We start from the raw sequence: 115,343 nt of genomic DNA on the forward strand, positions 1-115,343 counted from the left end.
TATCCTGAGTACGGCGGAACACGTGAAATTCCGTCGGAATCTGGGAGGACCATCTCCCAAGGCTAAATACTCCCTAGTGATCGATAGTGAACCAGTACCGTGAGGGAAAGGTGAAAAGCACCCCGGAAGGGGAGTGAAAGAGATCCTGAAACCGTGTGCCTACAAATAGTCAGAGCCCGTTAATGGGTGATGGCGTGCCTTTTGTAGAATGAACCGGCGAGTTACGATCCCGTGCAAGGTTAAGCTGAAGAGGCGGAGCCGCAGCGAAAGCGAGTCTGAATAGGGCGTTTAGTACGTGGTCGTAGACCCGAAACCAGGTGATCTACCCATGTCCAGGGTGAAGTTCAGGTAACACTGAATGGAGGCCCGAACCCACGCACGTTGAAAAGTGCGGGGATGAGGTGTGGGTAGCGGAGAAATTCCAATCGAACCTGGAGATAGCTGGTTCTCCCCGAAATAGCTTTAGGGCTAGCCTTAAGTGTAAGAGTCTTGGAGGTAGAGCACTGATTGAACTAGGGGTCCTCATCGGATTACCGAATTCAGTCAAACTCCGAATGCCAATGACTTATCCTTAGGAGTCAGACTGCGAGTGATAAGATCCGTAGTCAAGAGGGAAACAGCCCAGATCGCCAGCTAAGGTCCCAAAGTGTGTATTAAGTGGAAAAGGATGTGGAGTTGCTTAGACAACTAGGATGTTGGCTCAGAAGCAGCCACCATTTAAAGAGTGCGTAATAGCTCACTAGTCGAGTGACTCTGCGCCGAAAATGTACCGGGGCTAAATACACCACCGAAGCTGCGAATTGATACCAATGGTATCAGTGGTAGGGGAGCGTTCTAAGTGCAGTGAAGTCAGACCGGAAGGACTGGTGGAGCGCTTAGAAGTGAGAATGCCGGTATGAGTAGCGAAAGACGGGTGAGAATCCCGTCCACCGAATGCCTAAGGTTTCCTGAGGAAGGCTCGTCCGCTCAGGGTTAGTCAGGACCTAAGCCGAGGCCGACAGGCGTAGGCGATGGACAACAGGTTGATATTCCTGTACCACCTCTTTATCGTTTGAGCAATGGAGGGACGCAGAAGGATAGAAGAAGCGTGCGATTGGTTGTGCACGTCCAAGCAGTTAGGCTGATAAGTAGGCAAATCCGCTTATCGTGAAGGCTGAGCTGTGATGGGGAAGCTCCTTATGGAGCGAAGTCTTTGATTCCCCGCTGCCAAGAAAAGCTTCTAGCGAGATAAAAGGTGCCTGTACCGCAAACCGACACAGGTAGGCGAGGAGAGAATCCTAAGGTGTGCGAGAGAACTCTGGTTAAGGAACTCGGCAAAATGACCCCGTAACTTCGGGAGAAGGGGTGCTTTCTTAACGGAAAGCCGCAGTGAATAGGCCCAAGCGACTGTTTAGCAAAAACACAGGTCTCTGCGAAGCCGTAAGGCGAAGTATAGGGGCTGACACCTGCCCGGTGCTGGAAGGTTAAGGAGAGGGGTTAGCGTAAGCGAAGCTCTGAACTGAAGCCCCAGTAAACGGCGGCCGTAACTATAACGGTCCTAAGGTAGCGAAATTCCTTGTCGGGTAAGTTCCGACCCGCACGAAAGGTGTAACGATTTGGGCACTGTCTCAACCAGAGACTCGGTGAAATTATAGTACCTGTGAAGATGCAGGTTACCCGCGACAGGACGGAAAGACCCCGTGGAGCTTTACTGTAGCCTGATATTGAATTTTGGTACAGTTTGTACAGGATAGGCGGGAGCCATTGAAACCGGAGCGCTAGCTTCGGTGGAGGCGCTGGTGGGATACCGCCCTGACTGTATTGAAATTCTAACCTACGGGTCTTATCGACCCGGGAGACAGTGTCAGGTGGGCAGTTTGACTGGGGCGGTCGCCTCCTAAAGTGTAACGGAGGCGCCCAAAGGTTCCCTCAGAATGGTTGGAAATCATTCGTAGAGTGCAAAGGCATAAGGGAGCTTGACTGCGAGACCTACAAGTCGAGCAGGGACGAAAGTCGGGCTTAGTGATCCGGTGGTTCCGCATGGAAGGGCCATCGCTCAACGGATAAAAGCTACCCCGGGGATAACAGGCTTATCTCCCCCAAGAGTCCACATCGACGGGGAGGTTTGGCACCTCGATGTCGGCTCATCGCATCCTGGGGCTGTAGTCGGTCCCAAGGGTTGGGCTGTTCGCCCATTAAAGCGGTACGCGAGCTGGGTTCAGAACGTCGTGAGACAGTTCGGTCCCTATCCGTCGTGGGCGCAGGAAATTTGAGAGGAGCTGTCCTTAGTACGAGAGGACCGGGATGGACGCACCGCTGGTGTACCAGTTGTTCTGCCAAGGGCATAGCTGGGTAGCTATGTGCGGAAGGGATAAGTGCTGAAAGCATCTAAGCATGAAGCCCCCCTCAAGATGAGATTTCCCATAGCGTAAGCTAGTAAGATCCCTGAAAGATGATCAGGTTGATAGGTTCGAGGTGGAAGCATGGTGACATGTGGAGCTGACGAATACTAATAGATCGAGGACTTAACCATATAATATGAAGCAAATGTTATCTAGTTTTGAAGGAATATACCTTCAATAGTTTGGTGATGATGGCAGAGAGGTCACACCCGTTCCCATACCGAACACGGAAGTTAAGCTCTCTAGCGCCGATGGTAGTTGGGACCTTGTCCCTGTGAGAGTAGGACGTCGCCAAGCTATTTACATCATCGCGGGGTGGAGCAGTACGGTAGCTCGTCGGGCTCATAACCCGAAGGTCGCAGGTTCAAATCCTGTCCCCGCAACCAAATGGTCCCGTGGTGTAGTGGTTAACATGCCTGCCTGTCACGCAGGAGATCGCCGGTTCGACCCCGGTCGGGACCGCCATTTTATATAAAGAAAAGAACGAAACAAGTTGTTTCGTATTTTTTTATTTGTTTTAACAAAAAAACTAATAAAGACAGTCAAACTATCCTTAGGAAAACTCCTAAGGACTTTTTTATATATTTAAAACCTGTATAATAAAGAGCAGAGAACATTGTGAGTAAAGTAGGTGAAGTCTGTGAGTAAATATGAAGTAACAACAAAATCTTCCGAAGAAACCCAACGATTATCAGAAAAATTAGGGGGACTTGTAAAGGCACAAGATGTAATTATTTTAGAAGGTGATCTTGGAGCTGGCAAGACGACTTTTACAAAAGGACTAGCAAAAGGTCTTGGAGTGAAAAGAGTCGTAAATAGTCCTACCTTCAATATTATTAAAGAATATAAAGGAAGATTCCCGCTATATCATATGGATGTGTATCGTTTAGCGGAAAGTGAAGAAGATTTAGGATTTGATGAGTATTTCTATGGTGAAGGGATTACAGTAGTAGAATGGGCTCATTTAATAGAAGCATTTTTACCGAATGAGAAGTTGCAAATTAGTTTATTCCATGCTGGAGATGATACAAGAAAAATTGTACTCGAGCCAATTGGAGATCGCTATATTAGATTATGTGAGGAGCTATTACAAGATGAAAGTACTAGCAATTGATACTTCAAATTACGTAATGGGTGTATCCCTTATTGAGGAAGGGAACGTGATTGGGGAAATCATTACAAATTTAACAAAAAACCATTCTGTACGTCTTATGCCAGCTGTAGAGAAACTGTTAAAAGAATGCGGTGTAAAACCGAAAGAATTGACTAAAATTGTTGTAGCAGCTGGACCTGGATCATATACAGGTGTTCGTATAGGTGTGACAGCTGCAAAAACATTAGCTTGGTCACTTCAAATACCAATTGTAGGTGTATCAAGTTTAGAAGTGGTGGCTGCAAATGGTACTAATTTTAATGGACTAATTTGTCCTTTATTTGATGGCCGACGTGGTCAAATTTACACGGGGTTATATACATATGAAGGAGAGCGTATAACTTCAATAGAAGAAGACCGAATTATTCTTATTGTTGACTGGTTGCAAATGTTAAAAGATAAAGAACAGCCTGTTTTATTTATTGGTAACGATGTTAAATTGCATAAAGAAACAATTGTAGAATATTTAGGTGATCAAGCTGTATTTGCTCCGTTCACTAAGAATAACCCAAGACCAAGTGAATTAGCATTTTTAGGATTACAAAAAGAAGAACAAGACGTGCATACGTTTGTTCCTAGCTATCTTCGTTTAGCTGAAGCTGAAACAAAATGGTTAGAAAGTCAAAAACAATAGGGGCCTACAGAAGATGGATATGATATTTAGAAAGATGGCACTCGATGATATTGCTCAAATTGTAGCTATTGAAGAAGCATCTTTTTCAACCCCTTGGACTGCAGATGCCTTTCACCGTGAATTAGAGATGAATGAACATGCACATTATGTCGTGCTAGAAAAAGATGGTCTCGTAATTGGATATTGTGGATTGTGGATAATTATTGATGAATCACATGTAACAAATATAGCTATCCTACCAGAATACAGAGGTCAAAAGCTAGGGGATGCCTTATTGAAAGAAGTCATTTCCGAAGCGAAAGGGTTAGGAGTAAAAACAATGACACTTGAAGTACGCGTGTCAAATGAAGTAGCAAAGCAGTTATACAGAAAATACGGATTTCAAAATGGTGGGATTCGTAAACGATACTATGCAGACAATCAGGAAGATGGTCTTGTAATGTGGGTGAATATATAATGGAAAAAAATACAATTATACTTGGTATTGAAACAAGCTGTGATGAAACAGCTGTAGCAGTTGTTAAAAATGGAACGGAAATCATTGCGAATGTCGTTGCATCGCAAATTGAAAGTCATAAGCGTTTTGGCGGAGTTGTACCAGAGATTGCATCCCGTCATCATGTAGAAGAAATCACAGTTGTGTTAGAAGAAGCTTTAAAAGAAGCGAATATCACTTTTGAGGATATTGATGCAATTGCTGTAACAGAAGGCCCAGGTTTAGTCGGAGCACTTTTAATAGGTGTAAATGCAGCGAAAGCTGTGGCTTTTGCTCATGATATCCCTCTAGTTGGTGTTCATCATATTGCTGGTCATATTTATGCGAACCGTTTAGTAAAAGAAGTACAATTCCCGTTACTATCGCTTGTTGTATCCGGTGGACATACGGAGCTTGTTTATATGAAAGAACATGGTTCATTTGAAGTGATTGGTGAAACGCGAGATGATGCGGCAGGAGAAGCTTACGATAAAGTAGCTCGTACATTATCAATGCCTTATCCAGGTGGTCCTCATATTGATCGCCTTGCGCATGAAGGAAAACCAACAATTGATTTGCCTCGTGCGTGGCTAGAACCTGATTCGTATGATTTCAGCTTTAGTGGATTGAAATCAGCAGTTATCAACACTGTGCATAACGCAAAACAGCGCGGTATAGAAATTGCACCAGAAGATTTAGCAGCAAGTTTCCAAGAAAGTGTAATAGATGTACTTGTAACGAAAGCGTCTCGTGCAGCAGATGCTTATAATGTAAAACAAGTGCTTCTTGCTGGTGGAGTAGCTGCTAATAAAGGGCTTCGTGCACGTTTAGCAGCAGAATTTGCACAAAAAGAAAATATAGAGCTAATTATTCCTCCTCTATCTTTATGCACAGATAATGCAGCGATGATTGCGGCTGCAGGTACAATTGCATACGAACAAGGAAAACGCGCTACATTAGCTTTAAATGCAAATCCAGGATTAGATATTGAAGCATAGTTATACACAAAATTAACCACAGATTGTGGATAAAAACCGTATTATCTGTTGATAATACGGTTTTTTTTGTGTACATAAAATGTGTATAACTTTTTGTGTGACTGTGGATAATGTGGAAAAGTTATTTGGGAGTTTATATTATAAAGGTGGATATGTGCATAACCTTGTGGATAACATAGGGGAAGTCTGACCTTTGTAGAAATTCTTTTTTGGGAAATAAAAACAAGGAGATGTCCAAAAAACATTTTGAAACATCCTCCACTTGTTATATAAGGTGCTACTATTGTCAATCCTTGTCGGTAAATCGATATTTCTTGTCGAATCGTTTATATAATTTTATTTACTATGGTATTGATTCCAAAAGAGAAAATAAAAAGGAGGTCATCTCGTCAAAAAGACCGACTTATGAGACATCCCCCTCTTTTAAATTCTCTTATATATGCAGTTCTTCCCATTCTGCCATACAAGCTTCAAGCTGTTCTTGCAGTGTTTGTTTTTTAGTTGTAATTTCACTAGCCTTTTCATAATCTGCATATATTTCTGGTAAGCAAAGCTGATCTTCTAACGTAGCAATTTCTTCTTCTAAGCCTACGATATTTTGTTCCAGTTCTTCAATTTTTCGAGTACGTTGACGCTCTAACTGTTTACGTTCTTTTTCTTCGAGATAATTTAATTTTTCTTGTGCCACCACTTTTTGAACAGGTACTTCATCTTCTTGCTCTAGTTCCGCACGTTCAATCATTTCATTTTTCTTTTCAACGTAATAATCGTAATCACCTAAATATTCTTGTGCACCTTCTGTTGATAACTCAACAACGGTTGTCGTTACGCGATTAATAAAGTAGCGGTCATGAGAGACGAATAGAAGAGTACCTGGGTAATCAATTAAAGCATTCTCCAAAATCTCTTTACTATTTAAATCAAGATGGTTTGTTGGTTCATCGAGAATTAATAAATTGGATTTTTGCATCATAAGTTTTGCAAGAGCTAGTCGAGCCTTTTGTCCACCACTAAGAGAAGATACTGGTTTGAGTACATCATCCCCTGTGAATAAAAAGTTGCCTAGTATAGTGCGAATTTCTTTTTCAGGTTGCAGGGGATATTCATCCCATAGTTCATTTAAAACTCGCTTCGAAGATGTTAAGTTGGCTTGTTCTTGATCATAATAACCAACAGATACATTTGACCCGAAAGCAACGTTTCCATGTAATAGCTGTAACTTATTCACAATGGATTTTAATAATGTAGATTTTCCAATTCCGTTTGGCCCAACTAAGGCAACACTGTCACCGCGAGTTAAGCGCATATTTACATGTTCAATAATCGGTTCCTGATAATAGCCAATAGTTGCATCTTTAACTTGTAAAACATCATTTCCACTTTGTTTTTCAATATCGAAGTGGAAGGAAGCTGATTTAGAATCGCCTAATGGTCTAGCTAATACTTCCATTCTGTCTAATTGTTTACGGCGACTTTGAGCACGTTTTGTCGTAGATGCACGAGCTATATTTTTTTGCACAAAGTCTTCCAGTTTAGAAATCTCATCTTGTTGTTTTTCATAACGCTTCATCTCTTGCTCGTATAGAGCTGATTTTGAGTCTAAATATTTACTGTAGTTACCAACAAATCGTCGGCTTTCCTTATTAGAAATTTCGTATACTTGTGTAACGAGTTTATCTAAGAAATAACGGTCATGGGAAACGATTAAAATCGCGCCGGGATAGCCTTGTAAATATTGTTCAAGCCATGTTAGTGTCTCAATGTCCAAATGGTTTGTAGGTTCGTCTAAAATAAGTAAGTCTGGTCTAGTTAATAATAATTTCCCAAGAGCTAATCGAGTCTTTTGTCCACCACTTAATGTGGAAATTGTCGTCTGATGCGTTTCAACTGGGAAGCCAAGACCGCTTAGAATCGAGCGTATATCCGCTTCGTACTGATAGCCGCCTTGATCTTTATAATCTAATTGTAATTGGTCATAATCAGCTAATAATTTCTCATATATAGCCGCATTTGAAAAGTTTTCTTCTTTTCCCATCTCTTGCTCTAGCTTTCGAAGTTTTGTCTCCATCTGCTGTAGATGTGTAAAGACGGTTAACATTTCATCCCAAATTGTTAAAGACGTTTCTAATCCGGTATTTTGAGCTAAATACCCCATTGAGACATCTTTCGGTTTTATAATTTCACCACCATCATGAGATAACTCGCCAGCTATTATTTTTAATAATGTAGATTTTCCGGCTCCATTTCGTCCGACTAATGCGATACGATCTTTTGTTTGTACTTCCAATTTTATGTTTGCAAGAATCGTTTCTGCACCGTATAATTTCGAAAGCCCATTCACTTGTAATAATATCAATGTTTTCACCTCAAATAATTTCTTAACTTTGCCATGTTTATATTTCTCAATCATACTAAAAATAGTGTATAGTTTAAAATAAAGAGAGAATACTTCTTCTCTTTATTATACAAGGAAATTCATGAGTACTAAACTTCTGTATTTGATTCAAGTATAAGAATAAAGATAGGAAGAGAGGAGAGGTTATATGGATCAGCAAAAAATTCCACAGGCCACTGCCAAACGATTGCCTCTATACTATCGATTTATCCAAAACTTATCTCTTTCTGGTAAGCAACGTGTTTCATCAGCCGAATTGAGTGAAGCGGTAAAGGTTGATTCCGCAACTATTCGAAGAGATTTTTCATATTTTGGAGCGTTAGGGAAAAAAGGATATGGATATAACGTAAATTATTTATTATCATTTTTCCGTGAAACACTCGACCAAGATGATATAACACGCGTGGCACTTATTGGAGTAGGTAATTTAGGGACCGCTTTCTTACATTATAATTTCACGAAAAACAATAATACAAAAATTGAAATGGCGTTTGATGTTAGTGAAGAGAAAGTTGGAACAGAAATCGGAGGAATTCCTGTATATCATTTGGATGAATTAGAAGAACGTTTATCAACTGATATACAAGTGGCAATATTAACGGTACCCGCTACAGTAGCGCAATCTGTGGCAGATAGATTGGCAGAAACGAACGTGCATGGTATTTTAAATTTCACACCAGCACGCTTAAATGTGTCAGAGAACATAAGAATTCATCACATTGATTTAGCTGTAGAGTTACAAACGCTTGTTTACTTTTTGAAGAATTATCCACAATAAAACGCAGAGGAGATGACCTCTGCGTTTTATTATTGTTTTTTCTTTGTGAATTTAACTAAGATAAGGCGAAGTGCCAAATTAAAATCAATTGTTGCCATAACTGCAAATAGTATTGTCCACATATTCCAGATTGTATCTGTTACGTTCGTAATGGCGAAGCGTGTAAAGATACATCCAAGAAGAAAGTACAATGCAGCCATGAACAATGGTGAGTTTCTCATACTAAAAATCCTCCGATAAAGCCTTGCATTTTTTCAGCTTCTTTAATCATTTCTTGAATTTGCTCATTACTTACTACAACTTGAGCAACTGCAACTAATGTATTCATTGCAACATGAGCTGCAATAGGAACTATAATTCGTTTCGTTTTTACGTATAAAAAGGCGAATACGAGCCCCATAGAAGTGTATACCAATAAGTGAGTAAAATCAAAATGAATCGCCGCGAATACAAGTGAACTAATGATAGCGGCAATAAAGAAGTTAAACTTCTTATAAAGTGTACCGAATAAAATTTTTCTAAATACGATTTCTTCCAAAATAGGTCCTATTATAGATATGACAATAAGGAACCAAGGTGTCGTTCTTGCGATGTCCATAAGTCTTGCTGTATTTTCAGATCCCGGTGTAATCCCTAATAAACGCATTTCGATCATACCGGCAATGCTTTGTGAGAACAGCGCTAAGAAGAAACCAATAAAAATCCACCCAATTGTAGCTGGAACAGTAGAGCGCATTTTATCTAAATGCCTGTCACGAATGTCTGTTCTGAGTAACCAAAGTACAACGCATAATGCAATGAAAAAGCTAATGATAGCCCAATGACCAGTTATGAGCTGAAGTTTTTCCTCTCTAGTAAATCCCCTATTATCGTATAGTCCAGTTTTCAGGAGAAGCGGTAACCCGGCAATGCCTGATAACTGCATTAAAATGTATGTAACGATAATCCACCAATATTGTTTTTTCAAATGGTTTAACCATCCTTTCTAACGCTAGTGTATGAGATAAGGTAGGATAACATGTAAATATGCTACCTACGATATAAACTTTCATTTGAATTATATTTTTTTTGTAAATAAGTATTTGAAAATAAAATAGGAGACAGGAAAAAGTTGTACGTTTAGCGAAAACAACTTAGGGTGTCTTTCATATTGTAACATACAAGAAGTGGGAACAACGATTCATATAGTAAAGGCAGTAGAAGAAGTAATGATATCTAGGAAAGTGCATAAGGTAATTTGCGAAAAAATTATGATTTTTTTACTTGCAAAAGAAATTGAGATTATTTATTATTAGAAGTGTGTTAGCACTCGTGTGACTTGAGTGCTAATAAATAAAATTTACATAACAAAATGAGGAGGTTATTGTTCATGCTAAAGCCATTAGGTGATCGCGTTGTAATTGAACTTGTTCAAGCAGAAGAAAAAACAGCAAGTGGTATTGTATTACCAGAAACTGCAAAAGAAAAACCACAAGAGGGTAAAGTTATTGCAGTAGGTACAGGCCGAGTGCTTGAAAATGGTGAGCGTGTTGCTTTAGAGGTAGCAGCAGGTGATCTTATCATCTTCTCAAAATATGCAGGTACTGAAGTGAAATACGAAGGTACAGACTACTTGATTTTACGTGAAAGTGACATTTTAGCAATTATCGGTTAATTATATACATTTTAAAAATCCAAGGGGGTCAATTATTATGGCAAAAGATATTAAATTTAGTGAAGAAGCACGTCGTTCGATGCTTCGCGGTGTCGACACTCTTGCAAACGCAGTAAAAGTAACGCTTGGACCAAAAGGTCGTAACGTTGTACTTGAGAAAAAATTCGGTTCACCACTTATTACAAATGACGGTGTAACAATCGCAAAAGAAATCGAATTAGAAGATGCATTCGAAAACATGGGTGCGAAATTAGTGGCAGAAGTTGCTAGCAAAACAAACGATGTAGCTGGTGACGGAACGACAACTGCAACTGTATTAGCGCAAGCTATGATTCGTGAAGGTCTTAAAAACGTAACAGCTGGTGCAAACCCAATGGGTCTTCGTAAAGGTATCGAAAAAGCTGTTACTGCTGCAATTGAAGAATTAAAAGCGATTTCTAAACCAATCGAAGGTAAATCTTCTATCGCACAAGTAGCTGCTATTTCTTCGGCTGACGAAGAAGTAGGTCAATTAATCGCTGAAGCAATGGAGCGCGTTGGTAACGACGGCGTTATTACTTTAGAAGAATCTAAAGGATTCACAACAGAATTAGACGTAGTAGAAGGTATGCAATTTGATCGTGGATATGCATCTCCTTACATGATTACTGATTCTGATAAAATGGAAGCAGTTCTTGATAACCCATACATTTTAATTACTGATAAAAAGATTTCTAACATCCAAGAAATCTTACCAGTATTAGAGCAAGTGGTACAACAAGGTAAACCACTTCTTATCATTGCTGAAGATGTAGAAGGCGAAGCGTTAGCTACATTAGTAGTGAACAAACTTCGTGGTACATTCAATGTAGTAGCTGTTAAAGCTCCTGGATTTGGTGACCGTCGTAAAGCAATGCTAGAAGATATCGCAATCTTAACTGGTGGCGAAGTAATCACTGAAGAATTAGGACGTGACTTAAAATCTGCTACAGTTGCATCTTTAGGACGCGCTGGTAAAATTGTTGTAACGAAAGAAAACACAACTGTAGTTGAAGGTATTGGAAACACAGAACAAATCGAAGCTCGCATCGGTCAAATCCGTGCGCAATTAGAAGAAACAACTTCTGAATTCGATCGTGAAAAATTACAAGAGCGTCTTGCGAAACTTGCGGGCGGCGTAGCAGTAATTAAAGTAGGTGCAGCAACTGAAACTGAGTTAAAAGAGCGCAAACTTCGCATTGAAGATGCACTTAACTCAACTCGTGCAGCAGTAGAAGAAGGTATCGTTGCAGGTGGTGGTACTTCACTTATGAACGTATACACAAAAGTAGCTTCTATCGTAGCTGAAGGCGACGAAGCAACAGGTATCAACATCGTACTTCGTGCACTAGAAGAGCCAGTTCGTCAAATCGCAATCAACGCTGGTCTAGAAGGATCTGTAGTTGTAGAGCGTCTAAAAGGCGAAAAAGTAGGCGTTGGTTTCAACGCAGCTACTGGCGAATGGGTTAACATGCTTGAGTCTGGTATCGTAGATCCAGCTAAAGTAACTCGTTCTGCACTTCAAAACGCAGCATCTGTTGCAGCTATGTTCTTAACAACTGAAGCTGTAGTTGCTGACAAGCCAGAACCAAATGCACCAGCAATGCCTGACATGGGCGGCATGGGCATGGGCGGTATGGGCGGAATGATGTAATTCCGTTCTCCCGAAAAACATCCACTTCTATATAGAAGTGGATGTTTTTTTGTGTTTTTGAGAGCAGGAAATTAATTTCTGTAGAATTTTGTCGCTTTCTCTCTTGACCATACTGATACTTCATTGTTAGAATCTAGGGAGATAATATAAAACGATCCTTCATATATCCTCAATGATATGGTTTGAGAGTCTCTACCGGGTTACCGTAAACAACCTGACTATGAAGGCAGTGTGTCTTATATTTATAAAGAGCGGAGACTATCTTTCTTTATAAAGCCAGACCCCTGCCTTTTCTTTGTTATGAGACTAGAGGCGGAGGACTGGCTTTTTTTTATTATATTGGTAATGCTTTTCGCCTAAATTGGTGAAAATATTTATATACGAGAACTAACGTTGGGGTGATTATTTTGAAGAAGCAGCATGATACAATTATCGTTTTAGATTTTGGGAGTCAGTACAATCAGTTAATAGCACGTCGAATTCGTGAGTTCGGTGTATACAGTGAACTTCATCCGCATACAATTACTGCAGAAGAAATTAAAGCAATGAATCCAAAAGGGATTATTTTCTCTGGTGGACCAAATAGTGTATACGGTGAAGGTGCATTACATTGTGATGAAAAAATCTTTGAACTAGGATTACCGATTTTCGGTATCTGTTACGGTATGCAGCTTATGACGCAACACTTCGGTGGTAAAGTAGAACGTGCCAACCACCGTGAGTATGGAAAAGCTGTTCTTAAAGTAGAGAACGAATCAAAATTATATGCGAACCTTCCAGAAGAGCAAGTTGTATGGATGAGCCATGGTGACTTAGTAACTGGTTTACCTGAAGGATTCGTAGTAGATGCAACAAGTGAGTCTTGTCCAATCGCTGGTATGAGCAATGAAGCGGAAAACTTATACGGTGTACAATTCCACCCAGAAGTACGTCACTCTGAGCACGGTAACGATTTAATTAAAAACTTCGTATTCGGCGTATGTGGTTGTTCTGAAGGATGGAACATGGAGAACTTTATCGAAGTAGAATTAGAAAAGATCCGTGAAACTGTTGGAGACAAAAAAGTACTATGCGCACTTAGCGGCGGTGTAGACTCTTCTGTTGTAGCAGTATTAATTCATAAGGCGATTGGTGACCAATTAACATGTATTTTCGTGGACCACGGTTTACTTCGTAAAGATGAAGCAGAAGGTGTTATGAAAACATTTAGCGAAGGCTTCCATATGAACGTTATTAAAGTGGATGCGAAAGAACGCTTCATGAACAAGTTAAAAGGTGTAGAAGATCCAGAACAAAAGCGTAAAATCATCGGTAATGAATTCATTTACGTATTTGATGATGAAGCTTCTAGATTAAAAGGAATGGACTTCCTAGCGCAAGGTACACTTTACACGGACATCGTTGAAAGTGGTACAGCAACTGCACAAACAATTAAATCTCACCATAACGTTGGTGGACTTCCAGAAGACATGCAGTTCAAATTAATTGAGCCTTTAAACACTTTATTTAAAGATGAAGTACGTGTATTAGGATCAGAATTAGGAATTCCTGATGAAATCGTATGGCGTCAACCGTTCCCAGGTCCAGGACTTGGTATTCGTGTATTAGGTGAAATTACAGAAGAGAAATTAGAAATCGTTCGTGAATCTGATGCGATTTTACGTGAAGAAATCCAAAAAGCAGGATTAGAACGTGAAGTTTGGCAATACTTCACTGCGCTTCCTGGTATGCGTAGTGTAGGTGTTATGGGTGACGAGCGTACTTACGATTACACAGTAGGTATCCGTGCAGTAACATCTATCGATGGTATGACAGCTGACTGGGCACGTATCCCTTGGGACGTATTAGAGAAAATCTCTGTACGTATCGTAAACGAAGTAAAACACGTTAACCGTATCGTGTATGATATAACGAGTAAGCCACCAGCAACTATTGAGTGGGAATAGTATTATAATGAAAGATCCATCTATCATTTTATGCATAGATGGATCTTTTTGTTTTTAAGTGATTATACGAACGAAAATATAAAAATATATAAAAATGTTCGTTTTTAAATTGACACACACCCTATTGTGAGTTAATATGAGTATGTAATTCAAACAAAAAGTGAATATTATGCCGTCGTATAATATCGGGGATATGGCCCGAAAGTTTCTACCTAGCTACCGTAAATGGCTTGACTACGAGGCGTTTGTATAAAGATGAGGGGAAACTTGTCTTTGTTTATAGAACGCTTCCATGTATATGCAATGGGAGCCTTTTTTATTTTTATAGATAAAAGAGGGCTAGGGTGAAATACGGCGAGTAATCATATAACGGGGGAAACGTAGGATGAAACGCTATTTTCAGTTTGATGAGCTCGGTACGAATTATAAGACTGAGTTCATAGCAGGGTTAACGACATTTCTATCTATGGCTTACGTACTATTTGTCAATCCTGCTACGCTGTCGCTTGGAAATGTTAAAGGGTTACCAGCAGGTACAGGAATGGATCCAGGTGCAGTATTCGTTGCTACAGCATTAGCAGCGGCGATTGGTTCGTTAATCATGGGGATATTTGCGAAGTATCCGATTGCTTTAGCGCCAGGTATGGGAATAAACGCGTTCTTTGCTTATACAGCGGTGTTAACGATGGGAATTCCGTGGCAAACGGCGATTGCTGGAACATTAATGTCAGGTATTATCTTTATTATTCTTACTGCTTCAGGTATTCGTGAAAAAATCATTAATGCAATTCCAGTAGAGTTAAAGTTTGCAGTAGCGGCGGGTATCGGATTATTCATTGCCTTCCTTGGATTCCAAAATGCCGGAATTATCGTAAAAAATGATGCTGTCCTTGTTGGATTAGGGGATTTAACGAAGGGTACAACGTTGCTGGCGATTTTCGGAGTTGTTATTACAATCATCTTCATGATTAGGAAAATAAATGGTGCTGTTTTCTACGGTATGATTCTTACGGCAATCTTAGGAGTAGCAACAGGATTAATTGATACTCCGAAAGCTGTAGTGGGAGCAATACCGAGTCTAGAACCAACGTTCGGTGTGGCGTTAACTCACTTTGGAGATATTTTCACTGTTGAAATGGCGATTGTTATTATCACGTTCTTCTTTATCGATTTCTTTGATACAGCAGGTACGCTTGTAGCGGTTGCGAATCAAGCGGGATTAATGAAGAACAATAAATTACCACGTGCAGGAAAAGCATTATTTGCAGATGCGGTTGCAACTGTAATTGGTGCAATTCTAGGTACATCTACTACAACGTCTTACATTGAATCGTCTGCAGGGGTAGCAGCAGGAGGACGTTCTGGATTTACAGCAGTTGTAACAGCAGGATTCTTCTTACTGGCACTTTTCTTCTCGCCACTATTAAGTGTTGTGACACCAGCTGTAACGGCACCAGCTTTAATTATTGTAGGAATCTTGATGGTTTCGTCTTTAGGAGAAATTGATTGGAAGAAATTCGAGATTGCAGTACCAGCGTTCTTTACTATCATTTCAATGCCACTTACGTATAGTATCGCAACAGGAATTGCAATCGGGTTTATCTTCTATCCAATTACAATGGTTGTGAGTGGTCGTCGTAAAGAGATTCATCCAATTATGTATGTTATGGGAGTTTTATTCGTACTATATTTCATCTACGTTCGTAAATAAGAGGGGTTTTTGAAAGGTCTAGACTTAAGGGGAGTCTAGACCTTTTTTGCGTCTTCAGAAAATCTTAAGGATTTCCGAGCGTTTTTCTTCAGAAGTTTTCTTATAATAGAAGTTAGGGATTAAAAAAGTGATGGGGGAGATAGTATGGCCGGGGAAACAATACTTGTCGTAGATGATGAAAAAGAAATTAGGAATCTTATTACAATCTATTTAAAGAACGAAGGATATAAAGTGCTGCAGGCAGGGGACGGAGAAGAAGGGTTACGTATATTAGAAGAAAATGAAGTGCATTTAGTTGTGTTGGATATTATGATGCCGAAAGTAGATGGTATTCATATGTGTATGAAAGTAAGGGAAGCGAAGGAAATGCCGATTATTATGCTTTCGGCAAAAACGCAAGATATGGATAAAATTTTAGGATTAACAACAGGTGCAGATGATTACGTAACAAAACCGTTTAATCCGTTAGAGTTAATCGCAAGAATTAAATCGCAGCTACGTCGTTATATGAAAATGAATGGTTTTGCTATTCAAAATGAGGACGAGTTAGAAATTGGAGATATGACAATAAACATCTCAACTCATAAAGTCATTGTAGAGGGAGAAGAAGTGAAGTTAACTCCACGGGAATTTTCGATTTTAGAATTGCTAGCTCGTAATCCAGATATGGTCTTTAGTGCTGAACAAATTTATGAAAAGGTTTGGAACGAAAGATCTTTCCAGTCTGATAATACTGTAATGGTGCATATTCGGAAAGTACGTGAAAAGATTGAGGAGAATCCAAGGAAGCCGAGATATATAAAAACAGTATGGGGAGTGGGGTATAAGATTGAAAAAGATATTTAATCCGTTTACTTATGTAAGGAAAGCTAGAATATTAGTGGAGAAATTAGTGAAGAGTGTACGGCGGAGTATAAGAATTCAACTGATTACTACTTTCGCAGCTTGTGCGTTATTAGGAGTTTTATCAACGAAAGCAGCAGCACCATTTTTTGAAAATGCAAATCGTGAGGCTACTATCGATTATCGAGCTGGTATGGAGCGAATTAATCAACAAGCTCAAAGTGCTGCAAATAGCTCAGTTCATGAAAATAAATTAGAAGCCATATCAAATATGATTGAAATAGAGAACCAAAATTTAGAGCAAGGATCTAGAGTTTTAAAGATATTGGTTACTGACGAAAGCGGGAAAGTTTTATATAAAACGAAGCAGGCACAAGAAGAGCAAATAGATTTGCATAATACGATTCGTAATGCAGCATCGTTTGCGATTAATTATACAAATGGTAGAGAAGTATTTGAAAGTACAAGAAAAGAGTTTATAGCTTTTTCACCTATTACTATAGAAGGAAAGAATTTGTACATGTTTGTTAGTGGAATTCCAGAGGGAGAAGTAATGTATGACACGCAAGAAGGGCCATTCCCGTTTTTAATTGGTGTGCTCGTATTCATTTTCTCTTTCTTCTATATAACAAAGAGAAAGATGAAGCAGATCGAAGCGATGGCAGAAGGTGTGAAAGAAATAGAAAAAGGAAACTTGGCTTATCGTATTGAGAAGAAAGGTGAAGATGAGATTGCGTCTTTAACTGAGAATATTAATAATATGGCAGAAGAGCTTATGAATAATATAGAAAAGGAACGTAAATTAGAGAAGCAAAAGAATGAGCTTATTACGAATGTATCTCATGATTTGCGTACGCCGCTTACTTCTATTATGGGATACTTACGATTACTTAGAGACTCTAAATATGAAAATAAAGAGCAACATGATGAGTATACTAAAATTGCTTTTGCAAAATCGGAGCAGTTAAGGAATTTAATAGAAGATTTATTTGAGTATACGAAGTTAACGAATGAACAAGTTGTATTAGAAAAACAAGAAGTGTGTGTAACTGAGTTACTTGATCAATTAATAGAAGAGTTAGTACCGCAGGCAGAAGAGCACGGGCTTTCATTTGTTAAGAAATTTCCTGAGGAACGTGCGCATGCAATGATTGACTCGGAAAAGATGGTCCGTGTATTCGACAACTTGCTAATGAATGCGATTAAGTATAGTAAAGATGATGGAGAGATAAAAGTTTCTCTGCAAAGACAGCGCAGGGATATACAAGTTGTTATTGCAAATCATAGTGAAGAGTTTACGAGAGAAGAGTTAGGGAACTTGTTTGAACGGTTTTATAAGAAAGATCAATCTAGAAGTAGAGTAACAGAAGGTTCGGGGCTCGGATTAGCTATTGCGAAAAGCATTGTTGAGTTGCAAGGTGGTAGTATTCGAGCTGAGTATGAGGACGGTATCGTTCAGTTCATCGTTTCATTACCAATTATAGAAAAATAATAAATGAATAGAATGTTATAGGATAAAAAGGCTTATTTTAAAAGGAATAAGTCTTTTTATATTTTTTTAGAAAAACATATTGACGATTAGAGTATAGAGGTGTAATATAGGACAAGTCGCCGATAGCAACAACGCAGAAAGCGACAAAAGAAATAAAAAAACTTGGTTGACATTGAAATATGAAAATGTTAACATAAGGGAGTCGCAAATGAGCGACAAACAAGTTCTTTGAAAACTGAACGAAACAAACAACGTAAACGTCAATTTTTATTTTTAGATGCTAGACAAACTAACTTTATTGGAGAGTTTGATCCTGGCTCAGGATGAACGCTGGCGGCGTGCCTAATACATGCAAGTCGAGCGAATGGATTAAGAGCTTGCTCTTATGAAGTTAGCGGCGGACGGGTGAGTAACACGTGGGTAACCTACCCATAAGACTGGGATAACTCCGGGAAACCGGGGCTAATACCGGATAATATTTTGAACTGCATAGTTCGAAATTGAAAGGCGGCTTCGGCTGTCACTTATGGATGGACCCGCGTCGCATTAGCTAGTTGGTGAGGTAACGGCTCACCAAGGCAACGATGCGTAGCCGACCTGAGAGGGTGATCGGCCACACTGGGACTGAGACACGGCCCAGACTCCTACGGGAGGCAGCAGTAGGGAATCTTCCGCAATGGACGAAAGTCTGACGGAGCAACGCCGCGTGAGTGATGAAGGCTTTCGGGTCGTAAAACTCTGTTGTTAGGGAAGAACAAGTGCTAGTTGAATAAGCTGGCACCTTGACGGTACCTAACCAGAAAGCCACGGCTAACTACGTGCCAGCAGCCGCGGTAATACGTAGGTGGCAAGCGTTATCCGGAATTATTGGGCGTAAAGCGCGCGCAGGTGGTTTCTTAAGTCTGATGTGAAAGCCCACGGCTCAACCGTGGAGGGTCATTGGAAACTGGGAGACTTGAGTGCAGAAGAGGAAAGTGGAATTCCATGTGTAGCGGTGAAATGCGTAGAGATATGGAGGAACACCAGTGGCGAAGGCGACTTTCTGGTCTGTAACTGACACTGAGGCGCGAAAGCGTGGGGAGCAAACAGGATTAGATACCCTGGTAGTCCACGCCGTAAACGATGAGTGCTAAGTGTTAGAGGGTTTCCGCCCTTTAGTGCTGAAGTTAACGCATTAAGCACTCCGCCTGGGGAGTACGGCCGCAAGGCTGAAACTCAAAGGAATTGACGGGGGCCCGCACAAGCGGTGGAGCATGTGGTTTAATTCGAAGCAACGCGAAGAACCTTACCAGGTCTTGACATCCTCTGAAAACTCTAGAGATAGAGCTTCTCCTTCGGGAGCAGAGTGACAGGTGGTGCATGGTTGTCGTCAGCTCGTGTCGTGAGATGTTGGGTTAAGTCCCGCAACGAGCGCAACCCTTGATCTTAGTTGCCATCATTAAGTTGGGCACTCTAAGGTGACTGCCGGTGACAAACCGGAGGAAGGTGGGGATGACGTCAAATCATCATGCCCCTTATGACCTGGGCTACACACGTGCTACAATGGACGGTACAAAGAGCTGCAAGACCGCGAGGTGGAGCTAATCTCATAAAACCGTTCTCAGTTCGGATTGTAGGCTGCAACTCGCCTACATGAAGCTGGAATCGCTAGTAATCGCGGATCAGCATGCCGCGGTGAATACGTTCCCGGGCCTTGTACACACCGCCCGTCACACCACGAGAGTTTGTAACACCCGAAGTCGGTGGGGTAACCTTTATGGAGCCAGCCGCCTAAGGTGGGACAGATGATTGGGGTGAAGTCGTAACAAGGTAGCCGTATCGGAAGGTGCGGCTGGATCACCTCCTTTCTATGGAGAATTGATGAACGCAGTTCATCAATAAACGTTGACTTGTTTTGTTTCGTTCAGTTTTGAGAGAACTATCTCTCAAGTTTAAATGTATGTTCTTTGAAAACTAGATAACAGTGTAGCTCATATTTTTTTAATTTTATTTTGGTTAAGTTAGAAAGGGCGCACGGTGGATGCCTTGACACTAGGAGTCGATGAAGGACGGGACTAACGCCGATATGCTTCGGGGAGCTGTAAGTAAGCTTTGATCCGAAGATTTCCGAATGGGGAAACCCACTATACGTAATGGTATGGTATCCTTACCTGAATACATAGGGTATGGAAGACAGACCCAGGGAACTGAAACATCTAAGTACCTGGAGGAAGAGAAAGCAAATGCGATTTCCTGAGTAGCGGCGAGCGAAACGGAATCTAGCCCAAACCAAGAGGCTTGCCTCTTGGGGTTGTAGGACATTCTATACGGAGTTACAAAGGAACGAGGTAGACGAAGCGACCTGGAAAGGTCCGTCACAGAGGGTAACAACCCCGTAGTCGAAACTTCGTTCTCTCTTGAATGTATCCTGAGTACGGCGGAACACGTGAAATTCCGTCGGAATCTGGGAGGACCATCTCCCAAGGCTAAATACTCCCTAGTGATCGATAGTGAACCAGTACCGTGAGGGAAAGGTGAAAAGCACCCCGGAAGGGGAGTGAAAGAGATCCTGAAACCGTGTGCCTACAAATAGTCAGAGCCCGTTAATGGGTGATGGCGTGCCTTTTGTAGAATGAACCGGCGAGTTACGATCCCGTGCAAGGTTAAGCTGAAGAGGCGGAGCCGCAGCGAAAGCGAGTCTGAATAGGGCGTTTAGTACGTGGTCGTAGACCCGAAACCAGGTGATCTACCCATGTCCAGGGTGAAGTTCAGGTAACACTGAATGGAGGCCCGAACCCACGCACGTTGAAAAGTGCGGGGATGAGGTGTGGGTAGCGGAGAAATTCCAATCGAACCTGGAGATAGCTGGTTCTCCCCGAAATAGCTTTAGGGCTAGCCTTAAGTGTAAGAGTCTTGGAGGTAGAGCACTGATTGAACTAGGGGTCCTCATCGGATTACCGAATTCAGTCAAACTCCGAATGCCAATGACTTATCCTTAGGAGTCAGACTGCGAGTGATAAGATCCGTAGTCAAGAGGGAAACAGCCCAGATCGCCAGCTAAGGTCCCAAAGTGTGTATTAAGTGGAAAAGGATGTGGAGTTGCTTAGACAACTAGGATGTTGGCTCAGAAGCAGCCACCATTTAAAGAGTGCGTAATAGCTCACTAGTCGAGTGACTCTGCGCCGAAAATGTACCGGGGCTAAATACACCACCGAAGCTGCGAATTGATACCAATGGTATCAGTGGTAGGGGAGCGTTCTAAGTGCAGTGAAGTCAGACCGGAAGGACTGGTGGAGCGCTTAGAAGTGAGAATGCCGGTATGAGTAGCGAAAGACGGGTGAGAATCCCGTCCACCGAATGCCTAAGGTTTCCTGAGGAAGGCTCGTCCGCTCAGGGTTAGTCAGGACCTAAGCCGAGGCCGACAGGCGTAGGCGATGGACAACAGGTTGATATTCCTGTACCACCTCTTTATCGTTTGAGCAATGGAGGGACGCAGAAGGATAGAAGAAGCGTGCGATTGGTTGTGCACGTCCAAGCAGTTAGGCTGATAAGTAGGCAAATCCGCTTATCGTGAAGGCTGAGCTGTGATGGGGAAGCTCCTTATGGAGCGAAGTCTTTGATTCCCCGCTGCCAAGAAAAGCTTCTAGCGAGATAAAAGGTGCCTGTACCGCAAACCGACACAGGTAGGCGAGGAGAGAATCCTAAGGTGTGCGAGAGAACTCTGGTTAAGGAACTCGGCAAAATGACCCCGTAACTTCGGGAGAAGGGGTGCTTTCTTAACGGAAAGCCGCAGTGAATAGGCCCAAGCGACTGTTTAGCAAAAACACAGGTCTCTGCGAAGCCGTAAGGCGAAGTATAGGGGCTGACACCTGCCCGGTGCTGGAAGGTTAAGGAGAGGGGTTAGCGTAAGCGAAGCTCTGAACTGAAGCCCCAGTAAACGGCGGCCGTAACTATAACGGTCCTAAGGTAGCGAAATTCCTTGTCGGGTAAGTTCCGACCCGCACGAAAGGTGTAACGATTTGGGCACTGTCTCAACCAGAGACTCGGTGAAATTATAGTACCTGTGAAGATGCAGGTTACCCGCGACAGGACGGAAAGACCCCGTGGAGCTTTACTGTAGCCTGATATTGAATTTTGGTACAGTTTGTACAGGATAGGCGGGAGCCATTGAAACCGGAGCGCTAGCTTCGGTGGAGGCGCTGGTGGGATACCGCCCTGACTGTATTGAAATTCTAACCTACGGGTCTTATCGACCCGGGAGACAGTGTCAGGTGGGCAGTTTGACTGGGGCGGTCGCCTCCTAAAGTGTAACGGAGGCGCCCAAAGGTTCCCTCAGAATGGTTGGAAATCATTCGTAGAGTGCAAAGGCATAAGGGAGCTTGACTGCGAGACCTACAAGTCGAGCAGGGACGAAAGTCGGGCTTAGTGATCCGGTGGTTCCGCATGGAAGGGCCATCGCTCAACGGATAAAAGCTACCCCGGGGATAACAGGCTTATCTCCCCCAAGAGTCCACATCGACGGGGAGGTTTGGCACCTCGATGTCGGCTCATCGCATCCTGGGGCTGTAGTCGGTCCCAAGGGTTGGGCTGTTCGCCCATTAAAGCGGTACGCGAGCTGGGTTCAGAACGTCGTGAGACAGTTCGGTCCCTATCCGTCGTGGGCGCAGGAAATTTGAGAGGAGCTGTCCTTAGTACGAGAGGACCGGGATGGACGCACCGCTGGTGTACCAGTTGTTCTGCCAAGGGCATAGCTGGGTAGCTATGTGCGGAAGGGATAAGTGCTGAAAGCATCTAAGCATGAAGCCCCCCTCAAGATGAGATTTCCCATAGCGTAAGCTAGTAAGATCCCTGAAAGATGATCAGGTTGATAGGTTCGAGGTGGAAGCATGGTGACATGTGGAGCTGACGAATACTAATAGATCGAGGACTTAACCATATAATATGAAGCAAATGTTATCTAGTTTTGAAGGAATATACCTTCAATAGTTTGGTGATGATGGCAGAGAGGTCACACCCGTTCCCATACCGAACACGGAAGTTAAGCTCTCTAGCGCCGATGGTAGTTGGGACCTTGTCCCTGTGAGAGTAGGACGTCGCCAAGCAAGCTAAAACACAAGTCAAAAGACTTGTGTTTTTTGTATATTTGTTTCGGTAGAAACAAGAGTGGAAATATGGATTGCTAAATCATACCAGATGGAAAATTATTTACAGAATCATGATAAAGGCGAAGTATTTTCGCTATTTTTATTAAGTATTCATTAAACTATATGTATTTCGTCATAGGACCATTATTGGTCATATCTTCAATATAAGAGGAAATCTCTCTTCTTTTATAATTAATTTCTAAAAAACTTGGCGCATAATTGAAGCTTCTATACTCTAAATGATTTAATGATTTATGAATTGTATAGCTATTTTTCCTTAAAATCCTGTATACAGTAGCCCTTAACTAATAAATATTAGAGGTATTTCTGCCGGTAAATACTTCTTCTTCATGATTGGACATCTAAATCTTCTTCACTAATATACTTTTGAAAATAACTCCGTTCATAATTTCAATAATATAGATTTGTATAATTGCTTCCTTTGAGTTTGCAGTTTGCTAAATCTATTAAACAAGCCCGTCTATATAATTGCATTTTATATAGACGGGCTTGTTTAATTTTTTATTCTTATAATAGTAGCGTTTTGAGGGATATTTTTTTGTTATTAAGTATAGGGAAGTAGTACATAATCTATGGAAATAATACAGGTGCTTTTCAACTATTATGAGAACAGCTATATTATGGCTAAATATGTAGTGAGATATAGGAATGTTGAACAAGGAGCTCATTTACAATTGAAGTGTATATATGGGCATGAAATCTTCTTTGATTAGTAGTCGTAACTTCTTGAGGCATAAATTTTTGAATTCCGTAACGTCAGTGCTACAATGATTGAAAAATAAATGTTAATGAGGTGTTCATATGAAAATTGAAGTTTGGTCTGATTTTGTATGCCCGTTTTGCTATATTGGGAAGCGTAGATTAGAAATGGCTTTAGGGCAATTTCCACATAAGAAAGATGTTGAAGTTGAGTTTAAAAGTTTTGAATTAGATCAAAATGCTCCGATCTACTCTGGAACGAGTATTAATGAAGTACTTGCATCGAAGTATGGAATTAGTGTTGAAGAAGCTGATCGTAATAATGTACAACTAGGCAATCATGCAGCTAGTATGGGTTTAAGTTTCAATTTTGAAGAGATGAAGCCAACAAATACTTTTGATGCACATCGTTTGGCGAAATTCGCAAAGGATCAGGGGAAGGAAAAGGAGATTACAGAAAATCTACTTTTTGCATATTTCACTGAATCGAGAAACTTAAGTGATGTGGAAACACTAGCTAATATTGCTGAAGCTTCCGGTCTAGATAGGGAAGAGGCTTTAAATGTTATTCATAATAAAAATGCTTATGCCAATGAGGTTAGGATTGATGAATCAATTGCCCAACAATATAAAATTACAGGGGTACCTTATTTTATTGTTAATCAAAAGTATGCTATTTCAGGTGCACAACCACTTGAAACCTTTGTTGGTGCACTTCAGCAGGTGTGGGAAGAAGAGAATCCTAAGTCTGAACTTCAAGATCTTTCAATAAATAGTACAACAGATGATTATTGTGCAGATGGTAGCTGCTCGATACCTTCAAAGGAATAATATTTAATTCTTTCTTTCTATTATGGTGTACATAATGTAATGAGGGGATAAATTTTAAATGGCATATGTATATTAATGACAACTAAATACGAATAACCTACAGTGACTTTTATAGGTTATTCGTATTTAGTTTATTTTGGGGGAGTTACATTCAAGTGTATTATTATTGTGCTAACGGCTTGTTGGTATAGTTAATTCATATTTTTATAAAAAACTTATTTAAAACTATTGACGATTAACATACATAGGTGTAATATAGGACAAGTCGTCGATAGCAACAACGCAGAAAGCGACAAAAGAAATAAAAAAACTTGGTTGACATTGAAATATGAAAATGTTAACATAAGGGAGTCGCAAATGAGCGGCAGACAAGTTCTTTGAAAACTGAACGAAACAAACAACGTGAACGTCAATTTTTATTTTTAGATGCTAGACAAACTAACTTTATTGGAGAGTTTGATCCTGGCTCAGGATGAACGCTGGCGGCGTGCCTAATACATGCAAGTCGAGCGAATGGATTAAGAGCTTGCTCTTATGAAGTTAGCGGCGGACGGGTGAGTAACACGTGGGTAACCTACCCATAAGACTGGGATAACTCCGGGAAACCGGGGCTAATACCGGATAATATTTTGAACTGCATAGTTCGAAATTGAAAGGCGGCTTCGGCTGTCACTTATGGATGGACCCGCGTCGCATTAGCTAGTTGGTGAGGTAACGGCTCACCAAGGCAACGATGCGTAGCCGACCTGAGAGGGTGATCGGCCACACTGGGACTGAGACACGGCCCAGACTCCTACGGGAGGCAGCAGTAGGGAATCTTCCGCAATGGACGAAAGTCTGACGGAGCAACGCCGCGTGAGTGATGAAGGCTTTCGGGTCGTAAAACTCTGTTGTTAGGGAAGAACAAGTGCTAGTTGAATAAGCTGGCACCTTGACGGTACCTAACCAGAAAGCCACGGCTAACTACGTGCCAGCAGCCGCGGTAATACGTAGGTGGCAAGCGTTATCCGGAATTATTGGGCGTAAAGCGCGCGCAGGTGGTTTCTTAAGTCTGATGTGAAAGCCCACGGCTCAACCGTGGAGGGTCATTGGAAACTGGGAGACTTGAGTGCAGAAGAGGAAAGTGGAATTCCATGTGTAGCGGTGAAATGCGTAGAGATATGGAGGAACACCAGTGGCGAAGGCGACTTTCTGGTCTGTAACTGACACTGAGGCGCGAAAGCGTGGGGAGCAAACAGGATTAGATACCCTGGTAGTCCACGCCGTAAACGATGAGTGCTAAGTGTTAGAGGGTTTCCGCCCTTTAGTGCTGAAGTTAACGCATTAAGCACTCCGCCTGGGGAGTACGGCCGCAAGGCTGAAACTCAAAGGAATTGACGGGGGCCCGCACAAGCGGTGGAGCATGTGGTTTAATTCGAAGCAACGCGAAGAACCTTACCAGGTCTTGACATCCTCTGAAAACTCTAGAGATAGAGCTTCTCCTTCGGGAGCAGAGTGACAGGTGGTGCATGGTTGTCGTCAGCTCGTGTCGTGAGATGTTGGGTTAAGTCCCGCAACGAGCGCAACCCTTGATCTTAGTTGCCATCATTAAGTTGGGCACTCTAAGGTGACTGCCGGTGACAAACCGGAGGAAGGTGGGGATGACGTCAAATCATCATGCCCCTTATGACCTGGGCTACACACGTGCTACAATGGACGGTACAAAGAGCTGCAAGACCGCGAGGTGGAGCTAATCTCATAAAACCGTTCTCAGTTCGGATTGTAGGCTGCAACTCGCCTACATGAAGCTGGAATCGCTAGTAATCGCGGATCAGCATGCCGCGGTGAATACGTTCCCGGGCCTTGTACACACCGCCCGTCACACCACGAGAGTTTGTAACACCCGAAGTCGGTGGGGTAACCTTTATGGAGCCAGCCGCCTAAGGTGGGACAGATGATTGGGGTGAAGTCGTAACAAGGTAGCCGTATCGGAAGGTGCGGCTGGATCACCTCCTTTCTATGGAGAATTGATGAACGCAGTTCATCAATAAACGTTGACTTGTTTTGTTTCGTTCAGTTTTGAGAGAACTATCTCTCAAGTTTAAATGTATGTTCTTTGAAAACTAGATAACAGTGTAGCTCATATTTTTTTAATTTTATTTTGGTTAAGTTAGAAAGGGCGCACGGTGGATGCCTTGACACTAGGAGTCGATGAAGGACGGGACTAACGCCGATATGCTTCGGGGAGCTGTAAGTAAGCTTTGATCCGAAGATTTCCGAATGGGGAAACCCACTATACGTAATGGTATGGTATCCTTACCTGAATACATAGGGTATGGAAGACAGACCCAGGGAACTGAAACATCTAAGTACCTGGAGGAAGAGAAAGCAAATGCGATTTCCTGAGTAGCGGCGAGCGAAACGGAATCTAGCCCAAACCAAGAGGCTTGCCTCTTGGGGTTGTAGGACATTCTATACGGAGTTACAAAGGAACGAGGTAGACGAAGCGACCTGGAAAGGTCCGTCACAGAGGGTAACAACCCCGTAGTCGAAACTTCGTTCTCTCTTGAATGTATCCTGAGTACGGCGGAACACGTGAAATTCCGTCGGAATCTGGGAGGACCATCTCCCAAGGCTAAATACTCCCTAGTGATCGATAGTGAACCAGTACCGTGAGGGAAAGGTGAAAAGCACCCCGGAAGGGGAGTGAAAGAGATCCTGAAACCGTGTGCCTACAAATAGTCAGAGCCCGTTAATGGGTGATGGCGTGCCTTTTGTAGAATGAACCGGCGAGTTACGATCCCGTGCAAGGTTAAGCTGAAGAGGCGGAGCCGCAGCGAAAGCGAGTCTGAATAGGGCGTTTAGTACGTGGTCGTAGACCCGAAACCAGGTGATCTACCCATGTCCAGGGTGAAGTTCAGGTAACACTGAATGGAGGCCCGAACCCACGCACGTTGAAAAGTGCGGGGATGAGGTGTGGGTAGCGGAGAAATTCCAATCGAACCTGGAGATAGCTGGTTCTCCCCGAAATAGCTTTAGGGCTAGCCTTAAGTGTAAGAGTCTTGGAGGTAGAGCACTGATTGAACTAGGGGTCCTCATCGGATTACCGAATTCAGTCAAACTCCGAATGCCAATGACTTATCCTTAGGAGTCAGACTGCGAGTGATAAGATCCGTAGTCAAGAGGGAAACAGCCCAGATCGCCAGCTAAGGTCCCAAAGTGTGTATTAAGTGGAAAAGGATGTGGAGTTGCTTAGACAACTAGGATGTTGGCTCAGAAGCAGCCACCATTTAAAGAGTGCGTAATAGCTCACTAGTCGAGTGACTCTGCGCCGAAAATGTACCGGGGCTAAATACACCACCGAAGCTGCGAATTGATACCAATGGTATCAGTGGTAGGGGAGCGTTCTAAGTGCAGTGAAGTCAGACCGGAAGGACTGGTGGAGCGCTTAGAAGTGAGAATGCCGGTATGAGTAGCGAAAGACGGGTGAGAATCCCGTCCACCGAATGCCTAAGGTTTCCTGAGGAAGGCTCGTCCGCTCAGGGTTAGTCAGGACCTAAGCCGAGGCCGACAGGCGTAGGCGATGGACAACAGGTTGATATTCCTGTACCACCTCTTTATCGTTTGAGCAATGGAGGGACGCAGAAGGATAGAAGAAGCGTGCGATTGGTTGTGCACGTCCAAGCAGTTAGGCTGATAAGTAGGCAAATCCGCTTATCGTGAAGGCTGAGCTGTGATGGGGAAGCTCCTTATGGAGCGAAGTCTTTGATTCCCCGCTGCCAAGAAAAGCTTCTAGCGAGATAAAAGGTGCCTGTACCGCAAACCGACACAGGTAGGCGAGGAGAGAATCCTAAGGTGTGCGAGAGAACTCTGGTTAAGGAACTCGGCAAAATGACCCCGTAACTTCGGGAGAAGGGGTGCTTTCTTAACGGAAAGCCGCAGTGAATAGGCCCAAGCGACTGTTTAGCAAAAACACAGGTCTCTGCGAAGCCGTAAGGCGAAGTATAGGGGCTGACACCTGCCCGGTGCTGGAAGGTTAAGGAGAGGGGTTAGCGTAAGCGAAGCTCTGAACTGAAGCCCCAGTAAACGGCGGCCGTAACTATAACGGTCCTAAGGTAGCGAAATTCCTTGTCGGGTAAGTTCCGACCCGCACGAAAGGTGTAACGATTTGGGCACTGTCTCAACCAGAGACTCGGTGAAATTATAGTACCTGTGAAGATGCAGGTTACCCGCGACAGGACGGAAAGACCCCGTGGAGCTTTACTGTAGCCTGATATTGAATTTTGGTACAGTTTGTACAGGATAGGCGGGAGCCATTGAAACCGGAGCGCTAGCTTCGGTGGAGGCGCTGGTGGGATACCGCCCTGACTGTATTGAAATTCTAACCTACGGGTCTTATCGACCCGGGAGACAGTGTCAGGTGGGCAGTTTGACTGGGGCGGTCGCCTCCTAAAGTGTAACGGAGGCGCCCAAAGGTTCCCTCAGAATGGTTGGAAATCATTCGTAGAGTGCAAAGGCATAAGGGAGCTTGACTGCGAGACCTACAAGTCGAGCAGGGACGAAAGTCGGGCTTAGTGATCCGGTGGTTCCGCATGGAAGGGCCATCGCTCAACGGATAAAAGCTACCCCGGGGATAACAGGCTTATCTCCCCCAAGAGTCCACATCGACGGGGAGGTTTGGCACCTCGATGTCGGCTCATCGCATCCTGGGGCTGTAGTCGGTCCCAAGGGTTGGGCTGTTCGCCCATTAAAGCGGTACGCGAGCTGGGTTCAGAACGTCGTGAGACAGTTCGGTCCCTATCCGTCGTGGGCGCAGGAAATTTGAGAGGAGCTGTCCTTAGTACGAGAGGACCGGGATGGACGCACCGCTGGTGTACCAGTTGTTCTGCCAAGGGCATAGCTGGGTAGCTATGTGCGGAAGGGATAAGTGCTGAAAGCATCTAAGCATGAAGCCCCCCTCAAGATGAGATTTCCCATAGCGTAAGCTAGTAAGATCCCTGAAAGATGATCAGGTTGATAGGTTCGAGGTGGAAGCATGGTGACATGTGGAGCTGACGAATACTAATAGATCGAGGACTTAACCATATAATATGAAGCAAATGTTATCTAGTTTTGAAGGAATATACCTTCAATAGTTTGGTGATGATGGCAGAGAGGTCACACCCGTTCCCATACCGAACACGGAAGTTAAGCTCTCTAGCGCCGATGGTAGTTGGGACCTTGTCCCTGTGAGAGTAGGACGTCGCCAAGCAACTTTAAGATGAGTCAGAATGACTCGTCTTTTTTGTGTTTAATGAAATAAGCTTGTTATCTATGGTTCAAGAAACCTATTGATAACAAGCTTATTTGTTTAAAGGTAAGCGTATTTATATAAAATTGTTATTCATTATAGGCTTTACTTTGTTTCTTACATCGATAAGCTCAAAACGTTCATGAGCAAGTAGCATATTGTTTATTTGTAATAGCTTTGTAGTTATTTGAAACCCACGGATCAATGAAGATAATAAACTGAATAAATATGGCTTTTAAACAAGTTCACTCCATTTATGAGGATCTTTTTTTTAGACATCTATAATGACGGGATGTTTAATCTCTGAATTGTTTCGTATGATAATGGCTTTAATTCGTGAATAGCAAAGAATCTACCACATGTTAAATTGAAGTGAACCCGAATAGTGGTACATGAAAAATTTTGAAGAAAAAAGTTCATTGTAACAGGCTAATTGCTTCATTTAGCCCGCTATTTGCGGGCAGTAAAACTCCCACCTCAAAATTTAGCTGGAGCAAAGAAGTTAGGTGGGAGCCCTGTTGCCCGTAAACGCCCGATTGGTGAAGGCTAATAATCAGTGGGGGATCAACAAAACCCCCACTGATTATTAGCCTTCACTTTATTTGTTTTAAGTAGTTATATGGTGAAAGTGGTGGAGTTAAAAAGATAATAGGGCGTGTTCTTTTTTCTGAATCTGGCTTTTGAAGAGCGGCGATAATTTCAAAATATAGTTCTTGAAAGTCTTATGTATTACTTTCGCATATAACATTTTGGATAAAGATGTGTGGATTAATGTTTAGACTCTATAATCTTTTTTGTAGTTTGTTACACGAAATTCCCAAGGGAATCTCTGGGGCGGGAAGATCAGTTGTGAGTAGTAATATTGGAACTGCTCTTGTACATAGTGTTCAGCTTCTTTATAAGTTCTACTTGTTTCCTCCAGTAGTTGGATAAGAATCTTTTTTTGTAGCCTTATAAATAAGGTAATTAAAGTATAATTGGCCACCGGTTGCTATTTGAACAACATATTTGTCTTTATTATCACGTTGATATAAATAAGTTGGAGGAAGAATGGGTTCATCGGGAATAAAATCAGTTAGTTTGTTTTCTTATATACTCTATTTGTTCTTCTAATGGAAAAGCTTACGGTTGTCCGTATATAGATATAGGATACAACTCTTTAAATTTTATAATTTTGTAGCTTTTATATAGAAGATAAGTGTAAGTGAAAAATTATAGTATGATTACTTAAATGCAAGGAAGTAGTGGTGTATAACAAGAGGTAGGAACGTTTGTTCTTGAATGGTGTAATGGGCATACTCAATCAATTGAGGTGCTTATTTTCTATTGGACATATGTGTTTAAAGAAGAGTTATCATACTAGGTTTGGATTTCTAGTATAGCTTGTAACTTTACATACTTTAGTGAAGTGGTTCTTCAGTAAAGTATATTTGATTATTAATATTGGATTTATTGAAACTCCCACTGCTAAAGGGGCAACCTGATTAACATTAGTGTGATTCTTGCTACCAAAGGCGAAGTCCGTTTTTGGTATCGCTGACGTGCAAGATTGTAGTGTGCCATCACTACTCTCACTATAGACCGTATAGGTTCGTGAGCCACGGTGCTATGACAGCTGCATGTTCATATGTTTTAGTGTCTTGTTCTTGTCTATAGTTGACGTGTATCAAAATAATGAGTGTTTTTCTATGAAAGTATCGTGAAATCTGTAAACGAACCAATTATTCTATTTCCAACTGGTTTTATGAAATAATCTACGAATGGTCCTTTACTCATCATAATTTTTAATATTAATTGAATCTAGTCTATAGTCAGTTCATTCTATTATGAATGGTTCAGGAGAGTGAAGAAGAGTGTGTGCACTGTTAGAAAGAGATATTGTAATTAAGATAAGGAGAGTAAATGAAGTTGCTAGAAAAGAATTTCTTGTGGAACCCAGTAATGTACGGAGGATAATCCTCTTGAAATAGAGAGGTTAGTTAGGGGAGATTAGTAGATAGAGGTAGACAATGATTGCTATTTAGTAAAGTCTTCGTGGATTCTTATGTAACCTTTACTAATCGGGAATTTATGGATTGTCAGGCTCACTACTAACTTCTTTGCTTCAGCCGAACTTTGAGGTGGGAGTCTTACTGTCCGCAAATAGCGGGATAAAGTGGTGTGAACATATTAAATTAAATATCTTTATAAAAAGGTATTGACGATTAGCCTATAGAGGTGTAGTATAGAACAAGTCGCCGATAGCGACAACGCAGAAAGCGACAAAAGAAATAAAAAAACTTGGTTGACATTGAAATATGAAAATGTTAACATAAGGGAGTCGCAAATGAGCGACAAACAAGTTCTTTGAAAACTGAACGAAACAAACAACGTAAACGTCAATTTTTATTTTTAGATGCTAGACAAACTAACTTTATTGGAGAGTTTGATCCTGGCTCAGGATGAACGCTGGCGGCGTGCCTAATACATGCAAGTCGAGCGAATGGATTAAGAGCTTGCTCTTATGAAGTTAGCGGCGGACGGGTGAGTAACACGTGGGTAACCTACCCATAAGACTGGGATAACTCCGGGAAACCGGGGCTAATACCGGATAATATTTTGAACTGCATAGTTCGAAATTGAAAGGCGGCTTCGGCTGTCACTTATGGATGGACCCGCGTCGCATTAGCTAGTTGGTGAGGTAACGGCTCACCAAGGCAACGATGCGTAGCCGACCTGAGAGGGTGATCGGCCACACTGGGACTGAGACACGGCCCAGACTCCTACGGGAGGCAGCAGTAGGGAATCTTCCGCAATGGACGAAAGTCTGACGGAGCAACGCCGCGTGAGTGATGAAGGCTTTCGGGTCGTAAAACTCTGTTGTTAGGGAAGAACAAGTGCTAGTTGAATAAGCTGGCACCTTGACGGTACCTAACCAGAAAGCCACGGCTAACTACGTGCCAGCAGCCGCGGTAATACGTAGGTGGCAAGCGTTATCCGGAATTATTGGGCGTAAAGCGCGCGCAGGTGGTTTCTTAAGTCTGATGTGAAAGCCCACGGCTCAACCGTGGAGGGTCATTGGAAACTGGGAGACTTGAGTGCAGAAGAGGAAAGTGGAATTCCATGTGTAGCGGTGAAATGCGTAGAGATATGGAGGAACACCAGTGGCGAAGGCGACTTTCTGGTCTGTAACTGACACTGAGGCGCGAAAGCGTGGGGAGCAAACAGGATTAGATACCCTGGTAGTCCACGCCGTAAACGATGAGTGCTAAGTGTTAGAGGGTTTCCGCCCTTTAGTGCTGAAGTTAACGCATTAAGCACTCCGCCTGGGGAGTACGGCCGCAAGGCTGAAACTCAAAGGAATTGACGGGGGCCCGCACAAGCGGTGGAGCATGTGGTTTAATTCGAAGCAACGCGAAGAACCTTACCAGGTCTTGACATCCTCTGAAAACTCTAGAGATAGAGCTTCTCCTTCGGGAGCAGAGTGACAGGTGGTGCATGGTTGTCGTCAGCTCGTGTCGTGAGATGTTGGGTTAAGTCCCGCAACGAGCGCAACCCTTGATCTTAGTTGCCATCATTAAGTTGGGCACTCTAAGGTGACTGCCGGTGACAAACCGGAGGAAGGTGGGGATGACGTCAAATCATCATGCCCCTTATGACCTGGGCTACACACGTGCTACAATGGACGGTACAAAGAGCTGCAAGACCGCGAGGTGGAGCTAATCTCATAAAACCGTTCTCAGTTCGGATTGTAGGCTGCAACTCGCCTACATGAAGCTGGAATCGCTAGTAATCGCGGATCAGCATGCCGCGGTGAATACGTTCCCGGGCCTTGTACACACCGCCCGTCACACCACGAGAGTTTGTAACACCCGAAGTCGGTGGGGTAACCTTTATGGAGCCAGCCGCCTAAGGTGGGACAGATGATTGGGGTGAAGTCGTAACAAGGTAGCCGTATCGGAAGGTGCGGCTGGATCACCTCCTTTCTATGGAGAATTGATGAACGCAGTTCATCAATAAACGTTGACTTGTTTTGTTTCGTTCAGTTTTGAGAGAACTATCTCTCAAGTTTAAATGTATGTTCTTTGAAAACTAGATAACAGTGTAGCTCATATTTTTTTAATTTTATTTTGGTTAAGTTAGAAAGGGCGCACGGTGGATGCCTTGACACTAGGAGTCGATGAAGGACGGGACTAACGCCGATATGCTTCGGGGAGCTGTAAGTAAGCTTTGATCCGAAGATTTCCGAATGGGGAAACCCACTATACGTAATGGTATGGTATCCTTACCTGAATACATAGGGTATGGAAGACAGACCCAGGGAACTGAAACATCTAAGTACCTGGAGGAAGAGAAAGCAAATGCGATTTCCTGAGTAGCGGCGAGCGAAACGGAATCTAGCCCAAACCAAGAGGCTTGCCTCTTGGGGTTGTAGGACATTCTATACGGAGTTACAAAGGAACGAGGTAGACGAAGCGACCTGGAAAGGTCCGTCACAGAGGGTAACAACCCCGTAGTCGAAACTTCGTTCTCTCTTGAATGTATCCTGAGTACGGCGGAACACGTGAAATTCCGTCGGAATCTGGGAGGACCATCTCCCAAGGCTAAATACTCCCTAGTGATCGATAGTGAACCAGTACCGTGAGGGAAAGGTGAAAAGCACCCCGGAAGGGGAGTGAAAGAGATCCTGAAACCGTGTGCCTACAAATAGTCAGAGCCCGTTAATGGGTGATGGCGTGCCTTTTGTAGAATGAACCGGCGAGTTACGATCCCGTGCAAGGTTAAGCTGAAGAGGCGGAGCCGCAGCGAAAGCGAGTCTGAATAGGGCGTTTAGTACGTGGTCGTAGACCCGAAACCAGGTGATCTACCCATGTCCAGGGTGAAGTTCAGGTAACACTGAATGGAGGCCCGAACCCACGCACGTTGAAAAGTGCGGGGATGAGGTGTGGGTAGCGGAGAAATTCCAATCGAACCTGGAGATAGCTGGTTCTCCCCGAAATAGCTTTAGGGCTAGCCTTAAGTGTAAGAGTCTTGGAGGTAGAGCACTGATTGAACTAGGGGTCCTCATCGGATTACCGAATTCAGTCAAACTCCGAATGCCAATGACTTATCCTTAGGAGTCAGACTGCGAGTGATAAGATCCGTAGTCAAGAGGGAAACAGCCCAGATCGCCAGCTAAGGTCCCAAAGTGTGTATTAAGTGGAAAAGGATGTGGAGTTGCTTAGACAACTAGGATGTTGGCTCAGAAGCAGCCACCATTTAAAGAGTGCGTAATAGCTCACTAGTCGAGTGACTCTGCGCCGAAAATGTACCGGGGCTAAATACACCACCGAAGCTGCGAATTGATACCAATGGTATCAGTGGTAGGGGAGCGTTCTAAGTGCAGTGAAGTCAGACCGGAAGGACTGGTGGAGCGCTTAGAAGTGAGAATGCCGGTATGAGTAGCGAAAGACGGGTGAGAATCCCGTCCACCGAATGCCTAAGGTTTCCTGAGGAAGGCTCGTCCGCTCAGGGTTAGTCAGGACCTAAGCCGAGGCCGACAGGCGTAGGCGATGGACAACAGGTTGATATTCCTGTACCACCTCTTTATCGTTTGAGCAATGGAGGGACGCAGAAGGATAGAAGAAGCGTGCGATTGGTTGTGCACGTCCAAGCAGTTAGGCTGATAAGTAGGCAAATCCGCTTATCGTGAAGGCTGAGCTGTGATGGGGAAGCTCCTTATGGAGCGAAGTCTTTGATTCCCCGCTGCCAAGAAAAGCTTCTAGCGAGATAAAAGGTGCCTGTACCGCAAACCGACACAGGTAGGCGAGGAGAGAATCCTAAGGTGTGCGAGAGAACTCTGGTTAAGGAACTCGGCAAAATGACCCCGTAACTTCGGGAGAAGGGGTGCTTTCTTAACGGAAAGCCGCAGTGAATAGGCCCAAGCGACTGTTTAGCAAAAACACAGGTCTCTGCGAAGCCGTAAGGCGAAGTATAGGGGCTGACACCTGCCCGGTGCTGGAAGGTTAAGGAGAGGGGTTAGCGTAAGCGAAGCTCTGAACTGAAGCCCCAGTAAACGGCGGCCGTAACTATAACGGTCCTAAGGTAGCGAAATTCCTTGTCGGGTAAGTTCCGACCCGCACGAAAGGTGTAACGATTTGGGCACTGTCTCAACCAGAGACTCGGTGAAATTATAGTACCTGTGAAGATGCAGGTTACCCGCGACAGGACGGAAAGACCCCGTGGAGCTTTACTGTAGCCTGATATTGAATTTTGGTACAGTTTGTACAGGATAGGCGGGAGCCATTGAAACCGGAGCGCTAGCTTCGGTGGAGGCGCTGGTGGGATACCGCCCTGACTGTATTGAAATTCTAACCTACGGGTCTTATCGACCCGGGAGACAGTGTCAGGTGGGCAGTTTGACTGGGGCGGTCGCCTCCTAAAGTGTAACGGAGGCGCCCAAAGGTTCCCTCAGAATGGTTGGAAATCATTCGTAGAGTGCAAAGGCATAAGGGAGCTTGACTGCGAGACCTACAAGTCGAGCAGGGACGAAAGTCGGGCTTAGTGATCCGGTGGTTCCGCATGGAAGGGCCATCGCTCAACGGATAAAAGCTACCCCGGGGATAACAGGCTTATCTCCCCCAAGAGTCCACATCGACGGGGAGGTTTGGCACCTCGATGTCGGCTCATCGCATCCTGGGGCTGTAGTCGGTCCCAAGGGTTGGGCTGTTCGCCCATTAAAGCGGTACGCGAGCTGGGTTCAGAACGTCGTGAGACAGTTCGGTCCCTATCCGTCGTGGGCGCAGGAAATTTGAGAGGAGCTGTCCTTAGTACGAGAGGACCGGGATGGACGCACCGCTGGTGTACCAGTTGTTCTGCCAAGGGCATAGCTGGGTAGCTATGTGCGGAAGGGATAAGTGCTGAAAGCATCTAAGCATGAAGCCCCCCTCAAGATGAGATTTCCCATAGCGTAAGCTAGTAAGATCCCTGAAAGATGATCAGGTTGATAGGTTCGAGGTGGAAGCATGGTGACATGTGGAGCTGACGAATACTAATAGATCGAGGACTTAACCATATAATATGAAGCAAATGTTATCTAGTTTTGAAGGAATATACCTTCAATAGTTTGGTGATGATGGCAGAGAGGTCACACCCGTTCCCATACCGAACACGGAAGTTAAGCTCTCTAGCGCCGATGGTAGTTGGGACCTTGTCCCTGTGAGAGTAGGACGTCGCCAAGCAACTTTAAGATGAGTCAGAATGACTCGTCTTTTTGTGTTTAATGAAATAAGCTTGTTATCTATGGTTCAAGAAACCTATTGATAACAAGCTTATTTGCGTAAAAGTAAGGGTATTACTTCTATTTATTATAGTTTCACTTTATTTTTTATATCGATAAGCTCAAAACGTTCACAAACGAGTAGCATATCTTCAGAAAAGCCAAGGCCAAGCTCATATAGTTCCTTTGTAAAGAACTGTATATGGGTGTCTCTCCAGTAATTATAAGTAAGATCGCCTTCACCTTCAGCTATAGCGAATTCTTCGGTTACTTCATTCATTGGTGTTACAGTTACTTCTATTGTCTTGATAATTGCTACAGGTTCATCCTGACTATTGAGTATAATACTATAATCTTTAGTTGTCGGCAGCGGTTCATTTTCTAATTCATAAAAAATATGGCTGGAGCATGTTGCGGTTTTCACACCATCAATGACTAGTTTAGCGAGATAATCAGGAGAATCACCAAATTGCCAAGCTGTAACAGATTTCGGTTTTTCATTGTTCCCCCAATAAGTATCCCAATATGTTTGTGCTAATGGATTCATTTGTATTTTTACCTCACTTTAGCTAAAGTTGATTTTCTTTATAAACCCTGAACAATTTGCTTATTTGTAATAGCTTTGTAGTCATTTGAAATTTGTATTACGGATTAATAAAGGTAATACGCTGAATGAATAGGGTTTGTAAACACGTTCTGTCCATTTATGGCCATCATTCTCGTAGACGCCCATAGTAATAGACGGGATGTTTAATTTGCGGATTATTTCATATGGTAATGGATATAGTTGTTATGTAGTCTATTTGTGATTTGTGCTGCAATAAAATTAGGGTTAATGCCAGACAATGTATCGCCTACGTGTACTTCTCTTCCGTAAATATGGAAACAAGGAAGAAGCTTGCTAGCAGTGCCTGTATAAATGTAGCGCTGAGTATCTCCATCATATAAAAGGGTTATAAAATCATTGTTAATGGCCAAACGATACTGTAATTGTTTTTCTTGCTTTAGTCTTTCGAATTCGGTTAAGGCAGAGATAATCCCACGATGTTCTCCTTCTTCATCTCCAATGAATAAGAGTAGTAGATTTCCTTTGAGTAAATGCATATGTTCTGAGAAGTATAGTATATTGGCTAGATGAATGGTAGCACCGCTTTTCATATCAAGAGAACCACGGCCAAACAACGACTCTCCAGATTTTGCGTCGGTTTGAACATTTGTATCACTTTTGTAGGTTTGAAAATATTGTTTTAGTGTTTCGGGAGAGAAAGCATGTTCTTTTAACGATCCGAAATCTTCAATGCTGACTGTATCTAGGTGTGAATGATAAATGATAGTAGAGGGGGGAGGCGTTTTTCTTTTAAAAATGCAAATACATTTTTTCTACCTATTGTATCATGAGGTACATATTGAATCCATACGTGTTCAGAGTGCTTTTGAAAATACTATATAGTTCATCTATAATACTGACCTTGCCATCGGTGCCGTTAATACTATTGAAATGAAACTAAATGCTTTGTAAGTAATTCGATTTCCTTTTCTAATGGTAAAGCTTGCAGTTGTTTGTATATAGACATAGGATGAAACTTCCTTAAATCTTATAATGGGGAGTCTTTCATAGATAAGATAAGTGCAAGTGAAAAAACTATAGTTCGATTACTTAAATACAAGGAAGTAGCGGTATAGAACATTTGTTCTGTAGTGGTGTAATGGGTATATTCAATCAATTGAGGTGTTTATTTTTAATTCAGTATATGTGTTTAAAGAAGAAATGCTATTACTAGGTTCGGATTTCAAGTATAGCTTTTGATCTTACATATTTTAATGATTAGTTCAAAGAATATTCGGATTATTAATGGTGGTGTATTACCACTATGCCATATTGAAGTGAGTAATACTAGAGGTGAAATAGATGAAAACCGATATTCCTTGAATATCGGTTTAATAATATGTGGCTTATATGAAGCTATAGCAATACGAAAAGTGTAAATAAGATGGCTAACAAAATACGATAATATGCAAAAGGTTTTAAACCTATCTTTTCTAAAAGCTTCAGGAAAGTTACTACCGCTAGCATTGCTACTATAAAAGAGGTAATGAATCCTATAGCAAACATAGGAATATCATCCACACTTAAATACTTCCAACTTTTTAATAAGTCTAAGCCTGTAGCTCCAACCATTACAGGAAGGGCGATGAGAAAAGAGAACTCAGATGCAGCCTTATAATTTACTTTCGCTAATAGCCCTCCAGAAATAGTAGAGCCAGCTCTAGAGAAGCCAGGATATACTGCTAAGCATTGAAATAATCCAATTGTTAATGCTTGACGGTATGTTAAATCATCTAGTGAAAAAGCGGTTGCCTCTGCCTTTTTTACTTCTGCAAAAATCATAAGAATTGCTCCTGCTACAAGTCCGATTACGACAGTATACGGCTGGAATAAGTATGTTTTAATAACATCATGTAATAATAAGCCAACAACTACTGCTGGGAATACACCAAGAAAAACATGTAATGCATTGAATTTTTTCTCTTTCCGAAGAAGGGGTTTAATATTACATAAAGAAACAAGACGTTTATGATATAAAATCGCGATAGCTAAAATTGCCCCTAACTGTATGACAATTTCAAACGTTTTTGCCCTTTCTCCTTCAAAACCTAATAAATGTCCGACTAATATAAGATGGCCAGTAGAAGAGATGGGTAAAAATTCAGCTAACCCTTCTACAATACCAAGTATGAAGGCAATGATAAGATCGCTCATAGTTTCACTCCTATAAATTAATGAATATCTACTCTTTTAAAATAGAATAGTGTTGTAATAAATCCGAAAATAGCTGTTACTGCAATGATGATATAAGAATACTCTGGTGGATATGTGGATTGTAATTCGTTATTTGCTATATCTAGGGTAGCGGTCCACGGAAATAAATCTTTATGCTTTGAGTTTACGAGCATAAGGTTAGTCATTGTAATAATGATTGTTAATATAATAGGCGGTACATAGGTCTTCATTACAAGAGTTAATAGTACAATAGGTGAAGACAAAAGAAAGAGAAGTTCACCACATATTAAAAATTTCACGAGAGAGCCTAAAAGTAAGGTGATACTAAATCCAGGGAAGCTACCTATTAGCCCTAATAATAAAGTTAGCCCCCAAGTGACTAAAGTTAGCATCATAATCCAAAGAAATAGAAGGATAAATTTACTTATAATAAAGCTAATACGTGATACTGGGATGGTTAGCAAATTTTTTAATGTATCTTCCGTGTATTCGCGGGTAAATAGATAAGCGATTACAACTCCATATAAGGGGAATCCTATAACTAAAGTAGTATACAAGTTAACTTCAGTGAATAATTGATGAAACAAAATAGTAGGGGTAGGCTGTTTTGTTTTTATATGTATATAAGATGCTACAACTACTAGAAAAGGTGCGACACCTGCCCCGATAATACTAATCAAAAACATATTAGAGCGTTTTAATTTTAATAGTTCTGTATAGAGTAGATTAACCAATTGTGCCACCTCCAACTAGTTTGGTGAAATAATCTTCTAGTCTATCTTCGCTCATCATAATTTTTAATACTTCAACATCATTGCGAACCAACGTTCTATTGATGTGTCCTTGCTGTCCAAAGTGAGAATAAACGCGAATATTTCCTTCATCATGTACCTCGTAATCAAAAATTTGAAAATGATTTTCTAATAGCATCGCAGCTTTATTATCATTATTTACCTGGAATTCTATGTACTTACGATTGGCTTTACGCAGTGGATCAAGAGAAACTTCTTCTAATAACCTTCCTTCATGAATAATTCCCATACGATCGACTAGTTGTTCCACCTCAGCTAATATATGACTAGAAATGAGTATCGTTATATTTCTGTCTTGAGCTAAAGATTTAATGAGTTTTCGCATTTCTTTAATACCGATTGGATCTAGTCCGTTAGTTGGTTCATCTAGTATGAGTAGTTCAGGATAATGGAGGAGAGCACGTGCAATTCCTAAGCGTTGCTTCATTCCTAAAGAGTATTTTCCTACTAGTTTTTTTGTTTCGTGCTGCAAGCCTACAATTTCTAATGCTTCTTCAATTGCATTCCTTTTGTGAACTCCAATTATCTTTGCATTAATTAATAAGTTCTCTCTTGCAGTTAAGTTTTCATAAAATCCTGGGACTTCAACGATAGAACCAATTCTTCTTAAAATGTCTTTTTGATTCCGAAGTAAATCCTCACCGAATATTTCTATATTTCCACTTGTAGGTTTTATAAGACTAAGCAGCATACGGATTGTAGTTGTTTTACCAGCACCGTTACGCCCTATGAATCCATAAATCTCTCCTTGCTGTACATTTATATTTAGATTATCTACGGACTTTTGGGTCCCATAAACTTTAGTAAGGTTTGTCGTTTTTATAATTGTATTTATAGGGGGCACCTACTTTCTATAAGTTCTTAATTACATAATAAAAAGGAAGGTTTAACTGCATATTAATCATTTCTTAACTATTTCTTAAAAGTAGTGTGTTTTGGGACGGAAAAACCAAAAGTAGTTCGTTCCTGGGGAATACTGTAAACCCATATACGCCCACCATTTTTTTCAACGAGGGCTTTAGAAATAGAGAGTCCAAGGCCACTCCACCGTAAGAAGGATTTCTTGATTGTTCGCTACGGTACATCCGCTTAAATACGTTTTGTAAATCATGTTTTGGAATACCGGGTCCCTTGTCCCAAATAAGAAGCTCATATTCTGTATTGGTTTCTAGTAGTTCGACTCCTACTATTTTCCCAGCTTTTCCGTGATGGATAGCGTTTTTTATTAGATTACCTATAATTCGTATAAGGCTAAGGTGATCTGCAATAATAGGAGAAGTAGATTCTGGTATGAGAACTTGTAGTTCAATGTTATGTTTTGATAGCTCGGGTAAGAATTCGATTAATACTTCTCTAGTAACTTCAGAAAAATCGAGTTCTTCTTCTTTTAGTGGAAATTCATCAGCATCTAGCTTGGCCATATTAAAGATTTCATCGACCAGATGTTTTAAGTCATTCGATTTCTTATAAAGTATTTCAAGATATTCTTGCTTTTCTACTTCAGAAGTAGCGACATCATCTTTTAAAGCATCAATATATCCAATAATAGAAGTGAGTGGTGTCCGGATATCATGTGAGATATTAGATAAAAGTTGTTTTCTAGCTTCTTGGGATTTCCTTGCTTCGATCTGACCCTTTTCTAATGCAGCTATTAATTCGTTTATTGAAAACACGATATTATTTAATGAACGGTCGTTATTTGTGAATAGCCTCGTTTGTAAATTCCCTTTAAGTGCACGGCTTAATTTAGTAACCATCGATTCGTTGCTTTGAATAAAGTGAACTCTTGAAAAGAAAAGGTATATTGTGATTATGATAAGAGCAATAAATAAAGATACTTTTACATGGTATCCCATATCTATATTTAAAAGTCCGCAAATGATAAGTTGTAATGAAATAAGAAAGAGGATCTTATCATTTTTCAACCTTTTCACCTACAAACTTATAACCGATTCCCCATACAGTCTGAATGAATTTTGGATTGGAAGAATCGATTTCTATTTTCTTTCTAAGCTTTCTAATATGCACCATAACGGTATTATCATCTTCTATATAATTATCGTCCCATACATTTCGAAAGAGTTGTGTTTTTGTAAATACTTGCTCTGGGTTTGAAGCGAAGAATCTTAATAGTTCAAGTTCTTTTCCAGTTAAGTTGATTTCTTTTCCGTTCGTATGGACTGTGTATTTTTTAAAATCGATAGTTAGTCCTTTAAATGTTAAAGCTGTTTTCTCTTGTACGTTAGTATTACTTCCAAGAACTAAAAAACGTCGCATAAGAGCTTTTACTCTTGCAATCACTTCGTGAATACTGAAAGGTTTCGTAATATAATCATCAGCACCTATGCTTAAGCCCAAAATTTTATCAACTTCGTGATCTTTAGCAGTTAGCATTAATATAGGAATGTTGGTTGTATCTCTAAGTTTTCTGCACACTTCGATACCATCTACTTTCGGCATCATAAGATCTAATATAACGAGGTTGTAGTTATTTTGGTTAAATAAGCACAACGCTTCTTCGCCATTAATTGCAGTATCTACCATATATAATTCTCGCTCTAAATATCTTTTTAATAAGTCTCGAATTTCTTTATCGTCATCTGCTATAAGAATACGTATATCTTTCATATCGTCACCTGTTTCTAATAGAATGTTATTAATATTACAATTTGATAAACAAAGGGGAATAGGGAGTGGTAATAAAAAATAAAACAACTTTCTAATTATATACTATTAATTGTTAAAATAAGGTTGCTAGTTTAGCTGAAAAGAATCAATCGTATGAGTTCGGTAAGATGGGGGAAGCGAGTCCTTTGAAATAGAGAAGTGCCTAAATTGAATAGTGTTTAGAAGAATAGATTGGTAAAGAAAAGTAGACGAAGGTTGCTATTTTAATGAAACCTTTGTAGGTCCTTATCTAGAGTTAAAAGAGTGCAAAGGTACTAAATTAAATTTCTTTATAAAAAGGTGTTGACGATTAGAGTATAGAGGTGTAATATAGGACAAGTCGCCGATAGCAACAACGCAGAAAGCGACAAAAGAAATAAAAAAACTTGGTTGACATTGAAATATGAAAATGTTAACATAAGGGAGTCGCAAATGAGCGACAAACAAGTTCTTTGAAAACTGAACGAAACAAACAACGTAAACGTCAATTTTTATTTTTAGATGCTAGACAAACTAACTTTATTGGAGAGTTTGATCCTGGCTCAGGATGAACGCTGGCGGCGTGCCTAATACATGCAAGTCGAGCGAATGGATTAAGAGCTTGCTCTTATGAAGTTAGCGGCGGACGGGTGAGTAACACGTGGGTAACCTACCCATAAGACTGGGATAACTCCGGGAAACCGGGGCTAATACCGGATAATATTTTGAACTGCATAGTTCGAAATTGAAAGGCGGCTTCGGCTGTCACTTATGGATGGACCCGCGTCGCATTAGCTAGTTGGTGAGGTAACGGCTCACCAAGGCAACGATGCGTAGCCGACCTGAGAGGGTGATCGGCCACACTGGGACTGAGACACGGCCCAGACTCCTACGGGAGGCAGCAGTAGGGAATCTTCCGCAATGGACGAAAGTCTGACGGAGCAACGCCGCGTGAGTGATGAAGGCTTTCGGGTCGTAAAACTCTGTTGTTAGGGAAGAACAAGTGCTAGTTGAATAAGCTGGCACCTTGACGGTACCTAACCAGAAAGCCACGGCTAACTACGTGCCAGCAGCCGCGGTAATACGTAGGTGGCAAGCGTTATCCGGAATTATTGGGCGTAAAGCGCGCGCAGGTGGTTTCTTAAGTCTGATGTGAAAGCCCACGGCTCAACCGTGGAGGGTCATTGGAAACTGGGAGACTTGAGTGCAGAAGAGGAAAGTGGAATTCCATGTGTAGCGGTGAAATGCGTAGAGATATGGAGGAACACCAGTGGCGAAGGCGACTTTCTGGTCTGTAACTGACACTGAGGCGCGAAAGCGTGGGGAGCAAACAGGATTAGATACCCTGGTAGTCCACGCCGTAAACGATGAGTGCTAAGTGTTAGAGGGTTTCCGCCCTTTAGTGCTGAAGTTAACGCATTAAGCACTCCGCCTGGGGAGTACGGCCGCAAGGCTGAAACTCAAAGGAATTGACGGGGGCCCGCACAAGCGGTGGAGCATGTGGTTTAATTCGAAGCAACGCGAAGAACCTTACCAGGTCTTGACATCCTCTGAAAACTCTAGAGATAGAGCTTCTCCTTCGGGAGCAGAGTGACAGGTGGTGCATGGTTGTCGTCAGCTCGTGTCGTGAGATGTTGGGTTAAGTCCCGCAACGAGCGCAACCCTTGATCTTAGTTGCCATCATTAAGTTGGGCACTCTAAGGTGACTGCCGGTGACAAACCGGAGGAAGGTGGGGATGACGTCAAATCATCATGCCCCTTATGACCTGGGCTACACACGTGCTACAATGGACGGTACAAAGAGCTGCAAGACCGCGAGGTGGAGCTAATCTCATAAAACCGTTCTCAGTTCGGATTGTAGGCTGCAACTCGCCTACATGAAGCTGGAATCGCTAGTAATCGCGGATCAGCATGCCGCGGTGAATACGTTCCCGGGCCTTGTACACACCGCCCGTCACACCACGAGAGTTTGTAACACCCGAAGTCGGTGGGGTAACCTTTATGGAGCCAGCCGCCTAAGGTGGGACAGATGATTGGGGTGAAGTCGTAACAAGGTAGCCGTATCGGAAGGTGCGGCTGGATCACCTCCTTTCTATGGAGAATTGATGAACGCAGTTCATCAATAAACGTTGACTTGTTTTGTTTCGTTCAGTTTTGAGAGAACTATCTCTCAAGTTTAAATGTATGTTCTTTGAAAACTAGATAACAGTGTAGCTCATATTTTTTTAATTTTATTTTGGTTAAGTTAGAAAGGGCGCACGGTGGATGCCTTGACACTAGGAGTCGATGAAGGACGGGACTAACGCCGATATGCTTCGGGGAGCTGTAAGTAAGCTTTGATCCGAAGATTTCCGAATGGGGAAACCCACTATACGTAATGGTATGGTATCCTTACCTGAATACATAGGGTATGGAAGACAGACCCAGGGAACTGAAACATCTAAGTACCTGGAGGAAGAGAAAGCAAATGCGATTTCCTGAGTAGCGGCGAGCGAAACGGAATCTAGCCCAAACCAAGAGGCTTGCCTCTTGGGGTTGTAGGACATTCTATACGGAGTTACAAAGGAACGAGGTAGACGAAGCGACCTGGAAAGGTCCGTCACAGAGGGTAACAACCCCGTAGTCGAAACTTCGTTCTCTCTTGAATGTATCCTGAGTACGGCGGAACACGTGAAATTCCGTCGGAATCTGGGAGGACCATCTCCCAAGGCTAAATACTCCCTAGTGATCGATAGTGAACCAGTACCGTGAGGGAAAGGTGAAAAGCACCCCGGAAGGGGAGTGAAAGAGATCCTGAAACCGTGTGCCTACAAATAGTCAGAGCCCGTTAATGGGTGATGGCGTGCCTTTTGTAGAATGAACCGGCGAGTTACGATCCCGTGCAAGGTTAAGCTGAAGAGGCGGAGCCGCAGCGAAAGCGAGTCTGAATAGGGCGTTTAGTACGTGGTCGTAGACCCGAAACCAGGTGATCTACCCATGTCCAGGGTGAAGTTCAGGTAACACTGAATGGAGGCCCGAACCCACGCACGTTGAAAAGTGCGGGGATGAGGTGTGGGTAGCGGAGAAATTCCAATCGAACCTGGAGATAGCTGGTTCTCCCCGAAATAGCTTTAGGGCTAGCCTTAAGTGTAAGAGTCTTGGAGGTAGAGCACTGATTGAACTAGGGGTCCTCATCGGATTACCGAATTCAGTCAAACTCCGAATGCCAATGACTTATCCTTAGGAGTCAGACTGCGAGTGATAAGATCCGTAGTCAAGAGGGAAACAGCCCAGATCGCCAGCTAAGGTCCCAAAGTGTGTATTAAGTGGAAAAGGATGTGGAGTTGCTTAGACAACTAGGATGTTGGCTCAGAAGCAGCCACCATTTAAAGAGTGCGTAATAGCTCACTAGTCGAGTGACTCTGCGCCGAAAATGTACCGGGGCTAAATACACCACCGAAGCTGCGAATTGATACCAATGGTATCAGTGGTAGGGGAGCGTTCTAAGTGCAGTGAAGTCAGACCGGAAGGACTGGTGGAGCGCTTAGAAGTGAGAATGCCGGTATGAGTAGCGAAAGACGGGTGAGAATCCCGTCCACCGAATGCCTAAGGTTTCCTGAGGAAGGCTCGTCCGCTCAGGGTTAGTCAGGACCTAAGCCGAGGCCGACAGGCGTAGGCGATGGACAACAGGTTGATATTCCTGTACCACCTCTTTATCGTTTGAGCAATGGAGGGACGCAGAAGGATAGAAGAAGCGTGCGATTGGTTGTGCACGTCCAAGCAGTTAGGCTGATAAGTAGGCAAATCCGCTTATCGTGAAGGCTGAGCTGTGATGGGGAAGCTCCTTATGGAGCGAAGTCTTTGATTCCCCGCTGCCAAGAAAAGCTTCTAGCGAGATAAAAGGTGCCTGTACCGCAAACCGACACAGGTAGGCGAGGAGAGAATCCTAAGGTGTGCGAGAGAACTCTGGTTAAGGAACTCGGCAAAATGACCCCGTAACTTCGGGAGAAGGGGTGCTTTCTTAACGGAAAGCCGCAGTGAATAGGCCCAAGCGACTGTTTAGCAAAAACACAGGTCTCTGCGAAGCCGTAAGGCGAAGTATAGGGGCTGACACCTGCCCGGTGCTGGAAGGTTAAGGAGAGGGGTTAGCGTAAGCGAAGCTCTGAACTGAAGCCCCAGTAAACGGCGGCCGTAACTATAACGGTCCTAAGGTAGCGAAATTCCTTGTCGGGTAAGTTCCGACCCGCACGAAAGGTGTAACGATTTGGGCACTGTCTCAACCAGAGACTCGGTGAAATTATAGTACCTGTGAAGATGCAGGTTACCCGCGACAGGACGGAAAGACCCCGTGGAGCTTTACTGTAGCCTGATATTGAATTTTGGTACAGTTTGTACAGGATAGGCGGGAGCCATTGAAACCGGAGCGCTAGCTTCGGTGGAGGCGCTGGTGGGATACCGCCCTGACTGTATTGAAATTCTAACCTACGGGTCTTATCGACCCGGGAGACAGTGTCAGGTGGGCAGTTTGACTGGGGCGGTCGCCTCCTAAAGTGTAACGGAGGCGCCCAAAGGTTCCCTCAGAATGGTTGGAAATCATTCGTAGAGTGCAAAGGCATAAGGGAGCTTGACTGCGAGACCTACAAGTCGAGCAGGGACGAAAGTCGGGCTTAGTGATCCGGTGGTTCCGCATGGAAGGGCCATCGCTCAACGGATAAAAGCTACCCCGGGGATAACAGGCTTATCTCCCCCAAGAGTCCACATCGACGGGGAGGTTTGGCACCTCGATGTCGGCTCATCGCATCCTGGGGCTGTAGTCGGTCCCAAGGGTTGGGCTGTTCGCCCATTAAAGCGGTACGCGAGCTGGGTTCAGAACGTCGTGAGACAGTTCGGTCCCTATCCGTCGTGGGCGCAGGAAATTTGAGAGGAGCTGTCCTTAGTACGAGAGGACCGGGATGGACGCACCGCTGGTGTACCAGTTGTTCTGCCAAGGGCATAGCTGGGTAGCTATGTGCGGAAGGGATAAGTGCTGAAAGCATCTAAGCATGAAGCCCCCCTCAAGATGAGATTTCCCATAGCGTAAGCTAGTAAGATCCCTGAAAGATGATCAGGTTGATAGGTTCGAGGTGGAAGCATGGTGACATGTGGAGCTGACGAATACTAATAGATCGAGGACTTAACCATATAATATGAAGCAAATGTTATCTAGTTTTGAAGGAATATACCTTCAATAGTTTGGTGATGATGGCAGAGAGGTCACACCCGTTCCCATACCGAACACGGAAGTTAAGCTCTCTAGCGCCGATGGTAGTTGGGACCTTGTCCCTGTGAGAGTAGGACGTCGCCAAGCAAAAACCTAAGTCGTTTCGACTTAGGTTTTTTGTGTTTATTTTTATTTACCAAATGTTAAAATCCATAAGTTTAATAACGTTAAAGACGAAAAAATAATGAAATAGAAACGGTATAAAATGAAATTTGGATATTAAAGTGATAAAAAGGTTATAAAGTAATACGTTTAAATATCAATTGAAGGTAAGAATTACCTTTTTATGTTAATTTAGTTGTAGAGTGAACAATAATGTTTTTGATCTAATATGAAAAGGTTATGCGAAAAAGAGCTGGATGGCTATTTTTCACATAACCTTTTTATGGTTTTAAAGGATTTTACTTAAGAAAAAATCTATAATTAAGGTAGTTAACATATATTTTTTGATGGGTGTGGGGGATTATGAAAGAAATATGCATGTTATTAGTGGCTGTTATATTATGGGGGACGGCAATTGCACCAACGAAATGGGCATTAGAATCTATTCAACCATTTACTTTGTTATTTATTCGTCTTTTCTTTGCGGGTGGAATTTGTATACTTTTTTCATATGGCCAACTTCAAAAAGCGATCGTACATAAACATATTCCATGGAAAAGAATGAGTTTGCTATCTTTTACTGGTGTAGCTGGGTATTTTATGTTCACATCCTACGGGATTTCTTTAACAAGTGGATTACATGTTAGTATCATTGATGCTGCATTGCCATTAGTTACAATTCTTTTTTCAGCGTTCTTTTTGAAAGAGAAAATTCAGCCGAATTATTGGATCGGTATTATATTGGGGGCTATAGGGGTACTTCTTATTACAATTTCATCTAACAATGCTGATCAAGAGGTATCTTTAATAGGAGATATCCTTATTTTATTAAGCACCTTCTTATTTGCTTTCTATACAGTATTGTTAAAACAGCCGAAACAGGAACAGTATCTATCAAACAAGGTTTTTACAACATTAACTTTAATTATTGGATCGGTTATTTTATTACCATTTGCAATGGTAGAAACTTTTTATTACGGTTTCCCGAAGATTGAAACCTGGAAGACTGGATTTAGTGTAATGTATCTTGTTATTGGAGCGACAATTTTAGCATATTGGTGTTGGAATAAAGCACTAGAGAGAGTTACAGCATCAGTAAGTGGATTATATTTAAATGCATTGCCGCTAATAAGTATTGTTGCTTCAATTGTTCTATTAAATGAATCTTTAACGTGGAGAATAGTAATAGGCGGCGGCTTAGTTTTATTTGGAGTGGTATGGGCGGATAAAAGTAAATTAATTGATCTATTTATCATTTCCCGACAGAAAAGTCCCGCCTCAAGGAATGAGTAGGACGATAGTTTAAAGAGTGCATGTATATAATGTGTAATTAAAAGGACGTCTTGTATGTAATGGGATGTCCTTTTTTATTATTTTCATTGAAATAGAGAAATAGGATAACTGAAATAAATATAGAAAATACCTTTGGGAATTTTTTTATTATTAATTGAATAAAAGGTGTTGACGATTAGCGTATAGTGGTGTAGTATAGAACAAGTCGCCGATAGCAACAACGCAGAAAGCGACAAAAGAAATAAAAAAACTTGGTTGACATTGAAGTATGAAAATGTTAACATAAGGGAGTCGCAAATGAGCGACAAACAAGTTCTTTGAAAACTGAACGAAACAAACAACGTAAACGTCAATTTTTATTTTTAGATGCTAGACAAACTAACTTTATTGGAGAGTTTGATCCTGGCTCAGGATGAACGCTGGCGGCGTGCCTAATACATGCAAGTCGAGCGAATGGATTAAGAGCTTGCTCTTATGAAGTTAGCGGCGGACGGGTGAGTAACACGTGGGTAACCTACCCATAAGACTGGGATAACTCCGGGAAACCGGGGCTAATACCGGATAATATTTTGAACTGCATAGTTCGAAATTGAAAGGCGGCTTCGGCTGTCACTTATGGATGGACCCGCGTCGCATTAGCTAGTTGGTGAGGTAACGGCTCACCAAGGCAACGATGCGTAGCCGACCTGAGAGGGTGATCGGCCACACTGGGACTGAGACACGGCCCAGACTCCTACGGGAGGCAGCAGTAGGGAATCTTCCGCAATGGACGAAAGTCTGACGGAGCAACGCCGCGTGAGTGATGAAGGCTTTCGGGTCGTAAAACTCTGTTGTTAGGGAAGAACAAGTGCTAGTTGAATAAGCTGGCACCTTGACGGTACCTAACCAGAAAGCCACGGCTAACTACGTGCCAGCAGCCGCGGTAATACGTAGGTGGCAAGCGTTATCCGGAATTATTGGGCGTAAAGCGCGCGCAGGTGGTTTCTTAAGTCTGATGTGAAAGCCCACGGCTCAACCGTGGAGGGTCATTGGAAACTGGGAGACTTGAGTGCAGAAGAGGAAAGTGGAATTCCATGTGTAGCGGTGAAATGCGTAGAGATATGGAGGAACACCAGTGGCGAAGGCGACTTTCTGGTCTGTAACTGACACTGAGGCGCGAAAGCGTGGGGAGCAAACAGGATTAGATACCCTGGTAGTCCACGCCGTAAACGATGAGTGCTAAGTGTTAGAGGGTTTCCGCCCTTTAGTGCTGAAGTTAACGCATTAAGCACTCCGCCTGGGGAGTACGGCCGCAAGGCTGAAACTCAAAGGAATTGACGGGGGCCCGCACAAGCGGTGGAGCATGTGGTTTAATTCGAAGCAACGCGAAGAACCTTACCAGGTCTTGACATCCTCTGAAAACTCTAGAGATAGAGCTTCTCCTTCGGGAGCAGAGTGACAGGTGGTGCATGGTTGTCGTCAGCTCGTGTCGTGAGATGTTGGGTTAAGTCCCGCAACGAGCGCAACCCTTGATCTTAGTTGCCATCATTAAGTTGGGCACTCTAAGGTGACTGCCGGTGACAAACCGGAGGAAGGTGGGGATGACGTCAAATCATCATGCCCCTTATGACCTGGGCTACACACGTGCTACAATGGACGGTACAAAGAGCTGCAAGACCGCGAGGTGGAGCTAATCTCATAAAACCGTTCTCAGTTCGGATTGTAGGCTGCAACTCGCCTACATGAAGCTGGAATCGCTAGTAATCGCGGATCAGCATGCCGCGGTGAATACGTTCCCGGGCCTTGTACACACCGCCCGTCACACCACGAGAGTTTGTAACACCCGAAGTCGGTGGGGTAACCTTTATGGAGCCAGCCGCCTAAGGTGGGACAGATGATTGGGGTGAAGTCGTAACAAGGTAGCCGTATCGGAAGGTGCGGCTGGATCACCTCCTTTCTATGGAGAATTGATGAACGCAGTTCATCAATAAACGTTGACTTGTTTTGTTTCGTTCAGTTTTGAGAGAACTATCTCTCAAGTTTAAATGTATGTTCTTTGAAAACTAGATAACAGTGTAGCTCATATTTTTTTAATTTTATTTTGGTTAAGTTAGAAAGGGCGCACGGTGGATGCCTTGACACTAGGAGTCGATGAAGGACGGGACTAACGCCGATATGCTTCGGGGAGCTGTAAGTAAGCTTTGATCCGAAGATTTCCGAATGGGGAAACCCACTATACGTAATGGTATGGTATCCTTACCTGAATACATAGGGTATGGAAGACAGACCCAGGGAACTGAAACATCTAAGTACCTGGAGGAAGAGAAAGCAAATGCGATTTCCTGAGTAGCGGCGAGCGAAACGGAATCTAGCCCAAACCAAGAGGCTTGCCTCTTGGGGTTGTAGGACATTCTATACGGAGTTACAAAGGAACGAGGTAGACGAAGCGACCTGGAAAGGTCCGTCACAGAGGGTAACAACCCCGTAGTCGAAACTTCGTTCTCTCTTGAATGTATCCTGAGTACGGCGGAACACGTGAAATTCCGTCGGAATCTGGGAGGACCATCTCCCAAGGCTAAATACTCCCTAGTGATCGATAGTGAACCAGTACCGTGAGGGAAAGGTGAAAAGCACCCCGGAAGGGGAGTGAAAGAGATCCTGAAACCGTGTGCCTACAAATAGTCAGAGCCCGTTAATGGGTGATGGCGTGCCTTTTGTAGAATGAACCGGCGAGTTACGATCCCGTGCAAGGTTAAGCTGAAGAGGCGGAGCCGCAGCGAAAGCGAGTCTGAATAGGGCGTTTAGTACGTGGTCGTAGACCCGAAACCAGGTGATCTACCCATGTCCAGGGTGAAGTTCAGGTAACACTGAATGGAGGCCCGAACCCACGCACGTTGAAAAGTGCGGGGATGAGGTGTGGGTAGCGGAGAAATTCCAATCGAACCTGGAGATAGCTGGTTCTCCCCGAAATAGCTTTAGGGCTAGCCTTAAGTGTAAGAGTCTTGGAGGTAGAGCACTGATTGAACTAGGGGTCCTCATCGGATTACCGAATTCAGTCAAACTCCGAATGCCAATGACTTATCCTTAGGAGTCAGACTGCGAGTGATAAGATCCGTAGTCAAGAGGGAAACAGCCCAGATCGCCAGCTAAGGTCCCAAAGTGTGTATTAAGTGGAAAAGGATGTGGAGTTGCTTAGACAACTAGGATGTTGGCTCAGAAGCAGCCACCATTTAAAGAGTGCGTAATAGCTCACTAGTCGAGTGACTCTGCGCCGAAAATGTACCGGGGCTAAATACACCACCGAAGCTGCGAATTGATACCAATGGTATCAGTGGTAGGGGAGCGTTCTAAGTGCAGTGAAGTCAGACCGGAAGGACTGGTGGAGCGCTTAGAAGTGAGAATGCCGGTATGAGTAGCGAAAGACGGGTGAGAATCCCGTCCACCGAATGCCTAAGGTTTCCTGAGGAAGGCTCGTCCGCTCAGGGTTAGTCAGGACCTAAGCCGAGGCCGACAGGCGTAGGCGATGGACAACAGGTTGATATTCCTGTACCACCTCTTTATCGTTTGAGCAATGGAGGGACGCAGAAGGATAGAAGAAGCGTGCGATTGGTTGTGCACGTCCAAGCAGTTAGGCTGATAAGTAGGCAAATCCGCTTATCGTGAAGGCTGAGCTGTGATGGGGAAGCTCCTTATGGAGCGAAGTCTTTGATTCCCCGCTGCCAAGAAAAGCTTCTAGCGAGATAAAAGGTGCCTGTACCGCAAACCGACACAGGTAGGCGAGGAGAGAATCCTAAGGTGTGCGAGAGAACTCTGGTTAAGGAACTCGGCAAAATGACCCCGTAACTTCGGGAGAAGGGGTGCTTTCTTAACGGAAAGCCGCAGTGAATAGGCCCAAGCGACTGTTTAGCAAAAACACAGGTCTCTGCGAAGCCGTAAGGCGAAGTATAGGGGCTGACACCTGCCCGGTGCTGGAAGGTTAAGGAGAGGGGTTAGCGTAAGCGAAGCTCTGAACTGAAGCCCCAGTAAACGGCGGCCGTAACTATAACGGTCCTAAGGTAGCGAAATTCCTTGTCGGGTAAGTTCCGACCCGCACGAAAGGTGTAACGATTTGGGCACTGTCTCAACCAGAGACTCGGTGAAATTATAGTACCTGTGAAGATGCAGGTTACCCGCGACAGGACGGAAAGACCCCGTGGAGCTTTACTGTAGCCTGATATTGAATTTTGGTACAGTTTGTACAGGATAGGCGGGAGCCATTGAAACCGGAGCGCTAGCTTCGGTGGAGGCGCTGGTGGGATACCGCCCTGACTGTATTGAAATTCTAACCTACGGGTCTTATCGACCCGGGAGACAGTGTCAGGTGGGCAGTTTGACTGGGGCGGTCGCCTCCTAAAGTGTAACGGAGGCGCCCAAAGGTTCCCTCAGAATGGTTGGAAATCATTCGTAGAGTGCAAAGGCATAAGGGAGCTTGACTGCGAGACCTACAAGTCGAGCAGGGACGAAAGTCGGGCTTAGTGATCCGGTGGTTCCGCATGGAAGGGCCATCGCTCAACGGATAAAAGCTACCCCGGGGATAACAGGCTTATCTCCCCCAAGAGTCCACATCGACGGGGAGGTTTGGCACCTCGATGTCGGCTCATCGCATCCTGGGGCTGTAGTCGGTCCCAAGGGTTGGGCTGTTCGCCCATTAAAGCGGTACGCGAGCTGGGTTCAGAACGTCGTGAGACAGTTCGGTCCCTATCCGTCGTGGGCGCAGGAAATTTGAGAGGAGCTGTCCTTAGTACGAGAGGACCGGGATGGACGCACCGCTGGTGTACCAGTTGTTCTGCCAAGGGCATAGCTGGGTAGCTATGTGCGGAAGGGATAAGTGCTGAAAGCATCTAAGCATGAAGCCCCCCTCAAGATGAGATTTCCCATAGCGTAAGCTAGTAAGATCCCTGAAAGATGATCAGGTTGATAGGTTCGAGGTGGAAGCATGGTGACATGTGGAGCTGACGAATACTAATAGATCGAGGACTTAACCATATAATATGAAGCAAATGTTATCTAGTTTTGAAGGAATATACCTTCAATAGTTTGGTGATGATGGCAGAGAGGTCACACCCGTTCCCATACCGAACACGGAAGTTAAGCTCTCTAGCGCCGATGGTAGTTGGGACCTTGTCCCTGTGAGAGTAGGACGTCGCCAAGCAAAAACCTAAGTCGTTTCGACTTAGGTTTTTTTGTGTTTATTTTTATTTACCAAATGTTAAAATCCATAAATTTAATAACGCTAAAGAAGAAAAAAGAATGAAATAGAGGCTGTTTAAAATAATGGCAATGATTTTTTGTACTCCTGATTTTCCGAATGCTCCTAAAATAATCCCTAAGATAGGAAAGATTATTTCTATCATAAGTGTATATTTTAAATAATGAGAGTAGAAAAAATGGGATGATATAAATAAGTATTCAATAATTACAGCAATTACTGCGATGGAGAAAAATAAATAGGGTAATAACACAGTTATTTTTTTCACGGTTATTCCTCATTAGAAATTAAATCGTTATAATATAAGTTCTATTGATGTATAGAATACAAGAGTGTATATATTTTAATTAAAACATACTGAAGTACCATATAAACAGTTATACGTAAAATAGATCTCTAGAAATATATATTCTAATTTCCCTTCCTTCTTGTATATAGTTGCAATTCTTCTTTTGAATATAACTAAAACACGAACGTTATCGATGACTAATAAAAAAACATTCGATTATTTATTGACATTGTTTATGAAATATTGTTAATATAGCCATAGAAACAATAATATATAAGACCTCATATAATCGCGGGGATATGGCCTGCAAGTCTCTACCTAACGACCGTTATTCGTTAGACTATGAGGGAAAGTCACTCGGTATTTTTCTATTCACAAGGGATACGTATGCCTGAGTAGAGCGCTTTCTCTCATAGTAAAAGAGAAACTGTTCTATTTCAGGCTTTTTTTATTTGAATCGGGGGGATTCTAATATGAAATCACTAGTTGGAGTCATAATGGGAAGCACGTCAGACTGGGAAACAATGAAATATGCTTGTGACATTTTAGATGAATTAAATATACCGTATGAGAAAAAAGTTGTATCCGCTCATCGGACTCCGGATTATATGTTTGAATATGCAGAAACAGCTCGTGAACGTGGATTAAAAGTTATTATTGCTGGAGCTGGTGGAGCAGCACATTTACCAGGAATGGTTGCAGCGAAGACAAATCTTCCTGTAATCGGTGTCCCAGTTCAATCAAAAGCGTTAAACGGCCTAGATTCGTTATTATCCATTGTCCAAATGCCAGGAGGGGTTCCAGTTGCAACTGTTGCAATTGGTAAGGCTGGTTCAACAAATGCTGGATTGCTTGCTGCACAAATACTTGGATCATTTCATGATGACATACATGATGCATTAGAGTTGAGACGAGAGGCTATTGAGAAAACTGTGCGTGAAGGTAGTGAGCTAGTATGACGAGAATCATCTTACCTGGAAAAACAATCGGCATTATTGGAGGCGGCCAGCTTGGAAGAATGATGGCACTGGCAGCTAAGGAGATGGGTTATAAAATTGCTGTTTTAGATCCTACAAAGCATTCACCATGTGCACAAGTTGCTGATATTGAGATTGTTGCATCTTATGACGATCTAAAAGCAATTCAGCATTTAGCAGAGATAAGCGACGTTGTCACATATGAATTTGAGAATATTGATTATAGATGTTTACAATGGCTTGAGAAACATGCGTATTTACCACAAGGTAGTCAATTATTAAATAAAACGCAAAATCGTTTTACTGAAAAGAATGCAATTGAAAAAGCGGGGTTACCGGTAGCATCGTATAGATTGGTTCAAAATCAAGATCAACTTACAGAAGCAATTAAAGAGTTATCTTTCCCTTCTGTCTTAAAAACAACGACAGGTGGATACGATGGTAAAGGGCAAGTGGTTTTAAAGAGTGAAGCTGATGTTGTGAGAGCAAAAGAGCTTACTAATAAAGCAGAATGCATTCTTGAAAAATGGGTACCTTTTGAAAAAGAAATATCAGTTATTGTAACTCGTAGTGTAAGTGGTGAAACGAAAGTATTTCCCGTAGCAGAAAATATTCATGTGAATAACATCTTACATGAATCTATCGTTCCAGCTCGCATTACAGAAGAACTTTCTCAAAAAGCAATTACTTATGCAAAAGTACTTGCGGATGAATTAAAACTTGTGGGAACACTAGCGGTAGAGATGTTTGCTACAGCTGACGGTGAGATTTACATTAATGAATTAGCACCAAGACCTCACAACTCAGGGCATTATACGCTTGATGCATGTGAAACGAGTCAATTTGGTCAACATATTCGAGCAATCTGTAATTTACCTCTTGGAGAAACAAATTTGTTAAAACCAGTTGTCATGATTAACATTTTAGGCGAACATATAGAAGGGGTCCTAGGACAAGTGAATAGATTAACCGGGTGCTATTTACACTTGTATGGAAAAGAAGAAGCAAAAGCACAGCGAAAAATGGGGCATGTTAATATTTTAAATGATAATATTGAAGTCGCTCTAGAAAAAGCGAAGAGTTTGCATATTTGGGACCATCAAGAACAACTGTTGGAGGGAAAAAGATGATTAATCGTTATACACGCCCTGAAATGGGTGCGATTTGGACGGAAGAGAACAAATTTAAAGCGTGGTTAGAAGTTGAGATTTTAGCGTGTGAAGCATGGGCTGAGCTTGGCGATATTCCAAAAGAAGATGTGAAAAAAATTCGTGAACATGCATCATTTGATATTGATCGTATTTATGAAATTGAAAAAGAAACACGTCATGACGTAGTTGCTTTCACTCGTGCTGTATCAGAAACACCAACATTAGGTGAAGAACGTAAATGGGTTCATTACGGTTTAACATCTACAGACGTAGTAGATACAGCTTTATCTTATATCTTAAAACAAGCAAATGAAATCTTGTTAAAAGACTTAGAAAACTTTGTTAGCATTTTAGCTAATAAAGCGAAAGAGCATAAATACACGATTATGATGGGAAGAACACACGGTGTACATGCAGAGCCAACAACATTTGGTTTAAAACTTGGTCTTTGGTATGAAGAAATGAAACGTAACGTAGAGCGTTTCAAACAAGCTGCTGATACAGTTCGCGTTGGTAAATTATCTGGTGCGGTTGGTACATATGCAAATATTGATCCATTCGTAGAAAAGTATGTTTGTGAAAACTTAGGATTAGAAGCAGCACCAATTTCAACACAAACATTGCAACGTGATCGTCATGCACATTACATGTCAACACTTGCACTAATCGCAACATCTGTTGAAAAGATGGCAGTTGAGATTCGTGGTTTACAAAAGAGTGAAACACGTGAAGTTGAAGAGGCTTTCGCAAAAGGTCAAAAAGGTTCTTCTGCAATGCCGCATAAACGTAATCCAATTGGATCTGAAAATATGACTGGTTTAGCTCGTGTTATCCGCGGTTATATGATGACAGCCTACGAGAATGTTCCGTTATGGCATGAGCGTGATATCTCTCACTCTTCTGCAGAACGCGTAATTTTACCAGATGCTACAATCGCGTTAAATTACATGTTAAATCGCTTTGGTAATATCGTTAAAAACTTAACTGTATTCCCAGAGAATATGAAACGCAATATGACAAGAACATACGGCTTAATTTACTCTCAGCGCGTAATGCTTACACTAATTGACAAAGGTCTGGTACGTGAAGAAGCTTATGATATCGTACAGCCTAAAGCAATGGAAGCTTGGGAAACACAAGTACAATTTAAAGAGCTTGTAGAAGCTGACGAGCGTATTACAAGTAAGTTAACGCAAGAAGAAATTAACGAATGTTTCAATTATGAACATCATATGCAACACGTTGATACAATCTTTGAACGCCTTGGATTAAACGAAGCGTAAAATTTCATATGGCACAGAATAGAGTCATTCTGTGCCATTCTTTATAAAAATATTATTCACATTTTTCAAACTACAGGGGGCTTGCGAAATGCAAAAGCTAGAATTGCTGTATGAAGGTAAGGCAAAAAGAATTTATCGTACAGAAGCAGCAGATATGGTTTGGGTAGAGTACAAAGATAGTGCGACTGCTTTCAATGGGGAGAAAAAAGCGACAATTACAGGAAAAGGTCGTTTGAACAATGAGATTACAACTTTATTGTTCAGAAAGTTACAAGAAGTTGGAATTAAAACACATTTTGTAGAGAAGTTATCTGATACAGAACAACTTGTCAAAAAGGTGAGTATTATTCCATTAGAAGTTGTCACAAGAAACGTAATTGCAGGTAGTCTTTCAAAAAGACTAGGAATGGAAGAAGGAACTGCTCTTACAGCACCAATCGTAGAATTTTACTACAAAGATGATGATTTAGGAGATCCACTTGTAACGGAAGATCATATTCGTTTGTTAAATGTTGCAACACCAGAGCAAGTAAGCGTATTACGAGATGCAGCTCTACAAATCAATCAAGTGTTGATTGAGCATTTCGCAAGCTGTCGTGTAAGATTAGTAGATTTCAAATTAGAGTTTGGCGTAACAGAAGAAGGGGAAATCATATTAGCAGATGAAATTTCACCAGATACTTGCCGTTTATGGGATGAAACGAGCAATGAAAAATTTGATAAAGATGTATTCCGTCGTGATCTTGGGAATTTAACAGAAGCATATGAAGAAATTTTAAAACGTTTAGGGGGAGCTTCACATGTATAAAGTTAAGGTATATATAACGTTAAGAGAAAGTGTATTAGATCCACAAGGAACTGCGGTAAAGGGAGCACTTCATAGTCTTTCATTTACAGAAGTACAAGACGTTCGAATCGGAAAGTATATGGAATTAACAATTGATAAATCAGTATCTGATTTGGATAGCAAGGTAAAAGAAATGTGCGAAAAACTATTAGCAAACGTTGTAATGGAAGACTACCGTTATGAAGTTGAGGAGGTTGTCGCACAGTGAAATTTGCCGTAATAGTATTTCCAGGTTCGAACTGTGATGTTGATATGTTTCATGCAATTAAAGATGAGCTTGGCGAAGAAGTAGATTACGTTTGGCATGATACAGAGAACTTAGATGAGTATGATGCGATTCTCTTACCAGGTGGATTCTCTTACGGTGACTACTTACGCTGTGGTGCTATTTCTCGCTTTGCTAATGCAATGAAAGCAGTGCAAAAAGCTGCTGAGCAAGGAAAGCCGATTTTAGGTGTATGTAATGGATTCCAGATTCTTGTTGAATCAGGATTACTACCAGGAGCATTAATGAGAAACGAAAACTTAAAATTCATGTGCCGAACTGTGCAGTTACGTGTTGAAAATAATGAAACGATGTTTACATCACAATATGAAAAAGATGAAGTAATTAATATTCCAATTGCACATGGTGAAGGGAATTACTATTGTGATGAAGCGACCCTTAAACAATTAGAAGAGAATAATCAAATCGCATTCCGTTACGTAGAAAATCCGAATGGAAGCGTTTCAGATATTGCAGGTATTGTAAATGAAAAAGGGAATGTCCTTGGCATGATGCCACATCCAGAGCGTGCTGTAGATGAATTGCTTGGCGGTGCTGAAGGTTTAAAAGTCTTTCAATCTATCTTAAAACAGTGGAGGGAAACATATGTCGTTAATGCTTGAGCCAAATCCAACACAAATTAAAGAAGAGCGTATATATGCGGAAATGGGGCTAACAGACGAAGAGTTTGCCATGGTTGAAAAGATTTTAGGCCGTTTGCCGAATTATACAGAAACGGGACTATTCTCTGTTATGTGGTCTGAACATTGTAGTTATAAAAATTCAAAGCCAGTTCTTCGTAAGTTTCCAACGACAGGTGAGCGTGTCTTACAAGGACCTGGAGAAGGCGCTGGAATTGTAGATATCGGTGATAATCAAGCGGTTGTATTTAAAATGGAAAGTCATAACCATCCTTCTGCAATTGAGCCATATCAAGGGGCGGCAACAGGTGTCGGCGGTATTATTCGCGATGTATTCTCTATGGGCGCACGTCCGGTAGCTCTATTAAACTCACTTCGTTTCGGTGAATTACAATCACCACGTGTGAAATATTTATTCGAAGAAGTAGTAGCAGGAATCGCAGGATACGGTAACTGCATCGGGATTCCTACTGTTGGTGGAGAAGTACAGTTTGATCCATGCTATGAAGGAAATCCACTTGTAAATGCAATGTGTGTAGGCTTAATTAATCATGAAGATATAAAAAAAGGGCAAGCGCATGGTGCTGGTAATACAGTAATGTACGTAGGAGCATCAACTGGTCGTGATGGTATTCACGGTGCAACGTTCGCATCTGAAGAGCTATCTGAAAGCTCAGAAGCGAAGCGTCCGGCGGTTCAAGTAGGGGATCCATTTATGGAGAAACTTCTTATTGAAGCATGTTTAGAACTTATTCAGTCTGATGCACTTGTTGGAATTCAAGATATGGGAGCTGCTGGTTTAACATCATCTTCTGCAGAAATGGCAAGTAAAGCAGGTATGGGTATTGAAATGTACTTAGATGATGTACCGCAGCGTGAAACAGGAATGACTCCATATGAAATGATGTTATCTGAATCACAAGAGCGTATGTTAATCGTTGTGAAAAAAGGTAGAGAGCAAGAAATAGTAGATTTATTTGAGAAGTATGGTCTTGCAGCAGTTACGATGGGGAAAGTAACGGAAGATAAAATGCTTCGCTTATTCCATAAAGATGTAATGGTAGCTGAAGTACCGGCGGATGCTCTTGCAGAAGAAGCACCAATTTATTATAAACCGTCAAAGGAAGCAGCATACTTTGCTGAGTTCCAGCAGATGAAAATGGAAACACCGCAAGTAGAGGATTATAAAGAAACGTTATTATCTCTATTACAACAACCAACGATTGCAAGTAAAGAATGGGTATATGATCAATATGATTATCAAGTGCGCACAAGCACAGTTGTTACACCAGGTTCAGATGCAGCGGTTGTACGTGTACGCGGTACAGAAAAAGGATTAGCAATGACGACAGATTGTAACTCTCGCTACATTTATCTAGATCCAGAAATGGGCGGTAAAATTGCAGTAGCAGAGGCGGCACGTAATATCGTATGTTCTGGCGGGGAGCCACTTGCAATTACAGATTGCTTAAACTTCGGTAACCCAGAAAAACCAGAGATCTTCTGGCAAATTGAGAAATCAGTAGACGGTATGAGTGAAGCTTGCCGCAAGTTACAAACGCCAGTTATCGGCGGGAATGTATCAATGTATAACGAGCGTAGTGGTGAAGCTGTATATCCAACACCAACTGTTGGGATGGTTGGACTTGTACACGATTTAAAACACGTAACAACACAAGAATTTAAACAAGCTGGCGATTTAGTTTATGTAATTGGAGAGACGAAAGCTGAGTTTGGCGGAAGTGAATTACAGAAAATGATCTACGGGAAAATTTTCGGTCAATCACCAAGCATCGATCTAGATGTAGAATTAAAACGCCAAAAACAATTACTAGCAGCAATTCAAGCTGGACTTGTTCAATCTGCACATGATGTTGCAGAAGGTGGTTTAGCAGTTGCAATTACTGAAAGTGCAATTGGTGCTAACGGTTTAGGTGCTACTGTGAAATTAGATGGGGAAGCAACAGCAGTATTATTTGCAGAATCACAATCTCGCTTTGTTATAACTGTAAAACGTGAAAATAAAGAAGCATTTGAGAAAGCGGTTGAAGCAATTCAAGTTGGAGAAGTTACAAATACAAATGAAGTAACAATTCATAATGAAGAAAATGAAGTATTACTTACAGCAAATGTAGATGAAATGAGAAAGGCTTGGAAAGGGGCAATCCCATGCTTACTGAAATAAAGGGGTTAAATGAAGAATGTGGCGTTTTCGGAATTTGGGGGCATGAAAATGCAGCACAAGTTTCGTACTACGGATTGCACAGTTTGCAGCACCGTGGGCAAGAAGGCGCAGGCATTGTTGTAAATAATGGGGAAAAAATCATCGGTCACAAGGGGTTAGGTTTAATATCAGAAGTGTTTTCAAGAGGTGAGCTAGAGGGATTAAACGGAAAATCAGCAATTGGACACGTACGATATGCAACAGCTGGTGGAAGTGAAGTTGCTAACGTTCAACCATTATTATTCCGTTTTTCTGATCATAGCATGGCGTTAGCTCATAACGGAAATTTAATTAACGCAAAAATGCTTCGTCGTGAATTAGAGGCAGAGGGAAGTATTTTTCAAACAAGTTCAGATACAGAAGTACTTTTACACCTCATTAAACGTAGTACAAAAGATTCTTTAATTGATAGTGTAAAAGAGGCTCTAAATAAAGTGAAAGGTGCGTTTGCATATCTTTTACTAACTGGAAATGAAATGATCGTTGCGCTAGATCCAAATGGATTCCGTCCTCTTTCAATTGGAAAGATGGGGGATGCTTACGTTGTAGCATCGGAAACATGTGCTTTCGATGTGGTTGGTGCAACATACATTCGTGATGTAGAACCTGGTGAATTGCTTATTATCAATGATGAAGGAATTCACGTAGATCGTTTTACAAATGAAGTAGACCATGCGATTTGCAGTATGGAATACATTTACTTTGCACGTCCAGATTCTAATATCGCTGGTATTAATGTTCATGCAGCACGCAAAAACATGGGGAAACGTTTAGCGGCGGAAGCTCCTATTGAAGCTGATGTTGTTACTGGTGTACCAGACTCTAGTATTTCAGCAGCAATTGGTTATGCGGAGGCGACAGGAATTCCGTATGAGTTAGGATTAATTAAAAATCGTTACGTTGGACGTACGTTTATTCAACCTTCTCAAGAACTGCGTGAGCAAGGGGTTAAGATGAAGCTCTCAGCAGTAAGAGGTGTAGTTGAAGGAAAACGAGTTGTTATGATTGACGATTCTATCGTAAGAGGAACGACAAGTAAACGAATTGTTCGCATGCTTCGCGAGGCTGGAGCGACAGAAGTCCATGTAAGAATTGCTTCACCACCTCTTAAGTATCCATGCTTCTATGGCATTGATATTCAAACGAGAAAAGAATTAATCGCGGCAAATAATTCAATAGAAGAAATCCGTCAAATCATCGGAGCAGATTCTTTAACATTTTTAAGTGAAGATGGATTAGTAGATGCAATTGGACGCCCATATGAAGGGAAATACGGTGGTCTATGTATGGCTTACTTCAATGGAGACTATCCAACAGCTCTTTATGATTATGAGCAAGAGCTTTTAGAAAGTATGAAATAAGAAGAAAAAAGCTTCTACTTCTTTTGATGTAGAAGCTAGCTTCTTTCTTAAAACGGCCGCCCTGGATGGGGAGAAATTAAAAGACGAGGTGTAAAAAACGATGGCGAATGCATATAAGCAAGCAGGAGTAGATATTGAAGCTGGATATGAAGCGGTATCTCGCATGAAAAAACACGTACAAACAACAATGAGAAAAGAAGTGCTAGGCGGTTTAGGCGGTTTTGGAGGTATGTTTGATCTATCAAAATTTGCATTAGAAGAACCTGTATTAGTATCTGGAACAGATGGCGTGGGAACGAAATTGATGCTCGCTTTTATGGCAGATAAACATGACACAATTGGTATTGATGCAGTAGCAATGTGTGTAAATGATATTGTTGTCCAAGGAGCAGAGCCGCTTTTCTTCCTTGATTATATTGCTTGTGGTAAAGCTGAACCTAGTAAAATTGAAAACATCGTCAAAGGTATATCAGAGGGCTGTCGCCAAGCTGGTTGTGCATTAATTGGTGGAGAAACAGCTGAAATGCCAGGAATGTATTCTACGGAAGAATACGATTTAGCTGGTTTTACAGTTGGAATTGTTGATAAAAAGAAAATTGTAACAGGTGAAAAAATTGAAGCTGGTCACGTATTAATTGGCTTAGCATCTAGCGGCATTCATAGTAACGGTTATTCTTTAGTAAGAAAAGTACTACTAGAAGATGGAGAACTATCTTTAGATCGTATTTACGGACGCTTAGAACTACCTCTTGGTGAAGAATTATTAAAACCAACGAAAATTTATGTCAAACCTATTTTAGAACTATTGAAAAAACATGAAGTATACGGTATGGCACATATTACAGGTGGTGGATTCATTGAAAATATTCCACGTATGTTGCCAGAAGGAATCGGTGCGGAAATTGAATTAGGATCTTGGCAAGTTCAACCGATTTTTAGTTTACTTCAAGAGGTTGGAAAACTAGAAGAGAAAGAAATGTTCAATATTTTTAACATGGGTATTGGTATGGTAGTAGCAGTAAAGGAAGAAGAGGCAAAAGATATTGTTCGTCTTCTTGAGGAACAAGGCGAGAAAGCTCATATTATTGGACACACTGTACAAGGATCTGGTGTTACCTTTATTGAGGGAACAGAAGTATGAGTAGATTAGCAGTTTTTGCTTCTGGGAGCGGCTCTAACTTTCAATCTCTTATTAATGCGGTAGAAGAAAAAAGATTGGATGCAGATATTAGTTTATTAGTATGTGATAAACCAGAGGCACGCGCTATTGGACGGGCACATTATCACCATATTCCGTGTTTCACCTTTTTAGCGAAAGCATATGAGTCAAAAGAAGCATTTGAAAGAGAGATATTAAAGAAGCTAGAAGAGTATGAAATTGATTATGTTATTTTAGCTGGATATATGCGTTTAATTGGACCGACTTTACTAGCAGCATACGGCGGGAAAATTATTAATATTCATCCATCACTATTACCGAGCTTTCCAGGTAAAGATGCTGTTGGTCAAGCGTTAGAAGCAGGTGTGAAAGTAACTGGAGTAACGATTCATTATGTAGATGCAGGTATGGATACAGGTCCAATTATTGCGCAAGAAGCAGTAGTTGTTTCTGAAGGAGATACGAGAGAAAGCTTACAAAAGAAAATTCAACAAGTTGAACATAAATTATACGTAAATACAGTGAATCAAATTGTTCAGTCTGTGAAAAAACCAACTGTTAACTAACATACAACCAGGGGTGAAGGATAAATGAAAAAGCGTGCATTAGTAAGTGTTTCAGATAAAACAGGAGTAGTAGAATTTGTTAAAGGTTTACTTGAACAAGGGATTGAAGTTATTTCAACAGGTGGTACGAAAAAATTATTAGAAGAAAACGGCTTGCAAGTAATTGGTATTTCTGAAGTAACTGGTTTCCCAGAAATTATGGATGGCCGTGTAAAAACATTACATCCAAATATTCATGGTGGTCTATTAGCAGTTCGTGATAATGAAACGCATGTAGCGCAAATGAATGAATTAGGTATTCAACCAATTGACTTTGTTGTTGTTAACTTATACCCATTTAAAGAAACAATCGCTAAGCCTGATGTAACATTTGCTGATGCAATTGAAAATATTGATATCGGTGGCCCAACAATGATTCGCTCTGCTGCGAAAAATCATAAATTTGTATCTGTAATTGTAGATCCGGTCGATTATGATGTTGTATTAGCAGAACTGAAAGAGAACGGTGAAGTAACAGAGGAAACGAAACGTAAATTAGCAGCGAAAGTATTCCGTCATACAGCGGCATATGATGCGTTAATTTCTAACTATTTAACAGAGCAAATGGGCGAAGAAAGCCCTGAAACAGTAACGGTGACATTTGAGAAAAAACAAGATTTACGCTATGGCGAAAATCCACATCAAAAAGCGACATTCTATAAAGCACCATTCGCAGCAACTTCTTCTGTTGCATACGCAGAACAATTACACGGTAAAGAATTATCTTATAACAATATCAACGATGCGGATGCAGCACTTAGCATCGTGAAAGAATTTACAGAACCGGCAGTAGTAGCGGTAAAACATATGAATCCATGTGGCGTTGGGGTAGGCACGGATATTCATGAAGCATACACACGTGCTTATGAAGCGGATCCAGTATCAATCTTCGGCGGTATTATTGCAGCAAATCGTGAAATTGATAAAGCTACAGCAGAAAAGTTACACGAAATTTTCTTAGAAATTGTTATCGCTCCTTCGTTCTCGCAAGAAGCTTTAGAAGTGTTGCAAAGCAAGAAGAACTTACGCTTACTAACTGTAAATATTGAAAAAGCGACAAGTGCAAGTAAAAAACTAACTTCTGTACAAGGTGGTCTTCTTGTTCAAGAGGAAGATACGTTATCATTAGATGAGGACGCAATTTCAATTCCAACGAAACGTGAACCATCAGAGCAAGAATGGAAAGATTTAAAACTAGCTTGGAAAGTTGTAAAGCATGTGAAATCAAATGCAATTGTTTTAGCGAAAGATGATATGACAATTGGTGTTGGTGCTGGACAAATGAATCGTGTAGGCTCTGCGAAGATTGCAATCACACAAGCTGGCGAAAAAGCACAAGGTAGCGCACTTGCATCTGATGCTTTCTTCCCAATGCCAGATACAGTAGAAGAAGCAGCAAAAGCTGGAATTACAGCGATCATTCAACCAGGCGGATCGATTCGTGATGAAGATTCTATTAAAATGGCAGATGCGTATGGGATTACGATGGTGTTCACTGGCGTACGTCATTTTAAACATTAATAGAGTAATTTTAGAAATAACAAACTAGGAGCATAGCTTCTAGTTTGTACTTATTTAATTATTGGGGGATGAAATATGAATGTTTTAGTAATCGGCCGTGGTGGACGTGAGCATGCTTTAGCTTGGAAGTTTGCACAATCTGAAAAGGTAGAAAAAGTATATGTAGCGCCAGGTAATGAAGGTATGCGAGATGTTGCAACACCAGTTGATATTGATGAGAATGATTTTGATGCACTAGTCTTATTTGCAAAAGAGAATAATGTAGGCTTAACTTTCGTTGGACCAGAAATTCCACTTATGAATGGAATCGTTGATCGTTTTAAGGAAGAGGGACTTCGTGTATTTGGGCCTAATAAAGCGGCTGCTGTTATTGAAGGTAGTAAAGCTTTTACAAAAGAATTGATGAAAAAGTATGATATTCCAACTGCGGCATATGAAACTTTTACAGACTATGAAGAGGCAGTAAAGTACATTCAAAAAGTTGGTGCACCGATCGTAATTAAGGCAGATGGGTTAGCTGCTGGTAAAGGTGTAACGGTAGCAATGACGCTTGAAGAGGCATTGCAAGCTGTGAAAGAAATGCTACAAGATGTGAAATTCGGCGCAGCAAGCAAGAAGGTCGTTATTGAAGAGTTTTTAGATGGACAAGAATTTTCATTAATGGCATTTGTAAATGGAACAATTGTACATCCGATGGTAATTGCTCAAGATCATAAACGAGCTTTTGACGGCGATAAAGGTCCTAATACAGGCGGAATGGGCGCATATTCTCCAGTACCACAAATTCCGGAGTCAGCGGTTCAAGAAGCGATTCAAACAGTATTACATCCAACTGCTAAAGCGATGATCCAAGAAAATCGTTCGTTTACAGGAATTTTATATGCGGGGCTTATTTTAACGAATGATGGTCCAAAGGTAATTGAGTTCAATGCACGCTTTGGTGATCCTGAAACGGAAGTTGTATTACCACGCTTAGAAAATGATTTAGTTGATGTATGTAACGCTGTATTAGATGAAAGTGAATTAACGTTACAATGGTCAAAGGAAGCAGTTATTGGTGTCGTACTTGCTTCGAAAGGATATCCAGAAGCATATAAAAAAGGTGAAATTATTAACGGATTAGATGCACTGCAAGATGTGATTGTTTTCCATGCGGGTACAGCGATGAAACATGGTGACTTTGTAACAAACGGTGGCCGTGTATTATTTGTTGCTTGTAAGGCGAATAGTTTACAAGAAGCGAAAGATAAGGTCTATAAAGAAATCGGTAAAATTGAGAGTGATGGTTTATTTTACCGAAGTGATATAGGATATCGTGCAATTGGTCATGAGATGACGAGAAGCTAATGTATAAAAAATCCCGCTGATTTCTCAGCGGGATTTTTATGCATCTTTATCTTTTTTTAATTTCCCTTTTTGCTTTGCCATTTCTCGAAGTAAATACTCGATGTGTGCATTGACGCTACGAAACTCATCATTCGCCCATTTTTCGATGACTGCGTGTAATTCAGGATCAATACGTAATGGAAAGCTTTTCTTTTTGGCCATAATCACTTACAACCTTTAGTATAGGCTTCCTGTATTAATAACTGGTTGCGCACCTTTATCTGAAACGATGGCAACTAATAAATTGTTCACCATATTTGCTTTACGCTCGTCATCGAGTTCCAGTACGCCTTCTTCATCTAACATATGGATTGAATCTTTCGCCATCTTCACAGCACCTTCAACAATCTCTTTTCTAGCAGCTAAAACTGCTTTTGCTTGTTGACGTTGGAGCATTGCATGGGCAATTTCTGTTGCGTAAGCTAAATGTGTTAAACGAGTTTCTAATACTTCTACGCCAGCGATTTCAAGGCGTGCTTCTAACTCACGCTTTAATTCTTCAGAGATTTCTTCAGTATTTCCTCGTAACGTGATACAAGTTTCATCTTGGAAATTATCATAAGGATATTTTGTAGCAACGTGGCGAATTGCTGTTTCACTTTGAATTTCTACGAATCGATCGTAATGCTCAACACCAAACATTGCTTTTGCAGAATCAACAACTTTATATACGATAACAGCTGCAATTTCAATTGGATTGCCCTCAACATCGTTTACTTTTAATTTCTTACTGTTAAAGTTTTCAACACGTAAAGATACAGTTTGACGAAACGCGAATGGAATTGTTAAAAATAAACCATTTTGACGAATTGTTCCTAAATAACTACCGAAGAACGTAATAACTTTCGCTTGATTCGGTTGAACGATACCGATACCTGTAGCTAAAACAGATGCTAATATGAGAGCTAAAATAGCTATTACAAACATTTCTTGTACCAGGCAAAATACACCGATAGCGGCTAAAACTAAAATTCCAATAACGCCGAGAAATCCATTAACATAAAATACTTGTTTTTCTTTCATATGATCGCCTCCTGATATAAAAATGATATCACTTTTATATCATTACATGCAAGGTTTTTATACCTAATTTTCTGAATCTTATTGATTGATTTATGTACGTTTTAGGGATAAAACTCCAAAAAGATAAGAATATACGTTCTGTTTTGTGATAAAATAAAGAAGACTTAGCCGCCCACTGCAGCAGCTAAGTCTCTTTGAGAGCATCTTGCATCGTGACAAATGATTCAAAGCGGTTTTGCCAGGATTAATTCTTCAATCGCTGACTCAATCTCTTTGTCAGAAGTGTCATAACTTCCATTTGACTTTGGTTTGTCATGACTGGAAGCTTGCTTAACTTCCTCTTTATTATGGCCTTTTTCAGTAAAGTTCATGCTAGGCATTTTAAATGCGCTCATATTCATATATTTTCCAAACTTACAGGCTTCAACAATAGGGCAGAAACGAACGATTCCCTCCGCAATTTTCATGGCACCAATCCATAGCAAAACTTTAGACCAAGTGCACCAAGGTTTACGTACGAGTTTAGCTGTACTACAACCGAAGAGGATAAGTCCGAGTGTAATTCGAATTAGAGCACTAATTGTGCCGATGTTTTGCTTCATTAGAAAAACACTCCTTTTTGATGAACTTCGAAATAGAAATACTATTTCATTTGTTAGTATTCCGTATAAGCTTTTTGATATGTAATCCAACATTTGACGTTGAAAAAGATGTTGGATTGGGCGTGTGTGTAGGTAGCTTTTTTTGTTATAATGAAAGAATGCGTAAAAGGAAGTTCAAAAAGTCCGGTAAAGATAGCTGTCGCATTTCATCGTTGCATACGCCAGCCCGGTAAAGATATAGCAAGGAATTTAAAAACTCCTGATAAAAATTAACTGTTATTTTGAACAGAAATATAGATATAACTAGAGAAAAGAAAGGGTGTTTTCATGTACGATATTTCCAAATGGAAACATGTATTTAAGCTTGATCCAAATAAGGAGTTAAGTGACGAACATTTAGAAATGATTTGTGAATCTGGAACGGATGCTGTTATTGTAGGCGGAAGTGATGGAGTTACAATTGATAACGTATTACACATGCTAGTTAGCATTCGTAGATATGCAGTTCCTTGTGTGTTAGAGGTTTCTGATTTGGAAGCAATTACACCGGGATTTGATTTTTATTACATCCCAAGTGTTTTAAATAGCCGAAAAGTAGAATGGGTAACAGGTGTTCATCATGAGGCATTGAAAGAATTTGGGGATATTATGGACTGGGACGAGATTTTCATGGAAGGGTATTGTGTTTTAAATCCAGAAGCGAAAGTAGCCCAGCTTACAGATGCAAAATGTGATTTAACAGAAGATGATGTTATTGCATATGCACGTTTAGCAGACAAGTTATTACATTTGCCTATATTCTATTTAGAATATAGCGGGACGTATGGAGATATTGAACTTGTTAAAAATGTAAAAGCAGAATTGAAGCAAGCTAAGCTATATTATGGCGGTGGTATTTCTAATGCAGAACAAGCGAAAGAAATGGCACAGTATGCTGATACAGTAGTTGTTGGAAATGTTATTTATGATGATATAAAAGCTGCGTTAAAAACAGTTAAAGCAGTAAAAGGAGAGTAGGTGCAGGCGCATATGAGTACGACAGATAGGTTATTAAATGGTTTAAATCCGCAGCAACAAAAAGCAGTACAAACAACAAATGGACCACTTCTATTAATGGCAGGCGCAGGTAGTGGGAAAACACGTGTGTTAACACACCGTATTGCGTATTTACTTGGTGAAAAAGGTGTGGCGCCATGGAATGTACTAGCAATTACATTTACAAATAAAGCTGCTCGTGAAATGCGTGAGCGTATTGATAAACTTGTTGGACCAGAGGCAGAAGATATTTGGATTTCTACGTTCCACTCTATGTGTGTACGTATTTTACGACGTGATATTGACCGCATTGGGATTAATCGTAACTTCACGATTTTAGATGCAGGTGATCAGTTAACTGTAGTAAAGAAAATTATGAAGGAGCGCAATATTGACCCGAAGAAGTTTGAGCCGCGCTCTATTTTAGCGGGTATTAGTAATGCGAAAAATGAACTGTTATCTGCAGATAAATATGCAAAAAAAATTACAATGGCTGATCCATATGAAAAATTAACGAGCGATGTATATACAGAATATCAAAAACGTCTTTTGAAAAATAACTCATTAGATTTTGATGATTTAATTATGACGACGATTCAGCTATTTGAACGTGTTCCAGAAGTACTAGAGTTCTATCAGCGTAAGTTCCAATATATTCACGTTGATGAGTATCAAGATACGAACAAAGCCCAGTACCTTCTTGTTAAACATTTGGCATCACGTTTTAAAAACCTTTGTGTTGTTGGTGATTCGGATCAGTCTATTTACCGCTGGCGCGGGGCTGACATTTCTAACATTTTGTCATTCGAAAAAGACTATGAGAATGCACAAGTTATTCTGTTAGAACAAAACTATCGTTCATCACAAAATATTTTAAATGCAGCTAATGCTGTAATTGAAAAAAATTCAAACCGTAAACCGAAGAAATTATGGACAGACAATCAAATTGGAAGCAAAATCTCGTATTATCGTGCTGCAACCGAAAAGGACGAAGCGTATTTTGTTGCGAAAAAAATTCGTGACGATATTCAAATGGGGAACCGAAAATATACTGATTTTGCAGTGTTATATCGTACAAATGCCCAGTCTCGTATGATTGAGGAGATTTTCCTAAAATCTAATATCCCTTACAAAATTGTCGGCGGTACTAAGTTCTATGATCGTAAAGAGATTAAAGACATTTTGGCGTACTTACGTTTAATTGGGAATCCAGATGATGAGATTAGTTTCGCGCGTATTATTAACATGCCAAAGCGCGGGATTGGTGCGACTTCTATCGATAAAATTATTAATTATGGTGTGCAAAACGGAATCTCATTAACTGCTGTATTTGATGAGATTGAGCATGTTGGTGTAAGTGCAAAAATAACAAAAGCAGTAAAAGAATTCGCAAGTTTATTACACAACTGGGTAAATATGCAAGAGTATTTATCTGTTACAGAATTAGTAGAAGAAGTTATTGAAAAGACAGGCTATCGCGATATGCTGAAAAATGAGCGTTCTTTAGAAGCAGAAGGTCGTTTAGAAAACTTAGACGAGTTTTTATCTGTTACACAAACATTTGAATCTCAAAGCGAAGATAAGAGCCTTGTTGCATTCTTAACAGACTTAGCTCTTGTTGCTGATATTGATCGTGTAGATGAAGATCCAACTGCTGGTGAAGAAGTTATTTTAATGACGATGCACTCAGCAAAAGGGTTAGAGTTCCCAGTTGTCTTTATTGTTGGCTTAGAGGAAGGGATATTCCCGCATACTCGTTCTCTTATGGAAGAGGATGAAATGCAAGAAGAGCGTCGTCTTGCCTATGTAGGTATTACTCGTGCAGAGGAAGAATTATATTTATCCAATGCGCAAATGCGTACTTTATTTGGTAGAACAAGTATGAATGCAGCATCCCGATTTATTACAGAAATCCCGGCAGAACTAGTAGAACCATTAAATGAAACAGCGCCGAAGCGTGAAACTTCGTTTGGTGCAAAAGGAAGAACGACAAGCGCAACGACAACACGTTCTCGCTCAGCTTTCGTGCGTCCGGCTGTTAAGACGACAGGTGGCGAGCAAATTGGATGGGCAGTAGGCGATAAAGCTTCCCACCAAAAATGGGGAGTCGGTACAGTTGTAAGTGTGAAAGGTGAAGGTGATGCAAAGGAATTAGATATTGCGTTCCCAAGCCCAATTGGTGTTAAACGTTTATTAGCAAAATTTGCACCTGTGACGAAACAATAGGAAAGGACTGAGGATATGTCAAAAGAGATAACAAAAAAACGTATAGAAGAACTGCGTGATTTGTTAAATACATTTAACTATCAATATCACGTATTAGACAATCCTTCTGTTTCTGATGCGGAATATGACCGTGATATGCAGGAGCTTATGAAATTAGAAGCAGAGAACCCTGAATTTGTAACGGAAGACTCCCCCTCTATTCGAGTTGGGGGAGCTGTACTTGATATATTTGAAAAGGTAACGCATAAATCACCGATGTTAAGTTTAGGTAACGCATTTAATGAAGGAGATTTGCGTGATTTTGACCGAAGAGTACGTCAAGGAATTGATGATACGAATGTAAGATATATATGCGAATTAAAAATTGACGGACTTGCTGTTTCACTTCATTATGAAAAAGGACGCTTTATTCAAGGTGCAACACGTGGTGATGGTGTAACGGGTGAAGATATTACCCAGAACTTGAAAACGATTAAAGCAATTCCACTTCGATTAAATGAAGAAGTAACGTTAGAAGCGCGAGGCGAGGCTTATATGCCGAAGCGTTCATTCGTTAAATTAAATGAGGAAAAAGAGCAAAATGGTGAAGATGTATTTGCGAATCCGCGTAATGCGGCAGCAGGATCGATACGCCAACTTGATCCGAAAATTGCAGCGAAGCGTAACTTATCTATGTTTGTGTATGGTCTTGCTAATGTAGAAGAAAAAACAATTCCATCCCACAGTGAATCGCTGGATTTCTTAGGTAAGCTTGGATTTAAGACGAATCCAAATCGTCGTACATGTGAAACAATTGAAGACGTAATAGCCTATGTAGCAGAGTGGCAAGAAAAACGTCCGCATCTTGATTATGAGATTGACGGAATCGTTATAAAAGTAGATGATGTTGCTATTCAAGAAAGCTTAGGAACTACAGCAAAGAGTCCAAGATGGGCAATAGCTTATAAATTCCCAGCTGAAGAAGTTGTGACGAGATTAACAGGGATTGAATTAAGTGTCGGCCGCACAGGGGTTGTAACACCAACTGCGGAGCTCGAGCCAGTTAGAGTGGCTGGTACTATTGTTCGTCGTGCTTCTTTACATAACGAAGATTTAATTCGTGAAAAGGATATTCGAATTGGTGACTACGTTGTTGTGAAAAAGGCTGGAGATATCATTCCTGAAGTTGTGAACGTTATTTTTGATAAGCGTACTGGTGAGGAAGAAGAATATCATATGCCAACGCATTGTCCAGCATGTGAGAGTGAACTTGTTCGTTTAGAAGAAGAAGTAGCACTTCGATGTATAAATCCGACTTGTCCAGCTCAAATTCGTGAAGGATTAATCCATTTCGTTTCAAGAAATGCAATGAATATTGATGGACTTGGAGAACGTGTAATTACACAACTCTTTGATGCGGATTATATTCGTACGTTTGCTGATTTATATTCATTGACGAAAGAGCAATTATTACAACTAGAACGTTTCGGTGAAAAATCAGCGACAAATCTAGTACAAGCAATTGAGAATTCGAAGGAAAACTCATTAGAGCGATTATTATTCGGTCTTGGTATTCGCCACGTCGGTGCGAAAGCCGCACGTACATTTGCTGAGCATTTTGAAACGATGGATGAGCTTGTGAAAGCAACGGAAGAAGAACTAAAAACAATTAACGAGATTGGTGAAAAAATGGCTCAATCCGTTGTAACGTATTTCGATAATGAAGACGTATTAGAGCTATTACAACAATTTAAAGAGTATGGCGTGAACATGGCATACAAAGGTATAAAAGTTGCTGATCTACAAAATGTTGAATCGTACTTTGCAGGAAAAACTGTCGTCTTAACAGGGAAATTAGAAGTTATGGGACGCAGTGAAGCAAAGAAGAAGATTGAGGCATTAGGTGGAAAAGTAACAGGAAGTGTTAGTAAAAGTACGGATTTAGTTGTTGCTGGTGAAGCTGCTGGTTCGAAATTAGCGCAAGCAGAGAAGCACAATGTTGAAGTTTGGAATGAAGAGAGGTTCTTACAAGAGCTGAATAAGTAAGAGGTGCAAACTTACGATGAAAAAAATAGCGTTAGCGGTATTAAGTCTTAGCCTACTTGTAAGTGGGTGTAGTATGGGTTCCAATAAAGATGAAAAAGCAGTTGAGAAATCAGGGAAAGCGAAAGAACAAGCAGTTGTCCCGAAATACTCCATTTCGGATGAATATTATAAGACAACGGTTCCATTTGATCCAGGTAAGGCACGTGGTTTAGTTGTACAAGGTTTAAATAGTCGTCTAGATATAGATGAATTTGAAACAGGACTAATGCGCATTGCCAAAGAATCATTTAGTACGAAAGATTATTTCTTTAGAGGCGGAAAGGTTCTAGATGCTCAAACTATACAAATGCTTGTAAAAAGAAAGCGTACAGATGCTGAACAAAAAGAGCTAGAGGATAAGTTGAAAAAAGATGCAGTTAAATTTCCGAATATCGGACTGAATCCAGCCTTAAGTGAAGGTTCGGAGTCACTAGAAGTGAAAAATAAAAAAAATCCAATGTATATCTCAAATATTTTAGAGCATGATTACTACGTACAAAAAGGTGGGAACGATGTTGAACCTGATGGCATTGTAATTGGATTAGCGATGAATTCTATTCAATATTATGAGGAAGAGCATGGGTATCCACGTGAAGCTGCAATCCCAGATGAAAAAATGTTAGCTGAAGGGAAAAGAATGGCACAAGAAATCTTGAAAGTCATGCATCAAAAAGACGCTGCGACAAAAAATGTTCCGATAACATTTGCAATTTATCGTCAAGGTCCAAAGTCTTCACTTGTGCCAGGGAATTTTGTTTCTTATGCTAAGGTAGAAAAAGGTAGTGAAACGGTTGAGGATTGGAAACCAATCAATGAGAAATATTATTTGTTCCCGTCTGAACAAGCAAAAGCGGATAATAAACGTGAAGACCTTGCAAGGGTGTCAAACTTTAAAGCGAAGTTAAGTGAGTATTTCCAAGGTGATTATACAGCTGTTATCGGTACTGGAATGTATAGAGATGATGAATTAAAAGAAATGAAGCTCGATATTCCTGTCCAATTCAATGGAAAAGCTGAAGTAATTGGATTTACACAATATGTAGCTGGACTTGTTATGGAATACTTCCCGAATTATATGAAAGTACAAGTAACGATTAAATCTGTAGAGCGGCCAGAAGCTATTATTATACGTGAAGCGAAGCAAGATGAACCGTTTGTGAAAATTTTAGATTAAAAGATGAGAGCTGTTCCGTAAAGGAACAGCTTTTTTTCTTGAAAAATTTTGTTATAATTTTAAAGGTTACAAATAAAGGGGTAAGGGGCAAAGTCATGGAAGAACTAAGCTTTCAAATCATTATTTTATTAATTGCATTCGGGTTTTTAGCTGCTTTTATTGATTCGGTTGTTGGAGGGGGAGGGTTAATTTCGCTTCCTGCACTTATGTTTGTTGGTTTATCACCAGCTTCGGCAATCGCAACGAATAAATTGGCAGCAACGATGGGGACGCTTACGAGTACAATTTATTTTATTCGATCAGGCAAGGTGGATTTTCGGATTGTAGGAAAGTTAATCCCGTTAACTATTATTGGAGCAGTCGCAGGTGCTTTAGTAGTAAAGTTTATTCCGCCTGATATTTTGCGTCCACTAGTACTCGTAATGTTGATTTTTATTGCTATTTTTATTATTGCAAAAAAAGATTGGGGAAGTGCATCTACCTATAAAAAGATGACAAAAGGAAAAACATTAATATTTTTCTTAGTTATTTTAATGATAGGGTTTTATGATGGTTTTTTTGGACCGGGGACAGGATCCTTTTTAATTTTTGCATTTTTATTAATTGGTTTGGATTTTATTCAAGCGGCAGCATCTGGAAAACTTTTGAACTTCGTTAGTAATATCGTATCTTTAATTACTTTTTTATTTTTAGATGTGATTCATTTTGAATACGGTATTATTATGGGGTTATCAATGATTTTAGGTGCTTATTTTGGATCGAAGTTTGCGGTTCAAAAAGGTGTTGGATATGTAAGGACTTTATTTTTATTAGTTACTATTTTATTAATCGGGAAAAATGTTTTGGAATATACTCATATTTTGTAGATTCATACGTATGTATGAATCTCTTTTTTTTATTATATTTTAAAAATTTATTAATTTTTAAAATATAAGTCTAGGAATATTTGAATAAATCTAAATTATCGTGTAGAATAATGTTGTAAAATGTAAACGTTTTTCTAAGGGGAGGCTAAAAAGATGGTAGTAGCATACAAACATGAGCCATTTACAGATTTTTCAGTAGAGGCTAACAAATTAGCGTTTGAAGAGGGTTTAAAGAAAGTAGAATCTTATCTTGGACAAGACTATCCATTAATTATCGGGGGAGAAAAAATCACTACAGAAGACAAAATTGTTTCTGTAAACCCTGCAAATAAAGAGGAACTTGTTGGTCGCGTTTCAAAAGCAAGCCGTGAATTAGCTGAAAAAGCAATGCAAGTAGCGGATGCAACATTCCAAACTTGGAGAAAGTCAAAACCAGAAATGCGTGCAGACATTTTATTCCGTGCTGCAGCAATCGTTCGTCGTAGAAAACATGAGTTCTCTGCTATTCTTGTAAAAGAAGCAGGTAAACCATGGAATGAGGCAGATGCTGATACAGCAGAAGCAATCGACTTTATGGAATATTATGCTCGTCAAATGTTGAAATTAAAAGACGGTATGCCAGTAGAAAGCCGTCCAATTGAATATAATCGTTTCTCTTACATTCCATTAGGAGTAGGTGTTATCATTTCTCCTTGGAACTTCCCATTCGCAATTATGGCAGGTATGACAACAGCTGCTTTAGTTTCTGGTAACACAGTATTACTAAAACCAGCTAGTACAACTCCTGTAGTAGCAGCGAAATTTATGGAAGTATTAGAAGAAGCTGGTTTACCAGCTGGCGTAGTAAACTTCGTTCCAGGTAATGGTTCTGAAGTTGGTGACTACTTAGTAGATCACCCTCGTACACGTTTCGTTAGCTTCACTGGATCTCGCGATGTAGGTATTCGTATTTACGAACGTGCAGCAAAAGTAAATCCAGGACAAATTTGGTTAAAACGTGTTATCGCTGAAATGGGCGGTAAAGATACAATCGTTGTTGATAAAGAGGCAGATCTTGAATTAGCAGCTAAATCTATCGTTGCATCAGCATTCGGATTCTCAGGACAAAAATGTTCTGCATGTTCTCGCGCAGTAATCCATGAAGATGTATACGATCATGTATTAAATCGTGCTGTTGAATTAACAAAAGAATTAACAGTAGGTAACCCAGATGCAAAAGATATCAACATGGGACCTGTTAATGACCAAGCTGCATTCGATAAAGTAATGAGCTATGTTGCAATTGGTAAAGAAGAAGGTAAAATCGTATCAGGTGGCGAAGGAGACGATTCTAAAGGCTGGTTCATCCAACCAACAATCGTTGCTGACGTTGCAGAAGATGCTCGTTTAATGAAAGAAGAAATCTTCGGACCAGTAGTAGCATTCTGTAAAGCAAAAGACTTTGATCATGCACTTGCAATTGCAAACAATACAGAATACGGTTTAACAGGAGCAGTTGTTACTAACAACCGTGACCATATTGAAAAAGCACGCGAAGACTTCCACGTTGGTAACTTATACTTCAACCGTGGATGTACTGGTGCAATCGTAGGTTACCAACCATTCGGTGGCTTTAACATGTCTGGTACAGACTCTAAAGCTGGTGGCCCTGACTACTTAGCACTTCACATGCAAGCAAAAACTACTTCTGAAACTTTATAAGAAATAGTAGAAGAGATCTTCACATACTGTGAAGATCTCTTCTTTTTGAGAAAATCTTTATAATAGAAGCTAGTTAATTTGAATCGAGAAATAATTACTAAATATTACTATTTATTCTTTGGAACTAGCTAAACCCTATTAATATCGGGATAAACATGAAAATAGAAACAAAACAACGAGAAAAATTGACTTATTAGTCATATTTTTTAGTATTCATTTTGAGGATTTCCTGTATAATACAATTTGAAAGAAAATCTATGGTTTGACAAGAGAACACTCCTTTCGGTTTTGCTCACTGAAAGGAGTGTTTTTTTTTAGGCCGCTAAAAACTCTTCTGTACTCATTATATTAGCGTATACTCCATTTAAACTCGCCAAAATTGTATTATGAATATAAACAGCTGGTATAGTAGCATTCTTAAATGAAAGATCTTTTGTAGCACAAGCATCGTGTATCACGGTACAGTGAAGGCCAAAATCAAAAGCAGCCCTTACCGTAGCATCAATACACATATGGGTCATCATCCCGCAGATTACGACGTGCTCAATTCCTGAACGTTGTAATCGTTCTAGAAGATCAGTTTCTCGGAAGCTATTTGGATAATGTTTAAGGATAACGGATTCCTCTCTAAGTGGACGGACATTTTCGTGAATATGGACACCTTCTGTATTGGGTAGGAAAAAAGTAGCGCTATCTTTTATAGCTACATGTTGGATATGAAAAATAGGTTCGTTTCTAATTCTAAAATGTTGTAGTAGCTGATCAGCATATTCACTTGCTTCTACTGGATTACGTAATTCCATCTTGCCATTTGGAAAATAATCATTTTGAATATCGACGAGCAAAAGAGCTGTTTTCATATATTTATCTTCCTCCGAATTCATATTGAAATACTGTTATTCAATTAGTAGAGAAGATTCTCCTCTTTAAAAGTATGAGTGAGGAGGATTTTACATAACTATAAAAATTACTATTGTATTGTGATTTTTTATTTGAAAATTTTAATAGAGGAATAATTATTTTTTCTGAAAAATGTATTGACTCTTATTATTCTGAGTTCTATAATGAGAATTAATTAAATGACAATTAAATCGATACACTCTTATCCAGAGAGGTGGAGGGACTGGCCCTACGATACCTCAGCAACGGGTTTTTTAATACCGTGCTAATTCCAGCAAGCTTAAAGTAGGCTTGGAAGATGAGAAGATGTGAACGAGTACATAAAAGTGCTCTCCTTCTTATCTTTTACAAGTGATAAGAAGGAGAGCACTTTTTATTTTACCTCGAAAGCTCTACTTCAAGTTTTACAGCATATAGGAGGGAAGAAAATGATTTCTTTTAATAATGTAAGTAAAGTATATGAATCAGGTGGACAATCTGTTCATGCGGTTGAGGATGTAACGCTGTCAGTTGAAAAGGGCGAAATTTTTGGCATTATCGGATTTAGTGGTGCTGGAAAGAGTACGTTATTACGCTTAGTAAATATGTTAGAAAGACCAACTGCAGGAACAATTTCAATAGATGATAAAGAAATTACATCATTATCGGCGAAAGAATTACGGAAACTAAGACAAGGGATTGGAATGATTTTCCAAAGTTTTAATCTATTTAATTCAAGAACAGTGTTTGGGAACATTGCTTATCCATTAAGGCTAGCGAAATTGCCGAAGAATGAGATCAAAGAAAGAGTGAATGAACTACTAAAATTTGTTGGTTTAGAAGATAAAGCGAACTATTATCCAGAACAGTTATCAGGTGGGCAAAAGCAACGTGTTGGGATTGCAAGAGCGCTTGCGACATCACCAGATATTCTCATATGTGATGAGGCAACATCGGCTTTAGATCCGGAAACAACAACAGAAATTTTAAATTTATTAAAGAAAGTAAATAGAGAGTACAATTTAACGATTCTACTTATTACACATGAAATGCACGTTGTGAAAGAAATTTGTCACCGTGTAGCTGTTATGGAAAAAGGAAAAGTAATTGAAGAAGGAAAACTGTTTGATGTTTTCACACAACCAAAAACAAAGACAACTCAAAATTTTGTACGCTCTGTTATTAATGATCACTTACCAGAAAGTGTTCTAGCGAAAATTCAAAACGGAGGTCAGATTTATCGCCTGACTTTTACTGGGGAAGAGACAGGGCAGCCTGTACTATCATATATTGCGAAAAACTATAACGTCGATGTAAATGTTCTTTACGGAAATATTATTGAACTCCAAAATGTGCTATTTGGAAATCTTCTTGTAGAGCTACAAGGTGAACAGAAGGAAATTCAAAAAGCATTACAACATCTAAGACTGCAAGTGCAGCTGAAGGAGGTAGAAGCTCATGCGAGTTGATTGGAGTATATTTTGGCCTCGCATATTAGATGCGACAGGGGATACCCTCTTAATGGTAATTGTAACCCTTATATTCGCTACAATTCTTGGTATACCTCTAGGTTTACTTTTATACGTAACGAGGAAAGGAAACTTTTTAGAAAATAAATGGGTCTTTTCTATTCTTAATATCGTAATTAATACAATTCGTCCGGTTCCATTCATTATCTTTTTAGTAGCTCTAAGTCCGATAACAAGAAGTGTTATCGGAACGACGATTGGAACGGCAGCAGCAATCTTCCCAATGACGTTAGTTGCATCAATTGGTATTGCTAGAATGGTTGAAACAAATCTTGTTTCTGTTCCGAAAGGGGTAATTGAAGCAGCACAAGCAATGGGCGCTTCACCACTTAGAATTGTTTTTGAAATCCTCGTGCCAGAAGCTTTAGCACCATTAATCTTAGGTGTCACGTTTATGACAGTTGGTTTAATTGAATTTTCTGCAGTTGCTGGGCTTGTCGGTGGTGGCGGTCTTGGTGACTTAGCAATGACATATGGTTATCAACGCTTTGATACGTCAGTTATGTTCGTAACGGTCGTTTTACTTATTATTCTTGTACAGGTAGCTCAAAATTTAGGAAACTACTTTGCGAAAGTCTTTTTACGCAGATCATAAAAAGGAAGAGGGGAAAAGAAAATGAAAAAAATTTTAGCATTTGCATTATCAGCGATTGTAGGAATTACAGCCTTAAGCGGCTGCTCAGGTGGAGACACAGGTGCAGGAGCGAAAGAGAAAGTAGTTCGCGTAGGTGTAACTGGAACAGATGGAGACGCTTGGGAAATCTTAAAGAAAAAAGCTGAAAAAGAAGGGATCAAAATTAAACTGGTTGAGTTCTCTGATTACACAACGCCCAACAAAGCGTTAGCTGATGGAGATATTGAACTAAACTCATTCCAGCACATTGCTTTCTTAGAGCAATTTAAAAAGGAGCATAAGTTAGATATTACAGCTGTTGGTACAACGCAAATTGCACCGATGGGCTTATACTCTGAAAAATATAAGAAAGCAAATGAAATCCCAGATGGTTCAGAAATTGCTATTCCAAATGATCCAACGAACCAAGCGCGTGCATTAAAACTTCTTGATGCAGCTGGATTATTAAAGCTTAAGAAAGATTTCGGTCTATTTGGAGATCCAAGCGGCATTGCTGAAAATCCGAAGAAGCTAAAGATTACACCGGTTATCGCACAGCAAACACCTCGTGTGTTAAAAGATGTAGCGGCTTCAGCTATTAATAACGGTGTTGCTGGTCAAGCTGGATTAGATCCAGCAAAGGATCCTATTTTCTTAGAAGATCCAAAGAATGAAAATGCAAAGGCCTATATTAATATTTTCGCAGCTCGTACGAAAGACAAAGATGATCCAACACTGAAAAAAGTAATTGAATTATACCATTCAAAAGAAGTAACAGATGCAGTTAAGAAAGAAACAAATGGTGGTTCAATTTCAGTAGATCTTTCACTTGATGAGCTTGAAAAAATCGTAAAATAATTATTGGGTTTAATGACTAACAGTAGGAACCCCTCCGCTGTTAGCTCGTTCAACATATAATCTACTTAACAAACAAAACCCTAATTCTGTACCTTCCAATTTTGTATAACATAGAATCCAATGTTTGTTAAGTAGAGTGATGGACCAGGAGTTTTCCTGGTCTTTTTTTATTTAAAACAGTTAGCTAATAATAAGGTAATCCAAATTATGATTGGGTAAGAGAGTAAACTGAAAATGAGTGTAATTGCTAAATTCCTTTTATTGATTAAGCATTTTTCTGATGAAAAGAAGAAAATGGAAAACAGAACAATGGAAGCTGCTGATATTACACCTGGATTATAAGAACGATAAATGAAATACAAGATAATATGCTGAACGGCGTTAAAAAAGATACAGCCCTGTATAAAAATGATCCAGTAAATAGAAGATATGATGATTAATTGATATAGAAAGACTATGATTAAGACAAAGGTTGTTAATATGGAAATTGCAATGAAAAATTGTTGGCTAGTTATAAGATGAATTGAAAATTGATTAGCAAGATATTGTGGCATCTGGAAAGCTTCTTCAAGGTTATGAATGAAAAATAAAAAGGGGGTTAGCCAGATTGTACGAGTAGTAACATGTCTTGCAGAAGATGTTTTAATCAATTTACATCAGCTCCAATAAAGGGATAGAAAGCCTATAAGAAAAGGCTTTCTACAAGGGTATAGTTATTCAATTATGATGCTTTTTAAATTACTCTCAGGTTGCGGTTGTTCTTCCGCATAAGAGGAGAGCTCCTCTTGTAAAATATTTAGTGCTTGCTTAGCTGATTGCTGAATCGGATTCGGTAACTCTTCTAATATACGCATACCGACTTTTATTTTTGTACGAATTACCTTTCTTAGTAGTTCATCATGCATGTACTACACCTCCAAACCGAATGTTTAGTACATCATCTTCAAACTTAGCTCCTTGAATAGAAAGGTGCGTTAATGTTTTTGGCAATGTGATATTTCGCTTCGCAGAACCAGCTCGAATAATAAGCTCATCACCTTTTTGATTTAATGAAAGTTCATTTTTGTTTGAGAAGGGAATGGAGAGAACGAAAATATACTCATCGCCATCTTTTTTTACATATTGTGTGCGCCCGTTAAATTTCACTTCCGTAGGAGAAGAGTCAGATTTAAATAAAGCGTCTCCTACACGTTCTAACATAGACAAACCAACAACTTCTTGTTCAAACATCGGAGCTTCGTAAATAGGAAGTGGCTGAAAACTATCTTGAATTAATGTTTTATATTTCTTTTGTGTATCTTTCCATGCCTGAAAATAAGGATCGGTGACAGTGTTAGGGATAATGCGGTTAATCATAATGGCATCAACGTTATAATCGTATAAGTTTAAATACGTAAAGCTGCGCTGAGCTTCTTTAATGACCATTTTTTCAGGATTTACAACAACGCGAATGCTGGTTACCTCTCGGTTTGATAAAATATCTCTCATTTCTCCAAGCTGTTCAAGTGTATTTGTTAATTCGTCCATAATATCATCGGTTGGAAGGGGGACACCAAGGAGTGGTTGAGCTACAGGACGAACGACTTTTAAAATTTTTCTTTTAATAGGAAAGAGTTTTTCCATCCACCAGCCGAGCATGTCTGGAAAGCTGAGCATTGCTAAAGTTTCTCCAGTCGGTGCGCAATCAATAATGATGACGTCGTAAGTGTTGTGTTTATAGTAATCGAGTACTCGAAGTAAGCTAATTAAATCTTCCATACCAGGGAACATCGTTAATTCTTCTGTTGTAATATCATCGGCTGCTTTGGAAGTGAAGAGTAGTGTAATATATTTCTGCAATTTCCCCCAGCCTTTTTCCATTTCATAAATCGTATTAATCTCTTGTGCCCATAAGTTTTCGCGAATTTCTAATGGTTCAGAAGATAGCTTTATACCAAATGAATCTCCTAAACTATGAGCAGGATCTGTGCTCATTACTAATGTTTTTAATCCTTGTTTTGCACTTTGAAGTGCTGTTGCTGCTGAAATGCTAGTTTTTCCTACGCCGCCTTTACCTGTATACAAAATAATTCTCATCATTTTATCCCCTTTGTTTCGAATGTCGAATATTACGAGTATCGAAGTAAATGATTGAATAAAAACCCAGTTAGGGCTTTATTCAATCGGAATGTTTTTCATTTTAGGTGTAGAAACCTTTTCTTCTGTTTTTTGCTGTGACGTAGCAATGTGATTCATGATTTTTTGGAAGATTTGTAGTAAGAATGCTTTTTCTTCTTCTGACAATGCTTCCGTCACTAGGCTAAAGTAATGGGCCGCATTTTGTTTTACTTCTTGAACGAGCATTACGCCGTTTTCTGTTAAACGAATTAATACAATACGTCGATCGCTTTCATCACGGTAGCGTTCAATATATCCCTTTTTTACAAGGCGATTTACAACGCCTGTCGTTGTACTCATCGGTATATCAAGAAGGTCAGCAATTTTTGTCATTGTAATATCTGTATTTCGCTCCATCCAAAGTAAACAAAATACTTCTGTCTTGGAAAGTGTTAAATCAAGGCTTACCCATTCTTCAGGATAGAAAAGTTTCTTGGCGTTATCTAGCAGTAAGTCTAAAAAATGTTCATATTGCAACAATTATTTCCACTCCCGTATATTTCGAGGTTCGTAATATTTGTTTTTATTTTATGTGGAATTGAAATAAATGTCAATGTTTTTGATTGTTTTTTCAGATTAGAAAGAAAATTATCTTCAAAATAGCAATTTTTTGTGATAGATTAATAAATAGAAAAAAGAAAATTTACATAAAAATCCATTGTGATAAATATATTTATCTATAATGGGTGTACAGCTAACGAGGGGGAGAACGATGAGAAGACGAAATACGCAAGCGTTCACGTTTTTAGCATGGACTTCATTTGTTTGTGCGCTGTCAGGAATGCTAATTGGGATTTACACGTTAGATGAAACGCTTAGTGTAAAAGGGTACTATTTAATAGGAACATTATTTTTAACGATGTCTTGTTTTGTATTACAAAAAACAATTCGTGATAATGAGGAAGATAATGAAAGATTTCCGAAAAATAAATCGTTAGATAAAGAGTAAATTGTAAAGAAAGGCACTTGCCTTTCTTTTTTTATGTAAAAATGCCGTAAGTACCGTGTGTTGACTTGCTTGAAGTACTGGAAATTTGGTATCATCAATAGTATTGTAGATTGAACGATATATTATGGAGGTGGCCTAGCCGTGTCAAGAATTTCCGTTGAGAATGTAAAGCACGTAGCACATTTAGCACGTCTTGCAATTACTGATCAAGAAGCAGAAAAATTTCAAAAACAACTAGATGCAATTGTTACATTTGCAGAACAGTTAAATGAATTAGATACAACTGATGTAAAACCAACAACTCATGTATTAACTATGAAAAATGTTATGCGTGAAGATGTGCCAGAAAAAGGTTTACCAGTAGAAGAAGTATTAAAAAATGCACCGGATCACAAAGATAATCAAATCCGTGTTCCAGCAGTATTAGAATAGAGGAGGGAATTTCGATGTCATTATTTGATCATTCTGTATCAGAGTTACATAAGAAGTTAAACAACAAAGAAATTTCCGTTACGGATTTAGTAGAAGAATCTTACAAACGTATTTTGGATGTTGAAGATAACGTAAAAGCTTTTCTTACATTAGATGAAGAAAATGCACGCGCGAAAGCGAAAGAATTAGATGCAAAGATTGGTGCTGAGGATAATGGTTTATTATTCGGTATGCCAATCGGTGTAAAAGATAACATTGTAACTAACGGTCTTCGTACAACTTGTGCGAGCAAAATGTTAGCAAACTTCGATCCAATTTACGATGCGACAGTTGTACAAAAGCTAAAAGCTGCTGATACAGTTACAATCGGTAAATTAAATATGGACGAGTTCGCAATGGGTTCTTCAAATGAAAACTCAGGCTTCTACGCTACAAAAAATCCATGGAACTTAGATTACGTTCCAGGCGGATCTAGTGGTGGTTCTGCAGCAGCAGTAGCAGCAGGAGAAGTATTATTCTCTCTAGGTTCTGATACGGGTGGTTCTATCCGTCAGCCAGCTGCATATTGCGGCGTTGTAGGTTTAAAACCAACTTACGGACGCGTATCTCGTTACGGATTAGTAGCATTCGCATCTTCACTTGACCAAATCGGACCGATTACACGTACAGTAGAAGACAATGCATACTTATTACAAGCTATTTCAGGTATTGACCGTATGGATGCAACTTCTGCAAATGTTGAAGTAGGAAACTACTTAGCTGGTTTAACAGGCGATGTTAAAGGTTTACGTATTGCTGTACCGAAAGAATACTTAGGCGAAGGTGTTGGCGAAGAAGCTCGTGAGTCAGTACTAGCTGCTTTAAAAGTGTTAGAAGGTATGGGCGCAACTTGGGAGGAAGTATCTCTTCCGCACTCTAAATACGCTCTAGCAACGTATTACTTATTATCTTCTTCTGAAGCATCTGCTAACCTTTCACGCTTTGATGGCGTACGTTACGGTGTTCGTTCTGATAATGTAAATAATTTATTAGATCTTTACAAAAACACACGTAGCGAAGGTTTCGGTGATGAAGTAAAACGTCGTATTATGCTTGGTACATTTGCTCTTAGCTCTGGTTACTATGATGCATATTACAAAAAAGCACAACAAGTACGTACATTAATTAAAAATGACTTTGAAAATGTATTTGCTAACTACGATGTTATTATTGGACCAACAACGCCAACTCCAGCATTTAAAGTGGGCGAAAAAGTGGACGATCCAATGACAATGTATGCAAATGACATTTTAACAATTCCAGTAAACTTAGCGGGTGTTCCAGCGATTTCTGTTCCATGTGGATTCGGTGCTAACAACATGCCACTTGGTTTACAAATCATTGGTAAACACTTCGATGAAGCGACAATTTACCGCGTTGCACATGCGTTTGAGCAAGCAACAGACTATCATACAAAAAAAGCAAGTCTGTAAGGAGGCGAGCATAGATGAATTTAGAAACAATTATTGGTTTAGAGGTTCACGTTGAGTTAAAAACAAATTCGAAAATTTTCTCTGCGAGTCCAACAGAATTCGGAGCGGAGCCAAATACACAAACAAGTGTAATTGACTTAGGATACCCAGGGGTACTTCCTACTTTAAATAAGGAAGCAGTTAACTTTGCAATGAAAGCTGCAATGGCATTAAACTGTGAAATCGCAACGGAAACGAAGTTCGACCGTAAAAACTATTTCTACCCAGATAATCCGAAAGCTTACCAAATCTCTCAATTTGATAAGCCAATTGGTGAAAATGGTTGGATTGAAATCGAAGTAGACGGTAAAAAGAAACGTATCGGTATTACACGTCTTCATTTAGAAGAAGATGCTGGTAAATCAACGCATACAGCTGAAGGTTCATTAGTAGACTACAACCGTCAAGGTATGCCTTTAATCGAGATCGTATCTGAGCCAGATATGCGTACTCCAGAAGAAGCATATGCGTACTTAGAGAAGTTAAAATCAATCATTCAATATACAGGTGTATCTGATTGTAAGATGGAAGAAGGTTCTCTTCGTTGTGATGCGAATATTTCACTTCGTCCAGTTGGACAAGAGAAGTTCGGTACAAAAGCAGAACTGAAAAACTTAAACTCTTTCACTTACGTGCAAAAAGGTCTTGAGCATGAGCAAGTGCGCCAAGAGAAAGAATTATTATCTGGCGGTATCATCCAACAAGAAACACGTCGTTATGATGAAGCAACGAAGAAAACAATCTTAATGCGTATAAAAGAAGGATCTGACGATTACCGTTACTTCCCAGAGCCAGACTTAGTTGAGCTTTACATCGACGATGAGTGGAAAGAAGAAATTCGTGCTTCTATTCCAGAACTTCCAGATGTACGTAAAGCTCGCTATGTTGAAGAAATTGGCTTACCGGTTTATGATGCACACGTATTGACATTAACGAAAGAGATGTCTGATTTCTTTGAAGCAACAATTGTAGATGGTGCTGATGCGAAATTAACATCAAACTGGTTAATGGGTGAAGTACTTGCATACTTAAACAAACAACAAAAAGAATTAAAAGACGTTGCGTTAACGCCTGCTGGTTTATCTAAAATGGTTCAATTAATTGAAAAAGGTACAATTTCTTCTAAAATCGCGAAGAAAGTATTTAACGAATTAATTGAAAAAGGTGGAGACCCAGAAGAAATCGTTAAAGCAAAAGGTCTTGTTCAAATTTCTGACGAAGGAACACTTCGTAAGGTTGTAACAGAAATTCTTGATAATAATGAGCAATCTATTGAAGACTTTAAAAACGGTAAAGACCGTGCAATTGGCTTCTTAGTTGGTCAAATTATGAAAGCTACAAAAGGACAAGCAAATCCACCGCTTGTTAATAAAATCTTACTTGAAGAGATTAATAAGCGCTAAAATAGTATAGATTCTTAAAGATTAAACAGAAAAAACACCCGTATTTGGGTGTTTTTTCTGAGTTAATCAAACGTTTGTTTAGATGGTGAAAAATAATTTAAACAAACGTTTGATTAACTGTCAAAAGTGAAAAAATGTTTCTATAGCAACTATGGTATGATAGTTGCAAAAAGGTGGGAATAATGATAAATCTAGACATAGAGGTTTTTTTTCATCTCATGAAATAATAGATAATTATTATTCATTATATGTAAATTGATGTGAGAGAATGGATAGACATAAAGTGAAACTTTAATCAGTGGTGGTTTTGTTCCTCCCCCACTGATTATTAGCCTTCACCAATCGGGCATTTACGGGCAGCCCGACTCCAACCTAACTTCTTTGCCCCAGCCGAATTTTGAGGTGGGAGTTTTACTGCCCGCAAATAGCGGGATAAATTTCTTGGTTAAATAAAACAAAACTATCAGGAGTGAACAGTTACTTTTGATGGGCTACACGAATCGGGTTCTTACTGCCTGTTTGAGCGGAATTAAAGAAGGATAGGAAGATGAGAGGAGGTAGGCATAGGGATACTGAATAAGGGTTCGGTGTATTCGTTTTTCAATGAATAAGGAATTTCCTGTGCTAATAAATGATGAAGCGAGCAAGAATTATTTATAATCCTACTTCTGGGCGTGAGCTATTTAAGAAGAGCTTACCAGAAGTATTACAAAAATTAGAACAAGCTGGATATGAAGCGTCTTGTCATGCGACAACTGGTCCTGGAGATGCGACTGTGGCAGCGAGGCAAGCTGCTGATCGTAAGTTTGATGTTGTTATCGCAGCTGGTGGTGATGGTACATTAAATGAAGTAGTGAACGGTTTAGTAGGACATGAGCATCGTCCAAAGTTTGGTATTATTCCAGTTGGAACGACAAATGATTTTGCGCGTGCGATCGGTGTACCTCGTGTTATTGAAGAGGCTGCGGATATTATTTGTGAAGGAACAACGGTACCGTTAGATCTTGGTAGAGCGAATGATACATATTTCATTAATATCGCTGGTGGCGGCCGTATTACAGAATTAACATATGAAGTACCAAGCAAGCTAAAAACGGTATTAGGCCAACTTGCTTACTATTTAAAAGGAATCGAAATGTTACCATCATTACATCCAACATATGTTGAAATTGAGTATGATGGGAAACTGCTACAAGAAGAAATTACGATGTTTTTAATTACGAATACTCGTTCAGTTGGTGGATTCGAAAAAGTAGCACCATATGCATCTATTAACGATGGATTATTTGATTTATTAGTATTGAAAAAAGGTTCTATCGCTGATTTAATTAAAGCAGCAACACAAGCGCAGCGTGGGGAACATATTAACAATCCGAAAGTGCTATATACACAAGCAAATCGTATTAAAGTTCATTCCCCTGATAAATTAATGATCAACTTAGATGGTGAATATGGCGGAGACGCACCAATGGAATTTGAAAATATATATCATTGTCTGGAACTATTTGTTCCTGAACATCAAGAGGATGCCCTGTAAAGGCATCCTTTTTTGCTTTTCCCCAGCTATTTGCGAGTAATAAGACTCCCACTTAAAATTCGGCCCAAGCAAAGAAGTTAGGCGGAAGTGGGCTAATGATCAGCGGGTATGGACAACCCCCGCTGATCAAATTTTCTCTTTATACAGCTGAATTGTAAATTGGAAGTTAGTTTGATTTTTATGGTATTTTTACAATTTGTTTATTTTATGTACATACTTTATTGATACACTGGAGGAGATAAGAAATGAGAGGTAGGGTGCTATGGAGAAGGTAAAAGCAATACTATTTGATAAAGATGGGACATTAATGGATTTTCATTCGATTTGGATAAAAGTAGCTGAAGAGCTCGTTACAGAATGTATAAATTTATATCAATTACCAGAATCAATGCAGCAGGCTTTATTAAAAGAGATTGGCGTAGACGGAGCATTTGTTCATCCTCGTAGTGCGATCGCTGCTGGAACGAGTCTTGATGTGGCAAAGGGAATTTGTAAGTATATTGCATCATCTAGAGAAGAAGAGATGCATCAATGGGTGAGTGAAAAGTTGTTTGCTCTTATGTACGAGCATCGTTCACATATGAGAATGACGGCAGATTTACCGAAAGTTTTACAAGCGTTAAAGGATAGAGGATTTATTCTAGGTGTCGTTACAGCTGATGATTTCGCGCCGACAGAATTATTTTTAAAGCAATATCAATTGGAAGATTTTTTTGATTGTGTTATAGCTTCAGATACATTTCCAGCACAGAAGCCAGATAAAAAAATTGTAGAATCGTTTTGTGAGAGATTTAATTTAGAGACATGTGAAGTAGCGGTCGTCGGGGATACACCGACGGATTTACATTTAGCGAAAAATGGTGGCGACTGCTATGCAATTGGCGTACTATCTGGTACGGGTGATCGTCAAACGTTAGAACCACTTGCAGATTTAGTATTACAATCTGTTGAAGATTTAATTTCTCATACAGGTGAGTTTATTTGGAAACAAGGAAAGTCTAACGTATGAATTGATAAGTCTATAAGGACTCTATATGAGTCTTTATAGACTTATTTTTTATGCCGAGATATTTAGAGAATGGGATGAATACTAGAAATGGGGAGTTGGCACACATCTTGCAATATAAAGAGAAAACATTGTATAAAAAAGGATGGGGTACACAATGAACACAAAAAAATTTGCTAAAGTAAATGAACAAATTCCAGGGCCGAAAGCAGCGTCTTTATTAGAACGCCGCCAAAATATAGTACCAAAAGGAGTAAGTAATGGTATTCCAACATTTGTACAGTCTGCAAATGGTGCACTCGTAACAGATGTGGATGGAAACCAGTATATTGATTTCGCAGGAGCAATCGGGACAATTAATGTAGGACATTGTCATCCTACTGTTAAAGAAGCGCTTCATAAACAAGTAGATCAATATATTCACACTGGTTTTAATGTGATGATGTATGAGCCATATATTGAATTGGCAGAAAAACTGGCAGCATTAGCGCCAGGTAATTTCGATAAACAAGTGCTGTTTTTAAACAGTGGGGCAGAAGCGGTTGAAAATGCAGTGAAGATTGCTCGTAAATATACGAAGAGACCTGGAATTATCGCATTTTCTAAAGGATTTCATGGGCGTACATTAATGACAATGACGATGACAAGTAAAGTAAAACCATATAAATTTGGATTTGGTCCATTTGCTCCAGAAGTATATAAAGCGCCATTCCCATATGAATATCGTCGCCCAGAAGGGTTAACAGAAGAGCAGTATGATGACTTTATCATTGAAGAGTTTAAGAACTTCTTCATATCAGAAGTAGCACCAGAAACAATTGCAGCTGTTGTAATGGAGCCTGTTCAAGGGGAAGGCGGATTTATCGTTCCAAGTAAGAAATTTGTTCAAGAAGTACGCAGTATTTGTTCAGAGCACGGTATTTTATTTGTAGCTGATGAAATTCAAACAGGCTTTAGTCGTACCGGAAAATACTTTGCAATTGATCATTATGATGTCGTTCCAGATTTAATTACGGTATCTAAATCATTAGGTGCTGGTGTACCGATAAGCGGCGTGATTGGGCGTAAAGAAATTATGAATGAGTCTGCACCGGGGGAACTTGGCGGAACGTATGCAGGAAGCCCACTAGGATGTGCGGCTGCATTAGCTGTGCTTGATGTAATAGAAAAAGAGAAATTAAATGATAGAGCGATAGAATTAGGGAAAGTCGTAATGAACCGATTCCAAGAGATGAAAAACAAATATAATTGCATCGGTGATGTGCGCGGCTTAGGGGCAATGTGTGCATTCGAGCTCGTTCAAGATCGCAAGACGAAAGCGCCGGATAAAACATTAGCGTCTAATTTATGTGCAGAAGCAAATAAACGCGGATTACTTCTACTATCAGCAGGAACATATGGAAATGTTATTCGTGTGTTAATGCCATTAGTTATTACAGATGAGCAACTTGAGGAAGGTTTAACAATAATTGAAGAATCATTGCTAGCTTGTTATGAGCAAGCAAATATCGCTCGTGTATAAAGAATTGGGATAACTTAAAAAAGGGCATAAAGCTTTTCTTTTTAGGCGGAAGAGAGCATCTGGCCATGCATAGAATCGGTCAGCCCTTTTCCTGCCCCATGCCAAGCTAAAACAAAGTGAGGGTGTGGTTGCGATGGCATTCTGTATTTTTCAAGGCAGCGAATTATGTGTTGAAAAATATAAATAGATTTGTATAAATAACAAATTGAAAACATTCTAGCTGACTCTATATAAAATGCAGAAAATTCATTTTATAATAAAGGTAGTAAAGTGAATCGATGGATTTGAAGTAGGGAGTGGCTAGAATGGTTGCAGAAAAGGAACGAATGTTGATGGATTTACAAGATGTATTTGAATATGCATTTGATGAAATTTTTGTTACGGATGATAAGGGAATCGTTGTACGTGTAAATAGTATGTGTGAAAGACATTACCAGCTCTCTGCTAAGGAATTAGTAGGAAAGCATGTACAAGAACTACAGAAAGAAGGAATTTTTTATCCGTCTGCAACGTTAGAAGTAATTGAAAAGAAAAGGCCAGTTGAACTTGTTCAAACAACGAAATCAGGAGAGTATTTGCATGTTCGTACAAGGCCTGTTTTTGATGATGAGGGAAATTTAAGAAGAGTGATTAGTTATTCTCGTGATCTTACTGAACTCTATCAATTACGTCAAAAGGTAGAGGAAATGGATAATCAGCTAAAGACATATAAGAAAGAATTAAGAGAAACATATGAGCATGAAGGGCTTATTTTTAAAAGCATCGCTATGCAAAAAATAATCGAAACAATAAAAAAAGTATCTGTGGTAGATAGTACTGTTCTCGTATTAGGTGAGACTGGAGTGGGGAAAAGCCGATTAGTACGCCATTTGCATGAAGTGAGTCACCGGAAGAATGAAAGTTTCTATGAAATTAATTGTGCGGCATTGCCAACGAATTTAATCGAATCTGAGCTTTTTGGATATTCAGGTGGGTCTTTTACAGGTGCAAATCGTGAAGGGAAAAAGGGGCTATTAGAATCAGCACATAAAGGGACCCTTTTCTTAGATGAAATTGGTGAAATGCCGCTTGAAATTCAAGCGAAGCTTTTGCAAGTATTGCAAGAAAAAACGTTTCGCCCTATAGGCGGAAGAGAATTAAAAAAGGTGGACGTTAGAATTGTTGCGGCAACAAATAGAGATTTAAGTACGATGGTGAAACAAGGAACATTTCGGAAAGATTTATACTATCGTCTGAATGTCATTCCAATTTCAATTCCGCCACTTCGGGAGAGAACAGAAGACATTTTGCCGCTCATCTATCATTATTTACAGCATTTTAATAAAAAGTACGGACGTGATGTGAAGTTAGCTCCTAGTACGTTACAAATGTTTGTAGGGTACCCTTGGGAAGGAAATAATAGAGAGATTGAAAATGTAATTGAACGAATTGTTATCACTGCTGATGATTTTGTAACGGTAGAAGATTTGCCACTATCTATGCAAGAGACAACGGTTGAACAATCCGGACAAAGTCTTTATAGAATGCTGGAAGAGGTAGAGAGAAATATTATTCTTAAAGCGTATAAAACGTATGGATCAAGTTATAAAGTGGCTGAGTTTTTGCAAATAAGTCAATCTGCTGCCACTAGGAAGATTAAGAAGTTCATAGAGGAGGAAGAAAACATTGGATAAAAAAGCGACGTTCGTAAACTTAGAGAAAAAGGCGATGTATATAAATGGTGAGTGGATTACACTGCAAGAACAAATCGAAGTGAATAATCCAGCGACAAAGGAAGTATTTGCAACTGTACCAAAGGGCGGGATTACAGAGGCAAAGCAAGCAGTTGATGCTGCACATGAAGCTTTTAAATCATGGTCAAAATTAACGGCAGCGGATCGTGCAGTAAAGTTAAAAAAGTGGTTCACACTCATTGATGAAAATAAAGAAGAAATTGCAGCAATCATGACGAGAGAACAAGGAAAGCCGTTTGCAGAAGCGCTTGGTGAAGTGAACTATGCAAATAGTTTTGTTGAATGGTACGCAGAAGAAGGAAAGAGAATATACGGTGAAATGATTCCTGCTTCTCACCCGAATAAGCGTATTTTAGTTATGAAGCAACCAGTTGGGGTTATGGCAGCTATTACACCGTGGAACTTCCCAGCTGCTATGATTACGAGAAAGGTAGCTCCAGCACTTGCAGCAGGCTGTACGGCAGTTGTGAAACCAGCGAGTCAAACGCCATTAACTGCATTGAAGTTAGTTGAATTAGCACATGAAGCAGACATTCCAAAAGGTGTAATAAATATTGTAACAGGTAGTGCAAAAGCAATTGCTGATACGTGGATGGAAGATGAGCGCGTTCGAAAAGTTTCCTTTACAGGATCAACTGAAATTGGGAAAGAATTAATGGCTAGCGCTGCGCAAACGATGAAAAAGGTTTCGCTTGAATTAGGTGGTCACGCTCCATTTATTGTTATGAATGATGCTGATTTAGATAAGGCGGTAGAAGCGGTAATTGGTTCGAAATTCCGTAATGCAGGACAAACGTGTATATGTACAAACCGCGTCTTTGTTCAAGAAGAAGTGTACGAAGAATTTGCAGGGAAGTTCACAAAAGCTGTAGAGCAGCTTAAAGTTGGAGATGGATTCGGCGAAGGAACAACTGTAGGTCCACTTATTGATGCGAATGCAGTTTCGAAAGTGCAAGAACATATTGAAGATGCAATTCAAAAGGGCGGAGAAGTTTTATACGGTGGCCATAAATTTGCAGAGTTAGATGGTTATTTCATTCAGCCAACAGTAATTGGATTGGCAAATGACACGATGCTTTGTATGAATGAAGAAACATTTGGACCGGTTGCACCAGTTGCGAAATTTAAAACAGTTGAAGAAGTAATCGAGCGAGCAAATAATACACCATATGGCTTGGCTGCTTATATTTTCACAAAAGATATTAGCCAAGCATTCCAAATTAGTGAAGCGTTAGAGTACGGTATTATCGGTTTAAATGATGGCCTTCCATCAGTTGCACAAGCACCATTTGGTGGCTTTAAAGAAAGTGGTATCGGCCGTGAAGGAGGCCATTTCGGCATCGAGGAATATTTAGAAATTAAATATATTTCGTTAGGACTATAAGTAGTATACTAGAATCTCTATAAGGTAACAGAGAAGGAGATTCTAGTATGGTATATTGGCTATTATTACTCGTAACAATTATTTTTGAAGTAGCTGGAACGATAGCGATGAAACTATCGAACGGTTTAACAAAGCTCGTTCCAAGTGTACTTATTTTTGTCTTTTACGGTATTTGTTTCAGTATATTTGCTATCGTCGTAAAGAAGATTAACTTAAGTATTGCTTATGCGATTTGGTCGGGCTTAGGGACACTTCTTATTACGATTATTAGTGTGTACTTTTTTAAAGAGCATATTAACTTATTCCAAGCATTTTGCATTTTATTTATTGTTTTAGGAGTAATTGGACTGAAAGTGTCATCGGCATCATGAAAGCTATCTTTTGTAGAAGATAGCTTTTTTCTATTTGTGTAGTTAGCAATTACTACGACAAAATATGACAAGAAAACGTAAAGAGTTTTGCTATGATAAAGTGAAACTTTAATCAGTGGGGGTTTTGTTCATTCCCCACTGATTATTAGTTGAACCAATCGGGCGTTTACGGGCAGTTGATCTCCCACCTAACTTCTTTGCTCCAACTGAATTTTGAGGTGGGAGTTTTACTGCCCGTTAATGCGGGATAAATATAAAAATCTTGTCTCATATAGGGGGAAGAGTATGTTAAAGAAAGTGAGTCGAATTGTTTTAATTTGTGGCATGGCTTTTAGTTTAAGTGCTTGCACAGAAACTAAAAACAGCGATGAAAGTAAACAAGAGGACGTTCAAGATAAAGTTTATAAAATAGGAGAGACGGTGGACGTGGATGGTTTGCAAGTAACTCTCGATTCAGTTCAATTAGGGTATCCCGATTACACTACAGATAAAAAGAAAGATGATATTTTAGGGATTGTTTTCACGGTGAAAAATAATAGTAAAAAGGACATACTTTTTGCATTTTACGAATTTGAGATTACAGATAAGAAAGGTACAAAGTTTAAAGAGTATAAATATGATAGCTTTACGAGTAAAAAGGTAGCGCCGGATGGGAAAATTCAAGATGTAATGCTATTTGATGTAACGAAAGAAAATACATACATCGCTACATACAGGCCTGAGTTTACGCATGAGAATAGAACGATAAAATTTGAATTGAAGCCGAATAAATAAAAACACATTGGGTAATCCAATGTGTTTTTATAATGGTTAACTTAAAACGCCCAGTTACCTTTACGGAAAATCGGCTCATGTCTTCCATCAGCTGTAATACCGTCGATATCAAGATCAGCTGATCCAATCATGAAGTCTTCGTGTGTAATACTAGCGTTTGCACCATTTTCAGCAAGTTCTTCTTTAGACATTGTTTTCCCGCCATCTAAGTTAAATGCATAAGCATTTCCAATTGCAAGGTGGCAAGATGCATTTTCGTCAAATAGCGTATTGTAGAATAAAATATTTGTGTTTGAAATTGGTGAATCATGAGGTACTAAAGCTACTTCGCCTAAGAAGTGAGAACCTTCATCTGTTTCTACTAAATGTTTTAAAGCTTCCTCACCAGATTCAGCTTTATAGTCTACGATACGTCCGTTTTCAAATGTTAACGTAAAGTTATCGATAATGTTACCTGCAAATGCTAACGGTTTTGTACTAGACACTTGGCCGTTTACACCTGTTTTAAGTGGCATTGTAAATACTTCTTCAGTTGGAATGTTAGCCATAAATGGTACGTTCTTTTCATTTAAGCTACCAGCACCAGCCCATACATGCTTCTCTGGAAGTTCAATTGTTAAGTCTGTTCCAGGACCAGTATAATGAAGAGCTGTATAATGTTTTTCGTTTAAGTAATCAACTTTTGTATGTAGCGTTTCATCATGTTCTTTCCATGCTTCCACAGGATTTTCTAAATCAGCACGAGTAGCTTTGAAGATAGCATCCCATAGTTTTGTTTCTTGTTCTTCAGGCGCTACGTCAGGGAATACTTTTGCAGCCCATTCTTTCGTAGGAACAGAAATCACGCACCAGCTTACTTTATCTGCTTGTACATAATCACGGTATACTTTCATCGCTTCTCCAGCTACTTTATGAGCTGTTGCAATTTTCTTTGGTTCTACACCTTTTAATAGATCAGGATTCTCTGCATAGATGGACATAAATGCAGCGCCTTCTTTTGCTAATTCTTCACGAGCATGTGCTTTCCAAGAAGGGAATTCAGAGAAAGCTTCTTCAGGAGCTAGATCGAATTTTAAGCGTGTTAACGTCTCATCATTCCAATCAACATATACGTGTTTTGCACCAGATTGATATGCTTTCTCTGTAACGAGGCGTACAAACTGTACAGCCTCAAGAGGTGCACTAATTGATAAAGTTTGTCCGGGCTGAATATTAACACCAACATTGACTGCAAGGGCAGCATACTTCTCTAACGTTTGTTCAAATGACATATGTATAATCTCCTTTAGTTTGAAAGATTTCTTACTATATATAATACAAGAAAATTCTAAAAATATATATAAATATAAAGTAAAAAGAGAGCTCAAAATGTATTGAGCTCTCATATTTACTTAATTGAAGAGGCAAACTGTTCAACTGTAGTTGTATGGTTTATACGAACGCGTTTCATCTTTAACAATTCATCCGGTTCATCTTTCGTAATGAACTGTCCAGGCTTTGTTGTCGTTGCAAATTGATAGTATTTCTTTATTTCTGCGACAACTTTATCGTCTACATGACCGAATGGATAAGCAATTGCGATAACAGGCTTACCTGTTATTTTCTCTAGCTTTTCTTTTGATCCTTTTAACTCTTCGTCATAGTTTGTAATTTTCGGCAAGTCTGCATGTGTCGCTGTATGAGATTGTACAGAAAAAATACCTGAATCAACCATTTCTTTTATTTCAGATGTAGAAAGGGCGCCTTCTACATCAACGTTATCAACAATCATATATTCCGTTGCCGCTGGCTTAAAAGTACCATCTTTTAGTTTTTGTAAAATGCGAAATGCATTCATATTATTTTTCATACCGTCATCAAATGTAACGAAAACCGGCTTGTTTACTTTATTAATATCGCCCCAGCGTTCAAATGTTAATAATGTATAACCATTGTCTTTTAAATACTTCATTTGTGCTTCAAAGTTAGCGGGTGATACGAATAAATCTTTAATACCTTGCCCGTGATAATCATCAATTGCGTGGTACATAAGAACAGGAACTTTTTGCTCGAAAGTAATAGTAGATTTCGTAAGTGGAATAGCTTTTCCGCCCTCTGTTGTTCCTGTTGCTTCAATTTGATATTCACCGTGTTTTCCTTCAAATTCTTTTATATCAAAGGGAAGTGTAAATTGTTGATCTTTTTCTTTAGAAGAAAAGGATTTAGCACTTTCCTTTCCATCAGCAGTGCGCCAAATTTTATATTGTACTTCAGTTAAAGAACCCTTTATGTCTGTAATATGAATATTTGCATTTGTAGATTCGTACGTAATTGGATTATAAGAAATTTTACCTTGTTCCCGCACCGTCTCTTCTTGTTTTTTGGCCTCTTGTACCTTTATCTCTTTTTTAGGTTCTTGGCTTACATTGCTAGTATTACAGCCTGCTAGAATGGCAGACGTACATAAAGCAATCGCTGCGTATTTTCTCATGGAATCACCTTCTATTGTGTATTATGTTGCATACTTACATTAAAATCCCCACCGCTATAAGAGAGGTGGGGATATACCCTTGTTCATCATATCATTTTTAGATATGGGATAGGTTAGTGACTTTGAATAGCGGTAGTCTTTCGTTTCTTATTTGATTTGATAATGATATAACCTACTACAAAAATAAGAGGGATAATGAATACATAGATTGGCATTCCCCATACATAATAGCTTTTCATGCTTAAAACTAGTAAGTGTAAGAAGTCGAAAAGGGCGTGGGCTTTCATAATATCCTCCAATGTATTTTTTTACAAATTATAACATTGTTCATTTGTAATTTGTATATTTTGGTAAATGATTTAAGTTAATTTTAAAGTAAGAGAAAGGTTTATTAATATGCAATTTTGCATATGTAGAGTAGTTTATATTAAAATATAAGGGTTTTGGACTATAATAAAACCGCTATAAATTTAAGTAAGAATGATGTATGGAGTGGAGAATAGAAATGAAATATAAAAAAATAGTATATATCCTTCTCATATCGCTATTCATAGTCGGTTGTCAAAGTGAAACGAGTAAAGCGAATAGTGTGGAAGAGTATATTCCGCCGCATCTTATGAATGCGGAAGTTACAGCGGATATTATGACATTAGAGATGGATCCAGATGCTCTTAAAAAGGTAGGGAATATTGGTCAAAGAATGAGAGAGCATCTAGTGAATAATATGGAATGGTATTTAAAATACGTAGAAGAGCATGCAGAGAAAAAAAGTTTCCCATATCATCCTAATTTCGGTGTTACAAAAGAAGAGTATGAGTTTGTACTAAATGCAATTGATCAAAGTAAATTGGTTAATACAAAGGATGGAAAGCTGAAATTCAAGAAAAAAAGTGACCATGAAGTAGAGATTTTTTCAAGTGAAAGTATAAAACTCCTTAAATATATAGTTATTGATACGGAGAAGAATACAGTAAAAACATCTCTAGGCGAATGTGAATATTTTGGAGAAATACTGGCATCGCCAGAACAGAAGTTAACTGGTCCTTGGCACGGAAAACAATGGATGTTAAAAAAAGATGACTTAATATATATGTTTTCTTTAGGGAAAATGGAAACAGGAAATAAATCAATTATTGATATTTCGGTGAAAGGTGAATATAAGGGAGAAATTATTAATAAGGAAGAGGCATTAGAGTTTTCTTCAGTTTCTTAAATGATGATAATAAAAAAATCACCTTGCTGTCTAAGCGAAGGTGATTTTTTATTAAATAAACAATCCAGCGATTGTTGCAGATAAAATAGAAGCAAGTGTTGATGCAAATAGCATTTTCCAACCAAATTTAGATACGATGCTTCCTTGTTTTTCAGAAAGGGCACGGATTGTACCAACAATCGCACCAATTTGGCTAATACTTGCGAAGCTAATTAAGAATACTGTAACGATTCCAACTGTACGTGGAGATAATGTTGCAGCAGCGCCTTTTAAATCAAGGATTGCTACAAACTCGTTTAATACAATCTTCGTACCCATAATACCACCAGCTGGGATAATATCTTGAGTTGGAATACCCATTAAGAATGCGAATGGAGAAAGTATATAACCGAAGATTTGTTGTAAAGTAACAGCATATCCCATTGCACCTGAAGCGGCGCTAATTACGTAGTTTACAACTTCCATAACACCAATGAAGGCAATCATTAATGCGGCAACGATACCAGCTACTTTTAACCCATCAAGCGCACCGTTAATCATAGCGCCGATAAAGCTATCTCCGAATAAGCTTCTATCAAATTTTTGAATCACTTCGTCTTCTTTTTTCGTATCAACTGGTGTTAATAACGAACAAACGATTAAGCTTGAGAATAAGTTTAGCGGAAGAGCTGCTAATACATATTTCGCATCTAACATCATAACGTATGATGCTGTAACAGAAGCAGAAACGGAGCTCATTGCTGAACAACAAATGATAAACATACGGTTTTTATTAAAATGCTGTAAATCGTTTTTAATAACGATTAACGCTTCACTTGAACCGAAGAATACAGAATTTACTGCGTGGAATGATTCAACGCGTGGTAAACCAGTAATTTTTGAAAGTGCACCGCCGACAATACGAACGATGAATGGTAAAACACCTAAATAACTAAAGATAGAAAGTAGTGCTGAGAAAAATACGATAATTAGTAATACGTTTAAGAAAAAGACAAAATCTCTTTGAATTCCATTAAAGAGAAAATCGACACCTGTCGTACCAAGTTTAATTAGTTTGTTGAAAACTTTACTAATGAAGATGATAATTTGCTGTCCGATCTTTGTGCCAAACATAAACCAACCGATTAAAATTTGGAAACTAATCATAATAGCAATTGCACGGAAGTTGATTTTACTTCTATTGTTTGACAAAGCAAAGCATAAACCTAAAACGACAAGAATACCGATAATGCTCATTACATATTGCATGTAGTTGCCCCTTTCAGAAGTTCGTATAAAGTTTTTACATAAAACGCTCGTTATATTACTAAAAATAAAGTAATGGAAGTTTCATGTCATACGTAAGATGTCTGACCTTTTTGAAAAATAAAAAAAGACCCCTATGGATTCACTTTCATCTATGAGAGAAAGCTAATCAATAGGAGTCTTTTTTATACATAGGCTAATATTCATTAGTTTTCCCCATAGTCCAGCAATTTAAGGTTGCCGGGTAGAAACTCTCGATCCATATTATCGACTATATATGAGGTAACATCGTCCGTATTAAATTAGTAGTAGCGTAACATTACTAGAGAAGTATCGTCAATAGCTTTTTTTCTTCCAATAGAAATAGACCATATAAGTATGATAAAATGTAACGCAGTGTTATGAAAAAGAGAGGTCGGAAAATGAGTACAAAAATGACGCCACCAGTTGAAAAAAACGAGTTTATAGATGTAGTGTTTGAAGATTTAACACATGATGGTGCCGGTGTTGCGAAAGTGAAGGGATATCCTATTTTCGTAAAAAACGGATTACCAGGTGAGGAAGCACAAATTAAAATTATTAAAGTGAAGAAAAACTTCGCGTTTGGTCGTTTAATGAAGCTTCATCAAGAAAGTCCATATCGTAAAGATGCAGAATGCCCCGTGTACAACGAGTGCGGAGGTTGTCAACTTCAGCACTTAACATACGAAGGACAATTAAGAGCGAAAGAAAAACAAGTACGTGACGTTATGCAGCGCATCGGTGGACTAAGCGATGTTCCTGTTCATCCTGTACTTGGCATGAAGAACCCATGGGTATACCGTAATAAAGCACAAGTACCAATTGGAGAACGCGAAGGTGGACTTGTAGCTGGTTTCTATCGTCAAGGAACGCATGACATCATTAATATGGAATCATGCTTAATTCAGGCGGAAGAAAACGATACATTAATTCAAGAAGTAAAACGCATTTGTGAAAAGCACGGTATCTCGGCTTACAATGAAGAGCGTAACAAAGGAACACTTCGCCACGTAATGGCTCGCTACGGACAAGTAACAGGGGAAATTATGCTTGTCTTCATTACACGTACAGCTGAACTGCCAAATAAAGAAGCAATCATTGAAGAAATCGCAGCGAAATTCCCAGAAGTAAAATCGATTGTTCAAAACGTAAACACGAAACGTACAAACGTTATTTTCGGAGATAAGACGACAGTACTGTACGGATCAGAATATATTTATGACTTTATCGGTGACATTAAATTTGCGATTTCAGCACGTTCATTCTATCAAGTAAACCCAGAACAAACGAAAGTGCTATACGATAAAACGTTAGAATACGCAAAATTAAATGGTAACGAAACAGTAATCGATGCATATTGCGGAATCGGATCAATCTCTTTATTCCTAGCGCAAAAAGCGAAAAAAGTATACGGTGTTGAAATTGTTCCAGAAGCAATCGAAGACGCAAACCGAAACGCAGCACTAAACAACATGACAAATGCTGAATTTGGTGTAGGAGAAGCAGAAGTAGTCATTCCGAAATGGTACAAAGAAGGCGTAATTGCCGACACAATGGTCGTAGACCCACCGCGTAAAGGCTGTGATGAAGCATTACTAAACACAATCATCGATATGAAGCCAAAACGCGTCGTATACGTATCATGTAACCCAGCAACATTAGCACGTGACTTAAAAGTACTAGAAGAAGGCGGATATAAAACGCAGGAAGTACAACCTGTTGATATGTTCCCGCATACTACTCATGTAGAGTGTGTGGCTTGGCTTAAGTTGGTATAATAAAAAAGCAGTTGATATAGAAAAAATCTATACCATCTGCTTTTTGGTTTATAAAAATACCATTCATAAGCGATTTTAGTTAAAATAAATATTGCTGATTTTCACAAATTATAAATTGAGAGTTTGAAGATGTATTCATAGTGAGAGGATTTGAATTTGAAATGATAGATAATTTTTGGCGTGATTTACCACGACCATTTTTCGTACTTGCACCAATGGAAGATGTGACAGACGTTGTTTTCCGTCACGTAGTAAGTGAAGCTGGTCGCCCAGATGTATTTTTCACAGAGTTTACAAACTCAGATAGCTATTGTCATCCAGAAGGTATGAAAAGCGTACGTGGTCGTTTAATTTTTACAGAAGATGAACAGCCGATAGTGGCGCATATTTGGGGAGATAATCCTGAATATTTCCGTCAAATGAGTATTGGTATGGCAGAGCTAGGATTTAAAGGCATCGATATTAATATGGGCTGCCCTGTACCGAATGTAGCATCAAGAGGAAAAGGTAGTGGCCTTATTCTACGTCCAGACGTTGCAGCAGAACTAATTCAAGCAGCAAAAGCAGGCGGACTACCTGTCAGCGTAAAAACACGACTTGGCTTTAAAGAGTTAAGTGAGTGGGAGGATTGGTTAACGCATATTTTCAAACAAGATATTGCGAACCTTTCTATTCATTTACGTACAAGAGAAGAAATGAGCCAAGTAGATGCGCACTGGGAACTAATTCCGGAAATTAAGAAATTACGTGACCGCATTGCACCAAATACGCTAATAACAATCAATGGAGACATTCCTGACCGTCAAACTGGAATGGAACTTGCTGAAAAATATGGTATTGATGGCGTTATGATCGGACGAGGTATCTTTAAAAATCCGTTTGCCTTTGAAAAAGAACCAAGAGAGCATAGCAGTAAAGAACACCTTGATCTTCTAAGACTGCAACTTGATCTTCAAGATCAATATGCAGAAGTACTACCACGTTCCATCACAGGGCTTCACCGCTTTTTCAAAATTTATGTAAAAGGATTCCCTGGCGCTGCTGAACTAAGAAATCAATTGATGAACACGAAATCAACTGATGAAGTGCGTGCGTTGTTGGATAAGTTTGAGGCTAGTGTTGGTGAGGTAGAGGGTAGTGAGAGGGTGTAACTCTCTGAAGATAGAGGGGAATGGATTGTATTAATTTGTGGGTATTTGGTTTGTTTAGTTTTGAGTTTCTTTGTAGCTGACAACTGAAAGACAAAGGTTACCAACCAGCAGCCTTGTGTTGCCACATACACTCTGCACATGTGGAGTGTGTGGCTTGGTTGGAGAAGAAAGATAAGTAGAACCCGGATTTTTGAGTTGTAACCTATTAAGGGAGATACTTACAGCATGAAAAAATATTTGGTTACATTAGGGTAAGCAGTAACGAGCAAAACATTGAGCGGCAGCTAAATCTATTAAATTGTTGAATGAATCAATACAGGAGAGAATAGCATGGAAGATAAATTTAAGTATGAACTCATTATAGCTAAAAAGAAAATCATAGAAATTAAAGCAACAAATATAACAAATGGACTAGTCTTTAACATAGGCATTGGCACCTATCCTATTCAATTTTTAGGTGGTACTATTACAGGATCAAACTGGCGTCGAATTGCTAACGGATCTCTCTTTATTATTTATAAACACACAAATAAATTGGAAATAAAAAAAGTTGATGAAATTATAAAAAATATTCATTCAACCACTGCTGAAATTGATTCAGAAGTAAACAAAATTTTACAAGTCATTAATTATCTTAAAGAACAAAAAGAAATTCCTGATGAATATAAAATTTATAAATATGAAACTAGTCGGGCAACTTACCAGGATTTGAACGTTAATGATTTATTGTCTCCAGATATCAGCAAATTCAATGCGATAGGGGGACAACAGGAAAAGTTATATATTGACTATAAAATGGAGTTCGAAGCTTCTTTAATGCATCGAGTTGCTACGGATTACGAAAAACGCTCTGGTTATGAAGTAACTGTTATAGGTGGAGCTGTTATGGATACTATTTGTAAATTAGTTCCCCATGAGATTAACTTATATATTTCAAAACCGTATGATTATAGCAATGAAGGTTCACGTACTTACATCGATGGTGGTTACAATAAAACTATTGAAAAATTAGCGGGAAAAGAATTATTTACGTTTGAAGATGATTATACCTATTATAATAATTTTGAAACCAATACTGTATCCAAGGGCTTTTTAAAGACAGAAGCTCTAACGATCAATATTTTTATTGGCCAAGAATCTGCCAATGATTTTGTTGATGCAGTATCTCCGATGAACATCGGTTTATTAACGTACACTGTAAAAGAAGGATTGTATGTTCCTAATGTAGATATAGAAAAATGTATAGAGAACCGTACCATTTCTTATCATTCTAAGCAGTTTGAAATGTATCTGTTTGATGAATTATCTAAATATTATCTAGATCCAACAGAGGAAAGATTAAAAGAGATATACGATGCGGTTGTTCGTTATGGATTCAAATTAAATCCCATTAAAGTCCGGTTGCAAGATACTTTAAAAGATATCCCTTTCGGCGAACTAAAATTTGTGGATCTCGGCGATTCTACCAAAGAAATGGAACCAATATTAGCACTAGAAGTTCCGGAATACAAAAAAACGGTTCTTGAGGCAATGTCTTTTCTCCTCATTGACCTTGGCTATGAATTCTATGAGTTGAAGAAAATGCGGTTAGTGCTTTTTGATCATCATCATGGTTTTAATGTAACTACCAGTTTTGGAAACCAGATTCGAGTAGCATCTACGTATGATGGTTCTATTATACAAGGTGCCTCAATAGAAGAGGTTCGGAATGCAATTAGAGTTTAGTTGGGAAAAGGAATATTTCCCTGTCTCTTAAACGAGAGGGCTTGGTTGAGTGGTCTGTGTTGTCAGCTTGGTTAATGACGATTTTAACCCTGTTGAACTCTCTTAAATAGAATGGGATTTTCAAAAAAAGTTAAAGAACCTAAAAGTAAGCATGAAAAAAAGGAATACTAGAAAGCCAAAACTATTTTCATTAAGAGGATTCGGCAACCAAAATGGTCGTCGAATCCTTTTTAAGGAATTATTGTTATCCAAAAATACCACTTAAAAAATCTTCTGCTGTTTCTTTTTTCTTCGCGTTTTCAATCACAACATCCACATTAAAGTCTTGTAAAACTTCTAGAACTGCGGGTTGCTTTTGTTTTTCAAAGTCCATATATTGCTTCAGTTTAAGACGAGATTCAGCAAGATGGGTAGGATTGAGGTGGATACGACCATCTTTTTCAAAGAAGCTAATGTCATTCTGTTTCCTTTGACTAAACTTCTCCGATAATAATATAGGCTCGTTTTCTTGATAAAGTACACCTGCTACATGTAGGGTATATTTCGCTGCATAACTATAATTAATACGTCTGTACAATCCTTGACTGACGTGCTTAATATCCGTACTAGGCTCAATGAAGAACGGGTTAAAATTGATAATGCCGTTATTAGATTGAGTAATAAAGTACGTCGTTCGGCCGATCAATTGAATATGCTGATTTTTTAATAGTTGAAGTGCGTATTCAATTTGTTCCGGTTTCTTTATATTAAAATCAAAGTGTATTATGGATAGATAACTTTCTAGATGCTGATAATTTCTTGCACGTAATAATAAAGCTTGACAACGGGTCATTCCATCTTGATCATGAGCTTTTTTGTACGCATCGAATGCTTGTTCAAACTTTCCTAATACCTCTAGCTTTCTCGCTTCTTGTAACCATTCCATACTAGAAGTAATACCATATTCCAATTCTACAAATTCTTTATAATCACATTGCTCAAAAAAATCCATCACAATACTATTTGGCTGCTGATTCTCCAAAAAGTAAATATGTTGCGACGTACGAGAAGCAGCGATATACATTAGATGAAAATAAATTTTCGAAAGATGAAGGTGATTACGATTAACATTAGAGAAATGCTGTAAAATATCTTGGCAGTATACATTTTTATATTGTAGCCCTTGTACCTCTGTTACAACAAATACACGTTGGAAACCTATAATTTGAAACTGTTTCTTGGCTTCTGGCGTAGCAACAACTATGATACTGCTAGCATCTTGGTCTAACTTTTGCAGTAGTTCATGTGTAAATTCATTTTGTATAATTAGTTTTGGTGTAGAAGTAGATCGTATTGCTATTTCATCTAAGCGATATGTTGTTGGGTAATACGTTACCTCCTGCTCTTTAATATAATTTAATAATTGTACCACTTGAAAACCTGAACGGAAGTTTTTATTCAGTTTAAATTTTTGATATGGAATACGATGTCTTGATAATGTTGCAAATATTTGCTCGGGTTGAAAGGCATAATTTTCTATGGCCTGATATGGATCACCTAGTAATAAATTTTTTTTAACAGATTTTGAAACATGTAACAAACTTTCAAATTGTTTATATGTCAGCTCTTGTATTTCATCAAACACTATGCTTTCAATCTTTTTTCCATCTTCCTGTAGAATAAAAAAAGCTAAATCATTCAAATCGTAATATTGATTTTTGTTAAGCCATCTCTGATAAAGGCTTGCAACAAAATAAATATTTCGTTTTTCCAGCACAGAAAAATCAGAAGGCCATTTATTATACTGATCTTGTGTCATCATTTTTTGTAGCGTCTGACCTTTAATTACAGTATTTATTTCTAAGAAAAGTTGATCTGGTGTTAGTTTGCTTTGTAAATTGTTTTCTTTGAACCAAAGAAAAAAGTCCTCTTTTGTGACTAAGGTAAACGATTGTAATAACAGCTGCTCATAAAATTGATGTAAGGAGAAAAATTGAATGAACTTTTCAGAAGTAGTTCTATTTAAGAATTGCGTTTTGATTTCATTCATTAAATAAGGTGAATGACTTACATAAAACGTTTGAATTTCCATTTCCTGATGCAATAATAATCGACGAATTCCGATATTCGTTTTTCCACTTCCTGCACACCCCAATATAACGGTCAATCTAGAAGGGTTATTCAATGCTTCATATTGCTCACGTGTTAAAATTTTCTCTGAATCAAATAGCTCAGCATCCTCCAGCAGTAAGGCAATATACTCATCGTCCATTACATCCTGCTGTGAAATAATCTTTAACTTATTAACTAGTTCTTGTAATGCATAACGATTAATATTCTCATCAATTTCTTCTTCGTTATATATCGTTTCATCAATGATTAATTCAATTAAGTCTTCCTTGTTCATACGCTTAGCAGCTTGGATTTGTTTATCATGCGTCTCAAAACTCAAATATGTAATAGAACCATTCTCATGAAACGTAAATAATATACGGTCCCCCGAGTTTACCCGAAATTTATAAATATTTGTCCCAGCAATTTTCCGAATCCAAAATCCTTTAGGGATTTTATGAAAAACATTCGTTTTTTCAATCATCTTAGTAAATGTCTCTAATTTTTTGAGAACAATTGTATGCTTTTCTATTGGGATGTGCTTGAAAAAATCTTTAGAGATTCTCATGTTATTCCTCTGCTAATGATGATTTGATATATTGTTTTGCAACTAACGCACATTGTGCATCATAATCATTTATTTCCTTATTGGTTGGTTTTTTATGAGCCAGTTTGTTAAATGGATCAATGGATTGAAGATAGTTCATGACAATATGCTCTTCTGCTTTAGATGCTTTTTTATCTATTAAGGCATGCCCAATATGACGCATAACATCACCAATTCTATCATAACCTAGTTCCAATGCTGTTTTATACGAATTAACTGCAGGCTTATATTCACCAAGAATATATAGTACTTTTCCTAGATTATAGTATGCCTGAAAATGTTTTGGATTTACCTTAATTGCTTTGATATATTGTTCTTTAGCTTGTTCGTAGAGTCCTCTCCTTTTATAAGACACTCCCAGATCTAATAAGGGCACATAATCATTTGATTGTTGTGATGAATCTAAGAATTGCAAATTAACACGGTCTCCTGGTCTAAAATGTGTAGGAAAGCGATTTGATAGAGAGTTCATTTTATTTTTCACCTCTATTTCCATCTCTATTTCTATCTTGGCCAATATAAAAGCCACTGCTCCAAAAATCGAATATGTTTGCCGATCTACTACACGACTGTACAATTCACTGTTCGCCTCTTCATAACCTATAGAATGTGCTTCAGCAATAATTTGTTTTTTTAAATCGGCACGAAACCTTTTGAATGATGTTTCTTTAAGTTTTTCATAACCATATCTTTCTACTAATGCTTTCGCTGCTGTAAATGTTGATTTGTTCAGCGTTTTATAAAACTGTGACTCTAATGTGTCATCTGCAATGAAGCCATCTCTCCAATTTTGAATTGCTTTTCTCATCATTAATCCCCATTTCATGTAGAATAAAGAGTTTTTTATGTCATTATAGGTAAAATGAACACGACAGGCGGTACTTGCATTTAGTGTAAGGATACTGAATAACCTTCCAGAGCGGCAAGATGATTTTATAATAAAGTGACCGATTTACTAAATCTAGCTAATGAAAATATTGACTACAATTAATCTTCTTCAAGGTGAACATCGAGGTGCAAAATAAATAGAAGACCTGTAGCAAATATGTCCTCCTGGTTCTTTGCTTTATATAAATTTTACTATTTTTATAAATGTTTTTATACCACTAAAATTTACACTTAGATAAATGTTTCTTTCTAGGGTGTAGAATCTATAATTTTTAAGAACGGAAAAAAGAAAATTCAATTGCGGGAAGATAGTGGAATTATAGATAAACAATCCCTTTCTTTTTAATCAAACTTGTGATCATTAAAAGCATTGGGACGGGCTTCCAGAGCCACCGGGAGAGCAGGGATAAAAGGACTACTAGTGTAAAATTAATGAAGGAAACCCTGCATAAGTTGCTTCAAGAACATGAAGCAATTTTACAAGCTTATAAATATAAATGATATAACGCCGGAGTTACTTCATAAGTTTATTCATAAAATTGAGTTGCAGGAAAATAAGGGTGTTATTATCCACTACCATTGTGCTACCCCTTTTTTGTCGATTGAAGCAGTGACCAGTAGTCGACACATGTGGATTGTGTGACTTGATTGAGTTTAAAAGAAGGTAACTAACAGCAAGAAGTATCACAAGAGCGTAGTCATACAACTCATATATTATCACTGATAGATTTGCGGGAAAGCCGTCTTTCATAAAATAAGCTGAGAGCAGAAAACGAGCAGTGTTTTTGAGAAATCAAAGTACTGCTTTTTCTTTCAGTCAATACTGTGGTGGAAAGAGACAAAAATGAATCGAAAAATCATTTCAATCTTTCTCCAGACTTACAGTATTAGTGGTGTTTTGATATAACCTTCACAAGCATTAATCCGGATAAGACTACAAAACACACCTCTAAAATGTTAAAGTATTAATTTAGCGGACATTAACTAAAAGGTTATATTAAACAGGATAGTTTAAAGCATGTTAGAGGATAAACTTTAACTGTTGTATAAATAATCAACATTTCAGGAGGACAAACAATGGCTATAAGTAATAATGATATATTAATTCGAGTAAGATATGCTCTGGATATAAAAGATACAGATATGGTGGAGATATTTAAACTTGGTGGCGTTGAAGTAACAAAAGAAGAAGTGCGAAAGATGCTGACAAAATTAAAAAACAGTTACTATGATGAAGTTGATGATATTGATGTAGTTGAATATGATTACGAAATAAAATGCAATAATGTTATGTTAGAGTCATTTTTGAATGGTTTTATTACTTTTAAAAGAGGAAAACAAGATCCAAAACCAGGGCAATCGGATAGACAAGCGATGTCTTTAAAGAGTAATGGAAGTGTTAATAATCTCGTTCTAAAAAAATTGAAGATAGCACTATCATTAACAAGTGAAGATATGCTTGATATATTAGAAGACGTAGGAGTCATCGTAACAAAAGGGGAATTAAGCGCTCTACTAAGAAAAGAAGGCCATAAGAATTACAAAGAGTGCGGTGATAGATACGCAAGGAATTTCTTAAAGGGATTAGCTGTAAGCTATAGAGGATAAGAAATAAGCATTGTAACATTTATGATAAAGCAGTAAATGATATAATAGGTAGAGTAGGATGTTTGTATCCTGCTCTTTTTTATTTGTAAAAATAATTATGAACGAATACGTTAGGTGATGAAATGGTACATACATATTTAGGTGAGACAATTAATTTTCATATAACTTATAAGAAGAAAAAGTCGGTGCGTCTTTATGTAGATTCTTACGGAAATGTTGAGGTGCAAGCCCCGAAAGGAACGCCTGTTGAATACTTAGTCCAATTGTTAGAGGAGAAATGGGATTGGATTCAGGCAACACGTAAGGAAATGCAGGAGCGGGCGCTTGGACCACAGGAAAAGGGTTATGATCAAGGAGAAGGTTTTCTGTATTTAGGGAATACGTATCCGATACAGATTTCTCAAGATGCGAGCATTGAACAAGACAATGCAGTTTTTGAAGGTGAGAAGCTACATATTTATGTGAAAGAGCTTAAGGATGAGAAAATACAACAAGCTTTAAAACGATTTTACTATAAGCAGTGCAAAGCATTAGTGGAGAAAAGTATTAAAGCACATCAAAATAATTTCAAAACAAAACCGCGTTCTATTCGTATTACAGATAGTAGTCGTACGTGGGGAACTTGTGATTCAAATCTACAACTAACATTCAATTGGAAGCTAGCGATGGCACCACAGAGGGTAATTGACTATGTAGTTGTTCATGAAATGTGTCATATGGTTCATTTAAATCATGATCGATCTTTTTGGCGTCTTGTTGGGAAGATAATGCCTGATTATAAGGAAATGGAAAACTGGTTAGCGTTATCGAGTTGGAAGATGACGGTTTAGTAATGCGCTTTATATAGGTTGCGATTATTGTAAATATTTGTCGGTAAGTCGATATATTTCAAAAATCGCTGATATATTTGGAGTTGCGGTCGATATATTTCAAAAATCGCTGATATATTTGGAGTTGCGGTCGATATATTTCAAAAATCGCTGATATATTTGGAGTTGCGGTCAATATATTCAAAAAATCGCTCATATAATCTCATTTACCAGGTAATTATTGAATGAGGAGAAAGTAAAAGGAGATGTCACAGTGGACATCTCCTTTTACGGGTGTAGGAATTATCGTCCAAACTTCACAACGAAATTCCCATCTATTTTCTCCATCTCATATCCACGATACCCCTCCGAAAGTAACGCTTGCTTTTCACTAACATCACTCATCGGAATATCTTTAACATCCGTCCAATCTCTTTCTGTATCCTTACGCAATTCCTTCACAAAAACATACCGCATGCTCCCGCCATACTTCTCCTTCAATGCAGCAATTTCCATTCCTTGCGCGAACTTATCTTTTAAACTAGGAATGTTAAAAGGTGCAACGGTGCAGCAAACGTAATCGTATTTGCTTTCTTCTTTTTGTAATTCATCCATGATGATTGTGGCTAATATTTTTTGCATCCCATTTCCTCGGCAGTTTGGATGAACGTTTGAGATTTCTTGATAGATGACGCGGTGTAGCTCGCTTTCTGGTAGGCCAATATCAAGTCCTAAATGTTCATCGTCGATAGGAGGGACTAGTAGGGCTCGAAATGCGATGAGCTCGTTTTGTATAAAGGCACCGATCATCATTCCGTTTTCTTCTAGAATGTATTGAAATTCTTCTAGCGAGAGTGGTTGTAAACGACCTTTATCTTCTAGCGCTTCAACTACAACGTTTTGTAATGATAAAATTTGTTCGATATGTTCTAAAGATAGTACTGTAACGTGAAATGGATCGTTGTTTTGTTTTAATTTTCCTTCGTAAAGAATCGTCATGTGTTAGTCCTCCTTTAGCGTACAATGTCTTGAAAGACGGTTAGTTCTTGTAGTGTATCTTCATTTATTTCAATGCCGAGTCCCGGCTTTTCGTTTAAGCGAATAAATGGTACGTCGTAATGTAAGTTTCCAATGTCTTTCGTGAATTTCAATGGTCCTGTCAGCTCGACGCTAGTAATGATTTTTTTTGAGAAAGCGACATGGAATCCTGCGGAAGAGGCGACTGATGATTCGACCATGGATCCAACTTGGCATTCAATGCCGGCC

The 115,343-nt window shown here is 39.6% G+C and carries 75 protein-coding genes, 2 tRNA genes, 17 rRNA genes, 2 pseudogenes and 5 riboswitches (2 of these 101 only partly in view); of the genes and pseudogenes, 70 read left to right on the forward strand and 26 right to left on the reverse strand.

What is annotated here, in order from left to right; genetic code table 11:
- The 8 genes from MHB76_RS01450 to tsaD form a co-directional block, all read left to right on the forward strand.
- Positions 1 to 2,512, forward strand: a 23S ribosomal RNA gene (locus tag MHB76_RS01450); it begins 410 nt to the left of the window's first position.
- Positions 2,513 to 2,562: 50 nt separating this feature from the next.
- Positions 2,563 to 2,678 (forward strand): 5S ribosomal RNA (gene rrf, locus MHB76_RS01455).
- A gap of 12 nt (positions 2,679 to 2,690) precedes the next feature.
- Positions 2,691 to 2,767 (forward strand) — tRNA-Met (locus MHB76_RS01460).
- 3 nt (positions 2,768 to 2,770) lie between these two features.
- A tRNA-Asp gene (locus MHB76_RS01465) sits at positions 2,771 to 2,846 on the forward strand.
- 175 nt (positions 2,847 to 3,021) lie between these two features.
- On the forward strand, positions 3,022 to 3,495 hold the full coding sequence (tsaE, locus tag MHB76_RS01470; protein WP_078175180.1) for a tRNA (adenosine(37)-N6)-threonylcarbamoyltransferase complex ATPase subunit type 1 TsaE: 474 nt from the start codon (positions 3,022 to 3,024) through the stop codon (positions 3,493 to 3,495).
- Positions 3,476 to 4,168 (forward strand): tRNA (adenosine(37)-N6)-threonylcarbamoyltransferase complex dimerization subunit type 1 TsaB, encoded by a 693-nt coding sequence (tsaB, locus tag MHB76_RS01475; RefSeq protein WP_002124827.1) that lies wholly within the window; start codon positions 3,476 to 3,478, stop codon positions 4,166 to 4,168. The genes tsaE and tsaB overlap by 20 nt, the downstream gene beginning before the upstream one ends.
- 13 nt (positions 4,169 to 4,181) lie before the next feature.
- Positions 4,182 to 4,625 carry a ribosomal protein S18-alanine N-acetyltransferase gene (rimI, locus tag MHB76_RS01480; RefSeq protein WP_002159529.1) on the forward strand — a complete coding sequence of 148 codons (444 nt, stop codon included), beginning with the start codon at positions 4,182 to 4,184 and terminating at the stop codon, positions 4,623 to 4,625.
- The gene (gene tsaD / locus MHB76_RS01485; protein ID WP_002009991.1) at positions 4,625 to 5,641 is read left to right on the forward strand and encodes a tRNA (adenosine(37)-N6)-threonylcarbamoyltransferase complex transferase subunit TsaD; all 1,017 of its coding nucleotides are present in this window, start codon (positions 4,625 to 4,627) and stop codon (positions 5,639 to 5,641) included. Before rimI ends, tsaD begins: the two co-directional genes overlap by 1 nt.
- Before the next feature lie 433 nt (positions 5,642 to 6,074).
- Here tsaD and MHB76_RS01490 read toward each other — a convergent pair whose 3' ends face one another.
- Entirely contained in the window at positions 6,075 to 7,997 is a 1,923-nt protein-coding gene (locus MHB76_RS01490) for an ABC-F family ATP-binding cassette domain-containing protein (RefSeq protein WP_106408342.1), read from the reverse strand.
- Between the two features lie 187 nt (positions 7,998 to 8,184).
- Here MHB76_RS01490 and MHB76_RS01495 point away from each other — a divergent pair, with 187 nt between their 5' ends.
- The gene (locus MHB76_RS01495) at positions 8,185 to 8,814 is read left to right on the forward strand and encodes a redox-sensing transcriptional repressor Rex (RefSeq protein WP_000372704.1); all 630 of its coding nucleotides are present in this window, start codon (positions 8,185 to 8,187) and stop codon (positions 8,812 to 8,814) included.
- Positions 8,815 to 8,843: 29 nt separating this feature from the next.
- On the opposite strand, the gene MHB76_RS01500 is transcribed toward MHB76_RS01495, so the two are convergent.
- Both MHB76_RS01500 and MHB76_RS01505 read right to left on the reverse strand, forming a co-directional pair.
- Entirely contained in the window at positions 8,844 to 9,035 is a 192-nt protein-coding gene (locus MHB76_RS01500) for a YdiK family protein (protein WP_001246201.1), read from the reverse strand.
- On the reverse strand, positions 9,032 to 9,781 hold the full coding sequence (locus MHB76_RS01505; RefSeq protein ID WP_002009988.1) for a CPBP family intramembrane glutamic endopeptidase: 750 nt from the start codon (positions 9,779 to 9,781) through the stop codon (positions 9,032 to 9,034). Before MHB76_RS01505 ends, MHB76_RS01500 begins: the two co-directional genes overlap by 4 nt.
- A 402-nt stretch (positions 9,782 to 10,183) precedes the next feature.
- On the opposite strand from MHB76_RS01505, the gene groES reads away from it, so the two are divergent.
- The 16 genes from groES to rrf (MHB76_RS01585) all read left to right on the forward strand — a co-directional run bounded on the left by groES (position 10,184) and on the right by rrf (MHB76_RS01585) (position 37,274).
- On the forward strand, positions 10,184 to 10,468 hold the full coding sequence (gene groES, locus MHB76_RS01510) for a co-chaperone GroES (protein ID WP_002009985.1): 285 nt from the start codon (positions 10,184 to 10,186) through the stop codon (positions 10,466 to 10,468).
- 37 nt (positions 10,469 to 10,505) lie between these two features.
- Positions 10,506 to 12,140, forward strand: a complete 1,635-nt coding sequence (groL, locus tag MHB76_RS01515; protein WP_078175181.1) for a chaperonin GroEL — start codon at positions 10,506 to 10,508, stop codon at positions 12,138 to 12,140.
- A gap of 139 nt (positions 12,141 to 12,279) precedes the next feature.
- Positions 12,280 to 12,381, forward strand: a riboswitch (purine riboswitch).
- A 166-nt stretch (positions 12,382 to 12,547) separates the two neighbouring features.
- The gene (guaA, locus tag MHB76_RS01520; RefSeq protein WP_133059584.1) at positions 12,548 to 14,086 is read left to right on the forward strand and encodes a glutamine-hydrolyzing GMP synthase; all 1,539 of its coding nucleotides are present in this window, start codon (positions 12,548 to 12,550) and stop codon (positions 14,084 to 14,086) included.
- A 155-nt stretch (positions 14,087 to 14,241) separates the two neighbouring features.
- A riboswitch (purine riboswitch) is annotated at positions 14,242 to 14,343 on the forward strand.
- A gap of 128 nt (positions 14,344 to 14,471) precedes the next feature.
- Entirely contained in the window at positions 14,472 to 15,797 is a 1,326-nt protein-coding gene (locus tag MHB76_RS01525) for an NCS2 family permease (RefSeq protein ID WP_002113447.1), read from the forward strand.
- Positions 15,798 to 15,941: 144 nt separating this feature from the next.
- Positions 15,942 to 16,643: a response regulator transcription factor gene (locus tag MHB76_RS01530; RefSeq protein WP_070169779.1), complete on the forward strand. Its 702-nt coding sequence runs from the start codon at positions 15,942 to 15,944 to the stop codon at positions 16,641 to 16,643.
- A complete protein-coding gene (locus MHB76_RS01535; protein WP_078175182.1) occupies positions 16,627 to 18,132 on the forward strand; it encodes a sensor histidine kinase in 1,506 nt (501 codons plus the stop codon). Before MHB76_RS01530 ends, MHB76_RS01535 begins: the two co-directional genes overlap by 17 nt.
- Before the next feature lie 295 nt (positions 18,133 to 18,427).
- A 16S ribosomal RNA gene (locus MHB76_RS01540) occupies positions 18,428 to 19,979 on the forward strand.
- Positions 19,980 to 20,125: 146 nt separating this feature from the next.
- Positions 20,126 to 23,047, forward strand: a 23S ribosomal RNA gene (locus MHB76_RS01545).
- Between the two features lie 50 nt (positions 23,048 to 23,097).
- Positions 23,098 to 23,213: ribosomal RNA gene (rrf, locus tag MHB76_RS01550) — 5S ribosomal RNA — on the forward strand.
- Together the 16S, 23S and 5S rRNA genes form the textbook arrangement of a ribosomal RNA operon.
- Before the next feature lie 864 nt (positions 23,214 to 24,077).
- The gene (locus MHB76_RS01555; protein WP_078175291.1) at positions 24,078 to 24,806 is read left to right on the forward strand and encodes a DsbA family oxidoreductase; all 729 of its coding nucleotides are present in this window, start codon (positions 24,078 to 24,080) and stop codon (positions 24,804 to 24,806) included.
- Between the two features lie 444 nt (positions 24,807 to 25,250).
- Positions 25,251 to 26,802, forward strand: a 16S ribosomal RNA gene (locus MHB76_RS01560).
- A 146-nt stretch (positions 26,803 to 26,948) separates the two neighbouring features.
- A 23S ribosomal RNA gene (locus MHB76_RS01565) occupies positions 26,949 to 29,870 on the forward strand.
- 50 nt (positions 29,871 to 29,920) lie between these two features.
- Positions 29,921 to 30,036 (forward strand): 5S ribosomal RNA (gene rrf / locus MHB76_RS01570).
- 2,452 nt (positions 30,037 to 32,488) lie between these two features.
- Positions 32,489 to 34,040: ribosomal RNA gene (locus MHB76_RS01575) — 16S ribosomal RNA — on the forward strand.
- Positions 34,041 to 34,186: 146 nt separating this feature from the next.
- Positions 34,187 to 37,108 (forward strand): 23S ribosomal RNA (locus MHB76_RS01580).
- Between the two features lie 50 nt (positions 37,109 to 37,158).
- A 5S ribosomal RNA gene (rrf, locus tag MHB76_RS01585) occupies positions 37,159 to 37,274 on the forward strand.
- Between the two features lie 126 nt (positions 37,275 to 37,400).
- On the opposite strand, the gene MHB76_RS01590 is transcribed toward rrf (MHB76_RS01585), so the two are convergent.
- The 7 genes and pseudogenes from MHB76_RS01590 to MHB76_RS01620 form a co-directional block, all read right to left on the reverse strand.
- Positions 37,401 to 37,859 (reverse strand): ASCH domain-containing protein, encoded by a 459-nt coding sequence (locus MHB76_RS01590; protein ID WP_078175253.1) that lies wholly within the window; start codon positions 37,857 to 37,859, stop codon positions 37,401 to 37,403.
- 239 nt (positions 37,860 to 38,098) lie between these two features.
- Positions 38,099 to 38,754 (reverse strand): annotated as a pseudogene (locus tag MHB76_RS26235) (M20/M25/M40 family metallo-hydrolase); the annotation flags it as partial.
- A 521-nt stretch (positions 38,755 to 39,275) separates the two neighbouring features.
- A complete protein-coding gene (gene uppP / locus MHB76_RS01600; protein WP_078175251.1) occupies positions 39,276 to 40,073 on the reverse strand; it encodes an undecaprenyl-diphosphate phosphatase UppP in 798 nt (265 codons plus the stop codon).
- A gap of 17 nt (positions 40,074 to 40,090) precedes the next feature.
- Positions 40,091 to 40,828: an ABC transporter permease gene (locus tag MHB76_RS01605; RefSeq protein ID WP_340985513.1), complete on the reverse strand. Its 738-nt coding sequence runs from the start codon at positions 40,826 to 40,828 to the stop codon at positions 40,091 to 40,093.
- Entirely contained in the window at positions 40,821 to 41,750 is a 930-nt protein-coding gene (locus MHB76_RS01610) for an ABC transporter ATP-binding protein (RefSeq protein WP_078175249.1), read from the reverse strand. Before MHB76_RS01610 ends, MHB76_RS01605 begins: the two co-directional genes overlap by 8 nt.
- 68 nt (positions 41,751 to 41,818) lie before the next feature.
- Positions 41,819 to 42,831 (reverse strand): annotated as a pseudogene (locus tag MHB76_RS01615) (sensor histidine kinase).
- Entirely contained in the window at positions 42,821 to 43,534 is a 714-nt protein-coding gene (locus tag MHB76_RS01620; RefSeq protein WP_078175248.1) for a response regulator transcription factor, read from the reverse strand. Before MHB76_RS01620 ends, MHB76_RS01615 begins: the two are co-directional and overlap by 11 nt.
- Positions 43,535 to 44,092: 558 nt before the next feature.
- Between MHB76_RS01620 and MHB76_RS01625 the strand changes: the two genes are divergently transcribed.
- From MHB76_RS01625 to rrf (MHB76_RS01655), 7 genes are all read left to right on the forward strand, one after another.
- Positions 44,093 to 45,644, forward strand: a 16S ribosomal RNA gene (locus MHB76_RS01625).
- Between the two features lie 146 nt (positions 45,645 to 45,790).
- Positions 45,791 to 48,712 (forward strand): 23S ribosomal RNA (locus MHB76_RS01630).
- Between the two features lie 50 nt (positions 48,713 to 48,762).
- A 5S ribosomal RNA gene (gene rrf / locus MHB76_RS01635) occupies positions 48,763 to 48,878 on the forward strand.
- Positions 48,879 to 49,256: 378 nt separating this feature from the next.
- A complete protein-coding gene (locus MHB76_RS01640; RefSeq protein ID WP_078175292.1) occupies positions 49,257 to 50,186 on the forward strand; it encodes a DMT family transporter in 930 nt (309 codons plus the stop codon).
- A 384-nt stretch (positions 50,187 to 50,570) separates the two neighbouring features.
- Positions 50,571 to 52,122, forward strand: a 16S ribosomal RNA gene (locus MHB76_RS01645).
- 146 nt (positions 52,123 to 52,268) lie between these two features.
- A 23S ribosomal RNA gene (locus MHB76_RS01650) occupies positions 52,269 to 55,190 on the forward strand.
- Positions 55,191 to 55,240: 50 nt separating this feature from the next.
- Positions 55,241 to 55,356 (forward strand): 5S ribosomal RNA (gene rrf, locus MHB76_RS01655).
- 43 nt (positions 55,357 to 55,399) lie between these two features.
- Here rrf (MHB76_RS01655) and MHB76_RS01660 read toward each other — a convergent pair.
- Positions 55,400 to 55,681 carry a hypothetical protein gene (locus MHB76_RS01660; RefSeq protein ID WP_078173562.1) on the reverse strand — a complete coding sequence of 94 codons (282 nt, stop codon included), beginning with the start codon at positions 55,679 to 55,681 and terminating at the stop codon, positions 55,400 to 55,402.
- A 282-nt stretch (positions 55,682 to 55,963) separates the two neighbouring features.
- Positions 55,964 to 56,065: riboswitch (purine riboswitch) on the forward strand.
- A gap of 110 nt (positions 56,066 to 56,175) precedes the next feature.
- Between MHB76_RS01660 and purE the strand changes: the two genes are divergently transcribed.
- From purE to purD, 12 genes are all read left to right on the forward strand, one after another.
- Positions 56,176 to 56,661 carry a 5-(carboxyamino)imidazole ribonucleotide mutase gene (gene purE / locus MHB76_RS01665; protein WP_002010008.1) on the forward strand — a complete coding sequence of 162 codons (486 nt, stop codon included), beginning with the start codon at positions 56,176 to 56,178 and terminating at the stop codon, positions 56,659 to 56,661.
- Positions 56,658 to 57,809: a 5-(carboxyamino)imidazole ribonucleotide synthase gene (gene purK / locus MHB76_RS01670; protein ID WP_078173561.1), complete on the forward strand. Its 1,152-nt coding sequence runs from the start codon at positions 56,658 to 56,660 to the stop codon at positions 57,807 to 57,809. The genes purE and purK overlap by 4 nt, the downstream gene beginning before the upstream one ends.
- Positions 57,806 to 59,113 (forward strand): adenylosuccinate lyase, encoded by a 1,308-nt coding sequence (gene purB, locus MHB76_RS01675; RefSeq protein ID WP_002091361.1) that lies wholly within the window; start codon positions 57,806 to 57,808, stop codon positions 59,111 to 59,113. Before purK ends, purB begins: the two co-directional genes overlap by 4 nt.
- An 88-nt stretch (positions 59,114 to 59,201) precedes the next feature.
- Positions 59,202 to 59,921, forward strand: coding sequence for a phosphoribosylaminoimidazolesuccinocarboxamide synthase (purC, locus tag MHB76_RS01680; RefSeq protein WP_002159505.1), 720 nt, complete (start codon positions 59,202 to 59,204; stop codon positions 59,919 to 59,921).
- The gene (purS, locus tag MHB76_RS01685; protein WP_002159504.1) at positions 59,914 to 60,168 is read left to right on the forward strand and encodes a phosphoribosylformylglycinamidine synthase subunit PurS; all 255 of its coding nucleotides are present in this window, start codon (positions 59,914 to 59,916) and stop codon (positions 60,166 to 60,168) included. The genes purC and purS overlap by 8 nt, the downstream gene beginning before the upstream one ends.
- The gene (gene purQ / locus MHB76_RS01690; RefSeq protein ID WP_002159503.1) at positions 60,165 to 60,848 is read left to right on the forward strand and encodes a phosphoribosylformylglycinamidine synthase subunit PurQ; all 684 of its coding nucleotides are present in this window, start codon (positions 60,165 to 60,167) and stop codon (positions 60,846 to 60,848) included. Before purS ends, purQ begins: the two co-directional genes overlap by 4 nt.
- Entirely contained in the window at positions 60,832 to 63,051 is a 2,220-nt protein-coding gene (gene purL, locus MHB76_RS01695; protein ID WP_016103382.1) for a phosphoribosylformylglycinamidine synthase II, read from the forward strand. The genes purQ and purL overlap by 17 nt, the downstream gene beginning before the upstream one ends.
- Positions 63,036 to 64,451, forward strand: coding sequence for an amidophosphoribosyltransferase (gene purF, locus MHB76_RS01700; RefSeq protein WP_002091359.1), 1,416 nt, complete (start codon positions 63,036 to 63,038; stop codon positions 64,449 to 64,451). Before purL ends, purF begins: the two co-directional genes overlap by 16 nt.
- Positions 64,452 to 64,551: 100 nt before the next feature.
- Positions 64,552 to 65,592, forward strand: coding sequence for a phosphoribosylformylglycinamidine cyclo-ligase (gene purM / locus MHB76_RS01705; protein WP_002010019.1), 1,041 nt, complete (start codon positions 64,552 to 64,554; stop codon positions 65,590 to 65,592).
- Positions 65,589 to 66,176, forward strand: coding sequence for a phosphoribosylglycinamide formyltransferase (gene purN, locus MHB76_RS01710; protein WP_016103383.1), 588 nt, complete (start codon positions 65,589 to 65,591; stop codon positions 66,174 to 66,176). The genes purM and purN overlap by 4 nt, the downstream gene beginning before the upstream one ends.
- 24 nt (positions 66,177 to 66,200) lie before the next feature.
- On the forward strand, positions 66,201 to 67,736 hold the full coding sequence (purH, locus tag MHB76_RS01715) for a bifunctional phosphoribosylaminoimidazolecarboxamide formyltransferase/IMP cyclohydrolase (RefSeq protein WP_002159497.1): 1,536 nt from the start codon (positions 66,201 to 66,203) through the stop codon (positions 67,734 to 67,736).
- A gap of 75 nt (positions 67,737 to 67,811) precedes the next feature.
- Positions 67,812 to 69,083, forward strand: a complete 1,272-nt coding sequence (gene purD, locus MHB76_RS01720; protein ID WP_078173560.1) for a phosphoribosylamine--glycine ligase — start codon at positions 67,812 to 67,814, stop codon at positions 69,081 to 69,083.
- Positions 69,084 to 69,119: 36 nt separating this feature from the next.
- Here purD and MHB76_RS01725 read toward each other — a convergent pair whose 3' ends face one another.
- From MHB76_RS01725 to MHB76_RS01735, 3 genes are all read right to left on the reverse strand, one after another.
- Positions 69,120 to 69,284 (reverse strand): toxin-antitoxin system HicB family antitoxin, encoded by a 165-nt coding sequence (locus MHB76_RS01725; RefSeq protein WP_001085171.1) that lies wholly within the window; start codon positions 69,282 to 69,284, stop codon positions 69,120 to 69,122.
- A 15-nt stretch (positions 69,285 to 69,299) separates the two neighbouring features.
- Complete coding sequence (locus MHB76_RS01730; RefSeq protein ID WP_002063557.1) at positions 69,300 to 70,145, reverse strand: SPFH domain-containing protein; 846 nt, start codon at positions 70,143 to 70,145, stop codon at positions 69,300 to 69,302.
- A gap of 224 nt (positions 70,146 to 70,369) precedes the next feature.
- Complete coding sequence (locus MHB76_RS01735; protein WP_002159494.1) at positions 70,370 to 70,747, reverse strand: YgaP family membrane protein; 378 nt, start codon at positions 70,745 to 70,747, stop codon at positions 70,370 to 70,372.
- A 327-nt stretch (positions 70,748 to 71,074) separates the two neighbouring features.
- Between MHB76_RS01735 and MHB76_RS01740 the strand changes: the two genes are divergently transcribed.
- The 6 genes from MHB76_RS01740 to pruA all read left to right on the forward strand — a co-directional run bounded on the left by MHB76_RS01740 (position 71,075) and on the right by pruA (position 79,813).
- The gene (locus MHB76_RS01740) at positions 71,075 to 71,764 is read left to right on the forward strand and encodes a heptaprenylglyceryl phosphate synthase (RefSeq protein ID WP_002113485.1); all 690 of its coding nucleotides are present in this window, start codon (positions 71,075 to 71,077) and stop codon (positions 71,762 to 71,764) included.
- A gap of 12 nt (positions 71,765 to 71,776) precedes the next feature.
- Positions 71,777 to 74,008 carry a DNA helicase PcrA gene (pcrA, locus tag MHB76_RS01745; protein WP_002113486.1) on the forward strand — a complete coding sequence of 744 codons (2,232 nt, stop codon included), beginning with the start codon at positions 71,777 to 71,779 and terminating at the stop codon, positions 74,006 to 74,008.
- Between the two features lie 15 nt (positions 74,009 to 74,023).
- Positions 74,024 to 76,033 carry an NAD-dependent DNA ligase LigA gene (gene ligA / locus MHB76_RS01750; protein WP_078173558.1) on the forward strand — a complete coding sequence of 670 codons (2,010 nt, stop codon included), beginning with the start codon at positions 74,024 to 74,026 and terminating at the stop codon, positions 76,031 to 76,033.
- A 16-nt stretch (positions 76,034 to 76,049) separates the two neighbouring features.
- Complete coding sequence (locus MHB76_RS01755; RefSeq protein ID WP_002159491.1) at positions 76,050 to 77,246, forward strand: CamS family sex pheromone protein; 1,197 nt, start codon at positions 76,050 to 76,052, stop codon at positions 77,244 to 77,246.
- A gap of 95 nt (positions 77,247 to 77,341) precedes the next feature.
- Entirely contained in the window at positions 77,342 to 78,112 is a 771-nt protein-coding gene (locus MHB76_RS01760) for a TSUP family transporter (RefSeq protein WP_078173557.1), read from the forward strand.
- Positions 78,113 to 78,265: 153 nt separating this feature from the next.
- The gene (pruA, locus tag MHB76_RS01765) at positions 78,266 to 79,813 is read left to right on the forward strand and encodes an L-glutamate gamma-semialdehyde dehydrogenase (RefSeq protein ID WP_002159489.1); all 1,548 of its coding nucleotides are present in this window, start codon (positions 78,266 to 78,268) and stop codon (positions 79,811 to 79,813) included.
- A 314-nt stretch (positions 79,814 to 80,127) separates the two neighbouring features.
- Here pruA and MHB76_RS01770 read toward each other — a convergent pair whose 3' ends face one another.
- The gene (locus MHB76_RS01770; RefSeq protein ID WP_078173567.1) at positions 80,128 to 80,673 is read right to left on the reverse strand and encodes a cysteine hydrolase family protein; all 546 of its coding nucleotides are present in this window, start codon (positions 80,671 to 80,673) and stop codon (positions 80,128 to 80,130) included.
- A 239-nt stretch (positions 80,674 to 80,912) separates the two neighbouring features.
- Positions 80,913 to 81,018: riboswitch (SAM riboswitch) on the forward strand.
- A gap of 123 nt (positions 81,019 to 81,141) precedes the next feature.
- Between MHB76_RS01770 and MHB76_RS01775 the strand changes: the two genes are divergently transcribed.
- Genes MHB76_RS01775 through MHB76_RS01785 form a run of 3 tightly spaced genes read left to right on the forward strand, consistent with a single transcriptional unit; the run spans position 81,142 to position 83,692 of the window.
- Entirely contained in the window at positions 81,142 to 82,161 is a 1,020-nt protein-coding gene (locus MHB76_RS01775) for a methionine ABC transporter ATP-binding protein (protein WP_078173556.1), read from the forward strand.
- Positions 82,151 to 82,816, forward strand: coding sequence for a methionine ABC transporter permease (locus MHB76_RS01780; RefSeq protein WP_002159487.1), 666 nt, complete (start codon positions 82,151 to 82,153; stop codon positions 82,814 to 82,816). The genes MHB76_RS01775 and MHB76_RS01780 overlap by 11 nt, the downstream gene beginning before the upstream one ends.
- A 21-nt stretch (positions 82,817 to 82,837) precedes the next feature.
- Complete coding sequence (locus tag MHB76_RS01785; protein ID WP_078173554.1) at positions 82,838 to 83,692, forward strand: MetQ/NlpA family ABC transporter substrate-binding protein; 855 nt, start codon at positions 82,838 to 82,840, stop codon at positions 83,690 to 83,692.
- Between the two features lie 167 nt (positions 83,693 to 83,859).
- On the opposite strand, the gene MHB76_RS01790 is transcribed toward MHB76_RS01785, so the two are convergent.
- The 4 genes from MHB76_RS01790 to MHB76_RS01805 form a co-directional block, all read right to left on the reverse strand.
- On the reverse strand, positions 83,860 to 84,342 hold the full coding sequence (locus tag MHB76_RS01790; protein WP_078173553.1) for an HXXEE domain-containing protein: 483 nt from the start codon (positions 84,340 to 84,342) through the stop codon (positions 83,860 to 83,862).
- 63 nt (positions 84,343 to 84,405) lie between these two features.
- Complete coding sequence (locus MHB76_RS01795) at positions 84,406 to 84,597, reverse strand: DUF3926 domain-containing protein (RefSeq protein WP_078173552.1); 192 nt, start codon at positions 84,595 to 84,597, stop codon at positions 84,406 to 84,408.
- Positions 84,590 to 85,771, reverse strand: coding sequence for an ArsA family ATPase (locus MHB76_RS01800; RefSeq protein WP_002159484.1), 1,182 nt, complete (start codon positions 85,769 to 85,771; stop codon positions 84,590 to 84,592). Before MHB76_RS01800 ends, MHB76_RS01795 begins: the two co-directional genes overlap by 8 nt.
- A 75-nt stretch (positions 85,772 to 85,846) precedes the next feature.
- Positions 85,847 to 86,329, reverse strand: coding sequence for a MarR family winged helix-turn-helix transcriptional regulator (locus MHB76_RS01805; protein WP_002113502.1), 483 nt, complete (start codon positions 86,327 to 86,329; stop codon positions 85,847 to 85,849).
- Positions 86,330 to 86,561: 232 nt separating this feature from the next.
- On the opposite strand from MHB76_RS01805, the gene MHB76_RS01810 reads away from it, so the two are divergent.
- The 11 genes from MHB76_RS01810 (at position 86,562) to MHB76_RS01860 (ending at position 98,471) form a co-directional block, all read left to right on the forward strand.
- The gene (locus MHB76_RS01810; RefSeq protein WP_002029490.1) at positions 86,562 to 86,798 is read left to right on the forward strand and encodes a YiaA/YiaB family inner membrane protein; all 237 of its coding nucleotides are present in this window, start codon (positions 86,562 to 86,564) and stop codon (positions 86,796 to 86,798) included.
- A 141-nt stretch (positions 86,799 to 86,939) separates the two neighbouring features.
- On the forward strand, positions 86,940 to 87,230 hold the full coding sequence (gene gatC / locus MHB76_RS01815; protein ID WP_000086999.1) for an Asp-tRNA(Asn)/Glu-tRNA(Gln) amidotransferase subunit GatC: 291 nt from the start codon (positions 86,940 to 86,942) through the stop codon (positions 87,228 to 87,230).
- Positions 87,231 to 87,244: 14 nt separating this feature from the next.
- Positions 87,245 to 88,702 carry an Asp-tRNA(Asn)/Glu-tRNA(Gln) amidotransferase subunit GatA gene (gene gatA / locus MHB76_RS01820; RefSeq protein WP_078173551.1) on the forward strand — a complete coding sequence of 486 codons (1,458 nt, stop codon included), beginning with the start codon at positions 87,245 to 87,247 and terminating at the stop codon, positions 88,700 to 88,702.
- 14 nt (positions 88,703 to 88,716) lie between these two features.
- Complete coding sequence (gene gatB, locus MHB76_RS01825) at positions 88,717 to 90,144, forward strand: Asp-tRNA(Asn)/Glu-tRNA(Gln) amidotransferase subunit GatB (RefSeq protein WP_002113506.1); 1,428 nt, start codon at positions 88,717 to 88,719, stop codon at positions 90,142 to 90,144.
- 631 nt (positions 90,145 to 90,775) lie between these two features.
- Positions 90,776 to 91,681 (forward strand): diacylglycerol kinase, encoded by a 906-nt coding sequence (locus MHB76_RS01830; protein WP_002010051.1) that lies wholly within the window; start codon positions 90,776 to 90,778, stop codon positions 91,679 to 91,681.
- 262 nt (positions 91,682 to 91,943) lie between these two features.
- Positions 91,944 to 92,690 carry an HAD family hydrolase gene (locus tag MHB76_RS01835; RefSeq protein ID WP_078173550.1) on the forward strand — a complete coding sequence of 249 codons (747 nt, stop codon included), beginning with the start codon at positions 91,944 to 91,946 and terminating at the stop codon, positions 92,688 to 92,690.
- A gap of 154 nt (positions 92,691 to 92,844) precedes the next feature.
- Positions 92,845 to 94,209: a 4-aminobutyrate--2-oxoglutarate transaminase gene (gene gabT, locus MHB76_RS01840; protein ID WP_002113513.1), complete on the forward strand. Its 1,365-nt coding sequence runs from the start codon at positions 92,845 to 92,847 to the stop codon at positions 94,207 to 94,209.
- A 305-nt stretch (positions 94,210 to 94,514) separates the two neighbouring features.
- A complete protein-coding gene (locus MHB76_RS01845; RefSeq protein WP_002159480.1) occupies positions 94,515 to 95,882 on the forward strand; it encodes a sigma-54 interaction domain-containing protein in 1,368 nt (455 codons plus the stop codon).
- Positions 95,875 to 97,326: an NADP-dependent succinate-semialdehyde dehydrogenase gene (gene gabD / locus MHB76_RS01850; protein WP_002159479.1), complete on the forward strand. Its 1,452-nt coding sequence runs from the start codon at positions 95,875 to 95,877 to the stop codon at positions 97,324 to 97,326. Before MHB76_RS01845 ends, gabD begins: the two co-directional genes overlap by 8 nt.
- Before the next feature lie 47 nt (positions 97,327 to 97,373).
- A complete protein-coding gene (locus MHB76_RS01855) occupies positions 97,374 to 97,697 on the forward strand; it encodes a DMT family transporter (RefSeq protein WP_002113527.1) in 324 nt (107 codons plus the stop codon).
- A gap of 285 nt (positions 97,698 to 97,982) precedes the next feature.
- Positions 97,983 to 98,471: a DUF4352 domain-containing protein gene (locus MHB76_RS01860; RefSeq protein ID WP_016103399.1), complete on the forward strand. Its 489-nt coding sequence runs from the start codon at positions 97,983 to 97,985 to the stop codon at positions 98,469 to 98,471.
- Between the two features lie 41 nt (positions 98,472 to 98,512).
- Here MHB76_RS01860 and MHB76_RS01865 read toward each other — a convergent pair whose 3' ends face one another.
- Together MHB76_RS01865 and MHB76_RS01870 are read right to left on the reverse strand one after the other, a co-directional pair.
- Entirely contained in the window at positions 98,513 to 99,742 is a 1,230-nt protein-coding gene (locus MHB76_RS01865; RefSeq protein ID WP_078173548.1) for an aminopeptidase, read from the reverse strand.
- A 116-nt stretch (positions 99,743 to 99,858) separates the two neighbouring features.
- On the reverse strand, positions 99,859 to 100,941 hold the full coding sequence (locus MHB76_RS01870; RefSeq protein WP_340985533.1) for a polysaccharide deacetylase family protein: 1,083 nt from the start codon (positions 100,939 to 100,941) through the stop codon (positions 99,859 to 99,861).
- Between the two features lie 505 nt (positions 100,942 to 101,446).
- On the opposite strand from MHB76_RS01870, the gene MHB76_RS01875 reads away from it, so the two are divergent.
- A complete protein-coding gene (locus tag MHB76_RS01875; RefSeq protein ID WP_002140208.1) occupies positions 101,447 to 102,154 on the forward strand; it encodes a hypothetical protein in 708 nt (235 codons plus the stop codon).
- A 51-nt stretch (positions 102,155 to 102,205) separates the two neighbouring features.
- On the opposite strand, the gene MHB76_RS01880 is transcribed toward MHB76_RS01875, so the two are convergent.
- Entirely contained in the window at positions 102,206 to 103,402 is a 1,197-nt protein-coding gene (locus MHB76_RS01880; RefSeq protein ID WP_002201948.1) for a NupC/NupG family nucleoside CNT transporter, read from the reverse strand.
- Between the two features lie 196 nt (positions 103,403 to 103,598).
- Positions 103,599 to 103,700, reverse strand: a riboswitch (purine riboswitch).
- 121 nt (positions 103,701 to 103,821) lie between these two features.
- Here MHB76_RS01880 and rlmD point away from each other — a divergent pair.
- From rlmD to MHB76_RS01895, 3 genes are all read left to right on the forward strand, one after another.
- On the forward strand, positions 103,822 to 105,198 hold the full coding sequence (rlmD, locus tag MHB76_RS01885; protein ID WP_078173546.1) for a 23S rRNA (uracil(1939)-C(5))-methyltransferase RlmD: 1,377 nt from the start codon (positions 103,822 to 103,824) through the stop codon (positions 105,196 to 105,198).
- 161 nt (positions 105,199 to 105,359) lie between these two features.
- Positions 105,360 to 106,349, forward strand: coding sequence for a tRNA dihydrouridine synthase (locus tag MHB76_RS01890; protein ID WP_078173566.1), 990 nt, complete (start codon positions 105,360 to 105,362; stop codon positions 106,347 to 106,349).
- Between the two features lie 330 nt (positions 106,350 to 106,679).
- Entirely contained in the window at positions 106,680 to 108,074 is a 1,395-nt protein-coding gene (locus MHB76_RS01895; protein ID WP_078173545.1) for a hypothetical protein, read from the forward strand.
- A 244-nt stretch (positions 108,075 to 108,318) separates the two neighbouring features.
- On the opposite strand, the gene MHB76_RS01900 is transcribed toward MHB76_RS01895, so the two are convergent.
- On the reverse strand, positions 108,319 to 110,733 hold the full coding sequence (locus tag MHB76_RS01900) for a UvrD-helicase domain-containing protein (protein ID WP_078173544.1): 2,415 nt from the start codon (positions 110,731 to 110,733) through the stop codon (positions 108,319 to 108,321).
- Between the two features lies 1 nt (position 110,734).
- Positions 110,735 to 111,583 carry a tetratricopeptide repeat protein gene (locus MHB76_RS01905; RefSeq protein WP_340985537.1) on the reverse strand — a complete coding sequence of 283 codons (849 nt, stop codon included), beginning with the start codon at positions 111,581 to 111,583 and terminating at the stop codon, positions 110,735 to 110,737.
- Between the two features lie 1,154 nt (positions 111,584 to 112,737).
- On the opposite strand from MHB76_RS01905, the gene MHB76_RS01910 reads away from it, so the two are divergent.
- Together MHB76_RS01910 and MHB76_RS01915 are read left to right on the forward strand one after the other, a co-directional pair.
- Entirely contained in the window at positions 112,738 to 113,268 is a 531-nt protein-coding gene (locus MHB76_RS01910) for a YehS family protein (RefSeq protein WP_002010158.1), read from the forward strand.
- A gap of 122 nt (positions 113,269 to 113,390) precedes the next feature.
- Entirely contained in the window at positions 113,391 to 114,098 is a 708-nt protein-coding gene (locus MHB76_RS01915) for a M48 family metallopeptidase (RefSeq protein ID WP_078173542.1), read from the forward strand.
- A gap of 282 nt (positions 114,099 to 114,380) precedes the next feature.
- Here the strand turns inward: MHB76_RS01915 and MHB76_RS01920 are convergent, their stop codons facing one another.
- Together MHB76_RS01920 and MHB76_RS01925 are read right to left on the reverse strand one after the other, a co-directional pair.
- Entirely contained in the window at positions 114,381 to 115,076 is a 696-nt protein-coding gene (locus MHB76_RS01920; protein ID WP_078173541.1) for an N-acetyltransferase, read from the reverse strand.
- A gap of 14 nt (positions 115,077 to 115,090) precedes the next feature.
- Positions 115,091 to 115,343 carry the end of a mandelate racemase/muconate lactonizing enzyme family protein gene (locus MHB76_RS01925; protein WP_078173540.1) on the reverse strand. Its footprint extends 857 nt past the window's final position, so only the last 253 of its 1,110 coding nucleotides appear in the window; its start codon lies beyond the right edge, outside the window; it ends in the stop codon at positions 115,091 to 115,093.

The organism is Bacillus sp. FSL M7-1345 (assembly GCF_038006985.1).
Classification (GTDB): Bacteria; Bacillota; Bacilli; order Bacillales; family Bacillaceae_G; genus Bacillus_A; species Bacillus_A cereus_U.

Coding starts and splice junctions, on each gene's coding strand:
- MHB76_RS01530 (WP_070169779.1), top strand. CDS start 15,942: ATGGCCGGGGAAACAATACTTGTCGTAGATGATGAAAAAGAAATTAGG.
- MHB76_RS01800 (WP_002159484.1), bottom strand. CDS start 85,771: ATGATGAGAATTATTTTGTATACAGGTAAAGGCGGCGTAGGAAAAACT.
- purC (WP_002159505.1), top strand. CDS start 59,202: ATGCAAAAGCTAGAATTGCTGTATGAAGGTAAGGCAAAAAGAATTTAT.
- MHB76_RS01730 (WP_002063557.1), bottom strand. CDS start 70,145: ATGAAAGAAAAACAAGTATTTTATGTTAATGGATTTCTCGGCGTTATT.
- MHB76_RS01780 (WP_002159487.1), top strand. CDS start 82,151: ATGCGAGTTGATTGGAGTATATTTTGGCCTCGCATATTAGATGCGACA.
- MHB76_RS01860 (WP_016103399.1), top strand. CDS start 97,983: ATGTTAAAGAAAGTGAGTCGAATTGTTTTAATTTGTGGCATGGCTTTT.
- MHB76_RS01910 (WP_002010158.1), top strand. CDS start 112,738: ATGGCTATAAGTAATAATGATATATTAATTCGAGTAAGATATGCTCTG.
- groL (WP_078175181.1), top strand. CDS start 10,506: ATGGCAAAAGATATTAAATTTAGTGAAGAAGCACGTCGTTCGATGCTT.
- MHB76_RS01835 (WP_078173550.1), top strand. CDS start 91,944: ATGGAGAAGGTAAAAGCAATACTATTTGATAAAGATGGGACATTAATG.
- pcrA (WP_002113486.1), top strand. CDS start 71,777: ATGAGTACGACAGATAGGTTATTAAATGGTTTAAATCCGCAGCAACAA.
- MHB76_RS01525 (WP_002113447.1), top strand. CDS start 14,472: ATGAAACGCTATTTTCAGTTTGATGAGCTCGGTACGAATTATAAGACT.
- MHB76_RS01640 (WP_078175292.1), top strand. CDS start 49,257: ATGAAAGAAATATGCATGTTATTAGTGGCTGTTATATTATGGGGGACG.
- MHB76_RS01795 (WP_078173552.1), bottom strand. CDS start 84,597: ATGCATGATGAACTACTAAGAAAGGTAATTCGTACAAAAATAAAAGTC.
- MHB76_RS01590 (WP_078175253.1), bottom strand. CDS start 37,859: ATGAATCCATTAGCACAAACATATTGGGATACTTATTGGGGGAACAAT.
- purF (WP_002091359.1), top strand. CDS start 63,036: ATGCTTACTGAAATAAAGGGGTTAAATGAAGAATGTGGCGTTTTCGGA.
- MHB76_RS01920 (WP_078173541.1), bottom strand. CDS start 115,076: ATGACGATTCTTTACGAAGGAAAATTAAAACAAAACAACGATCCATTT.
- tsaD (WP_002009991.1), top strand. CDS start 4,625: ATGGAAAAAAATACAATTATACTTGGTATTGAAACAAGCTGTGATGAA.
- purH (WP_002159497.1), top strand. CDS start 66,201: ATGAAAAAGCGTGCATTAGTAAGTGTTTCAGATAAAACAGGAGTAGTA.
- MHB76_RS01900 (WP_078173544.1), bottom strand. CDS start 110,733: ATGAGAATCTCTAAAGATTTTTTCAAGCACATCCCAATAGAAAAGCAT.
- MHB76_RS01760 (WP_078173557.1), top strand. CDS start 77,342: ATGGAAGAACTAAGCTTTCAAATCATTATTTTATTAATTGCATTCGGG.
- purS (WP_002159504.1), top strand. CDS start 59,914: ATGTATAAAGTTAAGGTATATATAACGTTAAGAGAAAGTGTATTAGAT.
- groES (WP_002009985.1), top strand. CDS start 10,184: ATGCTAAAGCCATTAGGTGATCGCGTTGTAATTGAACTTGTTCAAGCA.
- MHB76_RS01880 (WP_002201948.1), bottom strand. CDS start 103,402: ATGCAATATGTAATGAGCATTATCGGTATTCTTGTCGTTTTAGGTTTA.
- MHB76_RS01735 (WP_002159494.1), bottom strand. CDS start 70,747: ATGAAGCAAAACATCGGCACAATTAGTGCTCTAATTCGAATTACACTC.
- uppP (WP_078175251.1), bottom strand. CDS start 40,073: ATGAGCGATCTTATCATTGCCTTCATACTTGGTATTGTAGAAGGGTTA.
- rlmD (WP_078173546.1), top strand. CDS start 103,822: ATGAGTACAAAAATGACGCCACCAGTTGAAAAAAACGAGTTTATAGAT.
- MHB76_RS01725 (WP_001085171.1), bottom strand. CDS start 69,284: ATGGCCAAAAAGAAAAGCTTTCCATTACGTATTGATCCTGAATTACAC.
- purM (WP_002010019.1), top strand. CDS start 64,552: ATGGCGAATGCATATAAGCAAGCAGGAGTAGATATTGAAGCTGGATAT.
- MHB76_RS01865 (WP_078173548.1), bottom strand. CDS start 99,742: ATGTCATTTGAACAAACGTTAGAGAAGTATGCTGCCCTTGCAGTCAAT.
- MHB76_RS01620 (WP_078175248.1), bottom strand. CDS start 43,534: ATGAAAGATATACGTATTCTTATAGCAGATGACGATAAAGAAATTCGA.
- MHB76_RS01775 (WP_078173556.1), top strand. CDS start 81,142: ATGATTTCTTTTAATAATGTAAGTAAAGTATATGAATCAGGTGGACAA.
- MHB76_RS01555 (WP_078175291.1), top strand. CDS start 24,078: ATGAAAATTGAAGTTTGGTCTGATTTTGTATGCCCGTTTTGCTATATT.
- MHB76_RS01890 (WP_078173566.1), top strand. CDS start 105,360: ATGATAGATAATTTTTGGCGTGATTTACCACGACCATTTTTCGTACTT.
- purL (WP_016103382.1), top strand. CDS start 60,832: ATGTCGTTAATGCTTGAGCCAAATCCAACACAAATTAAAGAAGAGCGT.
- MHB76_RS01495 (WP_000372704.1), top strand. CDS start 8,185: ATGGATCAGCAAAAAATTCCACAGGCCACTGCCAAACGATTGCCTCTA.
- MHB76_RS01915 (WP_078173542.1), top strand. CDS start 113,391: ATGGTACATACATATTTAGGTGAGACAATTAATTTTCATATAACTTAT.
- pruA (WP_002159489.1), top strand. CDS start 78,266: ATGGTAGTAGCATACAAACATGAGCCATTTACAGATTTTTCAGTAGAG.
- ligA (WP_078173558.1), top strand. CDS start 74,024: ATGTCAAAAGAGATAACAAAAAAACGTATAGAAGAACTGCGTGATTTG.
- MHB76_RS01855 (WP_002113527.1), top strand. CDS start 97,374: ATGGTATATTGGCTATTATTACTCGTAACAATTATTTTTGAAGTAGCT.
- purK (WP_078173561.1), top strand. CDS start 56,658: ATGACGAGAATCATCTTACCTGGAAAAACAATCGGCATTATTGGAGGC.
- MHB76_RS01500 (WP_001246201.1), bottom strand. CDS start 9,035: ATGAGAAACTCACCATTGTTCATGGCTGCATTGTACTTTCTTCTTGGA.
- MHB76_RS01830 (WP_002010051.1), top strand. CDS start 90,776: ATGATGAAGCGAGCAAGAATTATTTATAATCCTACTTCTGGGCGTGAG.
- purE (WP_002010008.1), top strand. CDS start 56,176: ATGAAATCACTAGTTGGAGTCATAATGGGAAGCACGTCAGACTGGGAA.
- tsaB (WP_002124827.1), top strand. CDS start 3,476: ATGAAAGTACTAGCAATTGATACTTCAAATTACGTAATGGGTGTATCC.
- MHB76_RS01785 (WP_078173554.1), top strand. CDS start 82,838: ATGAAAAAAATTTTAGCATTTGCATTATCAGCGATTGTAGGAATTACA.
- MHB76_RS01810 (WP_002029490.1), top strand. CDS start 86,562: ATGAGAAGACGAAATACGCAAGCGTTCACGTTTTTAGCATGGACTTCA.
- gatB (WP_002113506.1), top strand. CDS start 88,717: ATGAATTTAGAAACAATTATTGGTTTAGAGGTTCACGTTGAGTTAAAA.
- MHB76_RS01770 (WP_078173567.1), bottom strand. CDS start 80,673: ATGAAAACAGCTCTTTTGCTCGTCGATATTCAAAATGATTATTTTCCA.
- MHB76_RS01740 (WP_002113485.1), top strand. CDS start 71,075: ATGTACGATATTTCCAAATGGAAACATGTATTTAAGCTTGATCCAAAT.
- purN (WP_016103383.1), top strand. CDS start 65,589: ATGAGTAGATTAGCAGTTTTTGCTTCTGGGAGCGGCTCTAACTTTCAA.
- gabT (WP_002113513.1), top strand. CDS start 92,845: ATGAACACAAAAAAATTTGCTAAAGTAAATGAACAAATTCCAGGGCCG.
- MHB76_RS01845 (WP_002159480.1), top strand. CDS start 94,515: ATGGTTGCAGAAAAGGAACGAATGTTGATGGATTTACAAGATGTATTT.
- gatA (WP_078173551.1), top strand. CDS start 87,245: ATGTCATTATTTGATCATTCTGTATCAGAGTTACATAAGAAGTTAAAC.
- MHB76_RS01755 (WP_002159491.1), top strand. CDS start 76,050: ATGAAAAAAATAGCGTTAGCGGTATTAAGTCTTAGCCTACTTGTAAGT.
- purB (WP_002091361.1), top strand. CDS start 57,806: ATGATTAATCGTTATACACGCCCTGAAATGGGTGCGATTTGGACGGAA.
- MHB76_RS01895 (WP_078173545.1), top strand. CDS start 106,680: ATGGAAGATAAATTTAAGTATGAACTCATTATAGCTAAAAAGAAAATC.
- MHB76_RS01875 (WP_002140208.1), top strand. CDS start 101,447: ATGAAATATAAAAAAATAGTATATATCCTTCTCATATCGCTATTCATA.
- MHB76_RS01870 (WP_340985533.1), bottom strand. CDS start 100,941: ATGAGAAAATACGCAGCGATTGCTTTATGTACGTCTGCCATTCTAGCA.
- purD (WP_078173560.1), top strand. CDS start 67,812: ATGAATGTTTTAGTAATCGGCCGTGGTGGACGTGAGCATGCTTTAGCT.
- MHB76_RS01905 (WP_340985537.1), bottom strand. CDS start 111,583: ATGATGAGAAAAGCAATTCAAAATTGGAGAGATGGCTTCATTGCAGAT.
- rimI (WP_002159529.1), top strand. CDS start 4,182: ATGGATATGATATTTAGAAAGATGGCACTCGATGATATTGCTCAAATT.